The following is a 115,343-nucleotide window of genomic DNA, read 5'->3' on the forward strand; positions in this document are numbered from 1 at the left end:
AGGAAACTCAAGCGAATAAATGTTCCTAATATACAAGAACAACTATCACAGTCTAATGAGAATCGAGCAATTAATAAGAAAAAACTAAGGCGATTTATATTCATGTTTATATTTATCGCGGCGGCTACTTTGTACGTTCAATTTATTTTAACGAAACAACAAGAAATAATCGTGGAAAAAAAAGATACAATAACGAATCAAAAAGAACAATTGGTTTCTTTAAAGAAAAATCAGGCGTCTTTAAAGACTAACATAGAAAATTTAACAGACGATGAGGAAGAAATATTGAAGTTTGCGAGAAAAGAATATCAGTTTTCTAAGTCAAATGAAACTATATTTGTATTGCCGAAGTAGTGTAATAGAGCAGTTAGCGATAGCTAACTGTTTTTTTATGTACGACTGGCATGGTACAAGAAACAATCACATACTGTAAAAATGAAGAGTGTGAGTTGTTTTTATAATTATGGAATATACACCAAAATAAATGTTGTTAAAATTCTGTCAATTGTATTATAATACAAGGTAAGCGGATACATTTTTTAATCAACGTTGAGTTTATCACTCATACGACTATTAAGAAAACCGTTATCCCGTATTAGAAAGGAAGATAGCTGTGTATGCTTCAAATACAATTTATGTGGTAGGGGATGCGAAAGCACCTCAAAATAATCCTATTACCGAAAAGTTTAAAAGCTATTTTGTAGCGTTTGTACTTGTTAAGGAAACTGGGGAAATTGTAGATGCAGATTGCTCAGCGACAATTGCATTAACATCTCAATTCGTTAAATATTTGTTTCTACATAAAAATATTAATGATCCAACGTTAGTAATAGAAATAAAAGATCGTTATTTCGGTTCGTCTCAAAAGGCACTACTTGTAGCGTTAAAAGATGCGCAGAAAAAATATAATCAAATTGCTGCTTTGTCTACACATTCCTAGACAAAATCCAGCCGTAAGAATCTTCTTATGGCTGGATTTTTTTATTTCACATTAATCTCTTGCATTTAAAGTAAGTGAAAGAGGAAATGAATTGTACGTAAAAACATAATTTGTTTTTAAAGATTAAAGTTCCACTTTGTTAGACAACGAAAGGATGAACAATATGAAAATTACAGATGTAAAAGTAAATCGTAGACGTGTTAATCTTCATACACCATTTAAAACAGCTCTTCGTACCGTAACCGAAATAGAAAGTATAGATGTATTTATTCATACAAATGAAGGAATTGTTGGCAAAGGTGCTGCAGCCGCAACACCAGTTATTACGGGTGATTTCGCAAACGGGATTGAAGAAGCAATTTTAGGGCCGATGCGTTCCTGTTTAATTGGTCAAGATATTATTCAATTTCAGCAGTTACTACAGCACATTCAAATGAGTTGCATTGGGAATCCAAGTGCGAAAGCGGCGGTAGATATCGCTTTATATGATGTGTATTGTCAATATCAAAACGTTCCACTTTACGCATTATTAGGCGGGAAGAAAGAAATCCATACAGATATTACCGTTAGTGTAGATGAGCCTTTCATTATGGCGAAAGAGGCAAAGAAACATGTAGAAAAAGGATTTCAAACTTTAAAAATTAAAGTGGGGAAATCTGCTCCTTTAGACTTAGAACGTATTGAAGCGATTCGAAATAGCGTACCTAAAAATACAACGTTACGATTAGATGCAAATCAAGGATGGAATCCAAAAGAGGCGGTTACGATCATTAAAGAGATGGAAAATCGCAATTTAAATATTGAATTTATTGAACAACCTGTTCACGCGAAAGATTGGGATGGATTAAAGTACGTCAAAGATCATGTGCAAACGCCAATTATGGCAGATGAAAGCATATTTTCAGCGAGTGATGCATTGAAAATCGTTCAAGGAGGATATGCAGACTTAATTAATATTAAATTAATGAAATGTGGTGGTATACGTGAAGCGTGGCGTATTGCCGATATCGCCGAAACAGCTGGTGTAAAATGTATGGTCGGTAGTATGATGGAGTCTTCACTTTCTGTTAGTGCTGTAGCTCATTTAGCAGCTGCACATCCTAATATTCATTACTTCGATCTAGATGCACCTCTTTGGTTAATGGAAGAACCGGAAGGAATGACTTATTCAGGATCAAAGGTAAACCTTCAATCGACAGTGAATAGTAAATCTTAGGAGAAGAAACTAGAAAACTATCTTTTAAGGGGGATATGTATGAAAAAAGTAGGAACTGCATTTTTAACAACTTTATTTATATTTTCATCGTTTACATCAGCAAATGCTGAAGAGAAGAAAGATAGTAAAGCGTTTATTGATGTATCTGCCGCAACACTTTGGACCACGCCTGATTCATTACGGCCAATTGATACACCAAGCGCTACAAATCCAGTTGATTTGTGGAAGTGGACGAAATCAATGACGCTTGATGAGAAACTTTGGTTAACAAATGCAAATAAACTAGAAACACAAGCGCTATTAGGTCAAGAAGTAACGGTTGTTGATAAAAAAGGGGACTGGGTGAAAGTGTTAGTCCATGGTCAGCCAACGCCGCGAAATGAGGAAGGCTACCCAGGATGGATGCCTGAAAAACAGTTAACATATAATCAAGAATTTGCAGATAAAACAAATGAACCTTTCGTATTAGTAACGAAACCGACAGCCATTTTATATATAAATCCTTCTGAAAAACATAAATCACTTGAAGTGAGCTATAATACGCGACTGCCGCTACTTAGTGAAGATACGATTTCATATCGCGTGTTGTTACCAAACGGACAGAAAGCTTGGCTACGAAAAAATGATGGAACGGTTTACCGTTCTCAAAATGATATTCCAACTCCAGCGGCCGATGATTTAATAAACACAGGGAAAATGTTTTTAGGATTACCGTATATATGGGCTGGTACAAGTGGTTTCGGATTTGATTGCTCTGGATTTACACATACGATTTATAAATCACATGGTATTACAATTCCGCGAGATTCAGGTCCGCAATCGAGAAATGGAGTTGCAGTTGATAAAGAACATTTACAAAAAGGAGATTTAATCTTCTTTGCACATGATCAAGGGAAAGGCAGTGTTCATCATGTGGGGATGTATATTGGTGACGGAAATATGATTCACTCGCCGAGAGCTGAAAGATCAGTAGAGATTATACCGCTTAATACACCAGGATATATAGAAGAATACGCTGGTGCTCGTCGTTACTTACCATAAAAAGTAGAGGGGGTTTTCAAATGAAAAAAGTTGTTCGTTACTCATTAGTTAGTACTTTATTAGCCTCTTCATTTTTAGTTGGCTGCGCAAAAGAAAAAACAACGACAAAGCCAAAAGATGAGAAAAAAGTATTACAGTTATTAGAAACAGGTGAAATTCCGTCTTTACATTCAGGGAAAGTAACAGATGCGGTATCGTTTAACGTTTTAAATAACGTAATGGAAGGATTATTCCGTTTATCGAAAAATGATGAAGTGATTGAAGCTGGAGCACAAAAATATGAAGTGAGTCAAGATGGGAAAACATATACATTCCACTTACGTGATGCGAAATGGTCTAACGGAGATCCAGTAACAGCACAAGATTACGTATACGCTTGGAAGCAGCTTATTAATCCAGATACAGCTTCTCAATATGCATACATTGCATACGATGTGAAAAATGCGGAGAAAATAAATAAGAAACAACTAGGGTTAGAGGAATTAGGAGTAAAAGCAAAGGATGATCAAACGTTCGTTGTAGAGTTAGAACACCCTGTACCGTATTTTACAAAACTACTTATTTTATCGTCCTTCTATCCAATTAACGAAAAATATGCGAAAGAACAAGGTGATAAGTACGGATTAGAAGCAAATAAAGCGGTATATAACGGGCCATTTACATTATCGGAGTGGAAGCATGAAGCGAGTTTTACAATGAAGAAAAACGATAAGTATTGGGATAAAGAAGAAGTGAAGCTAGATGAAATAAACTATCAAATTGTAAAGGAAATTTCAACTGCGGTAAATTTATATGAAACAGATAAAGTGGATAGAGCTGTCATTTCTACAGAATTTGTAGATAAATATAAAAATAATAAAGAGCTTAAACAATATACAGATCCAGTTATGTACTTCTTCCGATTCAATGAAAATGTAGCGATTCTTAAAAATAAAAATGCAAGGCTTGCGCTAAGTACAGTGTTTGATAAGAAAGGACTTGCGACTTCATTTTTAAATGATGGTTCGGTTGCTGCTAACTATTACGTACCGAAAGGGTTTTTAAAAGGTCCAGATAAAAAAGACTTTAGAAGTACGGCAGGTGAGTTTAATAAAACTGATGTAAAACAGGCGAAAGAATATTGGGAAAAGGCGAAGCAAGAGACCGGTATAAATGAAGTGACGCTTGAATTATTAAACTATGACTTAGAAAACTTCAAAAAAGTAGGGGAATACATTAAAGAAGAGCTAGAGAAAAACTTACCAGGCTTAAAGGTAAATGTAAAATTACAACCGCATACGCAAAAACTAGCGTTAGAGAAGAAGAAAGAATATGAAATGTCATTATCACGCTGGTTACCGGATTATCCAGATCCAATGACTTACTTAGAAGTATTTCTTTCTGGAAGCAGTGTGAACAATACAGAGTATGCAAATCCAGAATATGATGCATTAATTAAGAAGATTAAAACAGAATTAGGTAATGATGAAAAAGCTCGTTGGAAAGCAATGCAAGATGCGGAAAAAATACTGCTAGATGATGCAGTAATAGCACCGGTATTCCAGCGCGGGTTATCGTACTTACAAAAGCCATATGTGAAAGATTTATATGTACATCAATTCGGTCCGGCAACAAGTTTAAAATGGGCAGATGTACAAAAATAAAGGTATGGAGAAACAGACTTCACGTATGTGATAGTCTGTTTTTTTGTACAGTTTCAAATGTATAGACATTTTATATATTTTTTCATGTCTTAAAAATAAAATTATTAGTAAAATTCCAGTGTGAAATTTATGTAGAATCTTGTATAATTAACGTGTTTCTATGGAAACATTTTCTTGCGCTATTTGTATAGAACTTAATAGAACAAGGAAAGAAATACATACATGTATATAATAGATAAATAGAATGGAACATGTATAGAGAAAAAGGAGAGAACTGATGGCGTGTCAAAAACAAGGGTTACAATTTAATAGCGATAGAAAGAGGAAGAGACGATGAAAATGAAGCATGCTTTTGGTCCGATAATTTTAGCGTGTGTGCTTTTTTTCATTATCATATTAATCCCATCGAAAAGTTTAGTATCACTTATTAGTGATAAGAAGGTAGAAGATGCGGCAACCTCCTTACAAAAAGAAAAACTACAAAGTGTTTTCTTACAGCAAAAAATGTTAGAGAATTCGCAGTATTTACCGATGTATGGTTCATCTGAATTTTTACGAATGGATGCATATCATCCGTCTAATTACTTTAAAGTAAATCCTGCAGGTTTTACACCATATTTAATGGGGATTGGCGGTACACAAAGTTTAGCTCATATATTAAATATGACGTCTACAATGGATGAGTTAGAAGGTAAAAAAGTAGTCTTTGTTCTATCACCACAATGGTTTACTAAAACGGGTGTATCACAAGGGGATTTTACTAACAATTTCTCCAAACAACAAGCATATCATTTTATTTTTAATGATACAATAAATGTTGAAATGAAGAAGCAAATTGCGAAACGATTATTAGACTATAAAGTTGTTCAAAAAGATGATATATTAAAAAATTCATTAGAAGGTATTGTATATAATGATACGAAACATAACATAAAAGCAGGTTTAGTTAAACCACTTGCGTATATGCATCGAAATATTTTAGATCATAGAGATGTATTTAACTCCTTATTTAAGATTGAACCGATGAAAGAAAAAACAAATATGGGACTACGTTCAATTTCTTGGGTAGATGCACGTAAACATGCGGAGGAAGAAGGAAAAACGGAATCTACTACAAACACATTCGGAATTGAAAATCCGTATTACTATAAACATAATTTAAAGAAAAAATTAAAAGGTTTAAAAAACTTTAGAGCAAATGAATCATATGAAGAATCACCAGAATATGATGACTTACAAATTGTTTTAAATATTTTTAAAGAGAAAAATGTCAAGCCACTCTTTATTTCTGTACCTGTAAACGGACCGTGGTATGATTACGCTGGTTTCCCTAAAGAACGCCGTGAAGTTTATTATAAAAAAGTTCGGGAACAAGTTGAGAAAGCAGGATACCCAGTAGTTGATTTTTCTGGCCATGAATATGATAAGTATTTCTTAAAAGATACAATTCATTTAGGTTGGAAAGGCTGGATTTATTTTGATGAAGCAGTACAAAACTTTTATGCTGAGAAATAAGTGTGGAGAAAAAAGAACGGCCAAAAGCTGTTCCTTTTTTAGTATAGAGGATTTTGATGTGGGCAATTCGGAAAGGCATGTATATCTTGAATTTGTCTAAAATCATAATGCTTCATTGCGAACTGAGCCTGATAAAGGTATTCATACACGTATAATTGACCATCATGTGCTGAACATAATACACCAGAAGTTCCTTGCCCATTCACGAAGGAAATCCCGATAGGGCGTCCAATTAAGTATTGTATTTTTTGTTGCCAATGCATAGGGGAATCACTCCTTTTTGATATAATATACGAAAGGAATGAATGAATTGTTGCTTATCCATGTAAATGTTAAACTGAAGGATTTGCTTGTGATTTTGAAAGATTAGTCAATTTTAATATAAAAAACCGCTATAGTTCGTAATGAATGTATAGCGGTTTTTTTATTATCTTAAGCAAATTTTTTACGTTTTTTCGTCCATTTTTTAATGATGAAGTATAAAAGAATAAGAATGACGCCGCCAATTGCGAATGATTTCACATATGGTCCAGCAACTTCGTTAATATTCTCCCAATTCTCACCTAGTTTTTCACCTAAATAAATGAAAATAATAGACCAAGGGATGATTGCAAGTGCTGTTAATGTAGTGAAACGTAGAAATGACATTTTTGTAATACCAGCAGGAATTGAAATTGCATGGCGTACTACTGGAATAAAGCGTGCTGTAAAAATTACGCCAGTTCCGTAACGATTAAACCAATCTTCAGCTGCATCAATTTGTTTTTTATGAATAAAAATATATTTTCCATAACGTTCTAAAATAGGACGTCCACCGTAGCGTCCAATCCAATAAATAAAGATTTGGGCAATAACACCGCCAATTGTACCGAATACAACTGCACCTACAAATGAGATACTACCATTGAATACTAAAAATCCGGCATAAGCAAGGACAATTTCACTTGGGATAATCTCAATCATAAGTCCAAGCATAATGCCCCAATAACCTAATCCTTCAAAAAACGTTAATACTGAATGAATAAAACTACTTACCATTGTTGCACCTTCTAGTTTTGAATTTTTGAATGTATATCCTTTTATTTAATAACATAAAAGGTTCACTATATGTAGATTATACCTTATTTACATATAGGATTGCTATTTCAAGTCTTTTATGTCTCTCATAAGTATTATAGTAAAGCATATAAGCCCAGTTTTCATGAAGAGATAATGAAAAGATTATTAAAAATTTCTCATAAAAAAATAGAAGCATTTCTGCTCCTATTTTTTACGGTTTCACTTCTAAATTTTGTAAAAATAAAGTTGCTGTTACGTAACGTTTTGCTAACATTTGTACATAAGCGGTATGCACAGATAATGTGGCAATAATAATCGCATTACGAATTGCTTCACGTTGTTCGTTGTTAACCTGATTGAACTTGCTTGCAATTTTATCAGCTCTTTCTTTCACGATATTTTCAATTGTATGGATTGTATCTGTTGCATTTAGTTGTAAGCAATTCCCTTGATTGAGTTCTTCAAATAGAGAAGAGTATGCTCCATATAAATGAACAGGATTGATTAAGTCATCACTTCGATCGGCTGGGTCATTTACGATAAGGCGTAATAGCTTACGAATGGATTCAAAATCAAGTGCTGTTTTTAAATCTTCAACAATGAATAGTAAGGCTGCTTGTTCAATTGAATATTTTTTTCCTTTTTGAGGAGAGCCAATCATTTCTTTTATATCTCGTTTCACCCAGTTTTGCATGGCTGTTACTGAGAAACTTGTATTTTCAATCTGATTTCCAAGCGCAACTATTTCATTTAATGAAAAACCGACGTCTGTATCATCAATTTTAATCAGTTTTTCAAAAATAGGTGAAAGTGCGGTAGTAATAAAAGCAGTTACGCCTTGTCCGCTTTCAATATCTTTTTTATGTGACTTCGCCCAAGCTTCTTGTAAAATACCGAGAGGCTTTTTCGTATTCCATCCTCTTAATGATAGAAGAAGGGTAGCCATTTCGTTTCGTGTGAGATGAAATGTTTCCATCTTTTCACCTCCAAAAATAATAAAAAGTTCTTATGAACTTATAATATGTTTTGTTTCATTTAAAGTCAATTCTGTTTTGCTTAATTTTTCCTTTGTCACCAAACTGTCGGAAGTAAATAATACTTGCATATTTCGACAAAAGTTCATATAATAAGTTCATAAGAACCTTTAAAATGTTTTTAAAAATAAATCTATCATTCTGAATTTACTAGAAAGGTAGATTTCACATATATCTATATAAAAGGAGAATGGATATAATATGTTGAAAAAACTTGTAGCAGTAATGACAGCATTCATGGTTATCTTTGGAGCTAGTAGCTTCATGTTTGTAGATCACGCAGCAGCGAAGGGTTACAAATCTGGTAAAAAATCATACACACCAAGTTCTGGTCAAAAGTCAAAAGTTGATTTGAACAAAAAAGATAATAACGTAAACTCACAAAAAACGACAACAGATTCAAAAACAAAGGCAACAAACACAGCACCAAAGAGTAATAAAGGAAGCTTTATGAAAGGTTTATTACTAGGTGGTCTTGGTGGTTTACTAATGGGTAGCCTATTTGCAAATATGGGAGCTCTTGGTTCTGTATTAGCGTTTATGGTAAATATGTTAGTAATGGCTGGTATCGTAATGTTAGCAGTTCGTGCATTTAAATACTTCAAAGATCAACGTAAGAAAAAGGAAGATGAAGTAGCATGGAAACAATAAAAATTTCTGAACAAGAACTTATCAATGCACTTTGTGTATATATCGCTGAAAAAAGACAAGTTGGTCCAGAAGAAGTTTTAGTTGAACTAATGTATGATGATGACTACGGTTTCTCTGCTGAAGTAGAGGTAAATGGTCGCCAGCAAATTTTAATTCAAGCGAACTTAATTGAAGCATTACGCTTATTACTTGACAGAGAATATAATGTCAATTCATTTGCAGCAAGATTACAACTTGAATTAGATGATGAAGAAGGCATTTACGCATTAGCAAAGTTTAATAACTCAGATGAGTAGAAAAAAGAGCTGTTGAGAGTAATCTCAGCAGCTCTTTTTAGTATGTGCATATGCCAGGGAATAATCACGCCAAATTTCATTCATTTTCCGTCTACCAACATCAATCATTGGGTTAAATTGTATGGCAGCTTGATGACGTACAGCACGTACATGTTGAATTGCTTGTTGTAAGTGTTGTTCAACCGAATGAGATTTTTTATTTGCCTGTTTTACGATAGAATATCCAGCAACAGTCCCTTGTGCCATTGCAATTTTCCCGCTTTCAATACCTGTTATATTGCCGGCTACAAATAAACCGGGAAGAGGGGTTTCCAGCGTTTCGGAATGCAGTGGAACATGGCCGCCTAATTCCGGAATGTAACGGAAAGGACAGCCAGCTACAGCAGCAAGCTCAGCAAGAGGGTATAAGCCACCGGCAATACAAACGAAGTCTGCCTCATATATTTGTTCCGATCCAGTTATGATGTTTCCTTTCGTATCAATATTAGCAACGCGTACACCTTCAACTTGATCTGTACCGATAATTTCAAGAGCTGCTTTTCGAAGGTGAAGTGGTGTTCCGTTTATTTTCATACCTTTATTAGGATAGAAGTTTAATCCAACTTGTTTCGCCCAATTATATTTCATCAATCGACTACCTATACGTAATAAAGATGATGGGGCAAGGTGGGCAGCATGTAAGAGAGAGTTTAATACTTCTTCTGGTTCACCAGCCTTTTGACTTAATTCATTTTTTTCAGGAAGTACAATATGTTCCACTTTAATTCCCGCTAGTTGTAATTCATTCAAAATAGCGAATGACAAAATGTTAGCGCCAATAATTACTCCTTTTCGCCCAACTTGAACGCGATGTACATTTGTCATTACTTGGGCTGCACCAATCGACATGACTCCTGGAAGTGTCCAACCAGGAAGGGGGATGGAGTACTCAGCAGCGCCAGTAGCAAGTAAAACGAACGGCGCTTCTAACGTACCGATATTCGTATGTACGAACCAAGAACTTTCATCTTTATCTAAATTATAGACGGAAATGCCGCATCGAATATCAACTGAAAGTGATTTTGCTTCTTCGTGAAGGCGTTTTGATTCTTCTATTCCGTTCCACCATTCTCCAGTAGGTTCTTGATGTAATTGTCCGAGCAACCTTCCGCCAGGCTTCATAAATTCATCAATAACAAGTACATTTAGTCCAAAACGAGCACAAGAGATGGAGGCTGACAAACCTGCTGGTCCAGCTCCGATAATAATGACATCATTCATCGTTTTTTCACCATCTCTCTCACGATATTTGGATGCTGTTTGCCGCTATTAACTACCATATCTTTTTCAACAACAGTTAAGCATGCTCGTACGTTCGTTTGATTGTTTACTGTCACGCGGCATTCAGAACAATGCCCGATATTACAGTAAATACCTCGCGGCGTCCCGCTATCTTCATGCACTCTTAAAGTTCTTATTCCGTTTGCAAGTAAGGCGGCCGCAATCGTTTCATGTTCATATGCTTCATATTGTTGCCCGTTAAATTGGAAAGTGATGCGATTACTACTATTTAAACTCTCTAAAACAGGATGATGGGTAATTCTATTCATTTATTTTCACCTACCGCTCCAAAGGTAACTGCGCGCACTGGTGGTTGATATTTTAATGGAATTTCATTAGTAGTTACTTCAGGATTTGCACTTTCAATCATTCGATCTATCATCATTCTACATGTGCGGCCACCGCAAAATCCCATACCAGCACGTGTTCTTAGTTTTAATTCTCTCGCCGAGCAATTATATTCAGCAATTGTCGATTGAAGTTGACCGTATGTAACTTCTTCACATCGACAAACAATTACATGATCTTTATTCGTCATATGTATTCCTCCTCTAGTTCGGTTTGCACAAATTATATAATGCAAAAACTATGCCAATATAGAGGAGGGAAACGGTTATTGTAAACCAAGTTTTTTTAAACGGTTATATAAAGTGGCTCTCGTAACACCGAGTTGTTTCGCGCACTCTAATTTATTCCCATTTAAAATGCGTAAAGCCCTCTCAATAACTTTCTTCTCATGTTCATCCATTTCTTCTTGTAAAGAAAGGATTGTATGATTGTTGCTGAGTAATAGGGAATGAGCCGTATGATTGTCTAACGTTTCAGTTGTATGAAATGGTAAATACTCTTGTTTTATAATACCGTCAGTCGCAAATACGACAAGTCTTTCAACAACGTTACGAAGTTCGCGAATATTACCTGGCCAATTGTAATGAAGCAGTTCATGCATAATGCTGGAAGGTAAGTCACGAATTGGTCTGTTATAGTTGATTGAAAAATCGTTTAAGAAAGAATAAGTTAATTCAATAATATCCTCACGTCTTTCGCGCAGCGGTGGAATGTGCAAGCTAACTACATTTAGGCGATAGTATAAATCTTCTCGGAACGTGCCTTTTCTCATTTCCTCTTGTAAATCACGATTTGTAGCAGCGATAATGCGGAAATTAATATGAATCTCTTTTTCTCCACCAACTCGGTAATATTTTCGTTCTTGTAGTACACGTAAAAGCTTTACTTGCATATCGAGCGGCATTTCTCCTATTTCATCTAGGAATAATGTACCGCCTTGCGCGAGCTCTATTTTACCCTTTTTCCCTTTACTATTTGCACCAGAAAACGCCCCGCGCTCATACCCGAATAATTCACTTTCAAATAACGCTTCTGGAATGGCGCCACAGTTAATTGAAATGAAAGGTGCTTTAGCTGCTTCACTTGCTTCATGGATTGCTTTCGCAAATACTTCTTTTCCAACACCACTTTCTCCGAGTATTAAAACTGTTGATTTCACCGAACACACCTTTCTAGCTAATTGTATCGTTCTTTGTATAACAGGGCTCTTTCCATTCATCGCAAGGAAAGGGTCTAATTCATCTTTATATTTTGCGACCTCTTGTTCTAATCGGTGCATTTCATGTGACATATTAAATAGTTTTTCATTTAAAGCAACTTGATTCGTAACATCAGTTTCTGAAACGACTGCTCCAATAATTTCATCGTTACAATACACTGGGTTTGAGTTAATTAATACAAATAAATCTGGACGAGGCTGATGGAACTGAGCAATTATGCTTTTTCCGTCATGTAATGATTGTAAAATTTCCAAATCTTTATAGTCAAAAAAGCGAGTGATAGATTGTCCAATAATTTCAGTATGGTTGACTGAAAAAATCTTTTCGGCGCCATCTGTCCAAGTACGAACACATTCTTTATCATCGATAACTGTAACAGAAGAATCAGTTGTTTGTATTACGGTGTTATAGAAAGATTGTAGTTCATTGTAAGACTTAATAAGAAACGGAATGATTTGTTGAGCCGTTATACAGCATATAGGCTCTTTATTTTCGTTTATTACGATAACGGTCATTTCATGAGAAAACGCGTCAATTAAAGTGTTGAATGAATCATCTTCATCTATAACTGCACAGTTGTATTTTTCTGTAGTAGAAGGGCTGTAATAAAACTTTTCGTTAACTTGCTCAATATGTTGCAAATTGTTTGTGTGATCAATTAATAAAGTTTTTAGAAATTCTTGTATTGTGGGAAATGAGAATGCCATATTGTCCTCCTGTTATGTATAAAAATTTTGACAGTGATAAAAAAATAATACACCTATTTATGATAAATTCAAAATATTTTTACAAATAAAAATATTATTTGTAAAAAGTGTATATATGTAGAGTTGGCACGTCAATTGCATAAAAGAAAGTGAGGGATTAAAAAGAAGGGAGGGTTGCTACGTGAGGCACTGTGACGTTTTAATAATAGGTGGTGGAATTATAGGATGTTCAATCGCTTATTACACTTCAAAATACGGAAGAGACGTAACAATCATTGAAAAAGGAGAATTTGTCAGTGGGACGTCTTCACGGTGTGACGGGAATATTTTGGCTATTGATAAAGACCCAGGGTTTGATAGTCAAATGTCGTTAGTAAGTCAAAAGTTAGTAACTGATTTAAGTGAAGAGTTAGAGCACTCATTTGAATATAGAGCACCAGGAAGTATTCTCGTATGTGAGTCGGACGAAGAAATGGAAGCAGCGCAGCAATGGGTGAATCGTCAAAAGGAAGCTGGTTTACCGTTTCGAATGCTTGATAGACAAGATATAAGAGAGGAATCGCCATTTTTTGCAGAAGATTTATTAGGCGGGTTAGAATGCGCAACGGATTCGACTGTAAATCCATATCTCCTTGCTTTTTCACTTCTTACAGAATCGAAGAAATTTGGTACGAAAGCTTTTAATCATACGGAAGTAAAAGAAATGAAAAGAGATATAGACGGTTCCTTTATTGTAGAAACGACTAACGGGACGTTTACTGCGAAACAAGTGGTAAACGCAGCCGGTGTGTGGGCTCCGAAAATCGGAGAAATGTTGGATGTAAATATCCCAATTGAACCGAGAAAAGGGCATATTATTGTAGCTTCAAGGCAACAACACGTTGGTTGCCGTAAAGTAATGGAATTTGGCTATTTAATTTCTAAATTTGGCGGAAAACGAAAAGTGGATGCTTTAACTGAGAAATATGGGGTAGCTCTTGTGTTTGAGCCGACAGAAAGCCAAAATTTTTTAATTGGTAGTAGTAGAGAGTTTGTAGGTTTTCATACGAAGATAAACAACGAGGTTATTAAATGTATTGCAAACAGAGCAATTCGTTTTTATCCGAAAATGGCGGATATGATGGTGATTCGTTCATATGCTGGATTACGCCCGTGGACAGAAGATCATTTGCCAATCATTTCACGCGTGCAACATATCCCGAACTACTTTATCGCAGCGGGGCATGAAGGGGATGGCATTAGCCTTGCAGCGGTTACTGGAAAAGTAATTGAAGAGTTATTAAATGAAAAAGAAACAATCATTCCTATTGAACCACTTCGTTTGAGTCGTTTTACAGAAAGGGTGTTAAACGGATGAGGTCACAAAGAGTCTTTACGACGATTGATACACATACGGGCGGGAATCCGACGAGGACATTAATAAGCGGACTTCCAAAGTTAATTGGAGAGACGATGGCAGAGAAGATGTTACATATGAAAAAGGAGTATGATTGGATTCGCAAATTGTTAATGAATGAACCGCGTGGTCATGATGTAATGTCAGGAGCACTATTAACAGATCCGTGTCATCCTGAAGCAGATATTGGTGTTATATACATAGAGACAGGTGGATATTTACCGATGTGTGGTCACGATACAATTGGTGTATGTACAGCTTTAATTGAATCAGGTTTAATTCCGGTAGTTGAACCGATTACTTCGTTAAAGTTAGACACGCCAGCCGGCTTAGTTGAAGTTGATATCTTTGTTCAAGATGGAAAAGCGAAAGAAGTCTCTTTCTGTAACATACCAGCTTTTTTACTGAAGCATATTACTGTACAAGTCGAGGGGATTGGAACTGTAGAAGCAGATATTGCGTATGGAGGAAATTTCTATGCCATTATTGATGCGAAGTCAGTAGGTTTAGAGTTAGTACCGGAAAATGCATCTACAATTATCGATAAGGCAATTCATATTAGAAATATCATTAATGAGGAATTTGAAATCATTCATCCGCAGTATTCGTTTATTAGAGGGTTAACCCATATTGAATTTTATACAGATTCTACTCATGAAAGTGCTCATGTGAAAAATACAGTTGTCGTTCCGCCAGGAGGAATTGATCGTTCTCCATGTGGTACAGGAACATCAGCGAAGCTAGCTGTATTATACGCAAATCAAAAAATTGAAGTGGATGAAGAGTTTATTCATGAGAGTATCGTTGGCTCTTTATTTAAAGGGTGCGTCATAAATGCAACATCTGTAGAAAATATTGAAGCTGTCGTAACGAAAATTACAGGTTCAGCTTGGCTTATGGGGATGCATAGATTTTTTTATAATGAAAAGGACCCACTGAAAGAAGGCTTTTTGCTAATTCCACCGATGGAACATGAAACGGAGGATGTAAAATGAACATTCAAAAAATGTATACAGCAGTAGACGTACATGTAAATGGTGAAGCATTTCGTGTAATGAAAGATGTACCATGCAAATACTACTACAGTTTAGAGCAATTAAACGAACAATTTTCAGGTGAATTAGCAGAAGAAATGAAGCTTTTATTAAATGAACCACGTGGTTTTATCGGATTAAATGGATGTATTGTTGTTCCTTCTATTCATATGGAAGTCGATGCAGCTGTATTATTTTTTAATCATGAAGGATCCATTCCGCTTCATTATGGGGGGATTGTCGCAGTCATAACGATGTTACTAGAAAGCGGATATTTAAAAAAGAGAGAGACGAACCAATACAAAATCGAAACGTTATCTGGTATATTTTCAATCCATGCGTATGTAGAGAATGATGAAGTTGTATCTGTTTCGTTTGAAAGTAAATTATGTTATATGATTGAGAAAAATTTACAAGTTGGTAATATAAGTTACTCTCTCATTCAGGCAGATAAAGTATATGCAGTTGTAGAAAAGGATGCATATTCACCAGAAATCAGTATTGAAAATATCTCTAAATTAAAAAAATGGAGTGAAGTTACACTTCAAGCTATACAAAAACAGTCATTAATAAAAAGACTTATTTTAGTAGAATCTATGCAAACAGAAAAGAACCATATAAAGTCGATTACATTTCATGAAGATAACTTTATCGTACGTTCGCCTGGTTTTGTTTCTACTATTGTATCTTATGTTCATACATTATTTAAAAATGATTATATAGCGGATAAACCTTTTAAAAATGAAAGTATATTTAATAGCTTTATAACAGTGGAACAAGTGAAGAAAGAAGAACAAGGATACATTTTTCGCTTTGAAAGTAGAGGGTTTATTTCAGGAATGCAGACGTTTCTATTAGACCCTACAGATCCGTTTCCGACAGGATTTTTATTAAAATAAAATAGTAAAGGGAGAGATAAATATGAAAAAAATTAAAGGGGCATTTCCAGTATTGATCACACCGATGGATGAGTTGCAAGAAATTAATTGGAACGGTGTAAAACAAAACGTAAACTATTTTATCGATCAAAAGGTAGCTGGCATTATTATTAATGGAAGTACAGGTGAGTTTGTTAGTTTATCAAAAGAAGAACGATTTAAAATGGTAGAAACAGTATTAAAAGAAGTTGATGGCCGTATTCCAGTTATTGTAGGAACTGCAGCAGAAACGACGAAAGAAACGATTGAATATACGAAACATGCAGAAGCACACGGAGCGGATTGCGCATTAATTATTAACTCGTACTATTGTAAGCCGAAAGAAGAGGAAATTTATTTTCATTTTAAAGAAATCTCAAACGCTGTAAATATACCAATTATGTTATACAATAATCCGTTTACATCTGGTGTTGATATGAGTACAGAGCTCATGCTACGTATTGGAAAAGAATGTGAAAATGTTACACATATTAAAGAATCTAGCGGAGATATTCGTAAAGCAAGAGATTTAGTACGACAAGGCGAAGGTGCTTTTCAAGTCTTCTGTGGATCTGAAGATTTAGTTATGGAATCTTATTTAGTAGGTGCAACGGGATGGGTTTCAGTAGCAGGAAATATCGTGCCGGGACTTGTTACGAAAATGTATGAGCATTTCCAAAATGGTGAATTAGAAAAAGCTTGGGAAATAAACGATGCTATTTTACCTCTTTGCGAGTTTCTTGAAGGATCAGGAAAATATGTACAAATTGTTAAACGCTCAATGGAATTACACGGGCAAGCAGGGGGACCTTCTCGTTATCCGAGACTCGGATTAACTGAAGAAGAAGATCAAAAACTTCAAACGATTATTTCAAAAATTGCAGCTCATGCAGCTGTTTAAATAAGGAGGAGAGCATATATGTTAACGACAAACATTGAGCTGAGACCAAAAGTGAAAGCGTTTTTAAATGAAGAGATTAAAATGTTTATTAATGGTGAATTTGTAACTTCCATTAGCGGGAAGACATTTGAGACATACAATCCAGCAACAGAAGATGTTTTAGCTGTCGTATGTGAAGCGCGAGAAGAGGATATTGATGTAGCGGTAAAAGCTGCAAGATCTGCATTTGAATCAGGACCTTGGGCAGAAATGACTACCGCTGAAAGAGCGCACCTAATTTATAAATTAGCAGACTTAATTGAAGAGCGTGGAGAAGAATTAGCGCAGTTAGAAGCTTTAGATAATGGAAAACCATATCAAGTAGCACTGGATGATGATATTGCAGCGACTGTAGAAAATTATCGTTATTATGCGGGATGGGCTACGAAAATTATTGGGCAAACGATTCCGATTTCAAAAGATTACTTAAATTACACACGCCATGAACCTGTTGGCGTTGTAGGTCAAATTATTCCTTGGAATTTTCCACTCGTTATGTCTTCTTGGAAAATGGGAGCTGCACTAGCAACAGGTTGTACAATCGTATTAAAACCAGCAGAGCAAACGCCTTTATCGTTATTATATGCAGCCAAACTTTTTAAAGAAGCAGGTTTTCCAGATGGTGTTGTAAACTTTGTTCCAGGTTTTGGTCCTGAAGCAGGAGCTGCCATTGTAAACCATCATGATATAGATAAAGTAGCCTTCACGGGTTCAACAGTTACAGGGAAATATATTATGCGTCAATCTGCAGAAACTATTAAACATGTAACGTTAGAACTTGGTGGTAAATCACCAAATATCATTTTAGAAGATGCTGATTTAGAAGAAGCGATTAACGGTGCATTTCAAGGCATTATGTATAATCACGGCCAAAATTGTAGTGCTGGATCTCGCGTGTTCGTTCACCGAAAACATTACGAAACAGTCGTAAATGAACTAGTGAAAATGGCGAATAACGTGAAACTTGGAGCAGGTATGGAGAAGGAAACGGAAATGGGTCCACTTGTATCTAAAAAGCAACAAGAGCGTGTGCTACATTACATTGAACAAGGAAAAGCAGAAGGTGCTACTGTTGCTGCTGGGGGTGAACGGGCATTTGAAAAAGGGTATTTTGTACAGCCAACAGTATTCACAAATGTTACTGATGATATGACAATTGTGAAAGAAGAAATTTTTGGACCAGTTGTCGTTGTACTTCCATTTGATTCAACAGAAGAGGTTATCGAAAGAGCAAATCGCTCTTCATACGGACTCGCTGCGGGCGTATGGACACAAAATATTAAAACAGGACATCAAGTTGCCAATAAATTACAGGCAGGAACAGTATGGATTAATGATTATAACTTAGAAAATGCAGCTGCACCATTTGGTGGGTTTAAACAATCTGGTATCGGTCGTGAGTTAGGTTCATACGCGCTTGATAATTACACAGAAGTGAAAAGTGTTTGGGTAAATATAAAGTAATAGAGAATCTAACTGTTAATAAATAGAGGGATGGAATAATAAGAGATGCGGACAACTGGAAGATTTCATAATAGTTGTCCGTTTTCTTATATATAAAATAGCTTTCAAAAGAATGATAAGGGGGATTTGGATGGAACAATTAGTAGAGTGGTTAGTAGGGCAAGTATGGAGTATTGGGTTAGTTGTTTTTGCATTAGGGGCAGGTGTGTATTTTACAATTGCCACTCGTTTTCTGCAAATTCGTTATTTTAAAGAGATGATAAAACTATTATTTGAAGGGAAGAGCTCGGAGACGGGAATTTCATCCTTTCAAGCATTTTGTTTAGCTTTATCAGGTAGGGTTGGAATAGGTAATATCGCAGGGGTCGCGACAGCTATCGCTTTTGGTGGACCAGGAGCTGTGTTTTGGATGTGGGTAATGGCTCTTTTAGGAGCGGCGAGTGCATTTGTCGAATCAACATTATCTCAAGTGTATAAAAGTAAAGTTGGGAATGAATACCGAGGTGGTACACCATATTTCATTGAAAAAGGCTTGAAAATGAAATGGTTTGCAGTCATTGTAGCGGTTGTTGTAACACTTTCATATGGCGTTTTATTACCAGGTATTCAGTCTAGTAGTATCGCAGTTGGATTTGAAAACTCTAATGGCATTAGCAAATATATAACTGGAATATTATTAGTTATATTATTAGCATCAATCATTTTTGGTGGCGTAAAGAGAATTGCGGGCGTTTCGCAAATGCTTGTTCCATTTATGGCAATAGGTTATGTAATTGTTACATGTATCGTATTAATTGCGAATGTAACAGAAATTCCAAGTATGTTCGCTTTAATTTTCTCTAGTGCTTTTGGTGTAAATGAAATGTTTGGCGGAATCGTCGGTGCAGCAATCGCATGGGGCGTAAAGCGTGCTGTATTTTCAAATGTTGCTGGTGTTGGAGAAGCGACGTATAGCTCCGCTGCTGCTGAAGTATCCCATCCTGCAAAACAAGGGTTAGTTCAAGCGTTTTCTGTATATATCGATACAATTGTTGTATGTACAGCGACAGCTCTTATGATTTTAATAACAGGTATGTATAATGTTATACCTGAAGGGAAAAGCGCTATAGTAAAGAATATAGGGAATGTTGATGCAGGTCCAATCTATACACAACAAGCAGTTGAAACTGTTATGACAGGGTTTGGTCCATTATTTATTTCAATCGCAATATTTTTCTTCGCATTTACAACTTTACTCGCATACTACTATATCGCTGAAACAACACTTACTTATTTAGATCGTGAGCTTAAACATAGCTGGTTAAAACCAGTTTTAAAAATTGGATTTTTAATTATGGTTTACATCGGTAGCGTAGAATCAGCGTCGCTTTTATGGAATCTTGGAGATTTAGGAATCGGTAGCATGGCATGGTTAAACTTAATTGCGATTCTACTATTAAGTAAAATCGCATTAAAAGTGTTAAAAGATTATGAAGCACAGAAAAAGGAAGGGAAAGATCCAGTATTTGATCCTAAAAATGTGGGAATTGAAGGTCTAACGTTTTGGGAAGAAAGAAGTAAAGAAATTGAAAGGAAAAACTATAAAGAACAAACGGTAGAGGATGATAGTCTGAAATTTTAGTTGTAATAAACTGAATATTCATTCTATTAATCGGGGTATATTGCCTTCTTTTCATCACATACTACAATAGGTACACATAATTTGAATGGAGGTAATAATAAGATGGAACACGAACAACATCATAGTTCAGTAAATGACGTTCTACATCATTATAAAGAAGGAATCGGTAGTTTTACAAACCAAATTCCTGAAATTGCTGAAACATATAATGCATTCACGCAAGCTTGTTTTCAAGAGGGTTCTTTAACAAAAAGGGAAAAACAACTTATCGCATTAGGAATTAGTCTAGCAACGCAAGATGAATATTGTACCATTTATCATACAAAAGGTTGTCTTGATCAAGGGTGTTCAGATAAAGAAATTCTGGAAGCGTGTGGTGTATCAGCAGCATTTGCTGGCGGAGCTGCAATGAGTCAAGCGGTAACATTAGTACAAGAGTGTTTAAGTGAACTGAAAAATCAGAAGCATTGAATGTAAAAGAACGTTTTAAACTTTATGTTTAAAACGTTCTTTTACGTGAGATTAAATTTGAGTATAAAAATTATCTGGTATGTGATGTATTAAAGTAAGAATTTTAAATTTAGTCGGAATGAGAAATAACAACTATTTATTTAGTATTAAGATTTTCTAAAAAGTTTCAATTGCTTCATATAATCAATAGCTTTTGTTTTGTTCTTTTGTTTACATACATATTCGAATTCATTCTTATCTCGATAATAACAATTCATTATTTCTTCTGTAAGAAATCCATCGGAAATAGCTTTTTTAATTGCGCAATGTGGTTCATTTGTATGAGTGCAGTTAGAGAATTTACAGCTCATAGATATCTCTTCGATATCTTCATAGCCAAGATTAAAGTTGTTCTCATGTTTTATTAAGTCAAAACCTGTTTTACTAATGGTTAATCCCTCCACTTGCCATACATTATATAAGTATGTTTTATCTAAATATATATTTCCTTTTAGTAACCTGTTATTCCTTCCTTAAAACTTGGTACAATGAAACAAAAGGGGGATTAGTAATGCAAAATTTAGTAATTGAAGAGATTAAGCAAATAAATGATGATATGGAAGAGCTTTCTAAACTTTTGAAAACGGTTGTAGATGATGGGGCGTCAATTGGTTTTTTACCTCCACTGGAACAAATAGAATCAACAGAGTATTGGGAAACTGTTTTAGCACCAGAAGTGATCTTGTATGTTGCTAAAATAAATAATGAAGTGGCAGGGAGTATTCAATTACATTTAGTTACAAAGCCTAATGGGATTCATAGAGCTGAAATTTGCAAGTTAATGACTCACCCGAACTTTAGACGTAACGGCATTGGACGTTCGCTTATGCAAAAAGTAGAGGAAAGAGCAAAGCAAGAAAATAGGTCTCTTATAGTGCTAGATACGAGAGAAGGAGACCCTTCTAATAGATTGTATAAATCATTAGACTATAAAGAAGTTGGAAAAATACCAGAATACGCAATATCTCCAAATGGTAATTTAGATGCAACGGTTATTTATTATAAAATGATTTAGTATTTTTATTTAAAAAGAGGGATATTTTCAAACGACAAATCTGTTATTAGGTCTGAGTATTGATTTGTAAAAAGATTGAAACCCCCCTGTATAATAGGGGGTTTCTTTTCATTCATTAACTTCATATTGAATGTTCAATTTGAGGGCCAATTTGTATAAGGTTTTAACAGTTGTATAAGAGGTATTACTTAAATAGGAATTTTGAAGTCTTTTGGTGAATATTAAACGTTAATCTAAAAGATGGAGGTTGCTGTGATGTTGAAACTGTTTCAATATAACTGGCAAGTTCGTGATGATTGGTTTACATGGTGCGAAGACATGTCGGCCGAAGAACTGGTAAAGAAACGGGTCGGTGGATTCGGCAGTATACTACATACCCTATTTCATATTGTAGATGTGGAATGTATGTGGATCTTAGGGTTGTGTGGTGAATCAGTGCCTGAGGAGCCATTGTTTGAAGAGTATGCCAGCTTACAAAAAGTGAAAAATCTTTCAGCTCAATACCACGGGAAAGTGAAGCCATTTGTGACCTCTTGGACAAATGAAATGGATTCTCGGAAACTTTCAAAAGCTGACTTCAATGAAGAGCCGATTAGCTCAAGAGACGCACCAATTAGGCGCCGAGTCATTGAATGTACACACGGAGAGTTAATACGTCATGTCATTGTCCACGAAATCCATCATATCGGCCAGTTATCTATATGGGCACGTGAAATCGGAAAGGAGCCAGTTTCCGCAAATCTGAGAGGGAGAGGGCTATTTGATAACTAGACTAACTTTGCCAATTTCGTAATTTATTTATAAACGAATAGTTTAATTGAGTATATTTAACACCGTCTATATTTCTCTAGCGGTGTTATTTGAATGTATCAATAAAATTTATATAATGTACTAAATGAATTTGAGAAAGTTTTTAGAGGGTTCTTTTCGTTATACTCCTTGACTTATAATGGATGTAGAGAAGATGACTAGCTGACTATAGTTATTTTCGCTTTATTATGGGAAAGGGGATGACGAGATGAAAACGAAAGGTTTACAGAAGGTAAAGAAAGTTATATTAAGTGGTGGTATATTACTTACAGGATTGTTAACTTTCGGTTTTTCAGAAAAAGCTTCCGCTCATGGATACGTAGAATCACCAGCGAGCCGTTCTTATTTATGTAAACAAGGGGTAAATGTAAATTGTGGTCCGATTCAATATGAGCCGCAAAGTGTAGAAGGAATAGGTGGATTCCCACAATTAGGACCTTCTGATGGACAAATCGCAGGAGCTGGCCATTTCCCTGCTTTAGACGTTCAAACAGTTGATAGGTGGAAGAAAGTTACGTTAAACGGCGGAACGAATACATTCAAGTGGAAATTAACTGCTCCTCATAGTACGAAAGAATGGAAATACTATATTACGAAAAAAGATTGGAATCCAAATAAGCCGTTATCACGATCTGATTTGGATTTAGTACCGTTTTATGTAAAAAATGATGGAGGAGCTAAACCTGGAACTTCCGTAGCACATGTAGCAAATGTACCTACTGATAGAAATGGATATCACCTTATTTTAGCTGTGTGGGAAATTGCAGATACTGGGAATGCATTTTATCAAGTTATAGATGTTAACCTTGTAAATAACGGTTTAGCATCAAATATCGCGTTAAATCATGTAGTGCAAGTTCCTACATTATTTTAAATAAAATATACATTTCGATCATCTAATTCATTTTAGATGATCTTTTTTATGAAAAACGATGAAAAATATAGAAGAAAGTGCAATTATTTATAAAAAAATGGGCTTTAAATATTGTCATATTTGCTTCTTTAAGATATCCTTTTCATGAAGAGGTGGAAAACATGGAAAAAGTACTAGTTTTCGGGCATAAAAACCCAGATACAGATGCAATTTGTTCTGCAATTGCTTATGCAGAATTGAAAAAAGAATTAGGAATGAATGCTGAGCCTGTACGTTTAGGCGAAATCAGCGGTGAAACTCAATTTGCGTTAGACTATTTTAAAGTAGAAGGACCGCGTTTTGTTGAGACAGTTGCAAGCGAAGTGGACAACGTTATTTTAGTTGATCATAACGAACGTCAACAAAGTGCTAACGATATCGAATCTGTTCGTGTGTTAGAAGTTATTGACCATCACCGTATTGCTAACTTTGAAACAAGCGATCCTATTTACTACCGTTGTGAGCCAGTTGGTTGTACAGCTACAATCTTAAACAAAATGTACAAAGAAAACGGCGTTACAATTCGTAAAGAAGTTGCAGGTTTAATGTTATCTGCAATCATTTCAGATTCTTTACTATTCAAATCTCCAACTTGCACAGAGCAAGACGTAGCAGCAGCTCGTGAATTAGCGGAAATCGCTGGTGTAGATGCTGATAGCTACGGCTTAGAAATGTTAAAAGCTGGTGCTGACTTAAGCGGAAGAACAATGGAGCAATTAATCTCTCTTGACGCTAAAGAATTCCAAATGGGTAATGCGAAAGTTGAAATCGCACAAGTAAACGCTGTTGATACAAACGACGTTCTTGTACACCAAGCGGAACTTGAAAAAGTTATCTCTGCAGTAGTAGAAGAAAAAGGTTTAGACCTATTCTTATTCGTAGTAACTGATATCTTAACTAATGATTCTGTCGGTCTTGCGATTGGTAAAGCAGCAAACGTTGTTGAGAAAGCATACAACGTATCTCTAGTAAGCAACACTGCTACATTAAAAGGTGTTGTATCTCGTAAAAAACAAATCGTACCAGTATTAACAGAAGCATTCCAAGCTTAATTCTATTGAGTACAGATAAACAGCAAGGACAAGTGGTCGGATTGGCTACTTGTCTTTTTCTATCTCTAAAAAACAGAAAATTAGAATTTTAAAAGGAGGATTGTGTATGTTTAATGATTTGGAGAGTAAATTACAGTCACTATTAGAGCGAAATATTACTTCTGTTTCAGAATTAGAGAGTTGGCTTTTGGAGGAACTACGTGTAAATGCTGAAATAGAAGAGGAGATAACAAATAGTTTAATTTCCATGTATAGAGATACAAACAATAGTAATATAAGTGATTTACATATATATAACCAAAATACAATTCAACCACTTTTAAAAAGATACAATGCAAAGTTTGACCAGAAATTTATAGATTGTCCGTTTTCTAATTTTTTAGATGAGCAGAAATATGGATTTATGAAAAAAGTAAGATTGGTGAAGAGTAAAATGTTTAATGAAAAAAACATTTCTCTTTCCGTTAAAGAACAAGAGCTTATTACGAAATATAGAGAAATAATGTCTAACATATCAATTAATTGGGAAGGCGAGCAAAAGACGTATGCATACGTAAAAGCAAAGCTAGATAACCCCAATAGAGCTATTCGCAAAAAAGCTTGGTACGCTTTATGTGAAGCAAGAAGTATAGTGAAAATAGAAATAAATTGTATTATGAATGAACTCATACAATTGCGGAATGAGATCGCTTTAAATGCAGGATTTAATAATTATAGTGAGTATGCTTTTAAACAAAAAAATAGAGATTATAGTATTAAAGAGTGTTATAAGCTTCATGAATCTATAGAAAAGTATGTTGTACCAATATGGGAACAGTTGGGGATTCTTTCTAAAAACAATCTCGGTGTAAAAAAATATCGCCCTTGGGACCTTACTCCATGTAAATTACCAAAAGCTCCATTCCAAAATGCTATTGATTTATTGAATGGGGTGGAAGAAATATTTCGGAAGACAGATTTATATTTTTATGAGAAATTTATTCATATACGAAAAAAGGGATTAATTGACGTAGAAGAACGTGAAAATAAAGCACCAGGAGCTGCTTGTTTTACCTTACCTCATAGTAAAGAGGTTTTTGCGTTTTCTAATTTTAGTCCTTCATTTTATGCAATTAATGCACTCATACATGAAGTGGGGCATGCATTTCATTTTTATAAACAGTTTAACAATGATAGTAGTATGCAGGAAAGATATCTTCGTGAAGAGGTGGCTGAGCTTTATTCTCTCAGTCTTGAGTTACTAGTAATGGATAAGCTTAATATCTTTTACAAGCAAGAAGATGAATATAAAGAAGTGCAGCGAGTACAATTATATCGTACTTTGTCTTTATTAATATCGTCAGTTGCAGGAGATGTATTCCAACACTGGCTTTATACAAATCCAAACCATACACAAGAAGAGCGGGATGAGAAATATTTTGAGCTATTTGAAAGGTATCAATATTCATCAGTCGATAGTGCAGGATTAGAAGATGAAATCGGTGCAAGCTGGTTAGAGTCATTTCATTATGTTCAGTTTCCTTTTTATCAAATTGAATACGCAATTGCGCAAATAGGAGCAATGCAATTGTTTCAAATTTATCGAGAGGATCCAAAAAAAGCGATTGCTTTCTTTAAAGAGGGAGCGAATGCAGATTGGAATTTACCTATACAAGAAATATATGAAAAAACAGGTGTTACGTTTGACTTTTCGGAAGAAAGGATAAAAAGTACTGCAAGTGTAATTTTTGATCTAATAATTGAATTAAAATAAGGATAGCATTTGCTATCCTTATAACTGTTTGTTCGTAGATTTTTTCTTATTTATATAAAATGTAATAATAGCAGTAATGAGGAAAATAGGTATAGCATACGCTTGTCCAACAAACAATTTCCAGCCAATATGATTATAGCCTTCAGATGTTGGAGCAATCATAGCGATTACGCAAACGATAATATAGAGTACTAGTGCAGGGATTATATTTTTCATTTGTTCACCCCCTTTTCATAAAATCATCACATGTATATTTATATAATACATTATAAATTGAGATAAGATATAGGTTTATCTAATATTTATGTAAATAAAAGGGTTGTTTTTAAGTGGAATACAATAGGTGTATGTAGAATGATATAGGGGTGTTATATATAATGAACAATATATTAAATCGAATAAAGAAAGATATAAATATAGAATTATTGAATGGGCTATGGCCTGGTTTTAAGAGGGCTGCATTTGCATTATATAATGATGAGCATGTGTATGTATTTCATCATCCATTATATTTGAAAGATGATGGTGAGTATGCCGTTTTAAAGCGAGATGACCAATTTAAGGCTGATACATGTATCTTATTAAAAGATTATCCAACTGCCATCGTGAATATGAATAGGCATAAAGATTATGAAAGTTTACTTGCAGTGGTGGTGCATGAACTTTTTCATTGCTATCAATATTTGAATAAAGAAGGTAGATTTCCAAATGAATCTTTAGGATTTCTGTATCCTATATTAGAAGAAAATATACAATTGCGAAATAATGAACGAATTTGTTTATATAATGCAGTTCATTGTAAGTCACAAGCTGAGAAAAATAATTATATTAAGAAGTTTATTGAACTAAGAGAGCAAAGAGCTAGATTTATGGGAGAAGAGTTTATAACATATGAGTATATGGTTGAAAGTATAGAAGGGCCTGCTTGGTATGTTGAAATGACTGCTTGTATTGCAGTATGTAAAAATGTTAAAAGCGAAACATTACGAAAATATAGCGGGCTTATTTTAGATGCATATGATGCTAATTATAATATTAGAAAGAGCTGCTATAGCTCAGGAATGCTTTTATGTTTATTATTAGATGAAATCCTCCCTGAATGGAAAACGAGCTTCTTTAATAGTGATAAATTGTTATATGCTTTTTTAAAACAAAATATAAATGTGGATTTGAGTTTCAATATTGAAATGACAATAAGTAAAAAAACGAAGCAAATCCTTCATTTTGTTCAAAACGAAAGAGACAAGGATATTAAGCAGTTTTATGATGAAGAAGGGTATCATTTGTATATTGTAGGAGATATAAAATTAAATTCGTTTAATCCAATGAATGTAATTTTAAACGGAAATAAAGCATTACATAAATCCTTTTTAAGTGTAAGTATACATAATAAAACATATATGATAAATCAGCCTGTTTTAGCATCTTTCGAAGAAGATTTTAAAAATATGACACAAGTTCATATCATAATGAACGAAAAACCGAAAGAAACAAATAATGGTTGGAACGTTTTTGGGGTTGGAGAAATAGAAGCTGCGTATGAAGAAGTAGAGGGTTCTATATTTTTATATTTAAAAAGTTAGAAATGAGGTAAGAAAAAACGATGAAAAGGTTATGCATAATTCCATGCGGAAAGAAGAAAATTTGGGATAAGTATCGTGATTACGGACCGATGGAGGCAAAAGATGTATATATTAGCCCGTTCGGAAAAGCATGTCAGGCGTACGCAACTATGTTTTTCGAGAATTGGGTTATATTATCGGCGAAGCATGGATTTTTAAGGCCAAATGATATTGTACTAGAAAACTATGATCTTGCCTTTGATTCAAAGAGCGATGAGATTATTAGTATTGAACAATTAAAACAACAGATGATTGAAAAAGACTTGCTTCAGTTTGATGAAATCGTCTTACTTGCAGGGAAGAAGCATAAAAAAGTAGTGACACAATTGTATCTAGAAGAAATCATTACGTATCCGTTAGAAGGATGTAAAGGAATTGGGTATATGTTGCAGAGGTTAAAAGGGGCTGTGGGGGAAGGGAGAGAGTTATAGCCAACTTTTAGTGTTTATATATATTGTGTGTGAAAAAAGAAAACACGTATGAATTTAAATCCTAAATATTGGGGTTTCTTCTTTGTAGTATTTACTTTAAAGAGATTTGGAAGTACTAACAGAGAAGTATAACATTTATAACTATACTTATAAAACTAGAATATAGACTAGTAAACAAGCATTTTTACTCTTTTAAACATAGAATATGATGAATTCTATTTAGGAGGAGGCATATTTATGGGGAATCATTGTAATTGCAGGCGTTCATTTTGGGATGATTTAATGTTCGGAAGATGTGGATGTAAATGCAGGGATTGTCACGAATGTCGTTGCAAAGAGAAACCGAAGTGCGATTGTGAAAAATGTAATTGTAAAGAGAAACCGAAATGTCATTGTAAACATGAAGGGTATTAATAATAAAAAGAGTACGTTAAGTACTCTTTCAATTTATAAGGTTATATTCCATCTTCAACAGATTTTTTTACAATTTTCCATTTATCTTGTTTTTTAATCTTTATAGCTACATGAGTTCCATTAGACTCCTTATAAAAAATATATCCATTATTTGCGTTCACATATGTTAATGGTTCACCTATGCAATCTCGTGAACAAGATGTATTGATAATCTCAATTAAGGATAGTTTGCTCGGATCAGTCCTACTTGCATCTATAATAGTATCAACGTCTGTTTTACGATAACCTTGTAAGTTTACATGGGAATTCTGTTCAATTTCTCCTGTAATACTAGTATTCATTACTTCAACTGAATTTTTCTTTTCTTGAAGAAATCCGTTTTCATAAAGTAATTTTGTATATCCAACCCATGCGATTAAAACTAGCATGATAAACATACTACATATTTTAAGTGTTCGAAGCCGTTTACTTACAATTGTTTCTGAGTATTTCATTCAGTTTAATCCTCCAATGTTTTTAATTTAAAGTATGCTTGGATACATATATTTAGAAGAGGATGAAAGGTAACTAGTTCTGGATTCAAAAAAGAAAACATCTGAAATTAGATGTTTTCTTTCTTGAGTGATTTTCACTATCTGTTCGTTACTTGTTTCATAAGTGGCCTAATTTCTTTTACAGGTGGTTTTTTATCATAGGCATCAACGTAAGAAAAGTAATAATTTAAGTTTCTGAGAAGTCCTTTTCCTATTTTAGCGCTTAAGAATGGAAATACTTGTCCAGTATAATCATCAAGAGATTTACAGTAGTATTTTTCATCTAAATATATACTGTATTTACATGTTAGTTCTACTAGTGAGTTTCCTTCATCATCAATTACTTCTTTAGAATCAATAATGTCTATTAATGCGAATTTTTCATTTAGATATACTTTCTTCTTTTTCTCGTGCTTATTTGTAAGGATAAATACGAGACCGATGGCGTTAATCAAACTATTTCCTCCTATAGAAAACGGATATTAATAAAATATATCGATATACGTTAAATGTAAAGAGGACAAGAGAAATATCATTGATAGAAAGTTTAATAAGCCGATTTGTTTTTTCAAATCGGCTTATTGTTATTGAAACACTTGCGGGAATTGTTTTACGATTGCATTTGTTATCATGTCAGCCATTTCTAATGCTTCTTTTTCAATTTTATCGTATAGTTTTACGCTTGCTTCAAAATCTTTATTTAGGAAGGCAAGCGCTTCTGCTTTCGTAAGTGCTAAATGTTCATAAAACATTTTTCTGAATTCTTCTTTTTCTATATATGGATTGATGCTAGTAAGAAACGCCACAATTTCATCACCATTAGCGTACCATTTTTTCTCTATAGCGGCAGCTGCATTTTGGTCACCAGCTTTTGCGGCTTTAAATAGATCCGCTGCAATGACTAAGTGGTCTTTAATTAGTGCACTATATTTTTTTACAGCATCTTCACCATAGAATGGTTCAAGTGACAGTCCCATATGTGTTGCATTTTGAAGAAGTCGCCCAACTGTAACGTTTACGTCTGGTAAATTAAATACAATGCTAATAATAGCTAATCTCGTCCAAGCGACATGTTGTTCCCATAAAGAACGCATATAACCTTTTAAAAAGTTCTCGTTTTTACTAATTCGGTAATTACGTACAGATGTATCAAAGTGTACATAAGGGTTATGATAGGGGGAGTAATACGATTGCCAATAAGAATACATAAACGGTAACACTCCTTTGAACATGTATAACTCAAAGTATGATGGGAATTTATTTTTAGTTACGTGTCCTAAATTAATTTCAGAAATTGATATGGAAAAAGATGCAGAATTTTATTGTGGTATATACAAATAAAGTGAATATAAAAATAAACAAGGCTCTGCAAGGGAAGTTGCAGAGCCTCAAAAGGGTATTGCCGAGATGTCGGACTCGACTAAGTAATGTTATCATAAAATTCTATTTAAAAAACCTGGTAAATGTGTCCAAATGAAAGTGGATCTTTAATAAAGTCAATGGGATCAGCTTCCCGCAGCAGATCCCGTTAACTAGATAATGTTGATGAGCAAAAACTCATCTGGAGTACTTTTATAGTAATAAGTGAAATTCGTTTTGTGTATTGAGAAAAAAAGAATTACTTCAATAAATGTTAAGAACTTATATTTTACATCTCGTTACTATTATCATTTGTTGTGAGTGGAGTACGGTTATAAAATAGAGAAAAGATATACAGGTGTATCTAAAAGTGTACTGAAATGTATAATAATCAAAAAAGACCTGCTTTTATAAGCAGGTCAACTTAAGGGGTTTATCCAACAGAATATTTTATATGATAACAGCTGTATTATAGTAAGTCTATAAGGTATATATTGAGAAAATTATTATGGATAATATATCACATACACATTAACGTTTAAAAAGTTGAGAAAGAAAATGGAAAATATTTCTATAAGAAAATAATGGCTGGTATTTATAATACGATTCATATTTCCACGCATCATGATTCGAAAATTGGAGTTGGTTCGGTACTGTTTTCTGCTTGATGGAACTAATATTCTGCTGCTTCATATAGTAACCTCCTGAATTCATATGTATAAGATTAGTAGTATTCAAGGAAGAGTAATAAAATGTATATTTATTTTGTAATTCATTTTATATGTGCTTTATTTTTGTTTTAAAATTTATAAACATAAATAGCCATTAAAACACCGTTGCTAAACAACCTTTAAAACGTAGAAAAGCATAAAAAATGAAAAAGCAAGCTGTTAGTCATGTATTCATCACTTTCATGACGCATAAGTGATGATATAATAGGAATAGATGAAAGATATAGAAAAGCAGGTGACTCTTTTTTGTTTACAAAAGCACAAGAACTTTTAGCGTCTTATTTCGGTTATTCGTCATTCCGAAGAGGACAAGATGAAACAATTAAAAATGTATTAGATGGGAAAGATACGGTTTGTATTATGCCTACGGGTGGTGGTAAGTCAATTTGTTATCAAATTCCCGCATTAGTATTCGAAGGAACGACATTAGTTATTTCACCTTTGATTTCACTTATGAAAGATCAAGTAGATACATTAGTACAAAACGGTATTTCAGCTACTTATATTAATAGTTCTATTTCAATTACAGAAGCGAATCAACGCATTCAATTAGCGAAACAAGGACATTATAAGTTACTTTATGTAGCGCCTGAGCGTCTTGATTCAATGGAGTTTGTTGACCAACTTATCGATATGAAAATCCCGATGATTGCAATTGATGAGGCGCACTGTATTTCGCAGTGGGGACATGATTTCCGTCCAAGTTATTTACATATACATCGCATATTAGATTATCTTCCAGAAAAGCCGCTTGTATTAGCTTTAACTGCGACGGCAACACCACAAGTTCGTGAAGATATTTGCAACACGCTTGGAATTAATCAAGAAAATACGATTATGACAACGTTTGAGCGCGAGAACTTATCATTTTCTGTTATTAAAGGACAAGATCGTAATGCATATCTAACGGATTATATTCGTCAAAATCAAAAGGAATCTGGGATTATATATGCAGCTACTAGAAAAGTAGTTGATCAGTTGTATGAAGATTTAATGAAAGCGGGAGTTTCGGTATCAAAATACCATGCTGGTATGAGTGATACCGATCGAAATGAGCAGCAAGAACTCTTTTTACGTGATGAAGTGAGTGTAATGGTAGCGACATCTGCATTCGGGATGGGGATTGATAAATCGAATATTCGTTACGTTATCCATTATCAACTGCCAAAAAACATGGAAAGTTATTACCAAGAAGCAGGACGTGCTGGACGTGACGGATTAGATAGTGCGTGTATATTGCTATATTCTTCTCAGGATGTGCAAGTACAGCGCTTTTTAATTGATCAATCGACAGGTGAATCTCGATTTTCAAATGAACTTGAAAAACTGCAAAATATGACTGATTATTGTCATACAGAACAATGTTTACAATCATTTATTTTGCAATACTTTGGAGAAGAACCGAAAGAAGATTGTGGCCGCTGCGGAAATTGTACGGACGACCGGGAAAGTATCGATGTGACGAGAGAATCACAAATGGTTCTATCTTGCATGATTAGAACGAACCAACGATTTGGAAAACAAATGATTGCACAAGTTTTAACTGGTTCGAAAAATAAGAAAGTTATTGAATTCAATTTTCATACTTTACCAACATACGGGTTACTATCAAATCGTAGCGTAAAAGAAGTTAGTGAATTTATTGAGTTTCTAATTTCAGATGAGTTAATTGCAGTAGAACATGGTACGTATCCGACATTAAAAGTTACGGAAAAAGGGAAAGAAGTATTATTAGGTAAAGAGAATGTTTTACGTAAAGAACGAGTAGAGACAAGACAAATTGTTCAAGATCATCCTTTATTTGAAGTACTTCGCGAAGTACGTAAAGAAATTGCGCAAGGAGAAGGTGTACCGCCATTCGTTATTTTCTCTGATCAAACGTTGAAGGATATGTGTGCAAAAATGCCACAAAGTGACTCTGAACTTTTAACTGTGAAAGGGATCGGCGAACATAAACTTGTGAAGTATGGTTTTCACTTCTTACAAGCAGTTCAGCACTTTATTAAGGACAATCCAAACTATGCTGAAACAGTTAAAACAGAAGTGGTGACAGAGCGGAAAAAGTCAGGGAAAGCTTCAGCAAATTCTCATTTAGAAACGTATGAAATGTATAAACAAGGCATTGATCTAGATGAAATTGCGAAAGAACGTGGCTTATCAAGACAAACAATTGAAAATCATTTAATTCGCTCTTTTGAAGATGGAATGGAAATAGACTGGAACAGTTTTGTTCCTGCAGAATATGAATCACTGATTGAAACTGCCGTGCAAAATGCAGAAGGTGGTCTGAAATCAATTAAGGAACAACTTCCAAATGAAGTGAGTTACTTTATGATTCGTGCATATTTGCAATTTAGAAAGTAGAGATATATAAAGGGGATAGGGGATATATGCATCATGTTTTCGTGTATGGCACATTAAGAAAAGAGCAAACGAATGCTCATTTTATGCAAGGTGCAATATGCATCGCAGACGGAGCATGGACGTATGGTAAATTATTTGATACAAACGAGGGGTATCCGGCAATGATTTGTTCAAATGAGGACAAAGTATACGGAGAAGTTTATGAAGTAAATGAGGTTGTTCTGCAAAAATTAGATGAACTTGAAGAATATACAGGTAATGCAGAAAGTGATTTATATGACCGAATCACCGAAACGATTTATTTAGGAGATAGAATAATACGTGCATTTGTGTATGTCGCTCAAGATAAAGAGATGCTAAAGAAAGTTATCATTTCTGGTGATTGGGTAGAGTATCAACAAGAAAAATAATAGCAGCCATAGAGCAGATAGTGGGATCATTCATTATCTGCTTTTTATATTGTTACTTTAAAAATTCTTATTATTTTTATAAAATTGTAAATATAGAGAATAATAACCTTTTTTCATGGGTGTCAGAAATTTAGTTTCTCACCTGTAGAAGAAAAATCTATTGCAGGAGGAGAATAATAATGAATGAATTAGATGTGAGAGAATTTTACGAAAAACAATTCGAACTATCCAATTACGATATTAATACAGAAAGCTGGTTAGAACAGGTTGCGAAAGAAGTTCAAGAACAAATTGGACATCCATTTCAGTCAATGTTAGAACTAGGAGCAGGAAATGGTGGATTTGCAAGGGCGATGTCTAAGTTACAAGTAAAAATGACTACTGTTGAGCTTGTAACAGAGTTAGTTATGTTTGCAAAAGAACATTCTACTAATGATATAGATATTCATTGCGCTGATTTTTATAAAATTAATTTTGAAGAAAAGTTTGATGTTGTTAGTTATTTAGACGGATTTGGTGTAGGATCAGATGATGAGCAATTGATTCTATTAAAACGGATTAAAAACTGGATGAAGGATGATGGATGTGCACTTATTGATATTTATCAACCACTTTATTGGAAAAAGGTAAGTGGACAAGAAATGTCTTTAAGCTCAGCTATGCGAAAATACGAATATGATCGTATAAATGAAAGAATGTTAGATCATTGGTGGCATCCTAATAATCAAAATGATATAGTTACACAGTCTTTACGATGTTATACGGTAGATGAGATTAGTAATCTATGTGCTGAAGCTGGTTTAAGTATTGTAGGATTCTTCCCAGGCGGAGCATATGATTTTGAAAAAGAGAAATATAAAGAATTAACAACTTTAAATGAATGTTTGGCGTACCGAATTAAAATAAAGAAGAGTAGGGATTAATCTCTACTCTTCTTTATTTTAGAAAATTCTTACTAAAACTATTGACTTTATAAATGGATTTTTAATACAATTGTATTTCGACTGAAAAATTAGAACGGACAGGAGGGAATCATCAAATGAACAACATTTTTGAAGAAGAGTTACAAAGGATGAAAGATACATTACGTACGATGGATGATCAATTAGAACAGCTCGAAAACATTCCGGTTTATTATGGAGATGATTTTAAAGAACAAATTCTAGAAAGTATGAGAGAATCTAATAGGAAAAATTTACGTATCGGTGTACAAGAACCGTACTTTGGAAGATTAGATTTTCAAGAGGATGGCAAGGAAGATGTTATGCCGATCTACATCGGTAAAGTAGGTGTTTCACATAAAGACACAATGAAACCAATTGTAATAGATTGGCGGGCACCTGTTGCAAGTATGTTTTATTCATTTACCGGCGGTGATGAATTAGCATTTTATCAATCGCTAGACGGATTAGTAGAAGGTGATGTGTATTTAAAGCGAAACATCTCTATTCGAAAAAGAGAACTAGAACGTGTTGTTGATACATATGTAAAAGGAAATGAAGATGTCTCACATGCCGATGATTTTCTTCTATATCGATTAGGTGAGAATAAAGATAATAAACTAAAGGATATTGTTTCGACAATACAATCGGAGCAAAACGATATTATTCGTGCGGAAAGAAACTTACCATTATTAATTCAAGGGGTTGCAGGAAGCGGAAAAACAACGATCGCTTTACATCGCCTTGCTTTTTTAATTTATGAATATCGTGAACAATTAGAAGCTGAGAGAATGATTGTATTCGCTCCGAATAGTCTGTTTTTAGACTATATTTCGAGTGTGCTTCCTGAATTAGGTGTAGGGAATATTAGTCAAACAACATTTCCAGATTGGGCATTACGTACGTTAGATGATTCTGTGAAACTAAAGCAAACAGAAGAAAAGTTGAAAGAAGCCTTTTCTATTAATCGTGATGAAGAAAAGGTTATGCTCGGTAAATTGAAAGGCACGCTGGAATTTAAGTCCTTTATTGAAGAGAGAATGGTTCAATTTGAAAAAGAATTAATACCAACAAGTGATTTTGAGGCATGGGACAATGCTATTATTCCAGTAGAAGACATAAAAAAATGGATGCAAGTTGAATATAAACATTATCCATTAAAGAAAAGAAGAGAAAGATTAGTCGGCCGAATGAAGCGCTGGATTGAAATTGAACTGAAAAAGTATGGAGAAACAAACGAGAAGAAATTATTAAAAAAAGAAGCGACAAAGAGATTGAACACATATATGAAGTTTTGGCCGAAAATGAGCTCACTTTCACTATATAGTTCAATATTGAAAAGTAAAGAAATACTCGAAGTATTACCTGAAGAACTTGTGAAAGAAACTGAAAAGAGTTGTCGTAAAAAAGAAGTGTATGTAGAAGATTTACCAGCTTTAATTTACATACATAACCGCATAACAGGTATTGAAATCGGACAGAAATTCCATCACGTCGTTATTGATGAAGCGCAAGATTTCTCACCATTCCAAGTGTATGTATTAAAAGAAATTACACTAGGTAATTCTTTCACTATATTAGGTGATTTATCTCAAGCAATTTATGATTATCAAGGGATTGAAGAGTGGGGTGCTTTTAAGGAAGTATTCCAAGAAACAGGTTATTATGAACTGACGAGAAGTTATCGTTCTACAAAAGAAATTATAGAATTTGCGAACGAAATAATTAAAAATGCAGAGATTCCAGTTGGGCTCGCAACACCAGTTTTTCGCAGTGGTGAAGATGTTAAGGTAATCCATGCAGAAGATCAATTTAATGAGATTATGAAGACGTTAAAACATCTACAAAACGAAGATGTGAAAACAATTGCGGTAATAGGAAGAACAGAAGATGAATGCCGCGATATATATGAGAAATTAACAAAAGCAGGATTGGCCGTAAACGTCATTGAAGCAGATCAAAGTAAATATGAAGGTGGTATTTCAGTAGTACCTGTATATTTGGCAAAAGGGCTAGAATTTGATGCTGTTCTATTAATCGATGTTGATGAAGAACATTATAAAAATACGAAACATGATGCGAAGTTACTATATGTCGGATGTACAAGGTCACTTCATGATTTATGGATTTTCCATAGCGGGGAAGCATCGCCTTTAATTAAAGGAATAAAATAAATAGTAAAAACAAGAGGCGTTTCTAGTAACAAAAAGAAGAACCTCTTGTTTTTCTATATAAAGACATGGAGAGAAAATAATAATGATCACAAAAGTAATAACAAAAAAAAATTGGGAAATCGCAAAGGTAAATGGAGAAATTAATGAAGTTTCACTAAAAGAGGAGGGATTTATTCATTGCTCGTTTTTACAGCAAGCATTAAAAGTTGCTGAAAAACATTTTAGTCATGAAGAAGATGTTTTATTACTGACAATTGATCGATCCTTAATAAAAGCAGAAATAAAATATGAACTTGCTTCTAACGGTCAAGAATATCCGCATGTATATGGAGTAATTCATATTGAATCAGTTGTAAATGTTACCCCATTTATTAAAGAAAAAGGAGAGTTTATATTACAAGAGGTACAAAATTAAAATTGTTATAAGCATTTAAATTAGCCAGAAAAGCACAAAATATATAGTTTGTGCTTTTTTTATTTTCTATTTTTTGTAAATACGTATTGTTTTTATCACATTAATACTGTACGATACATAGTATAAAACACATACTGTATGACATATAGTAATGAAAATGAGGTGAGTGAATGGATGCTTTATTAAATTCGTTAATTACTGAACTAAGAAGAGGTACATTAACATTAGCGGTTTTAAGCCAGTTAAGAACACCGCAGTATGGGTATTCACTTGTCCAATTATTGGAACAATCAGGGATTACAATCGATCAAAGTACGTTATATCCACTACTTCGCCGATTAGAAAAGCAGGAGCTAGTAACGAGTAGTTGGGATAAAACGGAGAGTAGACCTCGTAAATATTACGTTTTAAGTGAATATGGATTAGAGATATTTTTGCAGTTGAAAAAGGAATGGATAAAGGATTCGAAAGAACTTTATAAATTATTAAAGGAGGAGGACAAGAATGAATTTGATTGATATTTACGTCGAGGAAGTAGCGAAGAGATTACCTGAAAAAAATCGTGAAGATATTATTCTTGAACTACGGTCAACAATCGAGGATATGTTACCTGATGATTATAATGATGATGATGAAAAAAGAGTTCTTGAAAAATTGGGGAGTCCAGTTTCATTGGCAAATGGGTACTTAGATAGGCCGATGTATTTAATTGGACCACGTTATTTTGATGTATATACGACATTATTAAAAATGATCATACCGATTGCAGCTGTTATCGCACTCATTGCAATGGTTGCAGAAAATTTTGTAGGATATGATGGTGAGCAAGCGGTATTAAATGTTATTTTAAACCTGATAGGTAAAGGAATTGGGGAAATTATCGAAGTAGGACTCCATGTATTTTTCTGGTTGACACTTGTATTTGCAATTTTAGAAAGAACAGATAAAGACAAAGGTACTCAACCGTTGACGACAAGTTTAAAAAAGTGGACGCCGGATGATTTGAAAAATACTTCGTATATTCCAAAGAAAAAGTCAATCTCAAAGTTCGAAGTATTTGGCGGGTTAATGTGGACCGCAATATGGGCAACACTTTATTTTTATGCGAACCATCTTGTAGGTGTATATCATGGTACAGAAAGCGGATTGAAGTTTGTCGCGGCAACTTTTAATCAAGATGTGTTACTTCAGTATTGGCCAATCGTTGTAATTGTGATTGTTTTTGAAATAGCTATATCTCTTTATAAGTTAGTACAAGGACAATGGACGAAAAAGCTGGCAATCGGGAATGCTATTCTTCAAATAGTTGGAACAATAGTATTCATTGTAATTGTAGTAAATCCGCATTTATTTAATGAAGGATTTATTGCGTATGTGGCAAATGTGTTTACTACTTCTCCAGAGGAAGTTAAAAAGTGGTTAATTGGTGGAGGTATTATCATTTACATTTTGTCTGCTGCGTTAAATATATTTGATGGTTTCCGAAAAGCTCGTATTCGTATATAGGAGTGAAATTAGAGGAAAGGAAGAAAGTGATGATAAGGGAAGCAAGGAAACAAGATGTCACATACATTTTAGATATTTATAATGATGCTATATTGAATACAACAGCCGTCTATACGTATAAACCTGTAACCCTTGAAAATAGAATAGATTGGTATGAACAAAAAAAGGCTAACGGCTACCCGATTTTAGTATGTGAATTAGATAATAAAATAGTAGGATTTGCGACATTTGGCCCGTTTAGAGCTTGGCCTGCCTATAAATATTCAATTGAGCATTCTGTGTACGTTCATAAGGAATGTAGAAAAAATAGGATAGGAACTTCATTAATGAAAGCATTGATCACAGTTGCAAAAGAAAGGGAATATATGACCTTAATTGCTGGAATTGATGCAGAAAATGAGAAAAGCATTGCCTTACATGAAAAATATGGATTTGTTCATGCGGGGACAATTAAGAAGGCTGGTTATAAGTTTAATAGGTGGTTAGATTTAGCTTTTTATCAATTGGAGCTTAATGGTCCTAAAAAGCCTACGGAAGAATAGATTATTGAGTTTTGCTTAATATTTAATCTAGAAAGATAGCATGGGAAAGTTTCATGCTATCTTTTTTATTGTATGCATACATATCAAGTAACAAAAAAGGTTTTATACATTCTATATCGAAATTTAAGAATGTAATAAAACAATATAAAAAGAGGTGCGAATATGCAAACTGTCATTGAAAGAATGAAAGAAATACAATCTGGTCAAGTTGGAGTGATTGTGTCTTCTACAAAATCTGAAGATATAATTGCCTCCTATAATAATGAACTATATGTTCCTTTAGCATCAGCAGCAAAAGTGGCAATTGGATTTGCAGTAGCAAACATGGTAAAAAACAAACAAATTAGTTGGAATGATATGCTTCACCAAATTAAATTTAATCCAAAAGAAGATAGTGCACAATTATATCCACATTTGCAAGGAAGAGATACAATATCACTCAGTAAAGCTGTTGAAGTGATGATAGCGTGTCATGACAGTTGTATTGCAAAGGCGATTGTATTGCACTGCGGAGGATGGGATACTGTTAGAAAGTATGTTTCAACGTACTTCCCTAACATACATGTTCAAGAAAACCCTAGAGATGAACAAAATGTTGGAGAGTTAAATGAAATACATTCACTTTTAGTGCAAATTTTTCGAGGGTATAAAACTGAGCCGGAATTATGGGAACCAATAATAAATGGAATGGTAAGGCAGCAAGGAGAATATGAGGGGATACCGCATAATCATTTAGCACATATGACAGGTGGATTGCCAAAAGCTATAATAAATATTGGTATACTAGGAGTGTTTAATGAATTTCCGCTTCTTTATGTTATTGGAGGAAAAGATTTGTCTAATCGATTTGAAAATAAAGAAGCCGATGAAACTATTGCATCAGCTTTGAAGTACATATACGACATATATATAGTGAAAGCATTCTAGGGGGCAAGTAATTGAATAGAAACTTAAAAACTTCAACAATTATCATATTAATTTTAACAATTATCGCTATTGAAGTTGGAATCGCGATTTATGATCATAATCTGTCATTGGATACGATTTACTTTGCAGCAATCCTCATTTGTATTGTATTGCTTTTTGGCACACGTGTTTCTGAAGAGAAAGCAAGTACATCGAAACAAAGACGAAGAAAAACAGCACTTATATTTTGGCCATCTATTTTATTGTCTATCGTTAGTTTTGCAATTATAAGTTATATAAGAATAGGCTATGTTTCAGTGCCAGGGATAATTGGTTTTTCATGCTTTGTTACTTATGGTGGATTCGTGTTTATTACTATTTTAAAGAGAAAAAGTAAAAATTAAAGATAGCTTACTAAGTTGAAAGGAAGAAATATATGAAACACATAGAGAATGGTACTCGTACTGAAGGAGAGTACATAAAAAATAAAGTAATTCAATATAACATGTCGATTTTAAGAGATGAAGCAAAACAGCCAATGGAGCAAGTAAGTTTCGTAGTAAAAGATGAGGATGGAAAAATATTTGGTGGGGTAACAGGAACGATGTATTTTTATCATCTTCATATAGATTTTTTATGGGTTGATGAAACAGTTCGTCATGATGGTTATGGCAGTCAACTGTTACATAAAATCGAAGACATCGCGAAGAAAAAAGGGTGTAGATTAATATTATTAGATTCATTTAGTTTTCAAGCGTCAGATTTTTATAAAAAGCACGGCTACCGAGAATATGGTGTTGTTGAAGATCATCCTAAAGGATATAGTCAACACTTTTTAGAGAAGCGGTTATAGTGATTGGATTCGTGCTCTAGAAGAAAATTTGATTTTAAAAGCATCACCAAACAAGGTGATGCTATTTTAATTTTAAAGCAACTACTCAACCTGATGTAATTATGGGGACAAATAGTACGATTCGTATAGCTATGATTTTCTTTTTTAATGGAAATGAGTTACTGTCTTTGTTGAAGACACTTGTCGTATTTACTATATATACTAGCAAATACTATTGAATTTTTAGGAGAGGAAGAGCAATAAGACGAGCTCTGAATATAATACTAATAAAGGAGGTGTTAAGCAATGGGTTATATTGTAGATATTTCGAAATGGAACGGTAACATTAACTGGGATGTAGCAGCTCCACAACTAGATTTCGTAATCGCTAGGGTACAAGATGGATCAAATTATGTAGATCCTTTATATAAAAACTATGTCCAAGCAATGAAAACTAGAAATATTCCATTTGGTAACTATGGATTCTGTCGCTTTATTTCAATTGCTGATGCGAAGAAGGAAGCGCAAGATTTTTGGAATCGCGGTGATAAGAGTGCTACAGTTTGGGCGGCTGATGTAGAAGTGAAAACAATGGATGACATGAGAGCAGGTACACAAGCTTTTATCGATGAATTACGCCGACTAGGTGCTAAAAAAGTTGGTTTATATGTTGGCCATCATGTATATGAGCCTTTCGGAATGGCGAACGTAAAAAGTGATTTTGTATGGATTCCTCGATATGGCGGCAATAAACCAGCATATCCTTGTGATATTTGGCAATACACGGAGACAGGTAATGTACCAGGTATCGGCAAATGTGATTTAAATCAATTAATAGGTAATAAACCACTTTCCTGGTTTACTGAATCAGTACCGAAACAAGAAAATATACAAGGACAAGTTTCTAAACAAAATATCATTCAATCTGGAGCCTTTTCACCTGATGAAACTCCAGATGTTATGGGAGCGTTAACTTCTTTAAAAATGACTGCTACCTTCATTTTACAATCGGATGGTTTAACGTATTTTGTTACTGAACCAACTAGTGATACGCAATTAAATGCTATGAAAGGCTGGCTTGATCGAAAAGGTTGGTGGTATGAAGTTAAATAATAAAAATTTACTAGTTATTATTTGAATAGCAAAAAAGAGCCCTCCAACAGAATGGCTCTTTTTTGCTATTCAAATAGCTTATTCATTAAATCTTGGATTTCACGTCTTCTTTTATCTGTTTCGTCTTTATCAATTGTATACGTATCATCCTCGATTATAAGAATATCACCTTCTTTTGCAGTAGAAGGGAGTTTGGATTTAGGTACATCAATTGTTACGTTATTCAATTCAATAATTGCTAGTTCGCCTTCAAAACGGTCAATAATACCTCTTTTCATAATTATCTCTCCGTTCTTACAGAAATGTTAGAACCATCACTATTTATAATTACAGTTCCATTTAAATCAGTTCTATATACATTAACAGACATTGAATGTAACTTTGCTAAAGTTTCCTGTGTAGGATGGCCATAACGGTTACCTGCACCTGCACTAATTACAGCGATACTTGGTTTCACTGCATCTAAAAATGGCTGAGAAGAAGACGTCTTACTTCCATGATGACCAGGTTTTAATACGTCAGATTTTAGGTTAGAACCATGTGCTAGAACCATATCTTTTTCACTTTTAGATTCAGCATCACCAGTAAATAAGAAAGATTTGCTACCGTGTGTTACTTTTAATACCGCACTCCACTCATTTAGATCGTTATCGTATTCTTTCACGGGAGCTAAAAATTGTGAGTTTAAACCGTGGATTGGTAAAGTTACTCCAGAATTCGCTTCTTTAATTGTTAATCCTTTGTTAGCTACTGCAGTTAGGAAGTCTTTGAACGTTTGTGTCGTATGACTTACTTTAGGGGCGTAAACGTTTTTTACATTCATAGCATAAAGCACTTCATCTAATCCGCCTACATGATCAGCATCAGGATGAGTGGCAATCATATAATCAATAGTTTGGAATCCTAATCCTTTTAAATAATTTGCTACTACTTTACCTTTGCCGTTGTTACCAGCGTCAATAAGGATCGTTTCTCCACTTGGAGATTTAATAAAAGTAGCATCACCTTGTCCGACATCAATATAATGTACCTCTAAGTTACCTTTAGGCTTAGGAAGAGCTGGACGGAAATTTGGTTCTAATACACGAGCCAAAAATGCAGCGAATTGCTCACGAGTTACTTTTACACCTGGACCAAATGTACCATTAGGCAATCCAGTAGTAATATTATTTTGTGCTAAAATTTTGACATAATTGTAACCCCAGTGATTAGATGGAACATCAGGGAAATTGACGTCTGCACCTGTAGGCTTCAAATTAAAAGTTTTAACTAAAACTACTGCCATTTCTGCACGAGTTAATGAGCGGTCAGGGAAATAGTTTGTTTCACGTTGTACAATGTTATTATGTGCTAACTTATGTACAGAATCATAGTAATAGATACCTTTGGCTACATCGGAAAAAATATGATTATAGCTAAATGGTTTTTCTAATTTTAAGGATAAATCTAGCATTAAGGCCATTTGTCCACGAGTTACATCATCACTCGGTTTAAAAGTTCCTTCTGGCGTACCTTTAATGATACCTTTATCCGATAAATAGTTAATTTCTTTAATTGCCCAATGATTAGATTGGACATCAGGGAAAGATTTAGCACTTGTAAAATTAGGGATGAATAATGATAAAATTATGACAAATGCTGTTAGTAATAAACTAAACTTTTTCAAAAAATCGCCTCACTTTGTGTATTTTTTACCTAATTAACTTTACCATTTCTTGCAATAAATTCAAGTTTTAATAGGTAAAAATAATATGAGAAATGCTTTTGGTATTATATTCATTAGTTTTCTCTTATTCTGTATATTTGATATACGTAATATGAAAGGTTGAGAGTAACGATTGCAATTGTAAAATTGATATTATAAATTTATTTTATGAAGTTTTTTTGTAACAGGTTGGATTCTATAGTTTTATATTGAAAGAAGTAAAGTAAGACAAAATAAATATAATGAGTAATTTGATGGGAGAAAGAAAATGTACACGTATAAATTGCAACATGAACAACCAATCTGCGTAGGCAAAATAAAAAAACTTTATGACTCTGTCGGTTGGTGGCCAGAAAGAAAAGAAATCGATATTCAAAAAATGTTAAAGCATAGTATAGCAATTGGAGTATGGGAAGAAAATGAATTAATCGGATTTGCTAGAGTTGTTTCTGTTGGTGTTTTTCGAGCGTACATAGAAGATGTTGTTGTGCATGAGATTGTAAGAAATAAAGGGATTGGAGAGAAGATGCTTACAATGTTACTTCAAGAAATATCTCATGTTCATATTGTTAGTCTATTTTGTGGAGAGAAATTAATAAAGTTTTATGGTGAACACCAATTTCAAGCGACGAAACAAATTGTAATGCATCGTAATCAAATCGTGAAAGAATAAGAGGTGCCAAGGAAAATGAATGCAACAAGAACATATTGTTTATCAAAAAGAAAAGCGACTGAAGATTCTCCTGATGGTTGGAATGCAACATGTATGAGGCTTAATAATAAAATATTTGCGATAATAAACCATGAAGAAGGAGAAAAAGCTGCGATTACATTAAAATGTGATCCAGAACTTGCATTAAGATTAAGAGAAGAGTATCCAGAAGCAATCATTCCCGGGTATCATATGAATAAAAAACATTGGAATACAGTGTATATACATAAAGATGTAGAGCAAGAGCAAATTAATAAGATGATTGATTGGTCATATGATTTAGTTCTACAATCATTTTCAAAGAAAAAGCAGCAAGAGTTATTAGATTAATATGATAAGGGGTGGAAGTAATGAAAGACACGATTAAAGGTACATATGATAAATTAGCGAGTACATATAAAGAAAACCAAGATGTGGTAAATCCATATAACAGCTATTACGAAAGACCAGCGATGATGGAGATAATTCCAAAGAATTTAGAAGGGAAGATTATATTAGATGCCGGATGTGCAGCTGGATGGTATACTTCTCAATTTGTAAAAAGAGGAGCAAACGTTACTGCAATTGACGTAAGTTCTGAAATGGTAAAAGCTGCAAAGGAAAGTACGGGTAATAAAGCAACGTTTCTTTGTCATGATTTGCAAGAAGTATTACCATTTGAAGATAATACTTTTGATGTTATTGTAAGTTCGTTAACGCTTCATTACTTAGAAAATTGGGATAAAGTATTTCAGGAGTTTCATCGAGTATTGAAGCCAGGGGGCGAATTTATATACTCCATTCATCATCCTTTTATGGATTTTACAAAGTTTACTAGTGAAAATTATTTCGAAAAACAATTATTAGTAGATACTTGGGTTAAACCAAATATTACAATAGAAGTTAGCTTTTTTAGAAGATCACTCCAAGACATAATTAATGAAACAACAAATTATTTTGTGTTAGATAAAATGGTGGAACCGAGGCCGGTTGAAAAAATGAGAGAAGTAAATGAAACATCATATCATTATCTAAATAAAAATCCACATTTTCTTATTATGAAAGCCATTAAAAAATAGGTAGTAAAATAATTATATTTTACTACCTATTTACAGTTTTTAATTACATATTAGGAGATTTTGAGATGAATAAGAAACGAAATAGATTATTATATGCGCTATTTACTATAGTTATAATTATTTTAGGTCTTAGCTCAAGAAAGTTAGCTTTTGCGTTACCTCATCTATTAAACACGTACTTAGGTGATGCTTTATGGGCATTGATGATTTTTACTGGATTCGGATTTTTATTTCCTAAAATAGACACGAAGAAAGTGGCTCTTATTAGTTTGTTATTTTGCTACGGGATTGAAGTGAGCCAATTATACCATGCTGAATGGATAGATAGCATTCGTACTACGACTTTAGGTGGACTCGTATTAGGTTACGGATTTTTGTGGAGTGATTTAGTTGCTTATACAATTGGTGTTGGGATTGGAATGTTTTGTGAGTTTATGTTACAGAAGAAATAATAGATTTAAAAAGGGGTATGTATGAAAAAAATAATATTAATAGGTTCTGGTGGTTCAGGAAAATCTACATTAGCAAGGCAGTTAGGTAATAAATTAAATATTAAAGTACATCATCTTGATGCGTTATTTTGGAAACCGAATTGGGAAGGTGTACCGAAAGAGGAGCAAAGAAAGGTTCAAAATGAATTAGTTAAAGAAGATGAGTGGATTATTGATGGGAATTATGGCGGGACAATGGACATAAGAATTAACGCTGCTGATACAATTATCTTTCTTGATATTCATAGAACAATATGTGTTTATCGTGCTTTTAAAAGGATTGTACAATATCGGAATAAAACAAGACCGGATATGGGTGCTGGATGTGAAGAAAGGTTTGATTTGCAATTTTTTAAATGGATATGGCAATATCCTAAAACGAAACGACCCTCAATTTTAAAAAGGCTAAATCAATTGAGTAAGGAAAAAGAGGTTATTATTTTAAAATCTTCAAATGAAGTAAGACTATTTTTAGAGAAATACGATACCATAGATAGTTAGACTATAAAAAGAAGTAACATGGGGGGATAGGATTGAATAGATTCATTGGCCCGGTTGATTCTAATATGGTGAAAATTCCAGCAGGAAAAGTAGAATTAAGAGATGATCGAATAAAAAAACAATGGCAAGTTCAAGTTAAACCGTTTCTTCTTGCAAAGTATGTTGTAACAGTGGAATTATATTATGAACCGTGCACTAAATGGTAATGAAAATAGTAACAAACCAGTTGTAAATATTTCATGGAATGATGCCATTATATTTTGTAATTTACTTTCAAAAAAAGCGGGATTAAAAGAATATTATTCTATTAATGATGGTGGTCAAATTGTTAGTTGTAATTTAGAGTCAAATGGGTACCGATTACCTTTTGAAGCAGAGTGGCAATATGCGTGTAAGGCAGGAACTACCGGATACATATATGGAGAACTGAAAGAGATTGCTTGGTACAATGAAAATTCTAGTGGACATATTCATGAGGTCGGAAAAAAAGAACCGAATGCATGGGGACTTTACGATATGTTAGGAAACGTTTGGGAATGGTGCTATGATTTATATGATGAACAAGTGTACGGATCATACCGAATTTTCCGCGGCGGTAGCTGGGCTGAAGCAGCTAGAGGTTGCGGTGCGACTTGTCGTCGCCGTAGCCATCCTACATTTCATATAGATGACTTTGGATTTAGGCTTGCTAGGTCCATTTAGAAGTATAAGACAAAATACCTGTAATACTAATAACAACATAGAAAAGATTTTAATAAAGGAGTGTTTTAAGTGGCACGTGTTTTATTCATTAATACTGGATCAGAAGGACATATAAATCCTACATTGCAAGTTGTAGAAGAATTAGTCTCGCGCGGGGAAGAGGTAGTTTATTTTTCAATAGAATCTTTTAGAGAGCGTATTGAGAAGACGGGTGCTACTGTACGAACAATTGACGATCAAAAATTTATAAATGCTTTTCTTTCCGGTGGTCGAAATTATTTACCAGAGAGAATAAATGGTCTTTTACATACGGCAGATGTTATTATACCAAATGTTCTTGAACAAATTGAAGGGGAACAGTTTGATTACATCATTCATGATTCAATGTTTGGCTGTGGCCGTTTAATTGCTCAAATTCTAAATCTTCCAGCAATAAATTCCTGTACATCTTTTGCACAGAATGAAAAATCATTTGAACAAATGTTGGATTACTTGTCTAAAAGTATCCCAATGGAAGTTCAGGATAGGATACATAATGATTTTGAAAGATTAACTAAGGGGATTGCGGAAAAATATAGTGTTGAAATAAACTCACCATATGAAGTTTTCTGTAATCCAGCGCCACTTACTATTGTGTATACAATAAAAGAGTTCCAACCTTTTGGAGATATGTTTAATGAAACATTTAAATTTGTAGGTCCATCCATCCCTGCACAAGTAAAAGATGAAGAGTTTGATTTTACTACAATTGAAGAAAAAAGCCCGATTTACATTTCACTAGGCACTGTTTTTAATGAAGCGCTTGATTTTTATAAACTTTGTATGAAGGCGTTCGAGAATAGTGATCATACTATTGTTATGTCTATTGGTAATAAAACAAAAATAAGTGATTTAGGTAACATTCCTAAAAACTTCATTGTAAAAAACTATGTACCACAAACTAAACTACTTGCATATACAAAGTTGTTTATTACACATGGCGGAATGAACAGTACACATGAAGGATTAAATAACGGGATTCCACTCATTGTAATTCCGCAAAGTGCAGATCAGCCAGTAATCGCAAAGCAAGTAGGGAATCTAGGAGCTGGGATTAAGTTATCTATAAATGAATTAACTGTGGAACAACTACGTGAAAGTGTAGAATTTGTATTAAATAATCCATCATATAAAGAAGCTGCATTGAATTTGAAGGAGTATTTCCGAAAATCTGGTGGCTACAAGGAAGCTGCTGATGAGATTTTTACATTTATAGGTCAGTAATAAATGGAAGATTATACATGAGAAAAGTGTCTATATGAAATGGTATAGACACTCTTCTTTTATATGAAGCGGAGAATTCGTTGTTTTGAAAGGTTAAATATTCTGTTTTATAAATTCGGACCATAGTTTTACGTGTTACTAATGCTTTCATTATTCCTGCACAACTTCTGCACATACTTTGATGATTTCTATGTCATGATATATTCATCAAGTGAAATATTTCACAAGAAATGAAATATATTTTCACTGCGGTGTATGCATAATTAACACATACATCGATACAAGATTGTCTCTTGTTATTCTTTTACATCGAAGCCCACATTACACTACAAAGTATAACAAGAAGGGGACAGGAACATGAATAATCGATTATTAAAACAACTACAAAACATGAAAATGAACAAAAAAAGTCTAGGAGCTGTTGCATTAACAGCTGGAATTATTGGCACGACACTTATTCCTCAAAACGCATACGCGCACGGTTTTGTTGAAAAGCCTAGCAGCCGATCTGCTTTATGTAGTCCAACCTATGGTGCACTAAATGCAAACTGTGGAAGTGTTATGTATGAACCACAAAGTTTGGAAGCTCCAAAAGGGTTCCCGCAAGCTGGCCCAGTTGATGGCCAAATCGCTTCTGCAGGTGGTAAATTTGGTGGTGTTTTAGATCAACAAACAGCTAATCGTTGGTTTAAAAATACAATTACAGGCGGGGAAAATACTTTTACTTGGAAATATACAGCGCCTCACTTAACAAGTAAATGGCATTACTATATTACAAAAAAAGAATGGAACCCAAATAAAGCGCTCACAAGAGCAGATTTAGAACCAATTGGAACTGTACAACATGATGGTTCTGCAGCCTCAAATCATTTAACTCACAAAATCAATGTGCCTACTGATCGTAGTGGATATCATGTGATTTTAGCAGTATGGGATGTAGCTGATACAGCAAATGCATTCTATAATGTAATTGATGTTAATCTTATTAATGATGTGAAACCGGACATAGAAGCTCCAAGTAGTCCAAATGGAATTCAGACACAAAACGTAACAGCGAATAGTATAGAACTAACGTGGAACGCTTCTACGGATAATGTAGGGGTAAAAGGGTATCAAATCTTCCGTAACGGAGAGATGATTGATACAGTACCAGGAACTCATTTTATTGATAAAAAATTACAACCAAGTACAGAATACTCTTATACTGTAAAAGCAATTGACTCAGCTGGAAATGTATCGAAAGAAAGTGCAGCGCTTACAGTAAAAACAACAGTTGAGGCGCCTGATACAGAAGTACCAACACAACCAAAAGGATTACATAGTATGGGAACGACAGCGTCAAGTGTGGATCTAATGTGGAGTCCCTCTGACGATAATATTGGTGTAGACCATTACGATATTTATAGAGAAACAGAAGGATCATTGAAAAAAATTGCAACATCCAATACGACTTCTTATATGGATAAAAATTTACTTCCTAATACTACTTATAAATATGTAGTGAAAGCTGTTGATGTAGCTGGAAATGAATCTGTACAGAGTGATATATTCACAATTACTACAAAAACTGAAAGCGCTTCATATGAAGAGTGGAATGCAAAGAAAGCATATGAAAAGAGAGATAGAGTTCTACACGAAGGAAAAGTATATGAAGCAGTCCAGAGCTATCAAGGAAATGGGGATCCAAACTGGATTTATGCCTTATCATTATGGAAAACAGTGTAAGCTTTACCTAGGTATGAACTAAGAGATGATGGGCTTTGATGCAAAAGAAAATCTTGAGAATTCACTTTTCTATTTATAAAAAAGGGTAGTATATAAATTCATATACTACCCTTTTTATTATGATAGTACTTTCGTCATAAGAACGTGCGGAATACCATCTTCAATAAATACATCAGAAGAAGTTTGATAATCTAATTTTTTATAAAATCCTTCAGCTTGTGTTTGACCGTGTAGTTTTACTTTTGTAGCTTCTTTGTCACGAGCAATTTCTTCTAGCGCTTTGATTATTACTTTTCCTAATCCGTATTTACGATAGTCTTTTAAAATACAGATGCGTTCTAATTTTCCTGCACCGTCAACAAATCGTATACGACCTGTACCTACAGGAAGATCGTTATAATAAACTAAAATATGTTTGCATTTCTCACCGATTTTATCGAATATATCAAATTCATCTTCAAGAGGGACATTTTGTTCCTTTACAAATACTTCTTTTCGAATATGAAAGGCAGTTTCTAAATCTGTAAGTTCTGTTATGAGTTTGGAGTGCAAATTGTTCAGCCCTTTCTAGTGTGATGTGCTTTTGTTTTCATAGTATATCATAATGATACGCAATAAAGAGAAAATATAAAAAGCTGACTGTAAGAGTCAGCTTTCATTATAATTCCTTTATCCCATTTTTTGTTCCAATAATCGCCTTACTAGTCATATTAACAAACAACCCTGTTTCAACTACACCTGTAATCATTTTTAATTGAGTGTGTAAATTGGCAGGATTAGTTATGTTATGAGGGAATATACAATCAATAATCATGTTATTGTTATCGGTAATAAACGTTTCATTATTTTTTAAACGTAACGTTGTTTGACAACCTAAAGATTGAATTTTCCTTTCGGTTTGTTTCCATGAAAAAGGTATAATTTCAACAGGTAATGGGAAAGTACCTAAATGTGTTACAAGTTTCGATTCATCAGCAATAATAATTAGTTCTTTGGAGGAAGTGGCAACAATTTTTTCGCGAAGTAATGCGCCACCACCACCTTTTATAAGCTGTAAATTAGCATCAATTTCATCCGCTCCATCAATTGTAAGATCAAGACTTTGTACGTCGTTTAACGAAATTAGAGAGATATTTAGTTGTTTAGCTAATACTTCCGTTTCTTTTGACGTTGGTACAGCTTGAAATGATAAGCCTTCTTTTACACGCTCACCTAATTTTTGTATCGTCCAATATACAGTAGAACCTGTACCAAGTCCAACTTTCATCCCATCTGTTACAAAGTTAGCAGCATATTCACCAGCGAGCTGTTTTAAATTCAGCATATTATTCTGCTGGACGTGGGCCTGCATCTAGACCTGAATTTTCCACTGTAAGTATAGGACGAACGACTATATCTTTATGTACGTGCATTTGGCATGATAAACGTAAGTGATCTTCAATTCCTTTTTCCGTAATTGCATTTTTTTCATTAGAACTTGCTTCACAAAACTCACCTGCTATAATTTCTACTCTACAAGTTGTACAGCGGGCTTTCCCACCGCAGCGATGGAGAATGTGTACACCGTTATCTTCGATCGCTAATACTAACTTTGTGCCTTCTTTTACATCAAAAGTTCCCGCACCTTCAATTGTTAATTTTGGCAAATTTGTTCCTCCTCACGTAAAATTGTACATAACATATTTATGACCGCGAATTATTGAACATAAACATAATATTTTTATATGCCCCGTAACTTTTTTATTTGTTTAATCGTTAATTAAGTAAGCGCTGAAAAGGAGTGGTTATTTTGTGCACAAAAGTAACTCATATTTTAAAGAATCATATCGATATGAATCATTCAAATATAAACTTTTTAATTGAGCAATATGGAGAATTGAAAAGGTACTGTACATTTTTAACGAAAAACAAATGGGACGGCGAAGATCTTGCTCAAGAAACAGTTTGTAAAGTTCTTCAAAAATATAGTAATAAAGATATTTGTATGACGCTTGTATATAAAATAGCTAGAAATCGCTGGATAGACCAGATGAAATCAAAATCAGTTCATGAAAAAATAAAGGAACAAATTATTTTTGATGCCCCACAAGAGAACATTGCAGATTTGCATGAAATGGTAGGGAAAGTATTATCGTCATTAAATGTACAGCAATCCACAATTTTATTATTAAAAGATGTTTTTCAATATAGTATCGCTGATATTGCTAAAGTATGTTCCGTATCAGAAGGTGCAGTAAAAGCCTCTTTATTTCGGAGTAGAAATAGGCTGAAAACTGTAAGTGAAGAAGGGATTGAGATAGTCGAATTCACAGATGATATTGAAGTTGTAGTAACGTCTATTCGGGAAGAAAGGCCGGAATTGTTAACTAAGCTTCTTCCGACAATAGATTTTACTAAGTTACCATCTAAACAGCCAGTCTTATTATTTAATGCGAAAAAACCTTCTTCTTACAGTTGTATGCTTTTAGCGGCATAACAATTATTGGAGGGATTTAAAATGAATGCAATTCCATATGTAGTAGAACAAACGAAATTAGGAGAACGTTCCTATGATATATATTCAAGGTTATTAAAAGATCGTATTATTATTATCGGTTCAGAAATAAATGATCAAGTAGCGAGTAGTGTCGTAGCTCAATTATTATTTTTAGAAGCGGAAGATACAGAGAAAGATATATATTTATACATCAATAGCCCAGGTGGTTCAACAACAGCGGGTTTTGCCATATTAGATACGATGAATCTCATTAAACCAGATGTACAAACGCTATGCATGGGATTTGCAGCATCATTTGGTGCATTGTTATTATTATCAGGTGCAAAAGGAAAACGGTTTGCGCTCCCTAACAGTGAAATTATGATTCATCAGCCACTTGGTGGTGCGCAAGGCCAGGCAACAGAAATTGAAATAACAGCGAAAAGAATACTAAAGTTAAAGCGTGATATTAATAAAATGATTGCAGAAAAAACGGGGCAATCGATTGAAAGAGTAGCACATGATACAGAAAGAGATTATTTTATGACTGCTGAAGAAGCGAAAGAATATGGGATTGTAGATGATGTTGTTACGAAAAAATAAGATAAAACAGGCTAGAGGAATAGCATATCCTCTAGCCTGTTTTATTAATCTTTTACCCATTCATCAACTAGCGCTTGATTCTTTTCAATCCATTTGCGCGCCGCTTCTTCAGGATCTTTCGTTTTATTTAACATGACCATTAATGTACCAAGTTGTTCATCGTTCATTTTCCATTTGTCAAAGTATTTCACGATATCTGGATAATCTTTTTCGAAACCTTTACGAACAGAGTAATAAATGTCATCTTTTTCACCATATACTTTCTTAGGGTCTTTTAAATATTTTAAGTCAAATTCTGAAAAGCCCCAATGCGGATTCCAAAGCGTAACAGCGATTGGTTTCTTTTTCGTATATGCTTTCTTTAATTCACTCATCATCGCAGCTTCAGAAGATTGGACAAGTTTTAGTTTAATATCATATTCCTTCATCGCTTTATTTGTTAAATTCATAAGACTACTACCGGGTTCGATACCGACAATTTTGTTATCTAGTTCATCTTTATGAGCAGTTAAATCCTCAATACTGTTAATGTTTTTCATATAAGAAGGGACGACAAGGCCAAGTCCAGTACCTTCATACCATTTTGATTTTAAGACTATATCATCTTTATAACGAGCATTTAGCGGTTTATCCGTAACGGGTAGCCATACTTCTAAATTAGCATCAACATCACCGCGAGCAACGCCAGTCCAAATTGCAGCTTTTTCTAAGTACATGAGCTCAACTTTGTAACCTTTTTGTTCTAATAAAACTTTCCACATGTTTGCCGTTGCAATGTTTTCTTTCCAACTTGTTACACCAAGTTTAATTTTTCCTTTCGAATTTGCATTTGTTGCATTACATGAAGAGAATATCATAGTAATAAATAATGCAAGGCATATAAGCCATATTTTCTTTTTCATCGAAACCCTCCTAAGAAATGCTTGCCTTTTTAAATAAATGTATAAGTAAGCATTCTTATTATGAACGGAAACGCGAATTTTAAAGAAATCTTATGAATGTCATTTTTATGTAATATTTCTTTGTAAAATCGCAACACTATATGAATAGATGGGTAGAAAAGGAGTAGTGACATGGATAATACAAAGGTACGTGTTGAAAACGTAACAAAAGTATTTGGGAAACACCCGCAAAGAGCGCTGTCTTTATTAAAAGAAGGAAAAAGCAAATCAGAAATTTTGAAAGAGACAGGAATGAACGTTGGTGTAAAAAAGGCAACCTTTGAAGTATATACTGGAGAGATTTTCGTTATTATGGGTTTGTCTGGTAGCGGGAAATCTACGTTAGTTCGGATGTTAAACCAATTAATTAAACCAACAGCGGGGCATATATACATAGATGGTGAAGATATCGCAACGATGGGAAAAGAAGAGTTGCGAAGAGTGAGAAGAACGAAGATGAGTATGGTGTTTCAAAAATTCGCTTTATTTCCACATCGTACAGTGATACAAAATGTTGCGTACGGGTTAGAAATTCAAGGAGTTCCAGTAGAGGAACGAGAGAATAAAGCGTTAGAATCGCTACAGTTAGTAGGACTTGATCATCATAAAGATAATTATCCAAGTCAACTTAGTGGCGGTATGCAGCAACGTGTTGGAATCGCAAGGGCATTAACAAATAATCCAGATGTATTGTTAATGGATGAGTCATTTAGTGCATTAGACCCACTGATTCGAAAAGAAATGCAAGATGAGCTGTTAGAATTACAAGATAAAATGGAGAAAACAATTATTTTTATTACACATGATTTAGATGAAGCTCTTCGAATTGGAGATCGTATCGCATTAATGAAAGATGGAGAGATTGTCCAAATTGGAACACCGGAAGAAATTATGATGAGTCCTGCCAATGAATTTGTAGAGAAATTCGTAGCGGATGTAAATTTAGGAAAAGTAATTACGGCGGAATCTATATTAAAACGACCGGAGACTTTATTAATTGATCGTGGACCGCGTGTAGCACTTCAAATTATGAGGAACGCTGGCGTTTCTACTGTGTATGTTGTTAACAAAAAGTATGAGTTTTTAGGGATATTAACGGCAGATGATGCGAGTAAAGCCGTTCAAAAACAGTGGCCAATTGCTGATTTATTACTTACTGATATCCCGCATGTGTATTTAGATACTTTACTTGAAGAAACGTATGCGAAAATGGCGGAGATGAAATATCCGTTACCAGTAATTGATGAGAAGAAAAGGCTAAGAGGAATTATTAAACGCGAAAGTGTCATTCAAGCTCTTGCAGGTAATATTGAGGAAGAGGTGAAAGACGATGAGTAGTATACCACGTATTCCATTAGGGGAATGGGTCGATTCATTTGTTGCAAGTTTATATGAGCACCTTGAAGGCTTATTCCGAGGATTCTCTTATATTATCGGTGGATTCGTTGATTTACTCACTAATTTTTTAACAATAATACCGGCCATATTGATGATTATTATCCTTTGTTTCCTCATTTGGTACACAACGAGAAAGGTATCTTTAATTATTTTTACACTGATCGGTTTATTATTTATTTTAAATATTAACTACTGGGCACAGACGATGCAAACATTAGCACTTGTACTTACGTCTGTTATTATTTCAATTATTGTAGGAATCCCAATTGGAATTTTAGCTTCTCAAAATGAACGCTTCTCAAAATTTTTAAAACCGACATTAGACTTTATGCAAACAATGCCGGCTTTCGTATATCTTATTCCTGCAATTACATTTTTCGGAGTAGGTGTAGTGCCTGGGATTATCGCATCCGTAATCTTTGCAATGCCACCGACAATTCGTTTTACTGACTTAGGAATTAGACAAGTTCCAGAAGATTTAATTGAAGCAGCGAATGCATTTGGCTCTACCGCATCACAAAAATTATTTAAAGTACAATTACCACTCGCAACTGGAACAATCATGGCTGGTGTGAACCAAAGTATAATGCTTTCTTTATCGATGGTAGTAACAGCATCTCTTGTAGGAGCGCCAGGTCTTGGAGTTGATGTATACCGTTCTGTAACACAAGTTAATATTGGAATGGGATTTGAAGCCGGACTAGCTATCGTTGTCATTGCGATTATATTAGACCGCATTACACAAGGATTTCATCAAAAAAGAAGATAAAAGGAAAACACACTTTATTATACAAAGTGTGTTTTTTGTTCAAAAAATTACATACGAACGATAACAGAACCGCCAGCTGGTGTGCAAACTTGGTTTTGTTGTTGTTCCATTGATTTAATTAATTGATTATTTTCGTCGATTAATGAGATTAGTTTCGCTAATTGACTTTCAAGGCTTGCAATACGCTGCATCATATATTGTGAATCTTGATGCAATGTATTCCTTACGGGATGGGGGGAATATACATATTGTTGATTTATATTTGGATTCCAATGAGGATGCATTTGAATCGTTCCTCCTTAAATGACTTACTGATATTTCTTATAGTAAATGCCTATATATATTTAATGGTTACTTGAAATTTTTCATTATAAAAGGAGTATGTACAGAAAACGGGGAAAATTATATGTGAAGTTATAGTGCATTTTTTGGAAATATTCAAGTGAGATAGTGAATATATTAATACATTCAAGTAAATGTATGTTATTTAGGGAGAAATGATGGGAGGAGATGCAATTTTGGCTAAAAATAATAAAAGGAATGATGCCTTGGCAATAGGTGTCGGTATAGGGGTTGTAATCGGTGTATTTCAAGGTTTTTTTACTAATAATTTAGTAATCGGAATTGTGATTGGAATCGTAATTGGGATTGCGTTTTTGAAGAAATAATAAGGTGCAAATTTATTTCAAAAATTGCCGAATTGAAAGAATGAATTTTCGGAATATAAATCCTGTTTTTCCTTTTTTATGATATTATTAATAAAAAGGATGGTGATGGATATGTCAACAAATAATCAAGTAGAACGAAAATGCTTTATTTGCGAGAAACATAAAGGAAATATTACAGTTCCAGGTGGAGCTATTTATGAAGATGAACTCGTCTATGTGGGACATGTCCACTGGGATAGTGAAGAAACATACCTTGGTTATGTAATGATAGATATAAAAAGACATATACCTGGTCTTGCTGAACTAACAGATGAGGAAGCGAAAACGTTCGGACTTATAACAAGTAGAGTAAGTAAAGCGTTAAAAGAAAGCGAAGGTGCAGAGCATATTTACACTTTTGTTTCAGGAAATGGTGTACCACATATGCACATGCACATCATACCGCGTTATCCAAATACACCCAAAGAATTTTGGTCACCAACTGAAGTAGCGAAATGGACTGATGCGCCATATGGTGACGAAGAGAAAATCAAAAAAATATGTGAAAGAATACGAAAGTATATGGTAAATGAGTATGCATACAACAAATAATAGACAATATTCTTGGGTTGGAAATACAGAAATGTGTTTAGGAGAAATTTCAGTTAAACAATATGGTGACGTTGTACTTGGAAAATACGGCGGGAATATAAGCGCCGGAGCAAAAAAGAACGAAGATGGTGCGTTAGTTTGGTCAAATGGTGATTGGGAATTTGCAGCTATTTTAGATGGACATAATAGTGCGGAAAGTGTTGATTTAGTAGTAAATACAATCCAAAAAGAATATGAAAATATAAAAGTAATGATGAATGAATTGATTGATACAGTATTTCGATCTGTTGAAAATCATCTACTTACAATCTTTCAATCCCCCTCATTTAAAGAAAAGTGCAAAAGAGTAAAAGGTGAAACAGCGTGCTTAATATGTGTAAGAAAAGAAAACTACATATGGTGTTTATCTATTGGTGATTGTTTAGTTTATGTATTTCATGAAGAGTTACATAAGTTAGGACAATATGCATTAAATCAACGTCATTTTTACGAATGGATTGGAAATATAAACACATTTAATTTACCAGTCCCTTGCTATTCAACAGGAATTCGTGAATTACGTACCGGGAAGAATCGAATTGTAATGGTTACAGATGGAGTATTAGAATGCGGGGAACGTCATTATGAAACACCATTGAATCTGTATAATGATATGAATAGAAATAATATAGAACTTGAAGAAAGTGTTCATCATGTATTAGAGCACGTTCATCACCAATTCGGACGAGATAGTGCGACAATTATTAGTTGGGACGTTGAAAACAAAGAGAATGCTACATATCCGAGTGATCAGCCGGAGAAAATCCAGACGATAAGATAAAGGAGGTGATCTCTCTAATGCATGTGAAAGTAATTGTATTAGTTTTATGGATCATATTCTTATTTGTTTTAGAAAATATAGTGAGAAAAAGGCTAAATATACCGAAACAAAAAGGATGGAATAATAAATATGTAAATAAGCTGCATAAATGGGGAAACAGGATTATTATTTTTTCGTATATAGTAGTTATAATTATATGTTCTTCTCTTTCGAACCCTCTATACATGGGCTTCCTACCCTTTCTGTTTTTAATTACGTTGTATAGTTTCGAATCATATATGGAATGGAAATATGATAGAGAATCAAGGGAGTTTTTGATGTCCTTAGGCGGAGTTGTATCACTATTGATAACGGGGATAATTCTATATTTCCTTATTTAATACGTATTGATTAAGACACTATGGCAATATCACAAAATGAGCAATTATAGGGAGAGAAGAAATGAAAAGTCCTCGATTACGTGCTGAAGTAATGATTTTAAATGAAGATCATTCTAACGTACTTGTACAATGTGATTTAAGAGAAACATTTTATCGTTTTCCAGGAGGTTACATTGAATTTGGTGAAACAGCAAAAGAAGCAATAGTAAGAGAATTAATAGAAGAATACAATTTGAAGATTGATGTTCAAGAATGGGCCGTAGTAAATGAACATATTTTCGAGTGGGACAACGAAAAAGGACATCATTGCACATTGATACATAGGGGAATTGTTAAAGAGAGGGTAATAAATGAAATTAGACATAAAGAATATGAGGATATTATATTAATTTGGAAAAGTATAAATGAATTAAAGGAGAGGTCCACATATCCTGAAGGAATTGTAAGTTATTTAGAAGAGAATAAACGTAATATAGTCCACTCTATTTCTAAAAATAAATAAAGTAATAGGAGGGGGGGATAACAATGGGTATTTCTACAATCTTGATTATTAGTATTGGACTGGCTATAGGTGGTTACTTTTTAGAACAGTGTTTAAGAATAAAATTAAATATGGAGAAAAAAGGCTTCTTCGGATATAAGCATGTGAATAGTTTACATGTAAAAATAGAAATAGGACTTATTATTATTTATATAATAGGTAGTTGTTATTATATGTTTAAATTTGAAAACTCTAAAATGGCTTATGTCATGTTCATTTATTTAGGGATATCATCGACTTTAAGAGCATGGATGGAATGGAAGTATGATAGAGAATCAAAAGAATATATACTCTCGATAACGGGAATGGTTGCATTTATATTGATGCTCTCAATACTAGTTTATTTCGTTCCACCTGCTGCATAATAAGGTGATTATTGATGGTACAAATCAAGAGTTAACTAATAAATAAGAAACCATTGAGTAGTAAATGGTTTCTTATTTAAATTTATCATTTATTTTAGCTATAATAGATGTAACGAAATTTGTTTTATCCTCTGCATATTGATGTTTATCATTAGGATTAGCTTGTGAAAGTTGAATCTTTAACTGTTCATACTGTATACGAGAAGTTTTGTTGTTTATTAAGTAATCTCTGAATTGTAATTGCTCTATTAAATATGTATTTCCTTGTTCATACATATGAATTTGATGAGTTCGTGGTTCTCCTTTATTAAAATAATATCGTTCAGGCAGTACATCTTTTCTGTATCTATAGTTTAGTAGTTCTAACTTGTTTATACATTTTAAACTGTCCGTATAATCTTCTAATTCGATTGCAATATCAATAATTGGCTTTGCACTTAAATGTGGAATAGAGGTACTACCAATATGGTGTATTGCTAAAATATGTTCGCCAATTTGTTCCTCAATGAATTGTTTCTCTTTCATAAATTCAATTTGCCATTGTTCAGTCCACGGAACTAAAAACACTTTTCCATACGGTAAACCTAACATTTAATTAGCACCTCTTTCAAAATGTTTATCAAAAAAGTTAACTACATTTTCTTAAAAGTTCTCAATACAAGGTATTCCCACAATCTCCAAGGAAGAATCTTCTTCGCAAAGATCATAAATTTTACACCTTTTCCAATCGGATATCGTAAATTCGTACGCTTAGATTCAGTGATTTCTACAATTTTATTAGCAACATCTATCGGATTACCAAATGTATCACTGCCGCTATTAATATGTTTTTGTATTTTATCCATATATTCTTTGTAAGGAGAAGTAGTATCAGATTGGTTTGTAGCTAGTTGTTTACCAACTTCCCATATATTTGTGTTATAAGAACCAGGTTCAATTAAAGCGACATCTATTCCAAAAGGCTTTACTTCTAAACGAAGGGATTCACTCCAGCCTTCTAATGCATATTTTGAAGAAACATAAGGGGATAGGCCAGGGAATCCAACTTGACCACTAATACTGCTTATATTAATGATTTTGCCGCTTTTTTGTTCTCTCATATAAGGTAATACAAGTTGAGTAATTGATATAGCTCCAAAAAGGTTCGTTTCAAATTGTTTACGGTATTCCTCTACTGGAATTTCTTCTACAAAGCCCCCATGTGCATATCCTGCATTATTAATGAGAAGATCTACTCTATTTATTTCTTTTAAAAATAATTGAAAGTTATGTATAGAGTTTTGATTGGTTACATCTAATTGTTGAACTGTTATGTTTTGCTGCAAGTTGAGTTGAGTAGCTTGAGATATTAAATTCACTTGTTTTTCAAGGTTCCTCATTGTAGCGATAACTAAATAATCTTTTTTTACGAGTTCTAGTGTAGTTAATAGTCCAAATCCACTTGAGGCTCCTGTAATAACTGCGATTTTTTTATCCATTTTCCGCCAGCTTTCTTTTTCTTTTATCATAACGAGTTATGATAAGAAAATCTATTATTCTTACATTCGTATTGAGAGCAATACCCGTTAATTCTATATTCTATGAGATTTTTAAAAAAGGGAATTATAAAGACTCAGCGTATATAGAGAAGTGAGTATTAATATGTTAATGAAATGAGGGGAAAAAATGGCCCATGTGAAAGATGTTTTAGCAGATCAATTGTTGGCGAATGCAAACGATCCTAGTTGGTATATTCCATTTTCAGATGCAGTGAAAGATCTACCTGAGAGAGAAGCTTTCTGGAAACCGAATGAAGAGAGTAATAGTATAGCTGAAATTGTACAACATTTATTGTATTGGAACTCAACGTGGCAGACTAGGTACAAAGAATCGAATGTGAATGCCGTGCCCGCTATTGGTGATAATAACAAAAGTTTTATGCTTTCAGATAATCAATCTTTCGATGAGTTAAGAGAAAAACTACTAGAGAAACTGTTACAATGGCAAAAGCTTATAAATGAAGAGAAGGTTGAAAGTGATGTAGTTGGATTTCCTGTTTCTGCAAAGTGGTGGGAAATATTAGCAAATGTAACAACTCATAACGCTTATCATATTGGTCAAATTATTTACATCCGGAAGTTACAGAAGAGTTTTGATAATGAATAAGATTATAATTCTCAAATTAGGTGAACAAAAGTGGACAAAACGAGACAAGTGTCTCATTTTGTCCACTTTTTTATTTTGAAAGAATAGAGAAAACCTATGAAATCAAGGATTAGAATTTGGCACAGTATTTGCAATATAAAAGATGAACAAGAAAATAGGAGGGCTGAACATGTTAAAAACAACTGAAAGTAAAGGGAATGAAATTACGAAAGAACAAGCTAGTTGGATGTATGAAAAAATGTTAGAAATTCGTAAGTTTGAAGATAAGGTACATGAATTATTCGCGCAAGGCGTTCTGCCAGGTTTCGTTCATTTATACGCAGGTGAAGAAGCAGTAGCAGTTGGTGTATGTGCCCACTTAACGGATCGTGACAGTATTACAAGTACGCATAGAGGACATGGACATTGTATCGCAAAAGGCTGTGATTTAAACAGGATGATGGCTGAACTTTTCGGGAAAGTGACTGGGTTATGTAAAGGTAAAGGCGGTTCCATGCATATTGCCGATTTAAATAAAGGAATGCTTGGTGCAAATGGGATTGTAGGCGGAGGTTTTCCACTTGCTTGCGGCTCAGCATTAACAGCTAAATATAAAGGAACGAAAGATGTGAGTGTTTGCTTCTTCGGTGACGGAGCAAATAATGAAGGGACATTTCACGAAGGGGTTAACTTAGCAGCGATTTGGAAGTTACCAGTTATTTTTATCGCCGAAAATAACGGTTACGGTGAAGCAACGACATTTGAATATGCGTCAAGTTGTGATTCCATTGCAGATCGAGCAAAAGCTTACAATATTCCAGGTGTTCAAGTGGATGGAAAAGATTTACTTGCAGTATATAAAGCCGCGGAAGAAGCAGTAGAACGTGCGCGTAATGGTGGTGGTCCAACAATAATTGAATGTATGACATATCGCAATTACGGTCATTTCGAAGGTGAAGCACAAACGTATAAAACTTCAGAAGAAAAAGAAGAACATTTAAATGAAAAAGATGCGATTGTGAATTTCCGTAAGCATTTAATTCATGAAGCGCTATTAACTGAATCTGAACTTGTCGATATGGAAAAGGCAGTAGATGAAGCAGTGCAAAGATCAATTGAATTTAGTGAAAATAGTCCATATCCAGAGGATGAAGAATTATTAAAAGATGTATACGTTTCTTACAAATAAGAGGAGGTTGAAAAATAATGACTAGAACAGTAAGTATGTCAACTGCAATTAATGAAGCGATGAAAATATCAATGCGTCGTGATGAAAATGTAATTTTAATCGGAGAAGATGTTGCAGGCGGTGCACAAGTTGATCACTTGCAAGACGATGAAGCATGGGGCGGTGTGCTTGGTGTTACGAAAGGCCTTGTACAAGAATTTGGTCGAAATCGTATTTTAGATACACCTATTTCAGAAGCGGGTTATATGGGAGCGGCGATGGCAGCTGCTGCAACAGGATTACGTCCGATTGCTGAATTAATGTTTAATGATTTTATCGGTAGTTGTCTTGATCAAGTATTAAACCAAGGCGCAAAGTTCCGCTACATGTTCGGTGGTAAAGCGAAAGTGCCAGTTACAGTACGTACGATGCATGGTGCTGGTTTTAGCGCAGCGGCACAGCATTCACAAAGTTTATATGCGTTATTTACGAGCATTCCAGGTATAAAAGTTGTCGTTCCTTCTACTCCGTATGACGCAAAAGGCTTATTATTAGCAGCAATTGAAGATGACGATCCAGTTATCTTCTTTGAAGATAAAACACTTTACAATATGAAAGGCGAAGTACCAGAAGAATACTATACAATTCCATTAGGGAAAGCAGATGTTAAACGTGAAGGTTCTGATGTAACAATCGTCGCAATTGGAAAACAAGTTCATACAGCACTTGCAGCTGCAGAGCAATTATCGAAAAAAGGACTTGAAGTAGAAGTAATCGATCCACGTTCTTTGTCACCGCTTGATGAAGATACCATTTTAGCATCTGTTGAAAAAACAAATCGCCTAATCGTTATTGACGAAGCAAATCCAAGATGTAGTATCGCAACAGATATTGCGGCAATTGTAGCGGATAAAGGATTCGATATGTTAGATGCACCTATTAAACGGATTACAGCACCACATACACCAGTTCCATTCTCTCCACCACTTGAAAAGTTATATTTACCAACGCCGGAGAAAGTAATTGAAACTGTATCAGAAATGATCGGAGACCAATCTTTATTACATGTGTAATGAAACGACGAGAAGGGAGAGAGAAACATGGCTGTAGAAGTTGTAATGCCAAAGTTAGGTATGGCGATGAAAGAAGGTATCATTACGAGCTGGAATATTAAAGCAGGCGATAACGTATCAAAAGGTGAACTAATTGCTAGCATTAACTCGGAAAAAATCGAAACTGAAATAGAAGCACCGGCTGATGGAACTGTTCTTGATATAGCTGTAAGTGAAGATGAGGGAGTTCCACCGGGTACTGTAATTTGCTATATCGGTAAACCGAACGAAAAAGTAGAAGTCTATGAAAGTACAAATGTTATAGAAGAGAAAACACCGAATCCAGAACCTAAAAATGTACAACATGCAGAACCATATGCGATAGATGTGACGAAGCAAAGAGTCAAAATATCTCCGGTTGCGAAAAAGATTGCAAAAACTGAAAATCTTGATATTAGATCATTAATTGGTACAGGACCTGGTGGAAGAATTATAAAAGTAGATGTATTAAAGGCACTTAAAGAAAGAGTTGCAATTCCAGAAGTACTTGAACAAGAAGAAAGTAAAGTCATTCCTGTGACTGGTATGAGGAAAGCAATCGCAAACCGTATGCATGCTAGCTTACAAAATAGTGCGCAATTAACGTTAACGATGAAAGTAGATGTTACAGATTTAATTGCTTTACATAAAGAAATAGCGGAAGTTGTACAAAAACGATACGATAACAAACTAACCATTACGGATTTCGTTTCTCGTGCTGTTGTATTAGCGCTTGGAGAGCATAAAGAAATGAACAGCGCTTATATAGATGATGCCATTCATCAATTTGAACATGTTCATTTAGGTATGGCAGTCGCATTAGAAAAAGGATTAGTCGTTCCAGCTATTCGCTTTGCTAATAATCTATCTTTAGTAGAGTTATCTAAAGAGATTAAGAATGTGGCACAAAAGGCACGAGCAGGCAGTTTAAGTAGTGATGATATGCAAGGAACAACATTTACAATTAGTAATTTAGGTAGCTTTGGGATTGAATATTTTACGCCAGTATTAAATACACCGGAAACTGGTATTTTAGGTGTAGGTGCAATTGAACATGTACCTGTATATAAAGGAAAGAAAATAAAAAAAGGCAGTATGTTACCTTTAAGTTTAACATTCGATCATCGTGTATTAGATGGTGCACCAGCAGCTGCATTTTTACGCACAATTAAACGTTATTTAGAAGAACCTGTAACAATTCTTTTATAAAGAGAAGGTGAGAGAATGAGTAAATTAGTCGTTATTGGAGGCGGACCTGCTGGCTATGTAGCGGCAATTACCGCGGCTCAAAATGGAAAAGATGTCACTCTTATTGATGAAGCTGATCTTGGCGGGACTTGTTTAAATGTTGGTTGTATGCCTACGAAATCATTGTTAGAAAGTGCAGAAGTGCATGACATTGTGAGAAAAGCAAATCACTATGGAGTTATGCTTAACGAAGGAAGTATTTCAGTTGATTGGAAGCAAATACAGGCGAGGAAATCACAGATCGTAACGCAGCTTGTCCAAGGAATTCAATATTTAATGAAGAAAAATAAAATAAAAGTTATACAAGGTAAAGCGAAATTTGAAACAGATCACCGTGTACGAGTTACACACGGTGATAAAGTAGATGTAGTAGATGGAGACCAGTTCATTATAGCAGCAGGTTCAGAACCGACTGAATTACCTTTTGCTCCATTTGATGGGAAGTGGATTTTAAATAGTAGCCATGCAATGTCCCTAGAAAATATACCGAAATCATTATTAATCGTTGGCGGTGGTGTAATAGGTTGCGAGTTTGCAAGTATTTATAGTCGTCTTGGAACAAAAGTTACGATTGTTGAAATGGCACCGCAATTACTACCTGGTGAAGATGAAGATATCGCACATATTTTAAGAGATAATCTAGAAAATGATGGCGTGGAAATATTTACAGGAGCTGCTTTAAAAGGATTAAATAATTATAAGAAGCAAGCTTCATTTGAATATGAAGGAAGTATCCAAGAAGCCAATCCGGAATATGTTCTCGTTTCTGTCGGCCGAAAACCACGTGTACAAAAATTAGATTTAGAAAAAGCAGGTGTTCAATTTTCAAATAAAGGAATTTCTGTGAATGAACATATGCAAACAAATGTATCACATATTTACGCAGCAGGTGATGTGATTGGTGGAATACAACTTGCTCACGTTGCTTTCCATGAAGGAACGACAGCAGCGTTACATGCGAGTGGAGAAGATGTGAAAGTTAACTATCATGCAGTACCTCGATGTATATACACATCCCCAGAAATCGCAAGTGTTGGTTTAAACGAAAAAGATGCAAGAGAACAATACGGTGATATTCTTATCGGAGAATTTCCTTTTACAGCGAACGGAAAAGCGCTTATTATTGGAGAACAAACGGGTAAAGTAAAAGTTATCGTGGAACCTAAATATCAAGAAATTGTTGGGATTTCTATTATCGGTCCTCGTGCAACCGAACTAATCGGACAAGGAACTGTAATGATTCATACAGAAGTTACCGCTGATATTATGAGAGATTATATTGCAGCGCATCCAACTTTATCTGAAGCGATTCATGAAGCGTTATTACAAGCTGTAGGGCATGCTGTACATGCTTAAATAGAAAATTAATAAACCACTATTCTCTAAATGAATAAGAGAATAGTGGTTTGAATTTTTACAGGGAAAATTGAATATCTTATTATTTTTTTACGTCAATCGCTGAAGTAATATCGTTCCAATCAGCAGCTAAATTAGCAGTTTTACCGTACCAATCAGCATGTTTGAATACAACACCTTTTCCATAGCCTTGTGTTGAAGTATGCTCCCAAAGTGTCGTTGAATAACTTGCTGAAGGCGATGCTGTACTTACAGAAGAAATTCTGTCATTCCAGCTAGAAGGTAAGTTTTTAAAACCGCTGCTCCAGTAAATATATTGGCCACCTTTATCTTTATGTTCATAAAAATCAGTACTACCAGCACCGCTACCTAAAGGATTAATTTTATTTTTAAGTACTTTTTTATCCTTTTCAATATAAGCATCTAATGTTTCGCGGCTAGTAAAACCGTAAGCTAACCAATCTCCATTTTCATTTTGCTCTGGTAATACCATAGTAATTTGGATATCTTTCTTGTCCTGATCACTTAATTTTGTAAGTGAATTAACATTCTGTTCATCCACTTTTAAATAATCAAAAGACTTAATTGTGTTAGCTTTTTCTTCAGCACTTGCTACTCCAAGTCCTCCAGTGAATGCAAATCCCGCTACTAGTGTACCTGCTACTAATTTCTTCAACATATAACCATCCCTTTTTGTTTAGATTTTGTACAGGTGAAACTTTGTACTAGTAAAATGTATTCTAATTATCAATTATTGTAAATATTCTGAAGTTTTAGAAATAAAAGGCGGAATATTTATAGTTTTGCATTTTTTCTTTAGAAAAAATAGTTATTGGAATGATATAATAAATAGATGTATTGCTTTTGTGGGATGTTAAAATGTTTTAGGGGTGGTGCGATTGAAGAATTTCACTGGAGATTGGTATAAAGAAATGCAAATTATAGAATTTGTAAGTTTTATAGAGTCTATAAAAGAATGGTCAGAAATGGATATACAAAGTTTAATAGAGGGAATAAAGGAAAGGAAAACAGATTTATTAAAATTCCTTCCTGAATCCATACACCCATTTATTCATAACACCATAATTAATTCAGAATATCCTTCTAGTGAATTGAAAAAACTTATGAAAGAATGGATAGAGGATTGTGAGAAAAGAAGGGCTCATTTAGATCGATTCTACTTAGAGCAATTCCATTCGATTAAGAAAAAACTCCCAACAAATGTTATTCAGTTACATGATTACTCACTACATGACAGTGTAGTCAAATCAGTAGAGAGAATATCAAAAGATACGCTAATTATTATATTAGATTGCAGTGGTACTTTTAGTGAATTTGATAAACTGGAAGTAACTTTTACAGGCGTAACGAAATGTTCTATTCCGGAAGATTTTGAAGGTGCTTGGTGGTTATGTCATGAAATAGATCTTACTAATGAAGGGTTCGAATTGGGTGTTTTATTTGATTGCCCATTTGAAGAAGTGACAATTTGTGCAGAAGACGTATTGCTTGAGATAGGTAACTAGTAAAATTTATAACTTTACAAAATAAAAAACAGTCTTATAACACTGTTTTTTATTTAGATGCTAAATTATCAAGTTTCCAATAAGTATCTGTTAACGGCGCAGCTTTGCTATCTATGTATAAATACATGGTATTTAAATCTTTTGGAGAAGCTTTCATATTAAATACAATGTCGGTAGTTAAAGAAAACTCAGAAGGAACCTTTTTAGCATTTTCATTTTGTACAACTTCACCTTCGTATTTTTCACCCGTTTTTTCATCTTTTATGAAATATTTTATTTCTGAAAGATCTATCGTTTGTCCGTCAGTACGAGCATTATTTATAGTAACTCGAGCTGTGAGACGCCACTCTTTGTCTATTTTTTCGAATTTAGCATTTTCAACAGTTGCTCTATAGTATTCATTTTTATATATTTCCCCATAGTGCATTGCATCCTTTTCAAGAGCGCTCTTTTCTTGTTTCGGTGCAGTATTCCCATTACATCCTGCCATTAGTCCTGTAAATAATAATGCTGTACAAGTTACTTTAATTATAGATTTCATAATAATTCCTTTCTGTGTTAAAAAGTAAAACATAGGAATAATTTTATATCAATAGGAAGTTAAATGGAAGTATGTTTGTGGAATATGCAAATATACATTTATTTCGTTCTGAAGTTAACGGAATAGAAAGAGGGAAAAAGCTGAATAAAACGGAGTGAATAAGAATTGAAAATATTGTAAAACGGAAGAGACATGCATATAATTAAAATAAAGATTAAATTTCTGAATCTTCAATAATGGTGGTGGGAACATGTTTACTGAAGAGCGTAGAGAGAAAATTTTAGAGTTACTTAAGAAAGATGGAAGGGTAATTGCTAAAGATCTTGCGGAAAGTTTCGATATGTCTATTGATTCGATAAGAAGAGATTTGTCTATTATGGAAAAGGATGGATTATTAAAAAGAACGCACGGAGGTGCAGTTGAACTTGCGCGAGTAAGAAACTTAGCTGCTGAACCATCGAAACGTTATAGTTATCGTTCTATAAATGAAGAAGCGATTGCAAAAGTCGCTGCATCCTACATACAAGAAGGAGATTCCGTTTTTATTGGCGGGGCTTCTATTCATTATGCCATGTTAAAGTATTTACCTGAAACATCGTTTACAGTGATTACGAATGCTTTAGAAATTGCTAGTAAGTTACGGGAGTATAAGAATGTAGATACGTACTTAATTGGTGGAAAGGTGAAACCATCAGGAAATATGACAGATACACTTGCCTCAGAATTGATCAGTAGATTATCTATTGATCTTTATTTCTCTACAGGTGGTGGTATTTCATTGAATGGTATAAGTACTGCAACGCCGGAAGTTGCTTATTTTGGAAAAACAGTAAGTAAAATTGCTAGAAGAAACATTTGTTTAGCTCTTCATAAGAAACTTGGAAGAGACTGCTTTATAAAAGGAGAGTCACTAATAGAAATTGACCTTATAATAACAGATGAAGAAGCTAGTAAAGAAACGATTCAACAATTTGAGAAACAGGGTAAAGAAATTATAATCGCATCAATAGACTGCATTTAAAAGGAGTTTGAAATGATTATAAAAGGACAAGAGTTTCATATAAATGGATTAACTTATACAATTCGTTCTGCAGCTGAAACGGATGCTGAGCAGTTATCGGAAATTAGAGCTCAGATCGATGGCGAAACTGAAAATATGGATAGAGAAGCTGGAGAGGGATTTATAGATAAGATAGGTTTTCAAAAAATAATAAAAACAGATAGTGAAGAGACGAAAAATCTCTTTTTAGTTGCAGAAGTGGACAAGCGAATCGTGGGATTTTCAAGATGTGAAGGATCAAATTTGAAGAGATTAACTCATAAAGTAGAATTTGGTGTTTGTATTTTAAGAGAGTTTTGGGGATATAGAATTGGTAAGAGTCTCTTGCAACAATCTATTCAGTGGGCTGATGAAAATGAAGTGAAAAAGATATCATTACAAGTGTTAGAGACAAATGAAAAAGCTATTCAACTTTATAAAAAATTAGGTTTTGAAGTAGAAGGTATTTTGAAAAATGACAAAAAGCTGTCGGATGGGAAGTATTATAATACGGTTGTAATGGGAAGGTTCATAAAAGAGGTGTAGTGGGATGTTTTACAGAAGAAAGTACTATATAGTAAAAAATGAATTTGTAGAAATATTTAATGAGCATTTTACTAACACAAACTTACCTAACCAGTTAAAGCATGGTTCCAGGCTAATAGGACGCTGGATGAAAGATAATAATGATGGTACAACAGAAATATTCGCCATATGGGAATATGATAGTTATGAACAGTATAAAGAAATTGAATCAAAAATTAGAAGTGACGAGATGCATGTTAACAGAATACATGATTGGTATGAAAAACATGGCGGAAGAGAATATGTTTTACAGAAGTACATATTAGAGTTAAAAAATGAAGAGTTAGTATGTACTGTAAAGTGATAGAGGAGTGAGGGATAGTGGGAATTAAAACAAAATTATATTTTAGTTTAGCATCCACTACTTTATTTGCAATAGCGTTGATAGTTTTCTTTATAAACGGCAATCCACAAAAGTGGTTTTGGTTATGTATTTTCTTTGCGTCTATTATACAAAATATAGTTTTACTAAAAAAGAATAAAGAATCGCATTGATATATTCATATTATTAACATATTTGTGTCGTCTTTCTAGTTTTATTGAAAACACTTTTATACAGTTTTATAATAAAAGTATGTTTTTACAGATCTCCAAAACAATGAATAGGGAGATGATACAATGTTAGCTTCACCGTTTTACTTACATACATGGAAAAAGTTTGTTGATGAAGGAGTCCTTGATTCGAACCGTATGAACGAAAGAATTTCAGAGTCATGGCATCGATGTAAACAAGCGAATGTGAATCCTCATATGAATAAAGGTCAGAAAATTTTGTCTTCTAACATTTTTCAAGATCAAAAGAAAAAGAGTGAAATCTTCCTTGATATAGCAATACCTCAATTACAAAATATGAGGAAAACCATTGATGAACTGCAAATGATGGCATTATTAATTGATCCAGACGGTTACGTTCTATCGCTAAGTGGAAATCAACAAACGTTAAAACGAGCGAAACATATTAACTTCATTGAAGGTGTGAAATGGACGGAAGCAGCTGTTGGTACAAATGCGATAGGAACCGCGTTACAGATTGAAGAGGCTATTATGATAAGTGGTACAGAGCATTATTCTGTCGCATCTCATAGCTGGAGTTGTGCAGCCGCTCCCATTCATAATGATGATGGGAAATTAATTGGTGTTCTAGATTTCTCCTGTCCAATCGAGTTTTCCCATCCGTATATGCTCGGGATGGTAACTTCGATTGCACATGCGATTGAACGTGAATGTAGTATTCGAGTGCATCAAAACGAACTACACTTAATCCATCGTTTTTTAGATGTAATTGACAGTGATGAACAAGTTGTTATATGTAATCATCGTGATGTTATCGTTTCCGCAAGCAAAAAGGTTCGAGAACGTGTTTCTAATTGGTCACGAATGAAACTTGAAGATTTAATGCAACATGGATTGAAGCCTAAATTAGAAGTACCAGTATATAGTAATGATAGAATGATCGGGAAATGTATTTATGTACAGGAGAATAAACAAGGAAATTTATTTTCTACTTCCCCATTTATAAACGGAATTACTTTCCCTGGAGTTATTGGGACAAGCAATGCATTTCAACATACTTTAGAAGAGATTAAGCTTGTATCTCCAACTGATGCTAGTATATATGTTTGTGGTGAAACAGGTGTAGGGAAAGAATATGTAGCGAGAGCGATTCATGAAAATAGTCCAAGAAAAAATGGTCCTTTTATAGCTGTTAACTGCGGTTCGTTGCCGAAAGAATTAATGGAAAGTGAATTATTCGGTTATGCTGAAGGTGCGTTTACAGGTGCGCGACGTCAAGGATTTAAAGGGAAATTCGAACAAGCAGACAGTGGAACAATATTTTTAGATGAAATTGGTGAAGTGCCACCAGAGATGCAAGTCGCATTATTGCGTGTTTTACAAGAACGAACAGTAACCCCAATTGGCAGTTCAAAAGAGGTACCGCTAAATATTCGTATTATTACTGCGACACATAAAGATTTACTGCGATTAGTAGAAGAAGGGAAATTCCGTCAAGATTTATATTATCGTTTACATGTTTATCCACTTTATGTTCCATCGTTAATAGAAAGAAAAGAGGATATTCCGTACTTCATACAAGATTTTTGTAGACGAAAGAATTGGAATGTTGTATTTCCAAAGAGTATTTGTAATCAATTTTCACAACATACATGGCCCGGAAATATTCGAGAATTATTAAATGTATTAGAACGTATTTACATTTTGTCACAAGGACGGGAAATATGCGAAAAACAAATCTCTTTTTTATTACAAACAATGATGGGAAATCAACATCAACTTGAATTGCAAGCAGAAAATAAAACGGAGCATACATTAAATTTTCGTGAAAAAATACAGCGTGATAGTATGATTGAAGCGCTAGAAAAGACGAATGGAAATGTTTCTTTAGCTGCAAAACTGTTAGTTGTACCTCGAAGTACATTTTATAAACGAATGCAAAAATATAAGTTATAAAGTAGATTTTTGTAATCTACTTTTTCTTTATGGGCTCATGTTCTGTCGGAATGTGCGCTTACCGGGGAAATAATAGAATAGTTAGAAATTAATTTCCGGAAGGTGGACTTATGTGAAGTATATTGAAATTGGTATTGGAAATAGGTGGTTCGTTCGAACAGAAATAGAAAATAAAGATGGAACTGAATTTGAGGAACGAGGAATTATAAAACCTATTTATTTTGAGTCTTTATATGCACGAATTTGGTTTTGGAAAACATGTTTTATTTTTGATACGAAAGAAGGGTTTAAGAAAGTAAGAAAAAGTAGAGCTGAGTATAAGTTTATTGTTGGAATTGTGAGTAGGTTAACACAATAGAATCAAATAGGGGGTGTTTTTATAATTAGAATTACCCCATTTATACTCGCTATTATTGTAATGGGCTATTCTATTTACAGTTGGAATGATGATTCGAAGCAAAGTATGCTTATTTTGCAATTATTGTTAGGTTTTATGCTTGCTGGAATGGGGATACAAAATGTTAAGAAGGATGAAAAAGAGAATAAGAATATGGGACTTTTGCTTTTACTTACATCGCTAATTTGTATTATTGTATCGGTAATAAAATATTTAAAATAACCTGGTACTTAATTTGTTGAGTAACAGGTTATTTTTTTGAAGTTTGCTCATTAAAAATTTTAATAGCTGTTTGGTACATCTCTTTATCAATGCAAAATCTTTCTGTTATCCAATAGGCAAGTTCAGAAGAGGCAAGGCTATGTTCGCTTTTCTTACCTTGGAAATATTGCTAAGACATTCCCGTTATTTAAAAAAACACTTTTAGCATCACCATAACCAGATAAAATATTTTTATAGACCATACAATAGCACACCTATATAAATGAGTATTCTATTTATATAGCCCAGTCGTATACATTTCCGTCAATGTATGCACAATTTCTCCTAACTCTAATTCTTTATCATTTTTCACAATTGCCCAAAGAAACATCTCATTCATCGCGAACCAAGCACTAGCTACAATTTCTTTATTTAATTCAGGCTGTGCTAATCCACCTTCTTGAGAGTATGTAATATCCTGCGCAATACTGTTTATAAAGCGTTCCCGTATCTCGTCCCATTTTTGACGTATCTCTTTTGATAATCCTATAGCTTCCTGCACAACTTGCAATATAGCTCGTTCTTTTTCTGCTAGTTGTAGGAATGCTCTAACTTGATTTTGAATCATTTTATGTGCTTCTTCTTTCGTTTGAGGGGAAAAGGAGTGCTCAGCAATATCATAAAATTGATTCATGACATCTTCCATTAAAACGATAAGGAGATCATCTTTGTTTTTAAAGTATACATATGCTGTCCCATAACCAGTTTCTGCATGTTTAATAATTTGTGTAATTGTCGTTTTTTGAAAACCATTATGTATAAAAATAGTATAGCCAGAGTGTAAAAGTTTTTTCTTTGTTTCTAAGGAGCGGTGTTTTCTTGATGAAAGAGTATAGTTTTTCAAAGAATCACCTCTTTATACTGAAATATCTGAAAATATAACTGTATTGTAAAAGAAATTCATATATAAAGTCAACTGACATAATATCATTGACGTTATATCAACTAAGGTGATATATTTCAATTAGTTAGAATAAAAAGAAAATTAAGAGAAGGTGACACCTTGTATAAAGAACCATTTCAACCAACTTATGAGTATGCGCTTGAATGTGATAAACATGATGGACTGAAAGATTTTCAAACTGAATTCTATAAAAAAGAAGGAACAATATATTTAGATGGAAACTCATTAGGGCTACTTTCAAAAAGAGCAGAGAAATCGTTACTTACGTTGCTACATTCATGGAAAGAGTATGGAATTGATGGCTGGACAGAGGGTGAGCATCCGTGGTTTTTCCTTTCTGAGAAATTAGGTGAATTGACAGCGCCTCTTATTGGAGCTTTATCGGAAGAAACAATTGTAACCGGTTCCACTACTACGAATATACACCAAGTTATTGCGACGTTTTATGAGCCGAAAGGAATACGCACAAAAATCCTTGCTGATGAATTAACATTCCCATCAGATATATATGCACTTCAAAGTCAAATTCGTTTAAAAGGATTAGATCCAGATGAGCATTTAGTACGAGTGAAAAGCCGAGATCGTAGAACACTTTCTGAAGATGATATTATTCAGGAAATGACAGATGATATCGCGTTAATTTTATTGCCTTCTGTACTATATAGAAGCGGCCAAATTCTTGATATGAAACGTTTAACAGCGGAAGCACATAAGCGTGGTATTCATATCGGATTCGATTTATGTCATTCAATCGGTTCTATTCCGCATTATTTCAAAGAATGGGATGTTGATTTCGCCATTTGGTGTAATTATAAATATTTAAATGCAGGACCTGGTGGAGTTGCGGGCCTTTATGTAAATAAAAAGCATTTTAATAGACTTCCAGGATTATCAGGTTGGTTTAGTTCTAGAAAAGATAAGCAGTTTGATATGGAACATACATTAACAGCTGCTGATCATGCAGGTGCTTATCAAATTGGTACACCGCACGTATTAAGTACTGCACCTTTAATTGGTTCTCTTGAAATATTTAAAGATGCTGGTATAGAACGTTTACGCGAAAAATCACTACATATTACAAGATACATGCTTAATTTGATTGATCATGAATTAAAAGATTACGGATTTACAATTGGAAATCCATTAGAGGATGAAAAACGAGGCGGGCACATTTATTTAGAACATGCAGAAGCAGCACGCATATGTAAAGCGTTAAAAACAAATGGAGTTATCCCTGATTTCCGTGCACCTAATGGAGTAAGACTTGCGCCGGTCGCTTTATATAACACATACGAAGAAGTGTGGAAATCTGTACAAATATTAAAGAAAATTATGAAAGATGAAGAGTATAAGCAGTTTGAAAATAAGCGAGAGGTTGTGGCATAAGTATGAAAGCTTCAGAGTGGATTGATATTTCACAACCGCTAAATAATGATATTGCTACTTGGCCAGGTGATACACCGTTCTCGTATGAAGTTTCATGGTCAAAAGAAGAGAGTGGCTCAGTAAATGTCGGAAAGTTAACGATGAGTATTCATACAGGTACTCATATTGACGCACCGTTTCATTTTGATAATGATGGAAAGAAAGTAATAGATTTAGATGTTCAAGTTTATGTCGGTCCAGCGCGGATCATTGATGTTTCTAATCTTGAAAGCATTGGGAAAAAGGAATTAGAAACCTTTCATTTAGAAGGTATAGAACGCTTGTTGTTACGCACATCTTCACATGGTAAAGCGAATGAATTCCCGAATGTAATTCCGCATTTACGTGCTGATATCGCACCATTTCTTTCTGAAAAGGGAATTCGTTTAATTGGGGTAGATGTACCATCAGTAGATCCATTAGACGATAAAGAATTAGCAGCGCATCACCAATTGTTTAAACATGGTATACACATTTTAGAAAATGTCGTACTAGATCATGTAGCAGACGGCGATTATGAATTAATCGCATTACCACTTGCCTTAACAGATGCAGATGGAAGTCCAGTTCGAGCAGTTATTAGACCAATATAAGTAGAATTATATAAAAGGGGCGTTTGGCTAATATGAAAGAAAACGAAAAGGTAATTATGGAAAAAGGAATTCATACGGACTTTAAAGAGAATATGACGTACGGGGAGTATTTACAATTAGATAGTTTACTATCTTCTCAAAAGAGATTATCAAATCATCATGATGAAATGTTATTCATCGTGATTCACCAAGCAAGTGAACTTTGGATGAAGCTTATTTTACATGAGTTAAACGCAGCGATTGAATCTATTAAACAAGATAAATTACAACCAGCTTTTAAAATGTTAGCACGTGTATCAAAAATTCAGTCGCAAATTATTCAATCTTGGGATATTCTTGCGACATTAACACCATCAGAGTACATTGAGTTTCGTGACTCACTCGGTCAAGCTTCAGGTTTTCAATCGTATCAATATCGTATGATTGAGTATGCGCTTGGCTATAAAACGCCGCACGCATTAAAAATTTATGAAAAAGATCCAGAATTACACGCTCGACTTCATACAGCGCTACACGCACCAAGTTTGTATGATGTGGCAATTCAAGCACTTGTAAAAGAAGGATTCCCTATTCATAAAGATGTGTTAAATCGTGATATTACGCAGCCTTATGAAGAAGACGCAACAGTAGAAGCAGCATGGATAGAAGTGTATGCCGATGTGAAAAAATATTGGAACTTATATCAGCTTGCTGAAAAATTAATTGATATCGAAGATTGGCTACAACAATGGCGTTTCCGTCATATGAAAACGGTAGAACGTATTATTGGTCATAAAATGGGAACAGGTGGATCTTCTGGTGTATCTTATTTGAAAAGGGTACTTGATCAATGTTTCTTCCCAGAGCTTTGGAATGTTCGTACGAAATTATAAAAAACAAACCTGTCAGTTTATTACTGGCAGGTTTGTTTTTTATTTGAACACATTTATGTTTTAATTAAAGCTACAAGATATAATAAATAAGGTAATGATTTAATTGGAGGTAAAGTTTTGGACTTCAAGCAACTAGAAAATAAATTTGAAAAGAAAAAAGTAAATACATTTCTCGTTTATCAAAAAGGTGAGCTAACCAATGAATATTATAAAACGATAGAATGCGCAAGTAATTTATATAAAATAAATTCGATTACAAAAAGTATTGTATCCATATTAATAGGTATTGCAATCGATAAAGGATATATAAATGATATACATACACCAATTACAAAATGGATTCCAAATATACCAGAAGAAAAAAACGAATTAACAATTTATCATCTATTAACGATGACTACAGGTGAAGATTGGAAAGAGTTCGGAAATGGAGTAGTGTTCCCAAATGATTTTGTAGAATCGGAAAACTGGGTGCAGTATATATTAGAAAAACCAATAATGGAAGAACCAGCTACAAAAATGAATTATAACTCAGGGTCTTCTCACTTGCTTAGCTATATTGTTCAAGAAGTTACCGGAATGTCGACAGAGCAGTTTGCGAAAAGATATTTATTTGATCCATTAGAAATTACCGAATATGAGTGGCAACAAGATCCGCAAGGCATACATGTCGGCGGTTTCGGTATGAAAATGAAATCTAAAGATTTATTAAAGCTCGGAATATTATGTTTGCAGAATGGATATTGGCAAGGGAATGAAATTGTATCATCGAAATGGTTAGAAGAATCTAGTAAAGCTCTATTTGAAACGTATGAACATGTGGGGGCTTATGGATATCACTGGTGGGTTTTGAATAACGAAAGATTTCACATACCGTATTGTATGTATTTTGCTATGGGATATGGCGGAAAATACATCGTTATCATTCCACAGTTAGAACTTGTTGCTGTAATAAGTAGTCATATGCCAAAACGTGGACTTGTTCCATTGAAATTGTTTATTGAGCATGTACAGGAGCATTATAAGTTTATATAAGAAGAGAGAATGTTTGAAAGGTGTAAATTTAGGAATGGATTATAGAAATGAAAGAACCCGCACTGTTTAAAATATAAACAGTGCGGGTTCTTTCATTTTATCTACTCGTCTTCTGAAACGACATCTTTATAAATTTCTCCGTTTTCGTTTCAAATTCTACATAAACAAAAACACCATATTCTTTTCCATCTTCACGTAGCCACAATTTAAATTTTTCAACCGTTATTTGAACGGTTTTCGGTTTTCTACCTATATGAAGGTAATCAATAATCTCCGCTTTTGGGTATTGTTCTTTCGTCTTTTCTACAGCAAGTTTCCCCCATTTGGCATACGGAGGCTGCGCATGAACAATTGATGGGACAGTATATATATTTGAACATGTAGTTATGAACAAAATGACGAGTGCGATACGCTTTAACAATTTTTTCATGATGAACTCCTTTTATATTTTTTTATATTGTTTACATATTTTTTCAACGATATGAGTTTGGATTTTTTTGTCTTCTTTACATAAAAGCGAGGCTTTTACAAAACATAACCAAGAAATCATTTCCGTAATTAAGGAGGGAAAATCATGCGTCAAAAAGCTATTTTTAAAATAGCAATTTTACTTGCATTCATAGGACTATCTTTGATGGTAAATAGTATACAACTAAAAAATGTTGAAGCTTTTTCTAATCAAGTCATTCAAAGAGGAGCATCTGGCGAAGATGTCATTGAACTGCAATCTCGTTTGAAATATAACGGATTTTATACGGGAAAAGTGGATGGTGTTTTCGGATGGGGTACATACTGGGCACTTCGAAATTTTCAAGAGAAATTCGGATTACCTGTTGATGGTTTAGCTGGAGCTAAAACGAAGCAAATGCTAGTAAAAGCAACGAGGTATGACAAGTCAACAGCTAATAAAGGAACGACAACGAATAAAGGAAATAGTGGTGGTACTGCACAAGAAAATAAACCATCTCAAAATAAAGGGACAAATGTTCCAAATGGTTATTCTCAAAATGACATTCAGCTTATGGCAAACGCAGTATATGGAGAATCTCGTGGTGAACCGTACTTAGGGCAAGTTGCAGTAGCTGCGGTTATTTTAAATCGAGTTACAAGTGCATCATTCCCAAATACCGTTTCGGGTGTAATCTTTGAGCCAAGAGCATTTACAGCGGTAGCAGACGGACAAATATATTTAACGCCAAATGAAACAGCGAAAAAAGCTGTATTAGATGCAGTTAATGGATGGGATCCAACAGGAAATGCATTGTACTATTTCAATCCAGATACCGCAACAAGTAAATGGATTTGGACTCGTCCACAAATTAAAAAGATCGGGAAACATATTTTCTGTAAATAGAGCGGAGGTGGAACTATGTTACGAGGTATTATAATCGTATTATTAACAGTCGGTGTAGTTGGAACAGGATATTGGGGCTACAAAGAACATCAAGAGAAGAATGCAGTATTAATTCGAGCAGAAAATAGCTATCAACGTGCGTTTCATGATTTAGCATATGAGGTTGATTTATTGCACGACAAAATTGGAACAACGCTCGCGATGAATTCACGTGCATCTTTATCACCTGCATTAGCAGACGTATGGAGAATAACATCTGTAGCTCGTTCGGATGTAGGACAACTGCCTTTAACATTAATGCCTTTTAATAAAACGGAAGAATTTTTAGCAAATATCGGCGATTTTAGTTACCGTGCAGCCATTCGTGATTTAGAAAAAGAGCCGTTAAATGATCAAGAATACAAAACGTTGGAAACTTTATATTCAAATGCAGGCAATATACAAGATGAACTAAGAAAAGTACAACATCTTGTTTTGAAAAATAATTTACGCTGGATGGATGTTGAGATGGCACTCGCATCAAATCGTGATCCTGCAGACAATACAATTATTGATGGATTAAAAACAGTAGAGAAAAACGTAACATCGTATTCGTCTACAAACTTCGGACCGACCTTTACTAGTGCGCAAAAAAATAAAAAAGGCGGATTTGAAGCAGAAGGAAAAGCAATTTCTAAAGATGAAGCGGCGAAAATCGCAAAATCATTTTTGAATTTAAAAGGAAATGAAAAAGTAGATGTTGAGAAAAGCGGAAAAGGTGCGAAAGAATCTTTCTATAGTGTGAAAATTAAAGATCCAGCAACGAATAATGAGTTTTATATGGATATTACCGGAAAAGGCGGATATCCAATTTGGGTTATGAATAACCGAGAAATTAAAGAACAGAAAATTAGTTTAAACGATGCAGGAAGTAAAGGTTTGAAATTTTTAAAGGACCACAAGTTTAATAATATGGAGCTTTTTGATAGCTCACAATATGATAACGTTGGTGTATTTACGTATGTAGTAAATGAGAATGGCGTACGAATTTATCCAGAAGCAATTCAAATGAAAATTGCTTTAGATGATGGTTCTATCGTTGGTTTCTCTGCAAAAGAATATTTAGCATCACACCAAAAACGAACAGTTCCCTCAGCAAAGCTAACTGCAGCAGAAGCAAGAAAGAAAATCAATCCAGATGTTAAAGTTATGGAAGAACGTAAAGCCGTAGTTGTAAATGATTTGCATAATGAAGTACTTTGCTATGAATTTGTAGGTACTTTAGGGAAAGATACGTACCAAATTTTCATTAATGCAAATAGCGGAGCAGAGGAAAAAGTGAAGAAAATGCAAGCTGTTGAAAAAATTTATGATTAAACTTTAATAGTAAAGTGGTGAGAATAATGAAGATCTTAATATATATGTTGATGCTTTGCTTATTTATAACTGGATGCAGTATTGGAAAAAAAGACAATCCAAACGAAAAGCCAGAGCAAAAAAATGTTTCGATGAAAAATGTTAATTATACGAACAAACCAAATAAGCCAAATGAAAAAGCAGCAGACCATTTAGCATCTTTAGCGGCAAGTGTGCCAGGTGTGAATGATGCAACAGCGGTCGTTGTTGGGAAATATGCTATTGTAGGTATTGATGTAAAAGCGAAACTCGATCGAACTCGTGTTGATTCCATTAAATACTCTGTTGCAGAAAGTTTAAAAAACGATCCAGATGGTGCTAATGCAGTCGTTGTAGCAGATGTTGATACGTATGAACGACTGAAACAAATTGGAAAGCAAATTGAAAAAGGAAAAACAGGTGAAGGTATACTTGATGAGTTAGCAGCAATTGTTGGCCGAGTAATGCCGCAAGTTCCAAATGACATGATTGAAAATCGAGAAACGAATCCAATTAAAAATAATGATAAACAATTACCAAAAGATGAAGAACAAGAACTAAGAAAAGAACAGAATGACCAATCAAATAATCATTTGAATAAAAAAAGTTAACCTTAACCCTGTACTAAATTGTACAGGGTTTTTCAATATAATATTAAATATTCAGTTTATTTTTAAGGGAATATATGGTTTAATTATTATGGGAGGGACAACTGTTATGATGAAAAAAAGCACTTTTATATTATGTAGTTTATGCTTAGGTTTCAGTATGACAGCGTGTGAACAGAAGAAAGAAGTGAAAAAACAAACAGCGACTTCTTCTACTGTGATGGAAAGTGAGAAGAAAGAATCTATCAATCTAAATCATTTCTCAAATATAAATGAAGGAATGACTTATATTGAAGTGAAAGATGTAATTGGTTTTGATGGTAATTTACTTATAGAAGAAGGTGTAGAAGATTCTACACAAATTAAACAAATTTTTTCATGGAAGGGAAGCGATCCAACTTCATTAGTTGAAATTACCTTTTTAGATGGAAAAGTGCATTCAAAAGCGCAGCAAGGTTTAAGTTAATAAGTTGAAAAATGGGAGAGTTTAGCATGAACATACATACAGGGGAAATTCAATTAGTTCCGTATAAGGAGAAATATAAAGAAGTTATACAAACATTTACTTTACCAAGTGAACAAGTTCAATTCACATCAGATCCAAGTGAATTATTGGAGAAAGCAAAGAGTGATCGTACAAAAAATGTGATTGTTATTTTAGATTTCAACGGGATACCTGTTGGTCTTTTTGCATTGCAAACGGGAGATAGAGTGCGAGAGTTCACAAACAATGAAAACGCTTTACTTCTAACTTCGTTTTCTGTAAATCACAATAGACAGAGGAAGGGATATGCTAAAAAGTCATTAGCACTATTACAAGAGTTTGTAAAACGTTATTTCCCGTTAAAAAATGAAGTTGTACTTGCTGTGAATGAAAAAAATATTCCTGCACAAAATTTATATGAAAAAGTCGGCTTCCAAGATAAAGGCTTTAGAAGAATGGGACCAATTGGTCAACAAATTATAATGCATTTACCTATCATGAAATAACGTGAAGAAAAACTTACTCTTGCATAACAAAGTAGTAAGTTTTTTTATTTAGAAAGACAAGAGAATAAATATTAAAAGGCTATATTTAAGAGTAAAGAAATTATAGCTAGTTACATAAAAAAATAAAGATACTTGAAAAGCATTAATTTTAGTTAGTTGTACAATCATTAAATAATACTTTTGGGGGTCATAGCTTTATGGAGATAATTCAATTACTAAAGAAGGATGACTTATTTAATAAGGCAGTAGATGTTTTTTGGAAAGAATGGGGTGAGGAAGGTGGGCGTGCTTTTTATGAAGATTGTATGACTAATGCTTTAACTGATCCAAATGACATACCGAGTTTTTACATTGCAAAAGTAGATGATAAGATTATCGGAACGTATGCATTAATCCGCAATGATTTAAATAGTCGTCAGGATTTGAGCCCGTGGCTAGCATGTTTGTTTGTAGATGAAAAATTTAGGGGCAACTCTATAGGAGCAAAATTATTGAATCATGGACTGCTAGAAGCTGCAAAGAGAGGGTATCAATTTCTTTATCTTACTTCAGATCTTAACGGATATTATGAAAAATATGGATGGGAAGAAATTGGAGTTGCTTATGGGCCTAGTGGAGGGTATATACCTTTGTTTAAAAAGTCAACGGCTCTATAACGAAAGCACTATTTGTTTAACAAACAGGTGCTTTGTTGAACAAAATTAAATAACTTTATTATCACTTTACATAATTGTTAAACACATTTGAATAAGGAGAAATGATATGCCAATTTATATTGCACTACTTAGAGGAATCAATGTAGGTGGGCATAAGGTAATCAAAATGGCCGATTTAAAACAAATGTTTGAATCAATAGGGTTAAAACAAGTGAAAACATATATTCAAAGCGGTAATATCGTGTTCAAATCTGAGGAAGATATAAAAATTCTAAATGAACGAATACAATCTGAAATTAAAAATGTTTTTGGTTTTGATGTTCCAGTTATGTTAAGAACACATGAGGAATTTATAAATATTATAAAAAGATGCCCCTATGAAGCCGATTTATTGCTAGAAGGGGAAAGTATACATGTTGCCTTTTTAGCAAATGAACTTTCTGAAATTGAAAAAGATCAGTTGCTTATGAAAAAAATGATACTGAAGATTGTTATATAGATGAAAATGTAGTGTATGTGTTTTTCAAAAATAGCATTCGAAATTCTAAATTAATGAACCAGTTTCAGAAGTTACATACACCAGCTACAGTAAGAAATTGGCGGACTGTGAATAAATTAAAAACGATAGTTGAGGGTATATAAATATAAAAAGGTGAGATTTTCTGTATATAGAAAATCTCACCTTTTTATTTATATTGTTTTGCGACTATAAGTTCGACGATAGGATAAATAAAGAATGAAGAACAAAGGGCGATAAAAAGAGGAAGATTCTTTATTTCATCGAGTAATAGGAATGCAAATCCTTCTGATAATATTAAAATAAAAAACATAAGGCATATAAGTGCAAAATAAGCAATTTTAAAGCTTTTATATTGGATTTGTTGTCCCATTTCATCTTTGCTTTCTTCCGATACTCCGTTTGGATCTCCCCAAGTAATTTGATTAATTAAATTACCAAGTATTAACGAAAAAGCGAATATTGTTCCTCCCAAAATAGAACCTTCCGTTACATATTTATATGCGCCATGTATGAAGACTCCGATTAATGATAAAACAATAATCATGAAAATAATTTTTTTATAATTCAATTTAGAAATGACACCTCCTGTGATGTAAAAAATTCTTTACATCCATAGTATAAAATTGGAAAAGTTTCATGTCAAATACTTTTTACATAAATGACTGGAAATATAATATTTTATTTTTACGATTAATAAAAAATTACATTACATTTGAATGTAAAAGAATGGGCTCGCATATATTTGGAAGGGATGTCAGATTAATTTAGGGGGTAGTTATGTCTATTCTATTAAAAGCTGGTGCTGATGCAGGAAATAACGGTTTGAAGTTAATGGTGAAAGGGCAAGACCCTATTTTTATTCCGAGTATATATTCTTTATATATAGGAGAGCCTACAGGATTGTTAGATGAGAGTGATGTTTCATTATCTGAATTAGAAAATCATATTGACGTGACCATTAGTTCTCCATCGCTAATGTTAAATAACGTGCGGTATATCGTTGGGGAAAAAGTCATTCAAGATCAATTAAAAGGTACTGAGGTTGAGAAGAAATCAAATAAGTCAACTGATGAGTTAATGGTTATTACAATTCTATCTGGTTTAGCGGTAAGTGCTATGCGTCAAAGTCCAACTTCTGGTCATATTAATATTCGTTATGATTTATCTGTGGCTCTTCCTATGCAACTTATTACACAAGAAATAGCTGCGGAAAATGCGAAACGTTATATGGGCAATCATAAGGTTGTGTTCCATTATCCTAACGGACGTGATGTGACAATTAATATTTCAATCGAATATTGCAAATGCCTGCCTGAGGGCGCTTCTGGTACGTGGGGCATTGTATATGATGAAGAAGGAAATGTTGTGAAACATAAAATAGAATGTGAACAAAATCAAGTTTCAGAAATTGATTTTGTTGATAAAACTTTATTGTCTTTTGATATTGGTGCAGGGACGACAGAAGAAGTAGTTTCACTAGGTGTGAACTTTAGACCACAATTAAGTAAGGGCTTATCATACGGTGTGAAAGAAACGTTACTACAAATTATTACAAGATGGAACCGGAAGTATCCAACAAAGACGATTGATAGTATTACAGAGTTTAACCAAATTTATTTACATGAAAAGCACCCAAGAAATGCGTTACTAGTTGAAGAATCACAACCAGCATTATTAGGTTTAGCAGCGCGTGTCGCAACGGATATCATAAACAAAATTGATGACATGAAAGACGATCCATACGTATTTATTTATGGCGGGGGCGCAGTAATTATTAAAAACAGTTTAAAAATGATTTTAAAACAAAAAGGACGACTAACAAATGTAATCTTTGTAGATAATCCGTTATTTACAAATGCACGTGGATTATTAGTCTACACTTGTTCGCCAAAATATAGAGAGCATAAGCAAAAAGAGTTAGGATTTACAAACTTAACGATAAGTTAGTTGGTGGAAGTATGCGATCTAGGCGATATAAACGTGGTGATCGAGTAAAAATCAATATTCATAAATCAGTATCACCTGAAATGATTGCATGGCTGAATAAACAATCAAACCCAACCAATTTCTTTTTCTTTGCAGCGCAGCAACTCTTTAAACAAGTAGGAGATATTGATGTGTCAAAAGCTATACCAAGTAGCCATGTTTTCTCATTATACGTGGAGCCATCATCTTTATTAAAGGTCGAAGTAAATCCCTTTAAAAACGTGCCACTAGAAGCTAATAAATCCACCGATAATATAAAAAAAAAATCATGGGAATCTGTTGATCAATTAGATTGTCCGTTTTTTTAAACATAGAAAAATAAGTATTGCCCATCACTATACATACGGATACAGTGATGGGCTTTTTACATGTAACGAATAGAAGGGGCACAAATTATGGTGTGCCCCTTCTATTCGTTATTTATCTATATTTTAGATGTATGTTCAGTAACTGCATGAATGATGTCTGCCCAGTCATCAGGATGATTTTCATGTCCTGCGCCTTCAAGTGTTAGTAGGACTGATTTAGGAATTTCATCAATAAGTGCGAGACCGTGTTCAAAAGGGAGTGCTGTATCGTCTGTTCCGTGGATAACTAATGTAGGTGCTTGTATGGAGTGAAGCACACCTTCATAAGCATCATCACCTTGAAGTAAAGCGTGATTAAACATACTTAATAGATTGTTTGCGCGTTCTATTTCTTGTTTTACTTGATTATAGACTTTTTTTTCATCAAATGTTCGTTTGGATCCACATAATAGGCGAGATCCGGAAACTAAATATTCTGCTACAACATTTTCATTTGTCCAATCTAAATGCGTGCCATTTGCGTGATGTGTTAAAATTCTTTCGTCCATCGGAGGTAAATCGCGCGTGTTATCGTCAGAGCCTATCACACTTGTAGCTAATAATGTTAACGTTAAAATTCTTTCGGGATTTTTTACTGCAGCAATTTGAGCGATCATACCACCTAATGACATACCAAATAGATGTGCTTTATCAATATGATAAGCATCGAGTACCCCAATTGCATCTTCAGCCATATTTGTAACTGTATAATTGGAAGTTCCAGGCTCATATGTAACAGAGCATCCCACATCACGGTTATCAAAACGAATAACAAATTTCCCCGTGTTAGCCAACTGTTCACAAAACTCTTCATCCCAATAAACCATTGAACACGTAGCACCCATAATTAATAAAATAGCTGGGTTTTTAGGGTTCCCAAAGCTTTCTGTACATATATCAATCCCGTTTATTTTAAATATCTTTTCAGTCATAGAGTTCTCCCCATTTCTTTTGAATTTCATTAAAAATACAATGTTGAGTGATTCTAAGGTGTATGTAAGTTTCGTTTTGGAATTAATAGTGCAATAACCCCTAAAAATAAGTATATAGCCATTCAAGGCAAAAAATTTTGAGAAATATTTGTATGTTATTAAAATAAATAGCAAGGAGGAATGGAAATGAAAGCAATTGTTATAGATCAATATGGTAATGTTGAAGAATTAAAAGAAAGAGAAGTTTTAAAACCAATTGTTAAAGGTAACGAGGTATTGATACGTATTCTCGCGACATCTGTTAATCCTGTTGATTGGAAAATAAGAAAAGGAGACTTACAAGAACAGTTACAATTTTCATTTCCAATTATTTTAGGATTGGATGTAGCTGGGGTTATTGAAGAAGTTGGGGAAGAGGTAGAGTGCTTCAAAGTAGGAGATAAAGTATTTACGAAACCTGAAAATATAGGGAAGGGCTCTTATGCTGAATTCATTACAGTAAAATCGGATTTAGTATCTTATATGCCTACTAATCTAAGTTTTGAAGAGGCAGCTTCGATTCCTCTTGCAGGACTTACTGCGTGGCAAAGTCTTGTAGATTACGCAAAAATAAAAGAACATGACCGAGTACTCATTCATGCTGGAGCTGGTGGAGTTGGAAGTTTGGCAATCCAAATGGCAAAATCATTTGGAGCTTTTGTTGCGACAACTGCAAGTAGTAAGAATGAAGAGTTTTTAAAGTCTTTAGGAGCAGATCTCGTTATTGATTATAAAAAAGATAAATTTGAAGAATTACTATCAGATTTCGATATTGTATTAGATACAATAGGTGGCGAAGTACAAGAGAAAAGCTTTCAAATTATAAAATCTGGTGGTGTGTTAGTTTCGATTGTTCATGAGCCAATTCAAAAAGTAAAAGGGATAAAATCAGGGTTTTTATGGCTAAAACCAAACGGAAAGCAATTAGAAGCATTATCAAAATTAATTGTACACGGAAAAATAAAACCAATTATAAGTAAAGTTGTGCCTTTTAATGAAGAGGGGGTTAGAGAAGCTCATATTTTGAGTGAAGGCCAACATGTTAGAGGTAAAATTGTAATGAAAGTAGGAGGATAATGAAGATAGTTGCTTGTAGAGAAAGTGAAGTTGAACTACAAAAAACGCAGAAAAAAAATACTATCCAAAAAGTCACATTTTCATTTTGGATAGTATTTCTTATTGGATATGTAATGTTATTTCTATAATATACAGTTTCGTATTGTATCATGTAATTTCTCTAAACCAATCAACATATCTTTTTCATTTAACATTGAGTAGCTAATCCGTAATTGATTATTACTTATATCGGTATTTAATAGACAAGCTGTTCCTGGTAAAAAAGAGACATCTACTTCATTTGCTTTTTGTAATAAGGTAAAGGGATCTATCGAATCAGGAAGTGTAATCCATAAATTAAAGCCACCATTTGGTATTTCAAATCGTAATTCTTTAAGTGGTGATAACATATCAATCGTTATATCACGTCTAATTTGTAGAGCCGTACGTAATTTTTCTAAATGATTTTTCATACGTTCTGCACGTAAAAAAGGAAGGAGTGCTTTTTGCGTTAATAAAGGACTACCGATATCCATTGAACCTTTTACAGCATATAACCATTCAAAAATAGGCCCATCGGCAATAAGAGATGCGATACGCAATCCTGGTGCTAACGTTTTACTAAATCCTTTTATATATATTACATGACCGTTCGTATCAAAATTTTTGATAGGAGGGGGAATAGTAGCACCCTCAAAATATATTTCTCCGAAAGAATCATCTTCAATTATAAAAAACTCATATAGCTCTGCTAATTCTATAAGTTCCATTCGCCTTTCATTACTCATTACTGTACCTGTCGGGTTCTGGAAAGTTGGATTCGTATACAATAATACGGGATTTTTACTTTGACAAATATCATCGATTAAGTCGGATCGAACTCCATGATTATCAAGAGAAACTGGTATAATTTTAGCGCCTTTATTGATGAAAATATCAAGTGCAGAACTGTAACAAGGACTTTCCACTAATACAATATCACCAGGTTTTAATAATGTTTGAGCAATTAAATCAATTCCTTGTTGTGCTCCGCTTGTAATTAATAATTGAGATGGATCGGTCACTAAATTTTGGTGTTCACTTAAGTAATTTGCTATTTCAACTCGCAGTTCATAATCACCCTGTACTGGCCCATAAGTTGCTAGGATCATCTGGTCTTTATTCAGTATTTTATGCATTTCGTCTGCTAAGAATGGATTTGGCAATAAACGAGGATATAAAATTGCTTGTGAAAAATCGTAATATTTTCGGTGCTGATTCATTGCATATTGAGATCGCATAACATTAATCGTTTTCGTTTGTTGCCATTTGTACGGAATTGGTTTGAAATCTTTCTTTACATGTTTATGTATATAAGCACCTTTTCCTTGCTCAATGCGTATATATTCTTTCTTTTCTAATTGCTTATATGCCTTACGAACAGTTAATAGGCTAATCTGCAAATCTTCGGCCATAGAGCGTAAAGATGGAAGGGAGTCACCATGCGCAAGCATGCCACTTTGTACTCTTTCAACGATTTGCATATATATTTGTTGGTAATACGGTATGTTGGATTCTTTACGAAGGACAATCTTCATGGTTTCACCTTTTTCGTTTTTATTTTATTAAAGCGAAAAATATAAAGAGAATCAACTACAATTTTAAGTAACTGTTATATACATAGATACACTGTTATACACCATACCTTCTATACTCATGTTAAGAGTAAAAAGGAGGAAGAAAAATGGTCATTTTCAATTATATTTTAGTATGTATTATTTTCGGAACAACATTTTTAACGATAAAAATCGGAATTGAAGCAGGAGCGCCCCCATTATTTTCAGCAGGAATTCGTTTCTTTTTAGCAGGCGTAATTCTGATGATTATATTTAAGTTAAAGCGAAAAGAAATTATGCCACATGTATTTTCAAAACGTATTATATATGCTGGTTTTTGCTTAACGTTTATGACATTCGCAACTTTGTACTGGGCGGAACAATATATTTCTTCAGGGTTAGCTGCTGTACTTTCTGCTACGGGGCCGATGATGATTTTATTATTACAGGCAAAAAGAAATAAGGGAAAATTACAAAAAGAACAACTCGTAGCATTAATTATTGCACTAATAGGTGTTATTTTTGTTTCTTTACCAGGAACGCACCAAGAAGTAAGTCTCATATGGAGTATCGCTTGTTTTGTTTTAATAATAGGAGAGTTATTTTACGGAATAGGCTCTATTCGCTCAAAAGAAATACTTTCGGATTTACAAAGTGTATCACCATTTCTCATTAATGGTATTCAAATGTTTTACGGAGGAGTTTTATTACTAATCATATCCGTCATAGTAGAACAACCGAATGTATCTGTATTAGCTTCATGGAGTGTACAGTGGCCTATTTTATATCTTATCTTTATCGGATCAATTGGTGGGCACGGATTATATTATTGGCTCTTATCAAAAACAAATCCTGTATTCCCGTCAACGTGGTTATATGTATCACCCTTAATTGCTATTATAGTAGGATATATCATATTAGGAGAACCTTTAAACCCTACAATGGGAATAGGTGCTTGTTTTATTTTGGTTGGTGTATTTTTAGCTAATCGATCCACACTCCGGAGCTATTTCAAACAAGGGAAATTATTTGAGAAGGAAATGTAGTTGTATAAAGAAGCAGCCCTGTATATAACAGGGCTGCTTGAATTTTATTCATGATACGGATTGACTTTATTTATTGGAAAGGCGTAATATTATTAAGCTATATGAAAGAGAAATGTAAAAAGAGGGGAGTTATTATGAAAATGAATTGGACTGAAGTAAAGGAAAACATTCGACCGCAAATTTCAAAACCATCATATGAAACTTGGTTTACTAATACTACTGTTTATTTAGAGGATGATATATTAACAATTTATTGTCCGAATGAATTTGCTCGTGACTGGTTAGAATCTCACTACAAAGAATTAGTATTTCATACATTAAGAGAAATGTTTAATACGACGTTTGAAATTCAGTTTGATCTATGTAATGGCGAACCATCTAAATTGAAAGATGTTCAAAAAGAAAAGCCTAATAGCTGGGATGAAGTAAAGAAAGCGTTAAGGCCAAAATTAGCAGAGAAAACATTTATAACCTGGATTAGAAATACAAATGCTACTATAGAAGATAATACATTAATAATCTTTTGTGAGGATGCGTTTCATCGTGATTTGCTTGAAGGTGAGTATAAAAATATAATTTCAAGTACCGTACAGAAAATTACTAATGAAGAATATCAAATTTGGTTCGAAATAGAATCAAAAACCACTTCTATCACACATATTCATCATATGCAAAATAATCCACTCACTTCCAGACAAGAAGAACCCAATACAATTTGGAATGAAATAAAAGGTAAAATGCAATTAATAATTTCAAGACCTTCATATGAAACATGGGTTAAAGAAACGACAGCCAGAATAAATGAAAATTCATTAATCATTTATTTTGAAAACGAATTCCAACAAGGATGGGTTGAAAAGTCTTATAAAGATTTAATTGCGGAAATAGCTAAAGAGTTAACTGGAAATACATATGAACTTCAATTTGAATTAGAATCAAATAAAGATGCAACCAGTAGTGGTGAAAAATCAAATCACCTACTGAAAATACTATTTTCGAATTATGGGAGCAGTTCAAATCGTCCAATGATGAGTTAAAATATAATAATGTAGAGGATAGCGAAAAACGCATTCAAGCATTAGAAGAAAAAATAGTGAACTTAGAAAAAGTAATTGATACATTAGTGGGAAAATTAGAGGTAGTAGAATTAAAAACACAGTTGGAAAAATAACCAACTGTGTTTTTTACTTAATTCGCTTTATTGATAAACCCTTTATAATGACGTTTTACAAGCTGACTTTCTAAAGTCTTCATTGTTTCAAGTGCTACACCGACGATGATAAGTAAGCTTGTACCACCAATTTGTGCAGAAGGTGGTAATGTAGCAATTTTCGTGAATACGAGCGGTAAAATTGAAATTGCTCCTAAGAAAATTGCACCGATAAATGTTAAACGGTATAAAATTTTAGTTACATATTGTTCTGTTGATTTACCAGGACGAATACCAGGCACATAGCCATTTTGCTTTTTCAAATTCTCAGCCATTTGTTCAGGGTTTACTTGAATAAATGCGTAGAAGTATGTGAAAGCAACGATCAGACCGACATAAAGCGTCATTCCAAGTGGATGTGCGAAATCAAGATTTGCAACTAACCATTGCGATACGCTTGAATCAGGGAAGAGCTGCGCAATTGTACGCGGCGTCATTAAAAATGCGGAAGCAAAGATTACTGGAATTACACCAGCACTATTTACTTTAAGAGGTAAATGAGTATTTTTTGCTCCTTGATATTGATTGTTTCCTGAAACAGCTTTTGCATATTGAATCGGTATTTTACGCACAGCTTGTTGAATGTAAATAACACCAACAACTATCGCTAAAATTACGAGACCAATTAAGACCATCTTTATGATGTGCATGAATAATTGATCGCCTGCATTTTGAAATTGTTGCAAATAAATTTGATTCGCAACATTTGGAATCGCCGCAACAAGTCCTGCGAAGATAATCATCGAAATACCATTACCAACGCCATTAGCGGTAATTTGTTCACCTAACCAAAGTAAAAATGCAGTACCTGCAGTTAAAACTGTCGCAATAAATAAGTATGTAGTCCAGCTTTGATCTGTAATTAATTGTCCACCTGCTATATTATTAAAACCATAAGACATCCCAATGGCTTGTATGAATGCGAGAATGATTGTAAAGTATCGAGTGAATTGAGCTGATTTCTTTCGGCCCATTTCTCCTTGCTTTGCCCATTCCGAAAATTTAGGTATAACGTCCATTTGTAGTAATTGTACTATGATGGAAGCTGTAATATATGGTGTAACACCTACAGCGAAGATTGAGAAGTGTTGCAGTGCTCCTCCGCCAAATACGTTTAGCATACCTAAAACGTTAGCTTGATCTTGTACTTTTAATACCTCTGCGTTAGTATGAGGAACTGGAATAAACGTGCCAATTCGAAAAACAATTAGCATTGCTAGTGTAAAAAGAATTTTGTTTCTTATCTCAGCTACTCTCATGAAATTTGAAATCGTACGAAACATTATGTCGCCTCCTATATTTTTATCAGTTCAAAACTGATGATTATATCCCGATGAAGTAACCACAAACCTCCTTCCGCATTAAATTCATTTGACAAATGGAATTTTATACATTTTGTAGTTTTCTCGGATATAAAAATATAAGGTGTTTTTTAGCGACCAATAAGCTTTTCGTAATCATTCAATACACATAATATATCGAATAAATTAACAAATGTACATACATACGCATGAAAAATGAATGAATAGGGGCATTTTTTACATTTATTTAATGATGAATTGATAGGATGTGCATTTAATCGTTAGAAATTTTTTAATAAACGAACGCAAGTGAATAGATTAGATGGAAATTTTAAAAAAGAATTATGTGAAATACATCTAGATTTTTCTCGCTTAATTTATGGTGTATATACTAATAAATATTAAGTGGCAAGTTCCTCTGTATGAGGAAAGCACACTAAATAATTATTAAATGATAAAAATAGAATTTTGTAAATTACTAACCGGTAAGTGTGCTTCATATAGTCCTTTAATCAATGCAAAACCTCCTTCATTCTTTCATTCTCTTATTATTAATATATCGATTTAAAAAGAATATAGAATCGTGTAAAAGTATGGAACTACATACAACTTTAGTATTGTTTTTATATCGATTCTGTAATTAGAGAATTTGTTTTATTTAGGAAGGAATACATATATACGAGAGCTAAATAAATGGAGTAGATATGTATAGAGAGGCTGATGTAAATGAAAGTTATAATAAAGAATTTACCGCAATTAGAAGTGGCATTTATAAGAAGAGTTGGTAGTTACTTTGAACCACAAGATCATTGGGAAAAGTTACTACAGTGGGCAAATGAAAATAATCTACATCCACCAGAGCAATCATTTATCGGAATTTCATTAGATAATCCTGAATTTGTTGCAAGTCAGAAGTGCCGACATGATGCTTGCGTTACCGTACCTGAAAACTTTGAAAAAGAACCTCATCAAGATATGCAATTTAAATGTGTAGATGGAGGTATATACGCTCTATACCAGTTTTATGATGAACCTCATAAATTAAGTGAAGTTTATCGATACATGTACGCAGTGTGGTTACCAAATAGTGAGTATAGTGCAGATTATGATAGGGATAATTTAGAGTTTTGTATGAACAATGTTGCAGAAGACCTAGAAGGAAAATTAAAGGTTGATTTATTTGCACCAATAAAAAAGAACAAATAAAAAGTAGTATAAATTGTAAGAGGTATTAAAATAATTGTTTTTTTAATAGTTTAAAACCCACTCTTAAAAATAGTTGAGAGTAGGTTTTATATTGTTATTGAGAAAAAAGTTTACTTTAATTAATATGAATATTTGTTTATATCATGAATGTACGTAGTAGTACATAATAAAAAAATATTATTTTTTTGTCACAAAAATGAGCATTCTGGTTTCTCTATAATGCAGGCATCAAACGAGAGAGAGGTTTTACTTACATGCAAACAATAAAAAGTGAAGAGAGGAATGTTTCACATATAACATTTGAAGCGTTGTTTAAACAAAACTATGCGTATGTTGTAAAACAAATAATATGGATCATTAAAGAACAGACGGTTGCTGAGGAATTAGCGCAAGAGGTGTTTTTGCAACTGTATCATTCGGATTGGAAATCAATAGAAAATTTACGCGCTTGGCTTATAAAGTCTTCTACTTATGTCGCCTACAACTACATTCGCTCTGAAAAAAGACATCAGGCAAGAATCGATAAAGAAACCCAGTATCAAGAAGTTCAAATTGATTCGTCACTAGATGATGAATGGATTAGAAAAGAAGAAATTACAAAAGTACAAATGGTTTTGCGAAAAATGAAAGAACAAGATCGAACGATATTATTAATGAAATTTTCAGGGTTTCGATATAAAGAAATCGCGCAAGTACTTCAGGTTGATGATTCGTCTATTGGAACATTGTTGGCACGAGCTAAACTAAAGTTCCGGAAAATTTTTGAACAAATGGAGGGGAAATAAATGACTTGTTATGAAATGGGATCCATTCAATCATTTATTGATGGCGAGCTTTCCCGTGCGGACAGAAAACAATTTATAAAGCATTTAGACAAATGTAAGGAGTGTCAAAATTTATTAATTGAGCTAACGGAATTAAGTCAGTGGGAAAATTCAACACTTGCTCATGAGACTCCAGAAATAAATATTGATGTTGAAAAAGCATGGCAAACATTTAAAAATTATAACGAGTCTAATAATGTACTTAGCGTAAATAAAACGACAGAAAGAAAGCATGGGGTATTTTCAAATGTGAATAAAAAATCAAAACTCTTAATGTATACAGCGGTTGCTGCGGTAGGTATTTTTACTATAGCTATGATTCCACAAGTTCAAGTTGCAGCAACTAATATTGCTTCTTACTTTGCTAATGAAGTTTCTAAAGATGAGGTAGTCAACGAAGGGATAAGAGATGACAATAATAACAAGGTAGAAGGAATGTCAAATGGCAAGTTCATGCCTTTGGATGAGAAGATAACAGATCAGGGGATTACTGTACATTTTAAAGAATTATATGTGGCAGATGCACGTATATCTGTTCATTATAGAGTTGAAAAAGCCGATGGAACTCTAATGCCATTTGAATTTGATACAAATGGATTAAATATAAAAAGCGATGGAAAAGTAAACGGACAACAAGAAGAAAATCCTGAATATAACACAGGAAATGGTATGTTTTCACAATTATCATTTATTCAAGGTGAAGACAATTTACCATTCGAATTATTGTCAGAAGGAAAAAAGTTAGAGCATGTAGGCATTCGCGATAAAGACAGACCAGAAGGTGTCATTACATTTGTTGAAGGTCCTGAAGGAAAAGGTTCCTTTAAACAACCTTTAACATTAGATGTAGACATAAATAAAATAGGAAAAATAGTTGGATCTTGGAAAGGGCAATTTCAAATTAATCCTAAAAAAGTAAATAAGTAAAACAAATTTATATAAAAAAAGAATTACACAATACATGTCGAGTGCTATCTTTATCTATTGGTTTGCTTTTATCATGTTTGTTTCTTACATTATTTTAACTCTCTCTTTCATTTACTAATCAAATAGTAACGAAGAATTTTAATGTATTAGATAACGGATTTTTAATGGTTAATGTGCAAAGAAATCACCAAGTAAACAATTAATGAGACGAGCATATACTAATAAATGACACAATGCATTTATGATTTATAATCGTATGTAAAGAGCGCCTTAGGGAGCTCTTTTTTTATTGAAATTAACCACTTATATGTGTTGTTCTTTATTTATATCATCGTCCTTACATTATGTAATTTTGCATAATGTTACATAAATTGTGTATTTTCCCTTTTTTTCGACAGAAACAGCAAGTATACTTTGTACAAGCTTTCTATTTTAAAAATTATACGAGGTGAAAAAATGAAAAACAAAAACACATTAACTAAGGTAGCTTTAACAACAGGCTTAGCTTTAACAGCTGTAGCACCATACGGAATAGGTCATGCTGAAGAAACAGATCAACTACAAGTTCAAATTCAGGAAGAATCGTTCCGTTCGGGTGAACTTACACAACCGTCACAAAAGGCACCAGAGAATGTAGTAAAAGATGCTCTGAAGGAGAAAACAGAACAAGCTCTTTCTCCAAAGCAAGTCAATGGAGAAACAGGAGTAGATTATAAAGTTCTTCAAAAACGTGGTTCATATGATGGGACTACACTTGTACGTATACAGCAAACATACGAAGGAAAAGAAGTATATGGTCATCAATTAACTGCACACGTAGATAATAACGGTGTTATTAAAAGTGTTTCAGGTGATAGCGCGCAAAATTTAAAACAAGAAGAATTGAAAAAACCTATCAATCTATCAAAAGATGAAGCAACACAATATATTTATACGAAGTACGGGAACGATATCAATTTTATTTCTGAGCCAGAAGTTAAAGAAGTTATTTTTGTTGATGAAAATAATGGACAAGCTAGCAATGCATACCAGGTTACATTTGAAGCTGCAACACCAAACTATGTTTCCGGAACTTATTTAGTAAATGCACAAAATGGTGATATGTTAAAAAATATGGTACAAGAATCTAACTTAAAAGCAAGTGAAAAACTAGTTGGAGCATTAAAGAAAAGTAAAAAAAGCAACCTTACATCATTAACTGGAACAGGAAAAGATGATTTAGGTATATCACGTACATTTGGTATCTCTAAACAAAGTAATGGCAAATATGCTCTTGCTGATTATACAAGAGGGCAAGGAATTGAAACATATGATGTGAATTATAGAGACATTACTAAAGAAGAAAGCTATTATCCTGGTACATTAGCAACTAGTACTTCGACAACATTTAACGATCCAAAAGCAGTAAGTGCTCATTACTTAGCAACAAAAGTATTTGATTTTTATAAAGATAAATACAAGCGTAATAGTTTTGATAATAAGGGACAAAAGGTAGTTTCAGTTGTACACGCTTGGGATTCTGGAGATACGAATGATCCGAAAAATTGGCAGAATGCATTAAGTGCGAATAATGGAAGTATGCTTGTATACGGAGATCCTATCGTTAAAGCATACGACGTAGCTGGCCATGAATTTACACATGCAGTTACTTCTAGCGAATCTAATCTTGAATATTACGGTGAATCTGGTGCGATTAATGAGGCGCTATCTGATATTATGGGAACATCAATTGAGAAATACGTAAATAATGGAGGCTTTAACTGGACGATGGGAGAACAAACTGGATCTGTTTTCCGTGATATGGAAAACCCGGCTTCTGTTCCATCTTCACTTGGAGTACCTTATCCAGATGATTACAGTGAATTTAACGATTTTAATGGATGGGATCAAGGTGGCGTTCATTTTAATTCAAGTATTATTAATAAAGTTGCGTATCTCATTGCAAAAGGTGGAACTCATAACGGTGTAACTGTTAAAGGGATTGGTGAAGATAAAATGTTTGACATCTTCTATTATGCAAATACAGATGAGTTAAACATGACTTCTAATTTCAAAGAATTGAGATCAGCATGTATTCGAGTGGCAACGAATAAATATGGAGCAAATACTGCTGAGGTTCAAGCAGTTCAAAAGGCATTTGATGCAGCAAAAATTAAGTAAGTTAGAAATATAGTTTTCATTCATATATTATTACATTATGAAAAACAGCTACTATCTTTAAAATGATAGTAGCTGTTTTTTTATACAGCAATGTATGATTGAAAATACACTTACTAAGCAATAATTAGGTTGTCTATCTTTATGAAGTTACGACACATATATAAGGTTTAAAGTATATAAAAACAGAAAATTAATAATATATTGACCTCTTAATAGAAAGTGCTATAGAATGAAAGCGATAACAAACGATTGCTTTAAAATGATTTCCCTGATCTTTTAGTATTTACAAATATATGCAGACATAAATAAATCTATTTTTTTAAACATTAATGCAAACGTTTTCGTATTAAAAGATCATTGAAATACATATGTGAAAATAGCCAATATGGGGGTGAAGTAAAAGGGAGTTCTAGATTAATTTAAGTAGTGTAATTTAGTACGAGCATAATAAATTGTACGTACTATTTAAAGAAAGGGTGTATGTGGTGCAAATGATAAAAAGATTAATTAACAAATCAGTTTTATTACTTACTATAATCGTTATGTTATCATCTGTTTTCTCTTTTCAAATTGTAAAGGCAGTTTCAAATTCGAAAACAACTGAAGTTATCATTCATTACAAAGAACAGTCTGGAAATACAAAGGATTGGAACCTTTGGTTATGGGGAGAAAATGCGAATGGTAAATCATATGAATTTACTGGTGAAGATGAATTTGGAAAGTACGCTAAGATTAATATAGATGGTGACTATAATCGTGTAGGATTTATCATTCGTACGAATGAGTGGGAAAAAGATGGTGGCGATCGTTGGATTGAAAATATAAAGGACGGTCGTGCTGAAGTATGGATTCTTTCTGGTGATGATAAAGTATATAATTCTAAGCCTTCTTCGGATCTATTAATTCAAAAAGCAACTATTGATAGTTTCAATGAAATTACTGTAACGACTAATGTGCCGTTTCATATTAAGGAACGGAAAATTGAAATTGAAGGCATTAAAATTAAGAATATTAGTCCTTATGATATAAACAGTGGAAATATTACTAATAAGGTTAAAATAATTACGGAGCAGAAAATTGATTTAAAACAGACATACAAAGTTAAAATCGAAAACGTAGCTGATACGTATACCGAAATCGGTAAAGTCATTCGTAGTGAGAAGTTTGATCATTCATTTTATTATGGTGGTAACGATTTAGGTAATATATATACACCACAATATACAAAGTTCCGTGTATGGGCTCCTACTGCGAGTGAAGCGAAGTTAGTTACATATAAAAAATGGAACGATAAAATAGGTACTGAAATAAACATGCAACAAAGTGAAAAAGGCACTTGGAAAGCAGAACTTACAGGAAACCAAAAAGGTCTCTTTTATACGTATAAGGTGAAAATTGGTGATAAGTGGACAGAAGCAGTTGATCCGTATGCGCGTGCTGCTTCTGTAAATGGAGATAAAGGTGCAGTTGTTAATTTAGAAGAAACAAATCCGAAAAAATGGAAAACAAACAAAAAGCCAAAATTTAAAAATCCGGAAGATGCAATTATTTATGAATTGCATGTACGTGATCTTTCTATTCAGCCCGAAAGTGGTATAAAACATAAAGGAAAATATTTAGGTGTAACTGAAAAAGGAACAAGAGGGCCTAAAGATGTGAAAACAGGACTTGATCATATGAAAGATCTTGGTGTTACGCACGTGCAGCTTTTACCAATATTTGATTATGCATCAGTAAATGAAGAGAATTTAAACGAACCACAATATAACTGGGGATATGACCCGAAAAACTTCAACGTTCCAGAGGGATCCTATTCTACAAATCCATATGAACCAACTGTTAGAATAACCGAATTAAAGCAAATGATTCAAACACTGCATGATAATAATCTTCGTGTTGTAATGGATGTAGTATATAACCATATGTATAATGCTGCTGAATCTAATTTTCATAAGTTAGTTCCAGGTTATTATTACCGTTACAATGAAGATGGAACATTTGCAAATGGAACCGGAGTAGGAAATGATACAGCTTCAGAACGGAAAATGATGAGGAAATTTATGGTTGACTCCGTCACATATTGGGCAAAAGAATACAATTTAGACGGATTCCGTTTTGATTTAATGGGTATTCATGATTATGAAACGATGAATGAAATACGTAAAGCTGTTAATCAAATTGACCCTTCTATTATACTGCATGGAGAAGGTTGGGATTTAAATACACCTCTTGTAGCTGAATTGAAAGCAAATCAAAAAAATGCAGTGAAAATGAAAGGGATTGCTCATTTTAACGATAATATACGTGATGGATTGAAAGGTAGTGTATTTGAGGAGAAGGAAAATGGATTTGTAAATGGAAAGGAAAACATGGAAGACCGCATTAAAAAAGGCATTACGGCAGGCATTGACTACGATACAAATTCGTCTACTTATCAAGATCCGGAGCAGGTGCTAACTTATGTGGAAGCACATGATAATCATACATTATGGGATAAACTTGAGTTGACTAATCCAGATGACAGTGAAGAAGTGCGAAAACAAATGCACAAATTGTCTTCTTCAATTTTATTAACATCACAAGGTATTCCATTCTTACATGCAGGACAAGAGTTTATGCGCACGAAATATAGTGATCATAACAGTTACAAATCTCCTGATTCAATTAACCAAATGGATTGGTTGCGCCGTGCATCGTTTAATAATGAAGTAGATTATATGAAGGGCTTAATAGAATTACGCAAAAAGTACACAGCATTTCGAATGACATCTGCAGAACAAATAAAAAAATATATAGCTTTTATGGATGCTCCCAAAAATGTTGTGGCTTATTCAATAAAGGGAAATGGTAATAAAAACGAATACTTTATGGTGGCTCACAATGCAAATAGGGAAGCCGTTGACATAACACTTCCATCGAAAGGTCCGTGGAAAGTACTAGTAGACGGAAAACAGGCAGGTAGTAAAACACTTTACGTTGTCCATGATAATAAAATTAAAGTTCCTGCATTAAGTTCATTAGTTTTAAAAACAGAGAAACCGATAAAATAAAAGCAAATAATGTGGAAATATATACTGAATTAAGCAAATTGAATAAGGATTGCAAATAAAAAAGCGAAGTGAAGGTTGTTTTCACTTCGCTTTTAAAGTTAATGTAATATAATTTCACATACTGTAATTATATTACAATTTAATAAAAGAAATAGGCAAGAGATTATTGTTATTGTAACAGTAGGGAGAGCAGATGTCTTTGCGTTTATTTATAAAATTATCTGAAATACATTCTTAATTTATATAATTTTCATTACATATTCGAACATATAACGGACTAGAGGTTCGAGTTGTATTAATTCCTACAAATCGTTTAAAGATAGTAAAGGCGTAAAAAGTATATGGAATTAAAATAGAGAAAAGATACCTTGAATGGTGTCTTTTCTCTATTTTAAATACGATATGTAAGTGACTCACTTGTATGTAATAGTATGTTATATTTTTACACTAACTTCTAAAGGAAAATTTAAAACTCTATTCTTAATCTATTTGTAATAAATCGTATCAGAAAATTTTATCGATATAATAAATAAAACTTTCTCAACATTATTTGATTTAATAACTATATTCAACCGCTCTCCAATCTATTACAATAATTTCACATTGGAAATGCATGAGTATTCTCAATGTTCCAAATGGTTTATACCTTATAGGATTACTATGGGAAAGGATGTGAAATATCTAATAAAAAATCATTTTTTATGATGAAATAAAAAATTTTAATGAAGAAAAAGTTATTTCATTATTTTCAAGTTTCGTTGAAGTGCATGTATTTATAATCACTATGAGACAAGGATCAGAATCTAAAAAATATTTTTTGTAGATTAGAAAATTGCATTTCAAAAATAAATTAAACGTTTATGGAGGGTTATATGAACGAGAAAATTTATTACTGGTCTCCTATTAAGCATTGGGAGAAGTTGCATAACGAAGTTTTGATAGGAGAAACGAAATTTACAGGCGTTCTGTCTGAGTGGTTTCCTGAGTTTTACTTTTTGACTCAAAAAGGTGTGACAATTAATGAAATAGTAGATCGCTTTTCGTTAGGTAATGAGGAAGAAGCCAAAAATATAATAGAGCTTATGATAAAAAATCGTGTGTTAGTAAGTAACATATTACACCCAAGAGAAGTATTTTCCACACAAGAAAAGATTTTTCCAAATCCATATAGCAACCAGATTCGCTTTTCTAAAGAAGAGTTAGATACGTATATGCGTGAACAATTTAATCGAACGCACGTTGCTGCGCGATCAACCGAAATTCAACTTGAAACAACAAATGAGCTACCCACTATAATCAAGGAACGTAGGTCTTGTCGCCAATTTGATATGAAAAAATATATTAATTTTTTAGAATTTTCCCATTTCATATCAACTCTAAAACAGGTTAGGGAAGAAAAAATATACTATCATTACGCAAGTGCAGGCGGACTCTACCCTATTGATATCTTTGTTTATATAAAACCAAAACGTATAGAAGGTATAAAAGCTGGGTTTTATTATTATAACCCATCAAAAAATAGTCTTGTGATTGTAAACAACATTGATCAAGTAATCAAAAGTGATCATGAGTTAATTAACCAGGATTTATTTACTCAATCTGCTTTCTCAGTTTATTTGGTTTATAATGCGAACGCTTCCATCCCGAAATACGGTTCAGATGGATATTTATTTGCTTGTATTGAGTCAGGCATTATCACTGCTACCTTAAATATGGTTGCTGAGACATTAAATTTAGGCGTTTGTTCAGTTGGTCATATGAAATTTGAAGAGATTCAGCAATTTTTATGTTTGGATAACCATCAAGTATTTCTCCATGGGCTTGAAGTTGGCCTGAAAATTAACGAATAGAAGAAATGAATATTAGGGGGATAAAGATAAACATGCACATTAAAGATCGAAGTTCTATTCATGGAAATAAAGGGGTAGAAGCGTTTTGGAAGGAGCAATTATCTTCCGAGGTTCTTGATTTTTCTATATTTAATAGTGATTACCAACTAAATAAAGAAAATCCTTGTGAGCACGTTCAAATCATAATGAATGTCGAGTTGAGTAAAAGTATACAAAAAGAAAGTAAGTCTCAAGATTTATTATTATTTAGCTGGTTACAGGCCGCGTTAAGGATTTGTTTGGCACACTATACAGATCAAGAAAGAATTACTATTGGTATTCCTGTAATCGAAAAAAATCTTGAAAAAAGCGAGAATCTTAATAAATTGATTCCTTTAGGAAGTGAAATCCATCCGCATCATAGCTTTAAACAAGTATTGAATCAGATTGAAGAAACGACTTTATTCGGGTATGACAATCAGGGGTATCTACTCTCTGAATTATTAGTGGAACATCCTTTAACTCCTTTTCAAATTGTTATTGGGATGGAAGGGTTACATAATAAAAATTCGATAGAAGAATATGCAGAGAATAATTTAGCGGTTTGGATACAAAGAAAATGGAATGAAATACATAATGAATTTGAATTTCAAATTTCTTTCAAATCTCATTCGTTTTCTTCTTTGCAACAATTTGCAAATTCTTATCTTTATGTTTTAAAGCAAGTATCAAAAAATCCAAATTTGGCAGTGAAAGATATTTGTATTATCGCAGAAGAAGAGAAAGAGTTGTTAGAAGAATGGAATAACAGTCAGACAAACATAGACTTATCTCAAACATTTCAAGATTTGTTTGAAGAACAAGTGTTAAAAACCCCAAATCAAATTGCTGTTGTTTGTAATGATCAATATTTAACATATAGAGAATTGAATAAGAAAGCAAATGAATTGGCTTCTATTCTTCAAAGTAAAGGTGTATCCAAGGAAAGTATTATTGGGGTTATGGTAGACCGGTCATTAGAAATGATTATTGGCATGATGGGAATTTTTAAAGCAGGAGCAGCGTATTTACCAATCGATCCTAACTATCCAACTGAACGAATTGAATATATGTTACAAGATAGTCAAGCAAGATATTTACTTAGTAAGCGAACAGAGGAGGTATTGCCACAATTTGCGGGTGAAGTACTGTATCTTGATAAAGAATATCTTTTCCAAGGTGAAGAAAGTAATTTAGTACGAGAACATAATCCTAATGATTTGGCTTATGTTATTTACACATCAGGATCGACAGGAAATCCAAAAGGGGTAATGATAGAACAAAAATCTCTAGTTCATTTTTTAAATGTAATGAGAGAAAAAGTAAAGGATAATCAATCATTCTTGTTTCTTGCTAGTGTATCTTTTGATATTTCCTTGTTAGAAATATGTCTTCCTTTAACGCAAGGTTCAAAAGTAGTAATTGCTACAGAGGAGCAGTTTGCAACAAAAGAATTGGCTCATTTAGTCAAAAAACATAAGGTGGATTTATGGGAATCAACGCCATCGCGAATGGAAGTGATTTTGAGTGATCCAGAAGGGGCAAATTTTCTAAAAGATTTAAAATCTATTTTATTAGCAGGAGAAGCATTTTCCATTGATTTGGTTGAAAAAATTCGTTGTATCAGTGAAGCAACAATTTTAAATATTTATGGTCCCACAGAAACAACCATTTGCGCAACAGTGAAAGACTTGAGCACTTCCAAAGAAGTTACGATTGGCAAACCTAATCCGAATTATCATTCCTATATATTGAATAAGTATGGCCAATTAAAACCATTTGGAATTCCCGGTGAACTCTGCATTGCTGGCGTAGCGGTAGCACGAGGGTATCTTGGTAAAAATAAACTAACAGATGAAAAATTTGTACCGAGTCCTTTTAAGGCAGGAGAAACGATGTATCATACAGGTGATCTCGTTTGTTGGTTGCCTAATGGAGAACTTGAATATTTAGGTCGAATGGACCATCAAGTGAAAATTCGGGGGTATCGGATTGAATTAAGAGAAATCGAAACTCAATTAAGGGAATATCCAGAAGTAAACCAAGTTATCGTTGTTGATCAAGTGTATGGAAATAGGAAATTATTAGCTGCTTACTATGTATCGGATAGCAAAGTGTCTTTTGGTGAAATCAGAAAATATTTAAGTGATAAATTACCTGAGTTTATGATTCCTGAAAAAATGATTCAGGTAGAAGAGATTCCATTGAATCCAAATGGAAAAGTGGATAGAAAAAGGTTATTGGATATAACACAAACGGATTATGTATCAATTCCATACGTTGCCCCGCGCAATGAAATTGAACAAAAATTAGTGCGTGCGTGGGAAAAAGTTATGGAGATTGAGGGAATCGGTATTCATGATAATTTTTTTGCATTAAAAGGAGAATCCATTAAAGCACTTCAGGTAATTAATTTACTAAGAAAAGACTGCTTAAAAATAAGTACAACAGATTTTTTTAAGCACCCTACAATCGCTCAACTGAGTTCTTGTGTAAAGTTAGAGCATAAAGAGGAAAACTTTGAAAGTAGACCAACTCATGTTAAAGATTTGTCTAAGTCATTTCCATTAACAGAGGTTCAGACAGCGTACATGTTAGGACGGAATTCACAGTTTGAATTAAGTGGTATTTCACCTCAAACATATTTTGAATATGAAACAGCATTGGATATCAATCGTCTTTCAAAAAGTTTTCGAAAGGTAATTCATCGTCATCCAATGTTGCGAGCTGTAATTTTACCAGAGGGAAAACAGCAAATATTACAAAGCGTTCCTGATTACGAGATTGAAATAGTGAGTCTCATAGATTTAGATGATAGGAATCAAAATGCTCGCTTACAAGAAGAGCGTTCTCGAATGACTAACCATGTATTCCCTTTGGGGCAATGGCCTTTGTTTGAATTAAAAGCCTTTCTTTTAAAAGAAGACACGTATTTATTATGTTTTCGATACGATGCTTTATTAATGGACGGAGCAAGCATGAACATTGTTGGACAGGATTTGTTGCATTATTATTATAAACCAAATCAAAAATTAGAATCTCTATCTTTTGATTTTCAAGATTACATGTTTATCTATGATGAAATAGAACAAAGTGAAGAATATAAAACAGCAAAAGATTATTGGACAAGTAAGCTTCCTGACTTTCCGTTTGCACCTTCTTTGCTGTTAAAAAAGGATCCAGCAGAGATTGCTACTCCTAAATTCCAATCACTTACAAAAATCATGGACAATGAAAAATGGACAAAGCTACGAAAGTTAGCACAAGAGAAAGAGGTAACACCTTCCGCTCTACTTTGTACAATATATGGTGATGTGTTGGCATATTGGAGTAATCAACGTCGATTAGCAATTAATTTGACTGTATTTAACCGTTATCCTGTTCATGATGAAGTAGAACAGATTGTTGGAGATTTCACATCGCTTATTTTATTGGATGTTGATGTAAAACCAGAGCAAACTTTCTTTACTAGAGTAAAAGAAACGCAATCTACTTTATTAGATGGCCTTGAACATCGTCATTACGATGGAGTTAACTTTATTCGAGATTTTACTCGTTATCATCAAATGACACCAAAAGCAGTTATGCCAATCGTTTTCACCTCGATGTTAGCAGGTGCAGGTGCTTTCTCTTGGGAACAACTTGGTTCTCTTCGCTATATTCATGCTCGGACTCCACAAGTGTATTTGGATAATGTAGTAATTGAAAAAAATGGAGAGTTATTAATTAGCTGGAACTATGTTGAAGAGTTGTTTGATGTTGATGTAATAGAAGCAATGTTTTCCCAATTTGTTGACTTATTGGAACAATTGGTGAAACAAAGCGATATAACATCTTTGCAGATGAAAGAATCGGATCAAACATTAATTAAGCAATACAATGAAACAACAGAAAAAATACCTTCAACTACTCTGTATCAATTATTTACAGACCAAGTAAAACGTACACCGGATGAAGTAGCAGTGGTATTTGAACAAGAATGGTTAACATACTCGGAACTTCATAAACGCTCCAATCAAATTGCCCACTTCTTAAAAGAGCAAGGCATTGGTCTAGGTGACAAAGTGGGTCTTTTAGCAAAAAGGCGAGTTGACACAATTGTCAATATGTTAGGTATTTTAAAAGCAGGTGCCGCTTATGTTCCGATTGATCCCGATCACCCTTTAGATCGCCAAACATTTATTTTTAAAAATAGCTCATGCAAACTTTTATTAGAACCTAGTCTTTATGAAGAAAATCATTTGTCATTTTATACAACAGAAGATATGCCCGCTATTGCTGGTCCAGAAGATATTGCCTATATTATATACACTTCAGGAAGTACAGGGAAACCAAAAGGAGTAATTATTACTCACCAAGCGGTTACAAATACTATTCAAGACATAAATCAAAAATATGAGGTAAATGAAGATGATCGTATTATTGGTATCTCTTCCATGTGTTTTGACCTATCTGTATACGATATTTTCGGAACGTTAAGCACAGGTGCAATGTTGGTAATGATTCGTGATCCAAGAGACATGCAAGAATTAATCCGCACTGTCGAACGTAGAGGGATTACAATTTGGAATACAGTGCCTGCAATCATGGATTTGGCATTGGATCAAGTAGGTTCTCATTTTGAACATTCTTCTTTACGTTTAGTTTTACATAGTGGAGATTGGATTCCGCTTTCTTTACCAGAAAAAATAAAACGACATTTTCCGATTGCAGAAGTAGTTTCACTAGGAGGGGCAACAGAAGCATCGATTTGGTCAATTTATTATCCGGTCAAACAGGTGGAATCGCATTGGAAGAGTATTCCATATGGGATACCTTTGGCAAACCAAACGTATTATGTGTTGAACTATGAAAAGAAAATGTGCCCTGTTGGTGTAATTGGAGATTTATATATTGGGGGAGTGGGCCTTGCTAAAGGATATTTAAATGATGAACAGAAAACAAATGAAGCATTTGTATCACATTCTGATTTTGGTCTTATTTACAAGACAGGAGACTGTGGAAAAATGCATCCTGAGGGATATATTGAATTTTTAGGCCGCCAAGATTATCAAGTTAAAATTCAAGGATATCGAGTAGAGTTAGAAGAAATCGCCCATTGTCTTCTCACTTACAAACAAGTCGAACATGCTGTCGTAATTGATCAAACAGATGAGAACGGAATAAAATTTTTAGTTGCATATGTGGTAACTGAGCAAAATATTAGTACAACAGAACTACGAAAGCATTTGCGAGATCACTTGCCAGATTACATGATTCCTTCTTATTTTGTTTATTTGGAACAATTGCCCTTGACTCCAAACGGGAAATTAGATAGAAAAGCGCTCCCTACTCCGGAGAAACAAACAAATGAAGTATTTATTGCTCCAAAAACTGAAATGGAAAAAATATTAACTAGTGTTTGGCAAGAAGTACTCAAAGTAGATCGGATTGGAGTAAATGATCATTTCTTTGCCTTAGGTGGAGATTCGATAAAAGCGATTCAAGTTTCCGTCAGACTGTATAGACAAGGATTTGAGCTAGAGCCAAAAAATTTATTTTCATTTCCTATATTAGGAGACATGGTTCAATTTGTTAAAAAGCTTGATCATCTTCCAAATTCGCAAACAAGTGATGTAAACAAAATGAACGATAATAAAGTTACATCACTAAATGTTAAAGATAAACAACTTAATCAACATACACTTATCAAAATACAAGAAAAAATGCCAGAAATAAAAATAGAACGTATTTACCCATTGGCACCTTTCCAGGAAATTATTTATGAACATGCTGCGACTGAACCTGATACAAATGCATATTTCGAACAAACAATTTGGGCACTTGAGGGGGAGCTGGATATTAATCTCTTTATTCAGTGTTTCCAACAATTAGTTGATCGTCATGATTCTTTAAGGACGATAATTGTGCAAGATGAACAAGCACAACCTTGGCAAGCTGTTCTACACGATGTTCAAATGATTTCAGAGATAAAAAACTTGATTGAGATGACGAAACAAGAACAGCAACAATTCCTAGACCAGTGGATGAATGAAAATTTAAGTCAAGGATTCAAAAAAGATGAACTCATGACCCGTCTCTGTATATTCCAACTAGGAAATAACGAGCATAAGGTGGTTTGGAGTTCCCATCATCTATTATGTGATGGTTGGAGCGTCAGCATTTTGATAGACGAATTATTCCAGCTCTATGAAACAATAAATGCCGGAACTACGGCAGAGTTACCTATGGTGAAACCTTTTGAGACATTCATAGATTGGACTGTAGCACGAGATCATGAGAAAGCACGTCATTTTTGGCGGGATTATTTATCAGGATACAATCGAAAAATTAGTATTCCTAAAAAGAAAGTATCAACTCAAAGTGAAGGGTTAAATTTCACATTTATGGATTTAATATTAGATAAGGATTTGACTAATCAGTTACAGACATTTGTAACTAAAAACAATATAACTATGAATTCGGCATTACTAGCTGTATGGGGAATATTACTTGGCAAATACAATGGAACGAGAGAAGTAGTATTACCTAATCTCGTATCAGTCAGACCTCCTGAAGTAGAAGGAATTGAAAATATGTTCGGTCTGTTCACAAATGTTTTACCTATCCGACTAGCATGGACAGAAACACAAACTTTTGTAGATTTCCTGCAAAAAGTACAACTAGAAACATTGAAATGTAATGAGTATGCATACTATTCATTTGTTGATATACAAAAGCAAAGTGAATTAAAAAATCAGTTGACTGACCATCTTTGGGTTTTTGAAAACTATCCAACTAACCAAGCTATCTTCTCTTCAAATGAAAACAGAAATTTTGCTATCACAGATTACGAAGTTGTTGATGAGCCTCATGTAAAGTATGGAATTATGTGCTTCCCTGAAGAGAAACTTACAATAAAGTTTGGATATGATCAATCCGTATATGAAGCGGAGAAAATACAGGAAATATTGAATCACATCCATCAGTTAATCAACAGGATTCTTCAAAATCCAATACAGGCAATCGGTGATTACAAATTATAAAAAATGAAAAGGCGAGCAAGAACTCGCCTTTTTAAATAGAATAGGAGTAAACCAAATGACAAAAAACTTGCAGTTATCAGCCGAAGAGATGCGTCAGTTAGGATATCAAGCGGTGGACTTGATTGTTGATCATATGAATCATTTAAAAAGTAAACCAGTTTCGGAAACGATTGATAGTAATATTTTTAGAGACAAGCTAATTGAAACGATTCCAGAAAACGGATCCAATCCAAAAGAGTTACTTCATTTTCTTAATAACAATGTGTTTAATCAAATTACTCATGTGGATCATCCTCATTTTATGGCTTTTGTGCCCGGTCCTAATAATTATGTTGGTGTAGTAGCAGATTTTTTAGCAAGTGGATTTAATGTATTTCCTACAGCTTGGATAGTAGGTGCAGGTGCTGAACAAATTGAATTAACGACAATCAACTGGTTAAAATCAATGCTAGGATTCCCTGATTCAGCTGAAGGACTATTTGTCAGTGGCGGATCTATGGCTAATTTGACTGCACTTACTGTAGCGAGACAGGTCAAGCTGAACAATGACATAGAAAATGCGGTTGTGTATTTCTCTAACCAAACTCATTTTTCTGTAGATCGAGCACTTAAAGTATTAGGTTTTAAACAGCATCAAATTTGCCGAATTGAGACAGATGAAGATTTAAGAATTTCAGTTAGTACTTTAAAAAAGCAAATAAAAGAAGATCGATTAAAAGGAAAAAAACCATTCTGTGTTATTGCTAATGCAGGGACAACGAATTGCGGAGCGGTGGACTCCCTCGATGAATTGGCTGATCTATGTGGTGATGAAGATGTATGGCTACACGTGGATGGTGCTTATGGGGCTGCAGCAATTCTTAGTGAAAAAGGAAGGGAGTTGTTAAGCGGAATTCATCGTGCTGATTCTTTGACGTTAGACCCGCATAAATGGCTTTTTCAGCCTTATGATGTTGGTTGTGTACTCATTCAAAATAGCCAATATTTAAGTAAAACGTTCCGTATGATCCCGGAGTATATTAAGGATACGGAAACTAATATAGAAGAAAAAGTGAATTTTGGGGAGCGTGGAATTGAACTTTCTCGTAGATTTAGAGCATTAAAGGTATGGCTTTCTTTTAAAGCATTCGGAGTTACAGCTTTTCGTGAGGCAATAGATCATGGCATTATGTTGGCTGAACAAGTTGAAGAGTTTTTAAGGAAAGAAAAAGATTGGGAGGTAGTAACACCTGCCCAATTAGGAATTGTTACTTTTCGTTATATTCCTTGTAAGCTAACATCTACAGATACAATTCATGAAATAAACAAAAAACTGGTGGAAGAAATTAATCAAAAAGGATTTGCTATGCTAAGTACGACTAGATTGAAAGAAAAAGTAGTAATTCGACTTTGCTCTATCAATCCAAGGACAACAATAGAAGAAATGCTTCAAATCATGATGAATATAAAAGCAGTGGCAGAGGAAATAAACACTTCGTCTAAACATCTTATATCTGTTTCTCAGCCTTGATATATTAGGTGGATTTTACATAGCAATATCCGATTCTAAATAAGAATCGGATATTGCTAATAGATAATAACACTCACAAATGTATGCTATTTATGAGTGTTTCTCTTGTGAAGGTATTAAGCCTCAACCTTAGATACTCTTTTGAAACCAGTCTTTATTGCTTGTACCATTTCGTTCACAGCGTAAATAGATACATCGGCATTTGGATTTAATCCTTCAAACCAGTGATAGGCATTTGGATATAAATGAAATTCGACATCAACACCAGCTTGCGCTAGTTTACTTACATAGGTTAATGTTTCACTGCGGAATGGATCTAATTGACCAACAAATGTGTAGGTATATGGCAAGTCACTATAATCCTCAGCTCGAGAAGGCGCTGCATAGGCAGGGATTTGATCCGTTCCATACATTTCTCCTAAATACATTTTCCAGCCAGCTTCATTTGCCTTTTGATTCCAAACAAACCCCTCTTTAATTTCATTCGCTGAAGGTGTATTATTTCGCTCATCAATCATTGGATAGAGTGGCATTTGTAAACAAATCGAAGGATATTTTCGATCTCGGGCTAATAATGATAATGCTGCTGTTAGCCCACCTCCAGCGCTTACTCCTGCAACCCCAATTCGATTCGAATCAATGTTTAATGACTCTGCATTATCAGCAATCCATTTTAAAGCTGCATAACAATCTTCAATTGGTGCTGGGTAAGGATGTTCAGGAGCTAAGCGATAGTCTACAGATACGACCACACAGCGAGCTTCTTTTGCAAACCTCATACAAGTATCATCGTTATCATCTATAGAACCTAAGATATAACCACCACCATGTATCCATAATAAGACAGGTAAAGATTCATGATTTGATTTTGGACGATAAATTCTTAATGGTAACGGATTAGCATCTGGTCCAACAATGACTTTATCTGTTAACGAAAGGGAGTCATCAACAACGGTAGGTGGTCTCATTTGAGCTATTCCTTCTCTGATTGATTGCAAGTTTTCCGGGCGTAAATCGAGATCCGGAAACATCTCTAACCCTTGTAATAATTCTGGATTTACTCTGTTTTTCATTTTAGCACCTCTATTTGTAATTATTTTCAAATAAATGAAGTGTATTCTAAGTGGTTTGATTGTGAAAGAACACCACAATTAAATTGTAAATTGAATATGTTATAACAGTCAACAGAATATTCGGAAATTAAAAGCTTTCTCAAGAAGGAGTTTCACGCAACCAATAATACAGGTAGTGGATTTAGGAACAAAGTGTTTTCATGTCGTTGTACTTATGTACACTTAGTTTTCTAACTAAACCAAGTGATGATCTTTTTTATTTTAATGACATATAACAAGTGATACCTGTTCGAATTCATACTCGGTAAGAATTCATACATTTGTATTCCTTAAATGAAGGTTGATTCATTTTGGAATTGTATAAGAGTTATGTCTTACTTTATTAGCAGCCTCTTTAATAACTGTATGAAGTTCATCCGCTGAACCATCTTTATTTCCAGCTACATGTTTAATTGCATTCTCTCCGCAATATGCTTTCACAATTTCCTCATCTGTATTGATGATACAAAACTTTGCAATAGGACTTTAACTAACTACACATAAATTCCTTATATCTATAGATAAACTACCGATTAGCTCCATATAGACTCTAGATAACATATATAGAATACAAGTTATCAAGGAGGTAAGAAAAAATGAATTTTATGATTGGTCCTATCGAAAATATCTCCTCAACTTCACAAATGATTATTTATATTGTATCGATTACAGGTGCGATTATGTGAATGTTCCTGAACCACCATACACCGCTGTATAAGGGCTCTTACCAGTATAATAAGTATCAGGATTAAACGCCGCTTTAGATTCTTCAGTAAACATGAAAAATGACAAAACTGTAAGAATGCTCGAATGTTTGTAAGAAAGTTCGATGTTTTCCTTTTTCTTTTTTTATTATAGTGAAAAAGAAGAAAGCAATTTCATAAGAGGTTTATATTTTTAAATGAGTACAATTATCAAAACTAATCATGCAATGAAGGTGTATGGCAATCAGTAAAACACCTTACTAAAAAGGAGGGATTTGAAATGTCTTTTTCACAATTCAATATTGATATTTTCCGAGCAATTAATGATTTAGGTAAACAATATTCATTTCTAAACTCAACCATGGTATTTTTGGCAGAATATATGGTATATATTTTAGCTTTAATTGTTTTAGCTTATTGGTTTACTAGGTCTAGAAAAAGTAGGATGATGGTTATTCAAGCGATGGTTACTTTTGTAATTGCTGAGGTGATTGGAAAAATAGCTGGGAAATTTCATTTAAATTATCAACCTTTTGCAGTATTGCCTGATGTAAATAAACTTGTAGACCATACTGTAGATAATTCATTTCCTAGTGACCATACGATTCTCTTTTTTTCAATTTGTTTTTCGTTTTGGCTTGTTCATAAAAAAGCTGGTTGGTTATGGCTTATACTTGCATTTTGTGTAGCGATTTCTCGTATTTGGGTAGGGGTTCATTATCCTTTTGACGTTGCAATAGGGGCTTTAATAGGATGTGTTTCAGCGTTATTTTCGTATTGGTTAGTACCGAAATTTTCTTTTATCAATCAATTAGTTACTCTATATGAAAGAGTAGAGAAACATGTTTTACCACCCAAAAACAAATCAAATGGATTTTGAGTATCCCTCTTT

118 protein-coding genes and 3 pseudogenes (1 of these 121 running past the window's edge) are annotated in these 115,343 nt (G+C 33.8%); 89 read left to right on the forward strand and 32 right to left on the reverse strand.

Annotated features, from left to right (window positions below):
• The 6 genes from QCI46_RS13395 to dltD form a co-directional block, all read left to right on the forward strand.
• Nucleotides 1–354 carry the 3' portion of an FtsB family cell division protein gene (locus tag QCI46_RS13395; protein ID WP_353840503.1) on the forward strand. 3 nt of this gene lie to the left of the window's left edge, so only the last 354 of its 357 coding nucleotides appear in the window; the start codon falls outside the window, past its left edge; it ends in the stop codon at nt 352–354.
• Nucleotides 355–613: 259 nt separating this feature from the next.
• On the forward strand, nt 614–940 hold the full coding sequence (locus QCI46_RS13400; RefSeq protein WP_353840504.1) for a DUF3870 domain-containing protein: 327 nt from the start codon (nt 614–616) through the stop codon (nt 938–940).
• A gap of 154 nt (nt 941–1,094) precedes the next feature.
• On the forward strand, nt 1,095–2,156 hold the full coding sequence (locus QCI46_RS13405; RefSeq protein WP_166704806.1) for a dipeptide epimerase: 1,062 nt from the start codon (nt 1,095–1,097) through the stop codon (nt 2,154–2,156).
• A gap of 39 nt (nt 2,157–2,195) precedes the next feature.
• The gene (locus QCI46_RS13410; protein WP_166704807.1) at nt 2,196–3,197 is read left to right on the forward strand and encodes a C40 family peptidase; all 1,002 of its coding nucleotides are present in this window, start codon (nt 2,196–2,198) and stop codon (nt 3,195–3,197) included.
• A 20-nt stretch (nt 3,198–3,217) separates the two neighbouring features.
• Nucleotides 3,218–4,840: a peptide ABC transporter substrate-binding protein gene (locus tag QCI46_RS13415; protein ID WP_353840505.1), complete on the forward strand. Its 1,623-nt coding sequence runs from the start codon at nt 3,218–3,220 to the stop codon at nt 4,838–4,840.
• A gap of 333 nt (nt 4,841–5,173) precedes the next feature.
• Nucleotides 5,174–6,355 carry a D-alanyl-lipoteichoic acid biosynthesis protein DltD gene (dltD, locus tag QCI46_RS13420; protein WP_353840506.1) on the forward strand — a complete coding sequence of 394 codons (1,182 nt, stop codon included), beginning with the start codon at nt 5,174–5,176 and terminating at the stop codon, nt 6,353–6,355.
• A gap of 38 nt (nt 6,356–6,393) precedes the next feature.
• Here the strand turns inward: dltD and QCI46_RS13425 are convergent, their stop codons facing one another.
• The 3 genes from QCI46_RS13425 to QCI46_RS13435 all read right to left on the reverse strand — a co-directional run bounded on the left by QCI46_RS13425 (nt 6,394) and on the right by QCI46_RS13435 (nt 8,390).
• Nucleotides 6,394–6,618, reverse strand: coding sequence for a hypothetical protein (locus tag QCI46_RS13425; RefSeq protein WP_131931936.1), 225 nt, complete (start codon nt 6,616–6,618; stop codon nt 6,394–6,396).
• A gap of 169 nt (nt 6,619–6,787) precedes the next feature.
• Entirely contained in the window at nt 6,788–7,393 is a 606-nt protein-coding gene (gene uptA, locus QCI46_RS13430; protein ID WP_353840507.1) for an undecaprenyl phosphate transporter UptA, read from the reverse strand.
• Between the two features lie 232 nt (nt 7,394–7,625).
• The gene (locus tag QCI46_RS13435; RefSeq protein WP_353840508.1) at nt 7,626–8,390 is read right to left on the reverse strand and encodes a DUF1836 domain-containing protein; all 765 of its coding nucleotides are present in this window, start codon (nt 8,388–8,390) and stop codon (nt 7,626–7,628) included.
• A 259-nt stretch (nt 8,391–8,649) separates the two neighbouring features.
• Here QCI46_RS13435 and QCI46_RS13440 point away from each other — a divergent pair, with 259 nt between their 5' ends.
• Nucleotides 8,650–9,099 (forward strand): hypothetical protein, encoded by a 450-nt coding sequence (locus tag QCI46_RS13440; protein ID WP_000914471.1) that lies wholly within the window; start codon nt 8,650–8,652, stop codon nt 9,097–9,099.
• Nucleotides 9,087–9,395 (forward strand): YxcD family protein, encoded by a 309-nt coding sequence (locus tag QCI46_RS13445; RefSeq protein WP_000447759.1) that lies wholly within the window; start codon nt 9,087–9,089, stop codon nt 9,393–9,395. Before QCI46_RS13440 ends, QCI46_RS13445 begins: the two co-directional genes overlap by 13 nt.
• Nucleotides 9,396–9,419: 24 nt before the next feature.
• Here QCI46_RS13445 and QCI46_RS13450 read toward each other — a convergent pair whose 3' ends face one another.
• The 4 genes from QCI46_RS13450 to QCI46_RS13465 form a co-directional block, all read right to left on the reverse strand.
• Complete coding sequence (locus QCI46_RS13450; RefSeq protein WP_353840509.1) at nt 9,420–10,655, reverse strand: NAD(P)/FAD-dependent oxidoreductase; 1,236 nt, start codon at nt 10,653–10,655, stop codon at nt 9,420–9,422.
• Entirely contained in the window at nt 10,652–10,984 is a 333-nt protein-coding gene (locus QCI46_RS13455; protein ID WP_327960987.1) for a (2Fe-2S)-binding protein, read from the reverse strand. Before QCI46_RS13455 ends, QCI46_RS13450 begins: the two co-directional genes overlap by 4 nt.
• On the reverse strand, nt 10,981–11,253 hold the full coding sequence (locus tag QCI46_RS13460; RefSeq protein WP_088063714.1) for a (2Fe-2S)-binding protein: 273 nt from the start codon (nt 11,251–11,253) through the stop codon (nt 10,981–10,983). The genes QCI46_RS13455 and QCI46_RS13460 overlap by 4 nt, the downstream gene beginning before the upstream one ends.
• 75 nt (nt 11,254–11,328) lie before the next feature.
• The gene (locus QCI46_RS13465; protein ID WP_353840510.1) at nt 11,329–12,990 is read right to left on the reverse strand and encodes a sigma-54 interaction domain-containing protein; all 1,662 of its coding nucleotides are present in this window, start codon (nt 12,988–12,990) and stop codon (nt 11,329–11,331) included.
• Between the two features lie 181 nt (nt 12,991–13,171).
• On the opposite strand from QCI46_RS13465, the gene QCI46_RS13470 reads away from it, so the two are divergent.
• The 7 genes from QCI46_RS13470 (at nt 13,172) to QCI46_RS13500 (ending at nt 20,833) form a co-directional block, all read left to right on the forward strand.
• Complete coding sequence (locus tag QCI46_RS13470; protein WP_098189805.1) at nt 13,172–14,347, forward strand: NAD(P)/FAD-dependent oxidoreductase; 1,176 nt, start codon at nt 13,172–13,174, stop codon at nt 14,345–14,347.
• On the forward strand, nt 14,344–15,381 hold the full coding sequence (locus QCI46_RS13475) for a proline racemase family protein (protein WP_353840511.1): 1,038 nt from the start codon (nt 14,344–14,346) through the stop codon (nt 15,379–15,381). Before QCI46_RS13470 ends, QCI46_RS13475 begins: the two co-directional genes overlap by 4 nt.
• Nucleotides 15,378–16,319 (forward strand): proline racemase family protein, encoded by a 942-nt coding sequence (locus QCI46_RS13480; protein WP_353840512.1) that lies wholly within the window; start codon nt 15,378–15,380, stop codon nt 16,317–16,319. Before QCI46_RS13475 ends, QCI46_RS13480 begins: the two co-directional genes overlap by 4 nt.
• Nucleotides 16,320–16,341: 22 nt before the next feature.
• Nucleotides 16,342–17,238 carry a 4-hydroxy-tetrahydrodipicolinate synthase gene (gene dapA, locus QCI46_RS13485; protein WP_098076163.1) on the forward strand — a complete coding sequence of 299 codons (897 nt, stop codon included), beginning with the start codon at nt 16,342–16,344 and terminating at the stop codon, nt 17,236–17,238.
• 18 nt (nt 17,239–17,256) lie between these two features.
• Nucleotides 17,257–18,741, forward strand: coding sequence for an aldehyde dehydrogenase family protein (locus QCI46_RS13490; RefSeq protein WP_353840513.1), 1,485 nt, complete (start codon nt 17,257–17,259; stop codon nt 18,739–18,741).
• Nucleotides 18,742–18,871: 130 nt separating this feature from the next.
• Nucleotides 18,872–20,362: an alanine/glycine:cation symporter family protein gene (locus QCI46_RS13495; protein ID WP_098201506.1), complete on the forward strand. Its 1,491-nt coding sequence runs from the start codon at nt 18,872–18,874 to the stop codon at nt 20,360–20,362.
• Nucleotides 20,363–20,464: 102 nt separating this feature from the next.
• Complete coding sequence (locus QCI46_RS13500) at nt 20,465–20,833, forward strand: carboxymuconolactone decarboxylase family protein (RefSeq protein ID WP_353840514.1); 369 nt, start codon at nt 20,465–20,467, stop codon at nt 20,831–20,833.
• Between the two features lie 146 nt (nt 20,834–20,979).
• On the opposite strand, the gene QCI46_RS13505 is transcribed toward QCI46_RS13500, so the two are convergent.
• On the reverse strand, nt 20,980–21,276 hold the full coding sequence (locus tag QCI46_RS13505) for a hypothetical protein (RefSeq protein WP_353840515.1): 297 nt from the start codon (nt 21,274–21,276) through the stop codon (nt 20,980–20,982).
• 107 nt (nt 21,277–21,383) lie between these two features.
• On the opposite strand from QCI46_RS13505, the gene QCI46_RS13510 reads away from it, so the two are divergent.
• The 5 genes from QCI46_RS13510 to QCI46_RS13530 all read left to right on the forward strand — a co-directional run bounded on the left by QCI46_RS13510 (nt 21,384) and on the right by QCI46_RS13530 (nt 26,415).
• A complete protein-coding gene (locus tag QCI46_RS13510) occupies nt 21,384–21,887 on the forward strand; it encodes a GNAT family N-acetyltransferase (protein ID WP_353840516.1) in 504 nt (167 codons plus the stop codon).
• Nucleotides 21,888–22,142: 255 nt separating this feature from the next.
• Nucleotides 22,143–22,658: a DinB family protein gene (locus QCI46_RS13515; RefSeq protein WP_353841871.1), complete on the forward strand. Its 516-nt coding sequence runs from the start codon at nt 22,143–22,145 to the stop codon at nt 22,656–22,658.
• 247 nt (nt 22,659–22,905) lie between these two features.
• Complete coding sequence (locus QCI46_RS13520; protein WP_063221468.1) at nt 22,906–23,571, forward strand: lytic polysaccharide monooxygenase; 666 nt, start codon at nt 22,906–22,908, stop codon at nt 23,569–23,571.
• A 161-nt stretch (nt 23,572–23,732) separates the two neighbouring features.
• Nucleotides 23,733–24,662 (forward strand): manganese-dependent inorganic pyrophosphatase, encoded by a 930-nt coding sequence (gene ppaC, locus QCI46_RS13525; RefSeq protein ID WP_353840517.1) that lies wholly within the window; start codon nt 23,733–23,735, stop codon nt 24,660–24,662.
• Nucleotides 24,663–24,768: 106 nt separating this feature from the next.
• Entirely contained in the window at nt 24,769–26,415 is a 1,647-nt protein-coding gene (locus tag QCI46_RS13530; RefSeq protein ID WP_353840518.1) for a M3 family oligoendopeptidase, read from the forward strand.
• Nucleotides 26,416–26,433: 18 nt separating this feature from the next.
• Here QCI46_RS13530 and QCI46_RS13535 read toward each other — a convergent pair whose 3' ends face one another.
• On the reverse strand, nt 26,434–26,631 hold the full coding sequence (locus QCI46_RS13535) for a DUF4017 family protein (RefSeq protein ID WP_353840519.1): 198 nt from the start codon (nt 26,629–26,631) through the stop codon (nt 26,434–26,436).
• A gap of 161 nt (nt 26,632–26,792) precedes the next feature.
• Between QCI46_RS13535 and QCI46_RS13540 the strand changes: the two genes are divergently transcribed.
• Complete coding sequence (locus QCI46_RS13540; RefSeq protein ID WP_353840520.1) at nt 26,793–27,998, forward strand: peptide ABC transporter permease; 1,206 nt, start codon at nt 26,793–26,795, stop codon at nt 27,996–27,998.
• A gap of 20 nt (nt 27,999–28,018) precedes the next feature.
• The gene (locus tag QCI46_RS13545) at nt 28,019–28,468 is read left to right on the forward strand and encodes a DUF6884 domain-containing protein (RefSeq protein WP_242253003.1); all 450 of its coding nucleotides are present in this window, start codon (nt 28,019–28,021) and stop codon (nt 28,466–28,468) included.
• A 455-nt stretch (nt 28,469–28,923) separates the two neighbouring features.
• Here the strand turns inward: QCI46_RS13545 and QCI46_RS13550 are convergent, their stop codons facing one another.
• The 4 genes from QCI46_RS13550 to QCI46_RS13565 form a co-directional block, all read right to left on the reverse strand.
• Nucleotides 28,924–29,376 (reverse strand): hypothetical protein, encoded by a 453-nt coding sequence (locus tag QCI46_RS13550; RefSeq protein WP_353840521.1) that lies wholly within the window; start codon nt 29,374–29,376, stop codon nt 28,924–28,926.
• A gap of 137 nt (nt 29,377–29,513) precedes the next feature.
• Complete coding sequence (locus QCI46_RS13555; protein ID WP_000606238.1) at nt 29,514–29,870, reverse strand: hypothetical protein; 357 nt, start codon at nt 29,868–29,870, stop codon at nt 29,514–29,516.
• Between the two features lie 129 nt (nt 29,871–29,999).
• Nucleotides 30,000–30,623, reverse strand: coding sequence for an acetylglutamate kinase (locus QCI46_RS13560; protein ID WP_353840522.1), 624 nt, complete (start codon nt 30,621–30,623; stop codon nt 30,000–30,002).
• Between the two features lie 682 nt (nt 30,624–31,305).
• A complete protein-coding gene (locus QCI46_RS13565) occupies nt 31,306–31,467 on the reverse strand; it encodes a hypothetical protein (protein ID WP_353840523.1) in 162 nt (53 codons plus the stop codon).
• Between the two features lie 284 nt (nt 31,468–31,751).
• Between QCI46_RS13565 and recQ the strand changes: the two genes are divergently transcribed.
• The 12 genes from recQ (at nt 31,752) to QCI46_RS13625 (ending at nt 42,708) form a co-directional block, all read left to right on the forward strand.
• On the forward strand, nt 31,752–33,869 hold the full coding sequence (gene recQ / locus QCI46_RS13570) for a DNA helicase RecQ (RefSeq protein ID WP_353840524.1): 2,118 nt from the start codon (nt 31,752–31,754) through the stop codon (nt 33,867–33,869).
• Nucleotides 33,870–33,895: 26 nt separating this feature from the next.
• On the forward strand, nt 33,896–34,279 hold the full coding sequence (locus QCI46_RS13575; RefSeq protein WP_075307402.1) for a gamma-glutamylcyclotransferase family protein: 384 nt from the start codon (nt 33,896–33,898) through the stop codon (nt 34,277–34,279).
• 179 nt (nt 34,280–34,458) lie between these two features.
• A complete protein-coding gene (locus QCI46_RS13580) occupies nt 34,459–35,202 on the forward strand; it encodes a class I SAM-dependent methyltransferase (RefSeq protein WP_353840525.1) in 744 nt (247 codons plus the stop codon).
• 116 nt (nt 35,203–35,318) lie between these two features.
• On the forward strand, nt 35,319–37,394 hold the full coding sequence (locus QCI46_RS13585; RefSeq protein WP_353840526.1) for a HelD family protein: 2,076 nt from the start codon (nt 35,319–35,321) through the stop codon (nt 37,392–37,394).
• Nucleotides 37,395–37,476: 82 nt separating this feature from the next.
• Nucleotides 37,477–37,809 carry a DUF952 domain-containing protein gene (locus tag QCI46_RS13590; RefSeq protein WP_353840528.1) on the forward strand — a complete coding sequence of 111 codons (333 nt, stop codon included), beginning with the start codon at nt 37,477–37,479 and terminating at the stop codon, nt 37,807–37,809.
• Nucleotides 37,810–37,979: 170 nt separating this feature from the next.
• Nucleotides 37,980–38,327 (forward strand): PadR family transcriptional regulator, encoded by a 348-nt coding sequence (locus QCI46_RS13595; RefSeq protein WP_353840529.1) that lies wholly within the window; start codon nt 37,980–37,982, stop codon nt 38,325–38,327.
• Complete coding sequence (locus QCI46_RS13600) at nt 38,314–39,315, forward strand: HAAS signaling domain-containing protein (RefSeq protein WP_353840531.1); 1,002 nt, start codon at nt 38,314–38,316, stop codon at nt 39,313–39,315. The genes QCI46_RS13595 and QCI46_RS13600 overlap by 14 nt, the downstream gene beginning before the upstream one ends.
• Nucleotides 39,316–39,344: 29 nt before the next feature.
• Nucleotides 39,345–39,857 (forward strand): GNAT family N-acetyltransferase, encoded by a 513-nt coding sequence (locus QCI46_RS13605; RefSeq protein WP_353840532.1) that lies wholly within the window; start codon nt 39,345–39,347, stop codon nt 39,855–39,857.
• Nucleotides 39,858–40,019: 162 nt separating this feature from the next.
• Complete coding sequence (locus tag QCI46_RS13610; protein WP_353840533.1) at nt 40,020–40,784, forward strand: serine hydrolase; 765 nt, start codon at nt 40,020–40,022, stop codon at nt 40,782–40,784.
• 11 nt (nt 40,785–40,795) lie between these two features.
• Entirely contained in the window at nt 40,796–41,167 is a 372-nt protein-coding gene (locus tag QCI46_RS13615; protein WP_353840534.1) for a hypothetical protein, read from the forward strand.
• Between the two features lie 32 nt (nt 41,168–41,199).
• Nucleotides 41,200–41,616, forward strand: a complete 417-nt coding sequence (locus QCI46_RS13620; RefSeq protein WP_353840535.1) for a GNAT family N-acetyltransferase — start codon at nt 41,200–41,202, stop codon at nt 41,614–41,616.
• A gap of 285 nt (nt 41,617–41,901) precedes the next feature.
• On the forward strand, nt 41,902–42,708 hold the full coding sequence (locus QCI46_RS13625; RefSeq protein WP_098089882.1) for a GH25 family lysozyme: 807 nt from the start codon (nt 41,902–41,904) through the stop codon (nt 42,706–42,708).
• Between the two features lie 65 nt (nt 42,709–42,773).
• Here the strand turns inward: QCI46_RS13625 and QCI46_RS13630 are convergent, their stop codons facing one another.
• Nucleotides 42,774–42,986 carry a DUF3006 domain-containing protein gene (locus QCI46_RS13630; protein ID WP_087983863.1) on the reverse strand — a complete coding sequence of 71 codons (213 nt, stop codon included), beginning with the start codon at nt 42,984–42,986 and terminating at the stop codon, nt 42,774–42,776.
• A 2-nt stretch (nt 42,987–42,988) separates the two neighbouring features.
• Nucleotides 42,989–44,374, reverse strand: a complete 1,386-nt coding sequence (locus tag QCI46_RS13635) for an S-layer homology domain-containing protein (protein WP_353840536.1) — start codon at nt 44,372–44,374, stop codon at nt 42,989–42,991.
• A gap of 307 nt (nt 44,375–44,681) precedes the next feature.
• Between QCI46_RS13635 and QCI46_RS13640 the strand changes: the two genes are divergently transcribed.
• The 8 genes and pseudogenes from QCI46_RS13640 (at nt 44,682) to QCI46_RS13675 (ending at nt 50,865) form a co-directional block, all read left to right on the forward strand.
• Nucleotides 44,682–45,086, forward strand: coding sequence for a GNAT family N-acetyltransferase (locus QCI46_RS13640; RefSeq protein ID WP_353840537.1), 405 nt, complete (start codon nt 44,682–44,684; stop codon nt 45,084–45,086).
• A gap of 15 nt (nt 45,087–45,101) precedes the next feature.
• The gene (locus tag QCI46_RS13645; RefSeq protein WP_088063687.1) at nt 45,102–45,455 is read left to right on the forward strand and encodes an MmcQ/YjbR family DNA-binding protein; all 354 of its coding nucleotides are present in this window, start codon (nt 45,102–45,104) and stop codon (nt 45,453–45,455) included.
• Between the two features lie 20 nt (nt 45,456–45,475).
• Nucleotides 45,476–46,183: a class I SAM-dependent methyltransferase gene (locus QCI46_RS13650; protein WP_353840539.1), complete on the forward strand. Its 708-nt coding sequence runs from the start codon at nt 45,476–45,478 to the stop codon at nt 46,181–46,183.
• Between the two features lie 65 nt (nt 46,184–46,248).
• The gene (locus QCI46_RS13655; protein ID WP_353840540.1) at nt 46,249–46,635 is read left to right on the forward strand and encodes a ribosomal maturation YjgA family protein; all 387 of its coding nucleotides are present in this window, start codon (nt 46,249–46,251) and stop codon (nt 46,633–46,635) included.
• Nucleotides 46,636–46,656: 21 nt separating this feature from the next.
• Complete coding sequence (locus QCI46_RS13660) at nt 46,657–47,175, forward strand: DNA topology modulation protein (RefSeq protein ID WP_098201518.1); 519 nt, start codon at nt 46,657–46,659, stop codon at nt 47,173–47,175.
• Between the two features lie 65 nt (nt 47,176–47,240).
• A pseudogene (locus QCI46_RS13665) lies at nt 47,241–47,877 on the forward strand (formylglycine-generating enzyme family protein).
• A gap of 69 nt (nt 47,878–47,946) precedes the next feature.
• Nucleotides 47,947–49,140, forward strand: coding sequence for a macrolide family glycosyltransferase (locus QCI46_RS13670; protein ID WP_353840541.1), 1,194 nt, complete (start codon nt 47,947–47,949; stop codon nt 49,138–49,140).
• A gap of 357 nt (nt 49,141–49,497) precedes the next feature.
• Nucleotides 49,498–50,865, forward strand: coding sequence for a lytic polysaccharide monooxygenase (locus QCI46_RS13675; protein ID WP_353840542.1), 1,368 nt, complete (start codon nt 49,498–49,500; stop codon nt 50,863–50,865).
• A 117-nt stretch (nt 50,866–50,982) separates the two neighbouring features.
• Here the strand turns inward: QCI46_RS13675 and QCI46_RS13680 are convergent, their stop codons facing one another.
• The 3 genes from QCI46_RS13680 to QCI46_RS13690 form a co-directional block, all read right to left on the reverse strand.
• On the reverse strand, nt 50,983–51,417 hold the full coding sequence (locus QCI46_RS13680; protein ID WP_353840543.1) for a GNAT family N-acetyltransferase: 435 nt from the start codon (nt 51,415–51,417) through the stop codon (nt 50,983–50,985).
• 106 nt (nt 51,418–51,523) lie between these two features.
• Nucleotides 51,524–52,186 (reverse strand): ribose 5-phosphate isomerase A, encoded by a 663-nt coding sequence (rpiA, locus tag QCI46_RS13685; protein WP_353841872.1) that lies wholly within the window; start codon nt 52,184–52,186, stop codon nt 51,524–51,526.
• A 4-nt stretch (nt 52,187–52,190) separates the two neighbouring features.
• Nucleotides 52,191–52,511, reverse strand: coding sequence for a 2Fe-2S iron-sulfur cluster-binding protein (locus tag QCI46_RS13690; protein ID WP_001125375.1), 321 nt, complete (start codon nt 52,509–52,511; stop codon nt 52,191–52,193).
• 143 nt (nt 52,512–52,654) lie between these two features.
• On the opposite strand from QCI46_RS13690, the gene QCI46_RS13695 reads away from it, so the two are divergent.
• Entirely contained in the window at nt 52,655–53,341 is a 687-nt protein-coding gene (locus tag QCI46_RS13695; RefSeq protein ID WP_353840544.1) for an RNA polymerase subunit sigma-70, read from the forward strand.
• A 21-nt stretch (nt 53,342–53,362) separates the two neighbouring features.
• Nucleotides 53,363–53,944: an ATP-dependent Clp endopeptidase proteolytic subunit ClpP gene (clpP, locus tag QCI46_RS13700; protein WP_353840545.1), complete on the forward strand. Its 582-nt coding sequence runs from the start codon at nt 53,363–53,365 to the stop codon at nt 53,942–53,944.
• A 44-nt stretch (nt 53,945–53,988) separates the two neighbouring features.
• Here the strand turns inward: clpP and QCI46_RS13705 are convergent, their stop codons facing one another.
• Nucleotides 53,989–54,846, reverse strand: a complete 858-nt coding sequence (locus QCI46_RS13705; protein WP_353840546.1) for a glycine betaine ABC transporter substrate-binding protein — start codon at nt 54,844–54,846, stop codon at nt 53,989–53,991.
• Between the two features lie 171 nt (nt 54,847–55,017).
• Here QCI46_RS13705 and QCI46_RS13710 point away from each other — a divergent pair, with 171 nt between their 5' ends.
• Nucleotides 55,018–56,223 carry a quaternary amine ABC transporter ATP-binding protein gene (locus tag QCI46_RS13710; protein WP_000370614.1) on the forward strand — a complete coding sequence of 402 codons (1,206 nt, stop codon included), beginning with the start codon at nt 55,018–55,020 and terminating at the stop codon, nt 56,221–56,223.
• On the forward strand, nt 56,216–57,052 hold the full coding sequence (locus QCI46_RS13715) for an ABC transporter permease (protein ID WP_000095064.1): 837 nt from the start codon (nt 56,216–56,218) through the stop codon (nt 57,050–57,052). Before QCI46_RS13710 ends, QCI46_RS13715 begins: the two co-directional genes overlap by 8 nt.
• Before the next feature lie 47 nt (nt 57,053–57,099).
• Here QCI46_RS13715 and QCI46_RS13720 read toward each other — a convergent pair whose 3' ends face one another.
• The gene (locus QCI46_RS13720) at nt 57,100–57,336 is read right to left on the reverse strand and encodes a hypothetical protein (RefSeq protein WP_075307366.1); all 237 of its coding nucleotides are present in this window, start codon (nt 57,334–57,336) and stop codon (nt 57,100–57,102) included.
• Between the two features lie 216 nt (nt 57,337–57,552).
• Between QCI46_RS13720 and QCI46_RS13725 the strand changes: the two genes are divergently transcribed.
• From QCI46_RS13725 to QCI46_RS13750, 6 genes are all read left to right on the forward strand, one after another.
• Entirely contained in the window at nt 57,553–57,720 is a 168-nt protein-coding gene (locus QCI46_RS13725; protein WP_048547350.1) for a glycine zipper domain-containing protein, read from the forward strand.
• Nucleotides 57,721–57,810: 90 nt separating this feature from the next.
• Complete coding sequence (locus tag QCI46_RS13730) at nt 57,811–58,311, forward strand: HIT family protein (RefSeq protein WP_306628088.1); 501 nt, start codon at nt 57,811–57,813, stop codon at nt 58,309–58,311.
• Nucleotides 58,289–59,131, forward strand: coding sequence for a PP2C family serine/threonine-protein phosphatase (locus QCI46_RS13735; protein ID WP_353840547.1), 843 nt, complete (start codon nt 58,289–58,291; stop codon nt 59,129–59,131). The genes QCI46_RS13730 and QCI46_RS13735 overlap by 23 nt, the downstream gene beginning before the upstream one ends.
• 17 nt (nt 59,132–59,148) lie before the next feature.
• Nucleotides 59,149–59,511 carry a DUF4181 domain-containing protein gene (locus tag QCI46_RS13740; protein ID WP_000558206.1) on the forward strand — a complete coding sequence of 121 codons (363 nt, stop codon included), beginning with the start codon at nt 59,149–59,151 and terminating at the stop codon, nt 59,509–59,511.
• Nucleotides 59,512–59,572: 61 nt separating this feature from the next.
• A complete protein-coding gene (locus QCI46_RS13745) occupies nt 59,573–60,013 on the forward strand; it encodes an NUDIX domain-containing protein (protein ID WP_353840548.1) in 441 nt (146 codons plus the stop codon).
• A gap of 23 nt (nt 60,014–60,036) precedes the next feature.
• The gene (locus QCI46_RS13750) at nt 60,037–60,417 is read left to right on the forward strand and encodes a DUF4181 domain-containing protein (protein ID WP_353840549.1); all 381 of its coding nucleotides are present in this window, start codon (nt 60,037–60,039) and stop codon (nt 60,415–60,417) included.
• A 72-nt stretch (nt 60,418–60,489) separates the two neighbouring features.
• Here the strand turns inward: QCI46_RS13750 and QCI46_RS13755 are convergent, their stop codons facing one another.
• On the reverse strand, nt 60,490–61,008 hold the full coding sequence (locus QCI46_RS13755) for a GrpB family protein (RefSeq protein ID WP_353840550.1): 519 nt from the start codon (nt 61,006–61,008) through the stop codon (nt 60,490–60,492).
• Nucleotides 61,009–61,049: 41 nt separating this feature from the next.
• Nucleotides 61,050–61,895, reverse strand: a complete 846-nt coding sequence (locus tag QCI46_RS13760; RefSeq protein ID WP_353840551.1) for an oxidoreductase — start codon at nt 61,893–61,895, stop codon at nt 61,050–61,052.
• A gap of 187 nt (nt 61,896–62,082) precedes the next feature.
• Between QCI46_RS13760 and QCI46_RS13765 the strand changes: the two genes are divergently transcribed.
• The 5 genes from QCI46_RS13765 to lpdA all read left to right on the forward strand — a co-directional run bounded on the left by QCI46_RS13765 (nt 62,083) and on the right by lpdA (nt 67,404).
• Nucleotides 62,083–62,562 carry a DinB family protein gene (locus tag QCI46_RS13765; RefSeq protein ID WP_353840552.1) on the forward strand — a complete coding sequence of 160 codons (480 nt, stop codon included), beginning with the start codon at nt 62,083–62,085 and terminating at the stop codon, nt 62,560–62,562.
• Nucleotides 62,563–62,731: 169 nt separating this feature from the next.
• Complete coding sequence (gene acoA, locus QCI46_RS13770) at nt 62,732–63,730, forward strand: acetoin:2,6-dichlorophenolindophenol oxidoreductase subunit alpha (protein WP_353840553.1); 999 nt, start codon at nt 62,732–62,734, stop codon at nt 63,728–63,730.
• Nucleotides 63,731–63,747: 17 nt separating this feature from the next.
• Nucleotides 63,748–64,782 (forward strand): acetoin:2,6-dichlorophenolindophenol oxidoreductase subunit beta, encoded by a 1,035-nt coding sequence (acoB, locus tag QCI46_RS13775; protein WP_327961199.1) that lies wholly within the window; start codon nt 63,748–63,750, stop codon nt 64,780–64,782.
• A 27-nt stretch (nt 64,783–64,809) separates the two neighbouring features.
• Nucleotides 64,810–66,009 carry a dihydrolipoamide acetyltransferase family protein gene (locus QCI46_RS13780; RefSeq protein WP_353840554.1) on the forward strand — a complete coding sequence of 400 codons (1,200 nt, stop codon included), beginning with the start codon at nt 64,810–64,812 and terminating at the stop codon, nt 66,007–66,009.
• A 15-nt stretch (nt 66,010–66,024) separates the two neighbouring features.
• A complete protein-coding gene (gene lpdA, locus QCI46_RS13785) occupies nt 66,025–67,404 on the forward strand; it encodes a dihydrolipoyl dehydrogenase (RefSeq protein ID WP_327961195.1) in 1,380 nt (459 codons plus the stop codon).
• 82 nt (nt 67,405–67,486) lie between these two features.
• On the opposite strand, the gene QCI46_RS13790 is transcribed toward lpdA, so the two are convergent.
• Nucleotides 67,487–68,083 carry a hypothetical protein gene (locus QCI46_RS13790; protein ID WP_087983884.1) on the reverse strand — a complete coding sequence of 199 codons (597 nt, stop codon included), beginning with the start codon at nt 68,081–68,083 and terminating at the stop codon, nt 67,487–67,489.
• Between the two features lie 220 nt (nt 68,084–68,303).
• Between QCI46_RS13790 and QCI46_RS13795 the strand changes: the two genes are divergently transcribed.
• Entirely contained in the window at nt 68,304–68,930 is a 627-nt protein-coding gene (locus QCI46_RS13795; protein ID WP_353840555.1) for a DUF4085 family protein, read from the forward strand.
• Between the two features lie 49 nt (nt 68,931–68,979).
• Here QCI46_RS13795 and QCI46_RS13800 read toward each other — a convergent pair whose 3' ends face one another.
• A complete protein-coding gene (locus QCI46_RS13800) occupies nt 68,980–69,471 on the reverse strand; it encodes a hypothetical protein (RefSeq protein WP_098089922.1) in 492 nt (163 codons plus the stop codon).
• 250 nt (nt 69,472–69,721) lie between these two features.
• Here QCI46_RS13800 and QCI46_RS13805 point away from each other — a divergent pair, with 250 nt between their 5' ends.
• The 6 genes from QCI46_RS13805 (at nt 69,722) to QCI46_RS13830 (ending at nt 74,183) form a co-directional block, all read left to right on the forward strand.
• Nucleotides 69,722–70,492 (forward strand): DeoR/GlpR family DNA-binding transcription regulator, encoded by a 771-nt coding sequence (locus tag QCI46_RS13805; RefSeq protein WP_327961470.1) that lies wholly within the window; start codon nt 69,722–69,724, stop codon nt 70,490–70,492.
• Between the two features lie 12 nt (nt 70,493–70,504).
• Nucleotides 70,505–71,056 (forward strand): GNAT family N-acetyltransferase, encoded by a 552-nt coding sequence (locus QCI46_RS13810; protein ID WP_353840556.1) that lies wholly within the window; start codon nt 70,505–70,507, stop codon nt 71,054–71,056.
• Nucleotides 71,057–71,060: 4 nt separating this feature from the next.
• Complete coding sequence (locus tag QCI46_RS13815) at nt 71,061–71,399, forward strand: NIPSNAP family protein (protein WP_353840557.1); 339 nt, start codon at nt 71,061–71,063, stop codon at nt 71,397–71,399.
• A 314-nt stretch (nt 71,400–71,713) separates the two neighbouring features.
• The gene (locus QCI46_RS13820) at nt 71,714–73,564 is read left to right on the forward strand and encodes a sigma-54-dependent Fis family transcriptional regulator (RefSeq protein ID WP_353840558.1); all 1,851 of its coding nucleotides are present in this window, start codon (nt 71,714–71,716) and stop codon (nt 73,562–73,564) included.
• A gap of 112 nt (nt 73,565–73,676) precedes the next feature.
• The gene (locus tag QCI46_RS13825) at nt 73,677–73,922 is read left to right on the forward strand and encodes a DUF3977 family protein (protein WP_353840559.1); all 246 of its coding nucleotides are present in this window, start codon (nt 73,677–73,679) and stop codon (nt 73,920–73,922) included.
• Between the two features lie 21 nt (nt 73,923–73,943).
• Nucleotides 73,944–74,183, forward strand: coding sequence for a DUF3953 domain-containing protein (locus QCI46_RS13830; RefSeq protein WP_353841873.1), 240 nt, complete (start codon nt 73,944–73,946; stop codon nt 74,181–74,183).
• A gap of 271 nt (nt 74,184–74,454) precedes the next feature.
• On the opposite strand, the gene QCI46_RS13835 is transcribed toward QCI46_RS13830, so the two are convergent.
• The gene (locus QCI46_RS13835; protein ID WP_353840560.1) at nt 74,455–75,066 is read right to left on the reverse strand and encodes a TetR/AcrR family transcriptional regulator; all 612 of its coding nucleotides are present in this window, start codon (nt 75,064–75,066) and stop codon (nt 74,455–74,457) included.
• A 159-nt stretch (nt 75,067–75,225) separates the two neighbouring features.
• On the opposite strand from QCI46_RS13835, the gene kynU reads away from it, so the two are divergent.
• The 4 genes from kynU (at nt 75,226) to QCI46_RS13855 (ending at nt 79,051) form a co-directional block, all read left to right on the forward strand.
• A complete protein-coding gene (kynU, locus tag QCI46_RS13840; protein WP_353840561.1) occupies nt 75,226–76,512 on the forward strand; it encodes a kynureninase in 1,287 nt (428 codons plus the stop codon).
• Nucleotides 76,513–76,514: 2 nt separating this feature from the next.
• Nucleotides 76,515–77,144 (forward strand): arylformamidase, encoded by a 630-nt coding sequence (gene kynB, locus QCI46_RS13845; RefSeq protein WP_088608810.1) that lies wholly within the window; start codon nt 76,515–76,517, stop codon nt 77,142–77,144.
• Between the two features lie 32 nt (nt 77,145–77,176).
• Nucleotides 77,177–78,016 (forward strand): tryptophan 2,3-dioxygenase, encoded by an 840-nt coding sequence (gene kynA / locus QCI46_RS13850; protein ID WP_353840562.1) that lies wholly within the window; start codon nt 77,177–77,179, stop codon nt 78,014–78,016.
• Nucleotides 78,017–78,133: 117 nt separating this feature from the next.
• A complete protein-coding gene (locus QCI46_RS13855) occupies nt 78,134–79,051 on the forward strand; it encodes a serine hydrolase domain-containing protein (protein ID WP_353840563.1) in 918 nt (305 codons plus the stop codon).
• A 97-nt stretch (nt 79,052–79,148) separates the two neighbouring features.
• Here QCI46_RS13855 and QCI46_RS13860 read toward each other — a convergent pair whose 3' ends face one another.
• Nucleotides 79,149–79,481 carry a DUF3889 domain-containing protein gene (locus QCI46_RS13860; protein ID WP_353840564.1) on the reverse strand — a complete coding sequence of 111 codons (333 nt, stop codon included), beginning with the start codon at nt 79,479–79,481 and terminating at the stop codon, nt 79,149–79,151.
• 144 nt (nt 79,482–79,625) lie between these two features.
• On the opposite strand from QCI46_RS13860, the gene sleB reads away from it, so the two are divergent.
• The 7 genes and pseudogenes from sleB (at nt 79,626) to QCI46_RS13895 (ending at nt 84,675) form a co-directional block, all read left to right on the forward strand.
• Complete coding sequence (gene sleB, locus QCI46_RS13865; protein ID WP_353840565.1) at nt 79,626–80,405, forward strand: spore cortex-lytic enzyme; 780 nt, start codon at nt 79,626–79,628, stop codon at nt 80,403–80,405.
• Between the two features lie 15 nt (nt 80,406–80,420).
• Nucleotides 80,421–81,761: a germination protein YpeB gene (gene ypeB, locus QCI46_RS13870; RefSeq protein WP_048547301.1), complete on the forward strand. Its 1,341-nt coding sequence runs from the start codon at nt 80,421–80,423 to the stop codon at nt 81,759–81,761.
• Between the two features lie 26 nt (nt 81,762–81,787).
• Nucleotides 81,788–82,390 carry a YhcN/YlaJ family sporulation lipoprotein gene (locus tag QCI46_RS13875; RefSeq protein ID WP_327961545.1) on the forward strand — a complete coding sequence of 201 codons (603 nt, stop codon included), beginning with the start codon at nt 81,788–81,790 and terminating at the stop codon, nt 82,388–82,390.
• A gap of 106 nt (nt 82,391–82,496) precedes the next feature.
• On the forward strand, nt 82,497–82,853 hold the full coding sequence (locus QCI46_RS13880; RefSeq protein ID WP_327961547.1) for a hypothetical protein: 357 nt from the start codon (nt 82,497–82,499) through the stop codon (nt 82,851–82,853).
• Between the two features lie 26 nt (nt 82,854–82,879).
• Complete coding sequence (locus tag QCI46_RS13885) at nt 82,880–83,377, forward strand: GNAT family N-acetyltransferase (protein WP_353840566.1); 498 nt, start codon at nt 82,880–82,882, stop codon at nt 83,375–83,377.
• Nucleotides 83,378–83,574: 197 nt separating this feature from the next.
• A complete protein-coding gene (locus QCI46_RS13890; RefSeq protein ID WP_353840567.1) occupies nt 83,575–84,033 on the forward strand; it encodes a GNAT family N-acetyltransferase in 459 nt (152 codons plus the stop codon).
• Nucleotides 84,034–84,139: 106 nt separating this feature from the next.
• Nucleotides 84,140–84,675, forward strand: a pseudogene (locus QCI46_RS13895) (DUF1697 domain-containing protein).
• Between the two features lie 44 nt (nt 84,676–84,719).
• Here the strand turns inward: QCI46_RS13895 and QCI46_RS13900 are convergent.
• Nucleotides 84,720–85,121: a hypothetical protein gene (locus QCI46_RS13900; protein WP_353840568.1), complete on the reverse strand. Its 402-nt coding sequence runs from the start codon at nt 85,119–85,121 to the stop codon at nt 84,720–84,722.
• Between the two features lie 209 nt (nt 85,122–85,330).
• Between QCI46_RS13900 and QCI46_RS13905 the strand changes: the two genes are divergently transcribed.
• Both QCI46_RS13905 and QCI46_RS13910 read left to right on the forward strand, forming a co-directional pair.
• Nucleotides 85,331–86,500: a ParM/StbA family protein gene (locus tag QCI46_RS13905; RefSeq protein ID WP_000025616.1), complete on the forward strand. Its 1,170-nt coding sequence runs from the start codon at nt 85,331–85,333 to the stop codon at nt 86,498–86,500.
• A gap of 11 nt (nt 86,501–86,511) precedes the next feature.
• Nucleotides 86,512–86,847: a hypothetical protein gene (locus QCI46_RS13910; protein WP_001257747.1), complete on the forward strand. Its 336-nt coding sequence runs from the start codon at nt 86,512–86,514 to the stop codon at nt 86,845–86,847.
• A 116-nt stretch (nt 86,848–86,963) separates the two neighbouring features.
• Here QCI46_RS13910 and mleBCA read toward each other — a convergent pair whose 3' ends face one another.
• Nucleotides 86,964–87,818: a BCA family alpha/beta fold macrolide esterase gene (gene mleBCA / locus QCI46_RS13915; RefSeq protein WP_353840569.1), complete on the reverse strand. Its 855-nt coding sequence runs from the start codon at nt 87,816–87,818 to the stop codon at nt 86,964–86,966.
• 186 nt (nt 87,819–88,004) lie between these two features.
• Between mleBCA and QCI46_RS13920 the strand changes: the two genes are divergently transcribed.
• On the forward strand, nt 88,005–88,934 hold the full coding sequence (locus QCI46_RS13920) for an NADP-dependent oxidoreductase (protein WP_353840570.1): 930 nt from the start codon (nt 88,005–88,007) through the stop codon (nt 88,932–88,934).
• Between the two features lie 122 nt (nt 88,935–89,056).
• Here the strand turns inward: QCI46_RS13920 and pdxR are convergent, their stop codons facing one another.
• A complete protein-coding gene (gene pdxR, locus QCI46_RS13925) occupies nt 89,057–90,490 on the reverse strand; it encodes a MocR-like pyridoxine biosynthesis transcription factor PdxR (RefSeq protein WP_353840571.1) in 1,434 nt (477 codons plus the stop codon).
• Between the two features lie 146 nt (nt 90,491–90,636).
• On the opposite strand from pdxR, the gene QCI46_RS13930 reads away from it, so the two are divergent.
• Nucleotides 90,637–91,554, forward strand: coding sequence for a DMT family transporter (locus QCI46_RS13930; RefSeq protein ID WP_353840572.1), 918 nt, complete (start codon nt 90,637–90,639; stop codon nt 91,552–91,554).
• A 134-nt stretch (nt 91,555–91,688) separates the two neighbouring features.
• Nucleotides 91,689–92,725: pseudogene (locus QCI46_RS13935) on the forward strand (DnaA N-terminal domain-containing protein).
• A gap of 17 nt (nt 92,726–92,742) precedes the next feature.
• Here QCI46_RS13935 and secY read toward each other — a convergent pair.
• The gene (gene secY, locus QCI46_RS13940) at nt 92,743–94,047 is read right to left on the reverse strand and encodes a preprotein translocase subunit SecY (protein ID WP_353840573.1); all 1,305 of its coding nucleotides are present in this window, start codon (nt 94,045–94,047) and stop codon (nt 92,743–92,745) included.
• A gap of 744 nt (nt 94,048–94,791) precedes the next feature.
• Here secY and QCI46_RS13945 point away from each other — a divergent pair.
• The 8 genes from QCI46_RS13945 (at nt 94,792) to QCI46_RS13980 (ending at nt 112,635) form a co-directional block, all read left to right on the forward strand.
• A complete protein-coding gene (locus QCI46_RS13945; protein WP_353840574.1) occupies nt 94,792–95,271 on the forward strand; it encodes an AraC family transcriptional regulator in 480 nt (159 codons plus the stop codon).
• 254 nt (nt 95,272–95,525) lie between these two features.
• A complete protein-coding gene (locus QCI46_RS13950) occupies nt 95,526–96,056 on the forward strand; it encodes an RNA polymerase sigma factor SigX (RefSeq protein WP_144611553.1) in 531 nt (176 codons plus the stop codon).
• A complete protein-coding gene (locus QCI46_RS13955; RefSeq protein ID WP_353840575.1) occupies nt 96,057–97,022 on the forward strand; it encodes a DUF4179 domain-containing protein in 966 nt (321 codons plus the stop codon).
• Nucleotides 97,023–97,478: 456 nt separating this feature from the next.
• Nucleotides 97,479–99,182 carry a M4 family metallopeptidase gene (locus QCI46_RS13960; protein WP_353840576.1) on the forward strand — a complete coding sequence of 568 codons (1,704 nt, stop codon included), beginning with the start codon at nt 97,479–97,481 and terminating at the stop codon, nt 99,180–99,182.
• A gap of 485 nt (nt 99,183–99,667) precedes the next feature.
• Complete coding sequence (gene pulA / locus QCI46_RS13965; protein ID WP_353840577.1) at nt 99,668–102,232, forward strand: type I pullulanase; 2,565 nt, start codon at nt 99,668–99,670, stop codon at nt 102,230–102,232.
• An 872-nt stretch (nt 102,233–103,104) separates the two neighbouring features.
• Entirely contained in the window at nt 103,105–104,082 is a 978-nt protein-coding gene (locus QCI46_RS13970) for a SagB/ThcOx family dehydrogenase (protein WP_353840578.1), read from the forward strand.
• Between the two features lie 32 nt (nt 104,083–104,114).
• The gene (locus tag QCI46_RS13975; protein ID WP_353840579.1) at nt 104,115–111,125 is read left to right on the forward strand and encodes an amino acid adenylation domain-containing protein; all 7,011 of its coding nucleotides are present in this window, start codon (nt 104,115–104,117) and stop codon (nt 111,123–111,125) included.
• 55 nt (nt 111,126–111,180) lie between these two features.
• Nucleotides 111,181–112,635: a pyridoxal phosphate-dependent decarboxylase family protein gene (locus QCI46_RS13980; RefSeq protein ID WP_353840580.1), complete on the forward strand. Its 1,455-nt coding sequence runs from the start codon at nt 111,181–111,183 to the stop codon at nt 112,633–112,635.
• 116 nt (nt 112,636–112,751) lie between these two features.
• Here the strand turns inward: QCI46_RS13980 and QCI46_RS13985 are convergent, their stop codons facing one another.
• Together QCI46_RS13985 and QCI46_RS13990 are read right to left on the reverse strand one after the other, a co-directional pair.
• Nucleotides 112,752–113,708, reverse strand: a complete 957-nt coding sequence (locus QCI46_RS13985; RefSeq protein WP_327961135.1) for an alpha/beta hydrolase — start codon at nt 113,706–113,708, stop codon at nt 112,752–112,754.
• A 345-nt stretch (nt 113,709–114,053) separates the two neighbouring features.
• Nucleotides 114,054–114,188: a hypothetical protein gene (locus QCI46_RS13990; RefSeq protein ID WP_353840581.1), complete on the reverse strand. Its 135-nt coding sequence runs from the start codon at nt 114,186–114,188 to the stop codon at nt 114,054–114,056.
• Nucleotides 114,189–114,731: 543 nt separating this feature from the next.
• Between QCI46_RS13990 and QCI46_RS13995 the strand changes: the two genes are divergently transcribed.
• Complete coding sequence (locus QCI46_RS13995) at nt 114,732–115,331, forward strand: undecaprenyl-diphosphatase (RefSeq protein ID WP_353840582.1); 600 nt, start codon at nt 114,732–114,734, stop codon at nt 115,329–115,331.
• Nucleotides 115,332–115,343 lie beyond the last annotated feature (12 nt).

Source organism: Bacillus cereus group sp. RP32, assembly GCF_040459735.1.
Classification (GTDB): Bacteria; Bacillota; Bacilli; order Bacillales; family Bacillaceae_G; genus Bacillus_A; species Bacillus_A wiedmannii.

Coding starts and splice junctions, on each gene's coding strand:
- QCI46_RS13405 (WP_166704806.1), top strand. CDS start 1,095: ATGAACAATATGAAAATTACAGATGTAAAAGTAAATCGTAGACGTGTT.
- QCI46_RS13410 (WP_166704807.1), top strand. CDS start 2,196: ATGAAAAAAGTAGGAACTGCATTTTTAACAACTTTATTTATATTTTCA.
- QCI46_RS13415 (WP_353840505.1), top strand. CDS start 3,218: ATGAAAAAAGTTGTTCGTTACTCATTAGTTAGTACTTTATTAGCCTCT.
- dltD (WP_353840506.1), top strand. CDS start 5,174: ATGAAAATGAAGCATGCTTTTGGTCCGATAATTTTAGCGTGTGTGCTT.
- QCI46_RS13425 (WP_131931936.1), bottom strand. CDS start 6,618: ATGCATTGGCAACAAAAAATACAATACTTAATTGGACGCCCTATCGGG.
- uptA (WP_353840507.1), bottom strand. CDS start 7,393: ATGGTAAGTAGTTTTATTCATTCAGTATTAACGTTTTTTGAAGGATTA.
- QCI46_RS13435 (WP_353840508.1), bottom strand. CDS start 8,390: ATGGAAACATTTCATCTCACACGAAACGAAATGGCTACCCTTCTTCTA.
- QCI46_RS13440 (WP_000914471.1), top strand. CDS start 8,650: ATGTTGAAAAAACTTGTAGCAGTAATGACAGCATTCATGGTTATCTTT.
- QCI46_RS13445 (WP_000447759.1), top strand. CDS start 9,087: ATGGAAACAATAAAAATTTCTGAACAAGAACTTATCAATGCACTTTGT.
- QCI46_RS13450 (WP_353840509.1), bottom strand. CDS start 10,655: ATGAATGATGTCATTATTATCGGAGCTGGACCAGCAGGTTTGTCAGCC.
- QCI46_RS13455 (WP_327960987.1), bottom strand. CDS start 10,984: ATGAATAGAATTACCCATCATCCTGTTTTAGAGAGTTTAAATAGTAGT.
- QCI46_RS13460 (WP_088063714.1), bottom strand. CDS start 11,253: ATGACGAATAAAGATCATGTAATTGTTTGTCGATGTGAAGAAGTTACA.
- QCI46_RS13465 (WP_353840510.1), bottom strand. CDS start 12,990: ATGGCATTCTCATTTCCCACAATACAAGAATTTCTAAAAACTTTATTA.
- QCI46_RS13475 (WP_353840511.1), top strand. CDS start 14,344: ATGAGGTCACAAAGAGTCTTTACGACGATTGATACACATACGGGCGGG.
- QCI46_RS13480 (WP_353840512.1), top strand. CDS start 15,378: ATGAACATTCAAAAAATGTATACAGCAGTAGACGTACATGTAAATGGT.
- dapA (WP_098076163.1), top strand. CDS start 16,342: ATGAAAAAAATTAAAGGGGCATTTCCAGTATTGATCACACCGATGGAT.
- QCI46_RS13490 (WP_353840513.1), top strand. CDS start 17,257: ATGTTAACGACAAACATTGAGCTGAGACCAAAAGTGAAAGCGTTTTTA.
- QCI46_RS13495 (WP_098201506.1), top strand. CDS start 18,872: ATGGAACAATTAGTAGAGTGGTTAGTAGGGCAAGTATGGAGTATTGGG.
- QCI46_RS13500 (WP_353840514.1), top strand. CDS start 20,465: ATGGAACACGAACAACATCATAGTTCAGTAAATGACGTTCTACATCAT.
- QCI46_RS13510 (WP_353840516.1), top strand. CDS start 21,384: ATGCAAAATTTAGTAATTGAAGAGATTAAGCAAATAAATGATGATATG.
- QCI46_RS13515 (WP_353841871.1), top strand. CDS start 22,143: ATGTTGAAACTGTTTCAATATAACTGGCAAGTTCGTGATGATTGGTTT.
- QCI46_RS13520 (WP_063221468.1), top strand. CDS start 22,906: ATGAAAACGAAAGGTTTACAGAAGGTAAAGAAAGTTATATTAAGTGGT.
- ppaC (WP_353840517.1), top strand. CDS start 23,733: ATGGAAAAAGTACTAGTTTTCGGGCATAAAAACCCAGATACAGATGCA.
- QCI46_RS13530 (WP_353840518.1), top strand. CDS start 24,769: ATGTTTAATGATTTGGAGAGTAAATTACAGTCACTATTAGAGCGAAAT.
- QCI46_RS13535 (WP_353840519.1), bottom strand. CDS start 26,631: ATGAAAAATATAATCCCTGCACTAGTACTCTATATTATCGTTTGCGTA.
- QCI46_RS13540 (WP_353840520.1), top strand. CDS start 26,793: ATGAACAATATATTAAATCGAATAAAGAAAGATATAAATATAGAATTA.
- QCI46_RS13545 (WP_242253003.1), top strand. CDS start 28,019: ATGAAAAGGTTATGCATAATTCCATGCGGAAAGAAGAAAATTTGGGAT.
- QCI46_RS13550 (WP_353840521.1), bottom strand. CDS start 29,376: ATGAAATACTCAGAAACAATTGTAAGTAAACGGCTTCGAACACTTAAA.
- QCI46_RS13560 (WP_353840522.1), bottom strand. CDS start 30,623: ATGTATTCTTATTGGCAATCGTATTACTCCCCCTATCATAACCCTTAT.
- QCI46_RS13565 (WP_353840523.1), bottom strand. CDS start 31,467: ATGAAGCAGCAGAATATTAGTTCCATCAAGCAGAAAACAGTACCGAAC.
- QCI46_RS13575 (WP_075307402.1), top strand. CDS start 33,896: ATGCATCATGTTTTCGTGTATGGCACATTAAGAAAAGAGCAAACGAAT.
- QCI46_RS13580 (WP_353840525.1), top strand. CDS start 34,459: ATGAATGAATTAGATGTGAGAGAATTTTACGAAAAACAATTCGAACTA.
- QCI46_RS13585 (WP_353840526.1), top strand. CDS start 35,319: ATGAACAACATTTTTGAAGAAGAGTTACAAAGGATGAAAGATACATTA.
- QCI46_RS13590 (WP_353840528.1), top strand. CDS start 37,477: ATGATCACAAAAGTAATAACAAAAAAAAATTGGGAAATCGCAAAGGTA.
- QCI46_RS13595 (WP_353840529.1), top strand. CDS start 37,980: ATGGATGCTTTATTAAATTCGTTAATTACTGAACTAAGAAGAGGTACA.
- QCI46_RS13600 (WP_353840531.1), top strand. CDS start 38,314: ATGAATTTGATTGATATTTACGTCGAGGAAGTAGCGAAGAGATTACCT.
- QCI46_RS13605 (WP_353840532.1), top strand. CDS start 39,345: ATGATAAGGGAAGCAAGGAAACAAGATGTCACATACATTTTAGATATT.
- QCI46_RS13610 (WP_353840533.1), top strand. CDS start 40,020: ATGCAAACTGTCATTGAAAGAATGAAAGAAATACAATCTGGTCAAGTT.
- QCI46_RS13620 (WP_353840535.1), top strand. CDS start 41,200: ATGAAACACATAGAGAATGGTACTCGTACTGAAGGAGAGTACATAAAA.
- QCI46_RS13625 (WP_098089882.1), top strand. CDS start 41,902: ATGGGTTATATTGTAGATATTTCGAAATGGAACGGTAACATTAACTGG.
- QCI46_RS13630 (WP_087983863.1), bottom strand. CDS start 42,986: ATGAAAAGAGGTATTATTGACCGTTTTGAAGGCGAACTAGCAATTATT.
- QCI46_RS13640 (WP_353840537.1), top strand. CDS start 44,682: ATGTACACGTATAAATTGCAACATGAACAACCAATCTGCGTAGGCAAA.
- QCI46_RS13645 (WP_088063687.1), top strand. CDS start 45,102: ATGAATGCAACAAGAACATATTGTTTATCAAAAAGAAAAGCGACTGAA.
- QCI46_RS13650 (WP_353840539.1), top strand. CDS start 45,476: ATGAAAGACACGATTAAAGGTACATATGATAAATTAGCGAGTACATAT.
- QCI46_RS13655 (WP_353840540.1), top strand. CDS start 46,249: ATGAATAAGAAACGAAATAGATTATTATATGCGCTATTTACTATAGTT.
- QCI46_RS13660 (WP_098201518.1), top strand. CDS start 46,657: ATGAAAAAAATAATATTAATAGGTTCTGGTGGTTCAGGAAAATCTACA.
- QCI46_RS13675 (WP_353840542.1), top strand. CDS start 49,498: ATGAATAATCGATTATTAAAACAACTACAAAACATGAAAATGAACAAA.
- clpP (WP_353840545.1), top strand. CDS start 53,363: ATGAATGCAATTCCATATGTAGTAGAACAAACGAAATTAGGAGAACGT.
- QCI46_RS13705 (WP_353840546.1), bottom strand. CDS start 54,846: ATGAAAAAGAAAATATGGCTTATATGCCTTGCATTATTTATTACTATG.
- QCI46_RS13710 (WP_000370614.1), top strand. CDS start 55,018: ATGGATAATACAAAGGTACGTGTTGAAAACGTAACAAAAGTATTTGGG.
- QCI46_RS13715 (WP_000095064.1), top strand. CDS start 56,216: ATGAGTAGTATACCACGTATTCCATTAGGGGAATGGGTCGATTCATTT.
- QCI46_RS13720 (WP_075307366.1), bottom strand. CDS start 57,336: ATGCATCCTCATTGGAATCCAAATATAAATCAACAATATGTATATTCC.
- QCI46_RS13725 (WP_048547350.1), top strand. CDS start 57,553: ATGGGAGGAGATGCAATTTTGGCTAAAAATAATAAAAGGAATGATGCC.
- QCI46_RS13735 (WP_353840547.1), top strand. CDS start 58,289: ATGAGTATGCATACAACAAATAATAGACAATATTCTTGGGTTGGAAAT.
- QCI46_RS13740 (WP_000558206.1), top strand. CDS start 59,149: ATGCATGTGAAAGTAATTGTATTAGTTTTATGGATCATATTCTTATTT.
- QCI46_RS13745 (WP_353840548.1), top strand. CDS start 59,573: ATGAAAAGTCCTCGATTACGTGCTGAAGTAATGATTTTAAATGAAGAT.
- QCI46_RS13750 (WP_353840549.1), top strand. CDS start 60,037: ATGGGTATTTCTACAATCTTGATTATTAGTATTGGACTGGCTATAGGT.
- QCI46_RS13755 (WP_353840550.1), bottom strand. CDS start 61,008: ATGTTAGGTTTACCGTATGGAAAAGTGTTTTTAGTTCCGTGGACTGAA.
- QCI46_RS13760 (WP_353840551.1), bottom strand. CDS start 61,895: ATGGATAAAAAAATCGCAGTTATTACAGGAGCCTCAAGTGGATTTGGA.
- QCI46_RS13765 (WP_353840552.1), top strand. CDS start 62,083: ATGGCCCATGTGAAAGATGTTTTAGCAGATCAATTGTTGGCGAATGCA.
- acoA (WP_353840553.1), top strand. CDS start 62,732: ATGTTAAAAACAACTGAAAGTAAAGGGAATGAAATTACGAAAGAACAA.
- acoB (WP_327961199.1), top strand. CDS start 63,748: ATGACTAGAACAGTAAGTATGTCAACTGCAATTAATGAAGCGATGAAA.
- QCI46_RS13780 (WP_353840554.1), top strand. CDS start 64,810: ATGGCTGTAGAAGTTGTAATGCCAAAGTTAGGTATGGCGATGAAAGAA.
- lpdA (WP_327961195.1), top strand. CDS start 66,025: ATGAGTAAATTAGTCGTTATTGGAGGCGGACCTGCTGGCTATGTAGCG.
- QCI46_RS13790 (WP_087983884.1), bottom strand. CDS start 68,083: ATGTTGAAGAAATTAGTAGCAGGTACACTAGTAGCGGGATTTGCATTC.
- QCI46_RS13800 (WP_098089922.1), bottom strand. CDS start 69,471: ATGAAATCTATAATTAAAGTAACTTGTACAGCATTATTATTTACAGGA.
- QCI46_RS13805 (WP_327961470.1), top strand. CDS start 69,722: ATGTTTACTGAAGAGCGTAGAGAGAAAATTTTAGAGTTACTTAAGAAA.
- QCI46_RS13810 (WP_353840556.1), top strand. CDS start 70,505: ATGATTATAAAAGGACAAGAGTTTCATATAAATGGATTAACTTATACA.
- QCI46_RS13815 (WP_353840557.1), top strand. CDS start 71,061: ATGTTTTACAGAAGAAAGTACTATATAGTAAAAAATGAATTTGTAGAA.
- QCI46_RS13820 (WP_353840558.1), top strand. CDS start 71,714: ATGTTAGCTTCACCGTTTTACTTACATACATGGAAAAAGTTTGTTGAT.
- kynB (WP_088608810.1), top strand. CDS start 76,515: ATGAAAGCTTCAGAGTGGATTGATATTTCACAACCGCTAAATAATGAT.
- kynA (WP_353840562.1), top strand. CDS start 77,177: ATGAAAGAAAACGAAAAGGTAATTATGGAAAAAGGAATTCATACGGAC.
- QCI46_RS13860 (WP_353840564.1), bottom strand. CDS start 79,481: ATGAAAAAATTGTTAAAGCGTATCGCACTCGTCATTTTGTTCATAACT.
- sleB (WP_353840565.1), top strand. CDS start 79,626: ATGCGTCAAAAAGCTATTTTTAAAATAGCAATTTTACTTGCATTCATA.
- ypeB (WP_048547301.1), top strand. CDS start 80,421: ATGTTACGAGGTATTATAATCGTATTATTAACAGTCGGTGTAGTTGGA.
- QCI46_RS13875 (WP_327961545.1), top strand. CDS start 81,788: ATGAAGATCTTAATATATATGTTGATGCTTTGCTTATTTATAACTGGA.
- QCI46_RS13880 (WP_327961547.1), top strand. CDS start 82,497: ATGATGAAAAAAAGCACTTTTATATTATGTAGTTTATGCTTAGGTTTC.
- QCI46_RS13885 (WP_353840566.1), top strand. CDS start 82,880: ATGAACATACATACAGGGGAAATTCAATTAGTTCCGTATAAGGAGAAA.
- QCI46_RS13890 (WP_353840567.1), top strand. CDS start 83,575: ATGGAGATAATTCAATTACTAAAGAAGGATGACTTATTTAATAAGGCA.
- QCI46_RS13905 (WP_000025616.1), top strand. CDS start 85,331: ATGTCTATTCTATTAAAAGCTGGTGCTGATGCAGGAAATAACGGTTTG.
- QCI46_RS13910 (WP_001257747.1), top strand. CDS start 86,512: ATGCGATCTAGGCGATATAAACGTGGTGATCGAGTAAAAATCAATATT.
- mleBCA (WP_353840569.1), bottom strand. CDS start 87,818: ATGACTGAAAAGATATTTAAAATAAACGGGATTGATATATGTACAGAA.
- QCI46_RS13920 (WP_353840570.1), top strand. CDS start 88,005: ATGAAAGCAATTGTTATAGATCAATATGGTAATGTTGAAGAATTAAAA.
- pdxR (WP_353840571.1), bottom strand. CDS start 90,490: ATGAAGATTGTCCTTCGTAAAGAATCCAACATACCGTATTACCAACAA.
- QCI46_RS13930 (WP_353840572.1), top strand. CDS start 90,637: ATGGTCATTTTCAATTATATTTTAGTATGTATTATTTTCGGAACAACA.
- secY (WP_353840573.1), bottom strand. CDS start 94,047: ATGTTTCGTACGATTTCAAATTTCATGAGAGTAGCTGAGATAAGAAAC.
- QCI46_RS13945 (WP_353840574.1), top strand. CDS start 94,792: ATGAAAGTTATAATAAAGAATTTACCGCAATTAGAAGTGGCATTTATA.
- QCI46_RS13950 (WP_144611553.1), top strand. CDS start 95,526: ATGCAAACAATAAAAAGTGAAGAGAGGAATGTTTCACATATAACATTT.
- QCI46_RS13955 (WP_353840575.1), top strand. CDS start 96,057: ATGACTTGTTATGAAATGGGATCCATTCAATCATTTATTGATGGCGAG.
- QCI46_RS13960 (WP_353840576.1), top strand. CDS start 97,479: ATGAAAAACAAAAACACATTAACTAAGGTAGCTTTAACAACAGGCTTA.
- QCI46_RS13970 (WP_353840578.1), top strand. CDS start 103,105: ATGAACGAGAAAATTTATTACTGGTCTCCTATTAAGCATTGGGAGAAG.
- QCI46_RS13975 (WP_353840579.1), top strand. CDS start 104,115: ATGCACATTAAAGATCGAAGTTCTATTCATGGAAATAAAGGGGTAGAA.
- QCI46_RS13980 (WP_353840580.1), top strand. CDS start 111,181: ATGACAAAAAACTTGCAGTTATCAGCCGAAGAGATGCGTCAGTTAGGA.
- QCI46_RS13985 (WP_327961135.1), bottom strand. CDS start 113,708: ATGAAAAACAGAGTAAATCCAGAATTATTACAAGGGTTAGAGATGTTT.
- QCI46_RS13995 (WP_353840582.1), top strand. CDS start 114,732: ATGTCTTTTTCACAATTCAATATTGATATTTTCCGAGCAATTAATGAT.